This is a genomic window from Intrasporangium oryzae NRRL B-24470, assembly GCF_000576595.1.
Taxonomy (GTDB): Bacteria; Actinomycetota; Actinomycetes; order Actinomycetales; family Dermatophilaceae; genus Intrasporangium_C; species Intrasporangium_C oryzae.
Window position 1 is genome coordinate 1 of the sequence record NZ_AWSA01000001.1, and the last position, 114,059, is coordinate 114,059.

The window sequence follows — 114,059 nt, forward strand, 5'->3', positions numbered from 1 at the left end:
TCTCGGACGGTGTCGGGGCGGCCAGGTCCGCGCCCACGACGGTCGGGGCGATGGCACTCGGCAGGCCCTCGGCGTGGTCGCGGCGGGCCGAGCTGACCTCGACGGGCTCGTTCGGCGACAGGAGGGGCGTGCCGCTGCGCCGGCGGCGCTCGCCGCTCGCCCGCTCGGCCCCCGCGGCGAAGGCCCCTCGCACCGGTCGTCGGGCGGTGGCCCTCGAGGTGTGGGTCTCGGAGCTGCTGTTCCCGGAGGTCATGCTCCCCTTCGATGCTTCGGCGTGTTGCGCGCCGCCCGCCCTCGATGCCTTCGTCGTCCTCGTCGCCTTCGTCGCCGTCGTCTCCGTGTCGCCCGTGGCACCGGCCGGCCGCGCCGGGGCCTTCCGGGCGGCCGCCTTCTTGGTCGTGCCCCTGGTGGACGTCGACGGCCCCGCCGAGGCCTTCGACGTGTCCTTCGCGGTGTCCTTCGACGTGTCCTTCGCGGTGTCCTTCGCGGTGTCCGTCGGCGAGGCCTTGGCGCCGGTCTTGCGTGCCTTGGGCGGCGTCACGGCTGGATCCTGTCGAAGACGCGCCCGATGGCGGCCGCGGTGACCTCGGCGGCGTCGCTGACCACGTCACCCACGCCGTCGACCCCGGGGACAGCCGGTCGCAGGTAACGCACGTAGTCCTCGAACGCCTCACGCGTCGTGAACTGCGGTTCGAAACCGAGGACGGTCCGCATCCGGGTCGTGTCGAGCCCCCGGCCGAAGGCGAGGAAGGTGAGCTGGTCGGCGGAGAAGTCGGCGAGACCGCTCCTCTTGACGATGGAGCCGATCATCCCGGCGGCGGCGAGTGGCACGGGAAGGATCGGGCGACGGGCGATCGCCGCACACTGCGTGACCGTGAGGAAGCCCTCGCCCGCGACGTTGACGATGCCGACGGAGGGGCCGGTCGTCGCGAGGATCATCGCGGCCGTCGCGTCGTCCTCGTGGACGAACTGGAACCGCGCGTCGAAGCCGAGCGGGACCGGGACGAGCGAGAGCGCGAAGTAGTCGGTGAACGCGGTGCGGATGCTCGGGCCGATGACATTGGCGAAGCGGAGCATCGTGATCTCGACGTCGGGCCGGCGCCGGGAGAAGCCACGGACGTAGCCCTCGACCTCGACGGAGTCCTTGCCGAACCCGGTGCGAGGCATCGACTTGGGGTTCATGTCCTCGGTGAACATCGCGGGGTCGCGCGGCGAGGAGCCGTAGACCGCTGCGGAGGACTTGACGACGAGCCGTTGGACCGTCTCGGACTTCTGGCACGCGGCGAGCAGCTGCATCGTGCCGATGACGTTGATCTCCTTCTGCGTCACCCGGCCACCGGTGTCCTTGGGGGTGGCGATGACGTTCATGTGCACGACGGTGTCGACGCCGGCCTGGGCCATGATCCGCCCGATCATCGGGTTGCGGATGTCGGCCCGGACGAACTCGGTCCGTCCGATGGAGTGCCGTGGCGGGACGACGTCGACGCCGAGGATCCGCTCGATCGTGGGGTCGGCGCTGAGGCGCCGGGCGAAGAGGCCGCCGAGGTAGCGGGACACGCCCGTGACCAGCACGACCTTCGCCATCGGCTCCTCCTGTCGTCGCTGTCGCCCAACGGGCCCGGCGGGGCCTCACGACCCTGCACATGCAGCCTACCGAGAGGTAGCACCCTCGGCGCCCACCCGTCCGTCGTTTGTGGCCGGTCTCGCACGGGACGCGCCCGGCATACGCCTAGAAACGCGAACGACCCTCGCCCCGGAGAGGGCAAGGGCCGAGAGCGTGCGGGTCAGCCCGCGACGATCACTTCTTGTTGCGACGCTGGTGACGCGTCTTGCGCAGCAGCTTGCGGTGCTTCTTCTTCGCCATCCGCTTGCGGCGCTTCTTGATGACAGAGCCCATGGTTGTCCTTGATCCGTTTGACTGTGCGATGTGCCGACCTGCGCCGACAGACCGTCAGAAAGAGGGAAAGTCGAACCAAGAGCCGAACAGAACCCACAGCGTAGCGCGTGCAACGCCAGGACCTCAAAAGCGCTACCACATCGTCTGTCGGCGGCGCCGAGCGTGGGGCGCGCGTGGGGCGTGCGGGGAACGGCGAGGGGCGGTCCGGGTCGATGACCCGAACCGCCCCTCGTCCGGCGGAACCGGTTCACGCGGTGTCGATGAAGGACGTCTGGAGATAGGTGTGCACCGCATCCTCCGGGACCCGGAAGGAGCGACCGACGCGAACTGCGGGAAGGTCCCCGCCGTGGACGAGCCGGTACACCGTCATCTTCGACACCCGCATGATCGAGGCGACCTCGGCAACGGTCAGGAACCGCACCTCGGAGAGCTGACGCTCGTTCGTCATGTTGACCCCGATCTGTTGGGGCACTCGCGTGTCGCCGGCTTCCCCTCCGGCGAAACATCACGCACGTGCAGGAGTCAACACTAGGGGCAGATGTGACGGGAGGGGAAGTGCCGAAAAGAGTAAGACCTTTGGCGCGCAAGGCGACACGCCGGAACGATCCCTGCGGATCTCCCGACATGTCGGACTATTCACGGCACGAGTCGGTTCAGGTCCCTCGGGAACAGCGTCACCTCGCGGATGTTCTCTGCTCCCGTGAGGCGCCCGACCCACCTTTCCAGACCGATGGCAAACCCGCCGTGCGGAGGCATCCCGTGCTCGAACGCGTCGAGGTAGCCGCCGAGCAGCGCGGGGTCGGTCCCGGTCCGCCCCAGGGCCGCCGCGTAGTCGCTCGGCCGGTGGAGTCGCTGGCCGCCGGTCGTCAGCTCGAGCCCGCGGAAGAGCAGGTCGAAGCTGTTGCTCCACCGCTCGTCCCCCGGCTGCGGATGGGTGTAGAAGGGCCGCTTCGCCATCGGGTACCCCTCCACCGCGAGGAAGTCCGAGCCGTATGCCGCCCGCGCCCACTCGCTCAGGGCTCGCTCGTGCGCCGGGCTGAGGTCGGGCTCGTCCGGGTCGGCGCCGACCTTGGCGAGCGCGTCCCGGAAGTGAATGACCGGGATCTCCTCGGGCACGGAGGGCAGGTCGACGTCGAGGAGCGCAGCGGCCTCAGCGGCATACGTCCTGACGGCGTCGACCATCCCGGCGAGCGCGGCGCGGAGCACGCCGAGGACGTCACGGTGGTCGCGGATGAAGCCGAGCTCCGCGTCCATCGAGGTGTACTGCGCGAGGTGGCGCACGGTGTCGTGGGGCTCGGCCCGGAACACCGGCCCGATTTCGAAGACGCGCTCGAAGACTCCGACGAGCATCTGCTTGTAGAGCTGGGGGCTCTGCGCGAGGTAGGCCGTGCGGCCGAAGTAGTCGACCGTGAAGACGTTGGCCCCCGACTCGGTCGCCGTGCCGACCAGCTTGGGGGTCGCGATCTCGGTGAACTCGAGCGCCCCGAGCGCCTCGCGGAACCCGCGCATCGAGGCGCTCGCGAGCTGCCAGGCCGCCCGGTGCCGCGGGTGGCGCAGCGTCACGGCCGCATGGTCGAGGTGGGTCGGCAGACCCGCCCCGAACGTCGGGCGCCACAGCTCCGTGGGTGGCGCCACGGCCGGCTCGGTGAGGGCGACGACGGTCGGCTCGACGAGCTCCGCACCGCCGGGCGCGGACGCGTTGAGGCTGACGGTGCCCGTCACCTCGACGACGGTCTCCTCGGGCAGGTCCTGGAGCTGCCCGACCGTCGCCGGGTCCTTGATGACGACCTGCGCGAGGCCGGAGCGGTCGCGCAGCACGAGGAACGTCACGCTCGACAGGACACGCCTGCGGTGGACCCAGCCGCGGAGCGTGGCCGGCGCTGCGTCGCCGAGGGTTGCAAGCTCACGCGCGAGGGTTCGCCCGGTGACTGTCGTGGTGGGTGGTGTCGCGGTCGTCGTCGTGGTTGCCGCGTCGGTCGTCGTGGTTGCGCGAGCCGGTTGCTCGCCTGCTGACTGCTGGATGTGGTGCATACCTTCACCTCCTGGGATCGAGCCCCGGAGGTGTGGGCGATGGGGAATGTCGCTGTGCCACCACACCTTCGCCGCCGCGAGAGTGCGGTCGGCCTCTTGTCGTGCTCGGCTCAGGATCGTCAGGCCCGTCATCGCCGTGCGACAAGGGTGGCATGGGTGCTGTCCGCCCGACAACCCGGATTCCTCCCCGGAACGGCACCGCCCGGATCCACAACAACTCCGCCCGGGCGAAGAACCTCCGGCCGTTCGGGCACCAAACCCCACAACAACTCCGCCCCGGCGAAGAACGTCCGGCGCCACGCCAGGTGAATTCAAGTGGTCGTTGCAACACCCCTGTTGAAGGGGTTGTCAAGCACATGGATGGTTCACGGGTGCGTCAGGGTCGGGTCCGGACCCGGCGGGAGGAGGTGTCCCGGTTCTGGGAGCAGCTGCTGGTGTGTGGCTCGGTGGAGCAGGCGGCGACACGCGCGGGGATCGCGGCGGCGACGGGCCGGACGATCGTGCATCAGGCTGGCGGGGTGCGCCCCCGCCTGAAGGAGCCCTCGGGCCGGTATCTGTCGTTTCGTGAGCGGGAGCTGATCGCGCTATGGCGTGGCGGGGGCAGCGGGGTGCGCGAGATCGCCCGGTGGCTCGGGCGCGACCCGGGCACGGTCAGCCGCGAGCTGGCCCGCAACGGGCGCAGCCACTCGCGCGGCCCGGCCAGCGGGCGGGGGCCGCGGCAGGTTCCGTACCTGGCGTCGGTGGCGCAGGACCGGGCCGAGCGGGCGGGCGCCCGCCCGAAGCCGCGCAAGCTGGCCGGGAACCCGAGGCTGGCCCGGTGCGTGCGCAAGAAGCTGGCGAAGCGGTGGAGCCCGGAGCAGGTCAGCGCCTGGCTGACCCGCCGGTACCCGCACGATAGGAGCATGCAGGTCAGCCACGAGACGATCTACCAGTCGCTGTACGTGCAGGGACGTGGTGGGCTCAACCGGGAGCTGGTCACGGCGCTGCGCACCGGGCGCGCGGTGCGTAAGCCCCGCCGGCGCGAGGGGCAGCGCCGGGCCCGGGTCCCGGCCGAGCTGCTGATCAGCCAGCGGCCGGCCGAGGCCGAAGACCGGGCCGTGCCCGGGCACTGGGAAGGGGATCTGATCCTCGGCAAGGACGGCGCGTCGGCGATCGGCACCCTGGTCGAGCGGACCACCCGGTTCACGATGCTGCTGCACCTGCCCGGCGCGCACGACGCCCTGGCCGTGCGTGACGCCATGGGCAGAGCCATCCCGGCCCTGCCCCGGCAGCTGTGGCGCTCCCTCACCTGGGACCAGGGCAGCGAGATGGTCGGGGCCCACCTGCAGATCCGGATCGAGGACGGGCTGCCGATCTACTTCTGTGACCCCCACTCACCGTGGCAGCGCGGCAGCAACGAGAACACCAATGGCCTGCTGCGTCAGTACTTCCCCAAGGGCACCAACCTGTCGGTGCACACCGTCGAACACCTCACCGCGGTCGCCGCTGAACTCAACGGCAGACCCCGCAAAACCCTGGGCTGGGACACCCCAGCCCAAGCCCTTGCCAAGCTACTGTCACCACCACAAGCCACCGGTGTTGCAACGACCCCCTGAACCCAAGCCACCAAACCCCACAACAACTCCGCCCCGGCGAAGAACCTCCAGCGCCACGCCACCAAACCCCACAAGAACTCCGCCCCGGCGAAGAACCTCGAGCGCCACGCCATGACGCGCGGGGGAGGGGAACGGCCCCAGACGGCGAAGATCAGTCGAAGTGGATGTCGAGGCCGTGGTGGGGGAAGACCGCGGTGCGCGTCGCCATGATCGCGCGGTCGACCTCGCTCCCCGGGTCGTAGCCCATCTCCCAGGACCGCCACCACAGCGGGCCGTCCTCGGCGGTCAGGTCGCCCATCCGTCGGGGACCGGGTCGGCCGAAGAGCCGCTGGACGTGCTCGCGCCAGTCCTCGGGAATCTCCGCCGACGTCTTGATCGGCACGTGCGCGGCGATCGCGGTCAGGTGCGTCCACGTCCGCGGCACGACGTCCACGACCTCGTAGCCGCCCCCGCCGAGTGCGACCCACCGCCCGTCGCACACGTCGTGGGCGAGTCGGTGCATCGCCTCAGCAGCCGACCGCTGGGCGTCGACGGTGATGGCGAAGTGCGCGAGCGGGTCCTCGGCGTGCGTGTCGCACCCGTGCTGCGTCACGAGCACGTCGGGCTTGAACGACCGGACGAGGGCGGGCACGGTCGCGTGGATCGCGCGCAGCCAGCCGGCATCGGAGAGACCGGGCGGCAGGGACACGTTGACGGCGTAGCCCTCGGCGCCGGGCCCGCCGATGTCGGTGGGCCAGCCGGTGCCCGGGAAGAGCGCCCGGCCGGTCTCGTGCACGGAGATCGTCAGCACGCGCGGGTCGTCCCAGAAGATCCGCTCGACGCCGTCGCCGTGGTGGACGTCGAGATCGACGTAGGCGACGCGCTTCGCGCCGTTCGCGAGCAGCCAGCGGATGCCGACGGCGATGTCGTTGTAGACGCAGAAGCCGCTCGCCTTGCCGGGCATCGCGTGGTGGAGTCCACCGGTGAAGTTCACCCCGTGCCTGGTCTCCCCTTCCCAGACGCCGCGGCAGATGTCGACGGTGCCCCGCACCACCCGCGCGCTGGCGTCGTGCATGCCGACGAACGCGGGGTCGTCCTCGGTGCCGAGGCCGTATGCCGGGTCAGCCGTCTCCGGGTCGACCGACGCCGCCCGGACCGCCGCGATGTAGTCGGCGTCGTGGACCGTCTCGAGGAGCGCGTCGTCGGCGATGTCGGCCCCGACGCGCTCGACGCCGTCGGCATCGAAGACGCCCAGCGCGTCGCAGAGCCGCGCGGTGAGGTCGAGACGGACCGGTGCCATGGGATGGGTCGGCCCGAAGTCGTAGTGGGTGAAGGAGTCGTCCCAGACGACCCGGGCCTGAGTTGGCATGATTGAGACGCTATCGCGTCCCACGACGCGCCAACGCTCGACGGAGGTAATGCCCATGGGCCGCAACCGGCTCTTCGACGACGACGTGCTCGTCATCGGGCTCGGACGATTCGGCTCGGCCGTCGCCCTCGAGCTGACCAGGCTCGGGCATCGGGTCATCGCGGTCGAGCGCGACAGCTCCATCGCGGAGTCGTACGTCAACAAGGTCGCCAAGATCGTCCATGCCGACATGGCGCACGCGTCTGCGCTCGACATGATCCGCGACGCAGGTCCCAAGATCGCCATCGTCGGCATCGGCTCGTCGGTCGAGTCGTCGGTCCTCGCCTGCGCCAACCTCGTCGACGCCGGCGTGCCCGCGATCTGGGCCAAGGCCCTCAGCCCCGAGCACAAGCGGATCCTCGAGCGGATCGGGGTCCACCACGTCATCTCCCCGGAGGCCGACTCGGGCCGGAGGGTCGCCCACCTCGTCAACGGCAAGCTGCTCGACTACATCGAGTTCGACGACGGTTTCGCCATCGTCAAGATCAAGCCGCCGGCCGAGACCATCGGCTTCACGCTCGAGCAGAGCCAGGTGCGGCGCAAGTACGGCGTCACCGTGGTCGGCGTCAAGGCGCCCGGCGAGGACTTCACGTATGCCGTCCCCCAGACGAAGATCTCGGCCCACCACATGCTCATCGTGAGCGGGCCGACCGAGCTCTGCGAGCGGTTCGCCGCGCGCCCCTGAGCGCCGGGAGCGGCCACCGACGCCTCACCGCGGCCCTGGCGGGCCCGACGGCTGCGGGTTCAGGGACTCAGGTGCGGCCCGGGTCGTCACCGAGCGCGAGGACCATGGCGATCTCCTCGTCGCCGTCCTCCTCGCTGACCACGCCCATCGGGCGGCGGTACTCCGTTGGCCGGAAGCCCATGCCGCTGGCGAAGGCGACGGCTCGGCCGTTCTCGGTGCCGACCCAGTAGACGAGCTGCTTGTGCCCGCGCGCGCGGGCGCGCTCGGCGGTGTCCTTGACCAGCCGCGTGGCCACGCCGACGCCACGCGCCTCGGGATGCACCCAGAGTCCGAACAGCTCGCCCGCGGCGGAGTCGGTGGCCGCGGCGCTGCCGAGGCTGACGACCCCGACCGCCCGCCCGTCGATCTCGGCGACGAGCCGCTCGGACCGGTTCATGCGCTCACGCCACAGCGCCTCGTCATAGCTTTCCTCCTCCGCGGCGGTCGCCACGAAGGCTTCGGGCGACTCGCGAAGGGCTTCGAGACGCACCGAGCGGTAGTGCTGCCAGTCGTCCTCCCCCAAGGGGCGCACGGTGATCTCGCTCATGGGGCCACCTTGTCACGAAGATTCGACGAAATGCACCCGGAACCAGGTGAACATTCGTCGCTCCGGACCGGTCTCCGGCCGAAGAACGCGAACGGGGGCGAGCGGGCGCTCGTCGGCGGCTCAGCGGCATACGAACGGGTGGCGGTTGTCCGGCGGCACTCAGCCGAGCCGGGCCACCATCTCGACCTCGTGGACGGCGTCGTTGCGCGGGTGGGGGTGGGTCGTTCCGGTGCGGACGAAGCCGCAGCGCTCGTAGAGCGCGATCGCCGGCGCGTTGGTGTCGGCCACCTCGAGGACGACGACCGACTTCCCGCGGCGGCGGGCCTCGTCGAGGACGGCGCCGACGAGCGCCTCCCCGACGCCCCTGCCCCGAGCCCGCGGGGCGACGTACATCCCGAAGAGGGTCGCCGTCGTGGCCCGCTCGGGCTCCCAGTGGCTTCCGAGGCCGGCGCTGCCGATCACCCCGTCGACGTCCCGCGCCTGCACGAGCCAGGCCCCCTCGATCCGCTCGCGCCAGTCGGCCTCGTCGTAGACGGCCTCGTCGGCGTAGGTGAACCAGAAGGCGTCGGGCGCCTCACGCAGCATCTCCAGCCGGATGTCGCGGTGGCTCTCCCAGTCGTCGGGGTGCACCTCGTGCAGGTGCATCGGCAGATGCTGGCCGGAGTGCTCGGGCGTCGACATGCGACCAGCCTGCCCTCAGCCCTGCCCGGAGGCCAGTTCTTTCGACCGGGCCGCCGCCGCCTCGATCGCGGTGACGAACGCGGCCCGAACCTTGTGGTCGTCGAGCTGGCGCAGGGCCGCCACCGTCGTGCCGCCCGGCGAGCTCACCTGCTCGCGAAGGACCGTGGGGTGCTCGTGCGTCTCCTTGAGCATCGTCGCCGCTCCGTACAGCGTCTGGACGACGAGCTCGGTCGACGTCGCGCGGGGCAGCCCGAGCACGACACCGGCCTCGATCATCGCCTCGACGACGTAGAAGATGTATGCCGGGCCGCTGCCCGAGATGGCCGTCACCGCGTCGAGATGCTTCTCCGCGAGGCGGACGACCTTGCCGCAGGACGAGAGCAGCTCCTCGGCCTCCGCGAGGTGGTCGTCGGTGCAGTGCTTCCCCGGCGAGATGCCCGCCATGCCCTGGTCGACGAGCGCCGGGGTGTTGGGCATGACGCGGATGACCGACGTGCCCTCGGGCAGCCTCGACTCGAGGAACTCGGTCGTGATGCCGGCCGCGAGCGAGACCACGGCGTTGCCTGGAGCGACGTGGTCGTGGATCTCGTCGAGCAGGGCCGCCATGTCCTGGGGCTTGACGCAGAGGACGAGGGTGTCGGCGACGTCGGCGGCCGCGGCGTTCGAGAGCACCCGCACGCCGTACTTCTCCCCCAGCGCGTTGACCTTGTCGGGGGTGCGGCCGGTGATGACGAGGTCGGCGGGGTTGCGACCCGAGCGGATCAGCCCCGAGACGAGCGTCTCGCCCATGACCCCCGCTCCGAGGATCGCCGTCGTCGCCATGGCAGGTCAGCCCTTCGTCGCGACGCCGCGGAGGAAGAACATGACGTTCGCCGGGCGCTCCGCCATGCGGCGCATGAGGTAGCCGTACCACTCCTGGCCGTAGGGGATGTAGACGCGCATCTGGTCGCCACGGTCGGCGATCCGCTGCTGCTCCTCCGGTCGGATGCCGTAGAGCATCTGGTACTCGAAGGAGCTCGGGTTGCGGCCGGCCTGGCCCGCGAGCGCCCCGGCGATCTCGATGAGGCGCGGGTCGTGCGAGGCGACCATCGGGTAGCCCTCGCCCTGCATGAGGATCTTGAGGCACCGGACGTAGGACTTGTCGACGTCGGCGCTCGACTGGAAGGCGACCGACTCGGGCTCCTTGTAGGCGCCCTTGCAGAGCCGAACGCGCGAGCCGGCATACGCCAGGTCGCGGGCGTCGCCCTCGGTGCGGTGCAGGTAGGCCTGCAGCACGGCGCCGACGGTCGGGAAGTCGGCCCGGAGCTCGCGCAGCGCGTCGAGCGTCAGGTCGGTCGTCGTGTGGTCCTCCATGTCGAGGGTGACCGTCGTGCCGGCCTCCGCCGCGAGGGTGCAGATCTCGCGGGCATGGTCGAGGGCGATCTTGTTGCCGTCACCGGGGAGGGCCTGGCCGAGCGCGCTCAGCTTGAGGGAGACCTCGACCTTGCCGGCCTGGGTCAGGCCCTGGTCGCGCAGGGCCGTGAGGAGCGAGACGTAGGCGTCGCGGGTGTGCTGGGCCTGGGCCAGGTCGAGGGTGTCCTCACCGAGGTAGTCGATCGTCGACAACCGGCCGGAGGCTGCGATCTCGGCCGCCGCGCCGACGACGTCGGCTCGTTCGGCGCCGGGGACGAATCGCTTGACGACCGCCCGGGACACTGGGGCCTTCTCGATGACGTCTCGGATGCGCTCCTGCTTGGACAGCTGCAGGAGTGAGTTGCGCAGCAGGTCGCTGGCGTCCACGGTGACCTCCGGTCGGTGTCTGGTCTCGACGATGCCCGGACAGGCTGGGGTGTGCGGGTCCGGCCCCGCAAATCTACCGCCGCGGGCAGGGCCCGCCGGACAGGTGCGGGCTCGATGGGCGGGTGAGGAGGTGTCGCGGAGTGGTCGCGGAGTGGTCGCAGAGGGGTGGCGCCGAGCGCCCGAGCCGAGCGCCCGAAATGCCGCGGCCCATCCCCATTCGGGTGTCGTCGTCGTGATTTCCGCATATAGCGGCCTTTCAAAGGAAAAGAGCGGCCCCGGGACGCCGTGGCGCAATAGAAATATCGTCCATATGCCGCGGCATCTGCGAATTTGCCACCCGCCCGAACGCGCGCGCCTAGCATCTTGAGTGATCCCACGCGGGGGCGTGGGTTCGGGGGAGATCCGGGGAGGGATCGGGCCCACCGTCATGCCTGCGGTCCAGGAAGCGACTGGCACACAGGGCGATTCGCCCAACCTTTCCTCCATTGCCGATGCACGTCTGGGTAATTGGAAGGGACGCACCATGAAAGACAATCCACGCATTCCGGCTGACACCGTGGCAAGGGGTGGGCCGCCCAGGCGTGACAGGCGTTTGAGAACGGCGATCATGGTCGTGATCGCCTTGATCGTCTCCCTCGGGACCCAGTTCGGTGCGGTCTCCGCGCAGGCTGCGACATTCACACCGACGATCACCAGCGACCTCGCCGACTACAACCCCGGGCAGACCGTGAAGCTCACCGGCACCCAGTGGGACCCGGCCGGCTCGCAGGTCCATGTCGTCGTCAACGACGACTCAGGCCAGACCTGGCAGCACGTTGTCGACGTCGCACCTGCCAGCGACGGAACGATCGTCGACACGTTCTCGCTGCCCAACTACTTCGTGGCACAGTACGGCGTGACAGCGACCCAGACGGCCGCCGACGGAAGCGCCCTGCAGGCGACGACCTCGTTCACCGACGCCAACCCGTCGGCCAACCTCGACCAGTGCGCCAACGACCCGTTGCCGTCTCCGAGCACCGATGGGTGTGACACCAGCGCGACCCAGTGGGTCAACGGCAACCTCGGTAGCAGCAAGTCGGTGTACTTCGAGGGCGACTCGATCCCCTACCGCCTGACGTTCGGCAGCCTGTCGACCTCCGGCACACACACCGTGACGATCGAGTGGGACACAACCAAGAGCGGAACCCACGCCCTTGACTACCTCACTACCTTCAACCAGTCCGTCGCAGACGCTGACCCATGCCTGGGGGTCTCAGGCTGCACCGGGCCGCCTAGCGTGAAGCCCATCCCGGCCGACGGGCAAGTTATCGGTGCTGGCGTTACGCCGATTCCGGGGAACTTCTCCTTGTACGGAGGCACCATCAACTCGGTGGGCTCCTACAGTTACCCGAGCGGCACAGGGTTCGCGGGCGACAAGTCGGCAAGGATCTCGATCACCTTTACCGCGTCGGTGGCCAACCCCGTCCTCGCCTGGGGCGGTCACATCTCCACCCGGAAGGACTGGGGAGCGAACAACTCCGCCGTGGCGATCTCGGGTTCCCCGTATCACACGAGTCTCGTCGACCTCGACGGGTCGGGCGGCAACCAGGACAGGTCCCTCTCCGCTGACGCGGTCATCTTCCCCGGTTCAATCACCATCGTGAAGGACGCGACGCCGAACGGCTCGCAGGCGTTCAGCTTCACCGGTTCGCCGACACCGTTGACGAACTTCTCGCTCGTCGACGACGGCACGTCCGCCAACACGAAGGTCTTCTCGAACATCATCAACTTCCAGACCTACACCGTCGCCGAGGGGGCCCAGACCTCTCCGTGGATCTTCGACAGCGCCAGCTGCTCGGTGACCACGCCGAACGGCGGCAGTCAGACCGTCTCGGGATCCACCGCGACGATCAAGCTCGCTGAGGGTGAGAACGTCACCTGCACCTACCTCAACCACAGGCTCGCCAACCCACACCTCAAGCTCGTCAAGACCGTGACCAACGACAACGGCGGCAGCGCGAGTGCAACCGACTTCACTCTCACCGCGACCGGGCCGCAGACGATCAGCGGCGCCGGCGGTACCGAGAGCGATGTGGCCCCGGGCACGTACACCCTGTCCGAGACGAACCTGCCCGGCTACACGGCCGGTAGCTGGTCCTGCACCGGTGGCACCTTCACGGCCCCGAACAAGATCGCCCTCGACTTCACCCAGTCGGCGACCTGCACGATCAACAACAACGACCAGACGGCGCACCTGAAGCTCGTCAAGACCGTCACCAACGACAACGGCGGCACGGCCGTCGCGACCGACTTCACCCTCTCCGCTGCCGGACCCACGCCGATCAGCGGCGCCGGTGGAGCCGAGAGCGACGTCAACGCAGGCAGCTACACCCTGTCCGAGACCAACCTGCCGGGCTACACCGCCGGCTCGTGGTCCTGCGTCGGTGGCTCGTTGAGCGGCAGCAAGGTCACGCTCGCCCTCGGTGAGTCGGCCACCTGCACGATCAACAACAACGACAACTCCGCTCACCTCAAGATCGTCAAGACCGTCACCAACGACAACGGCGGCACGGCCAAGGCGACCGACTTCACCCTCTCCGCTGCCGGACCCACGCCGATCAGCGGCGCCGGTGGCGCTGACAGCGACGTCAACGCAGGCAGCTACACCCTGTCCGAGACCAACCTCCCCGGCTACACGGCCGGTTCATGGTCCTGCAGCGGCGGCACCTTCACCGCTCCGAACACGGTCGCGCTCGATCTCGGCCAGTCCGCGACCTGCACCATCAACAACAACGACCAGACGGCACACCTGAAGCTGGTCAAGACCGTGACCAACGACAACGGCGGCACGGCCGTCGCGACCGACTTCACCCTCTCCGCAGCCGGACCCACGCCCATCAGCGGCGCCGGCGGCGCTGACAGCGACGTCAACGCAGGCAGCTACAGCCTGTCCGAGACCAACCTGCCCGGCTACACCGCCGGCACCTGGTCGTGCACCGGTGGCACCTTCACCGCTCCCGACCAGATCGCAGTCGCTCTCGGCCAGTCGGCCACCTGCACGATCAACAACAACGACCAGACCGCACACCTCAAGCTGGTCAAGACCGTGACCAACGACAACGGCGGCACGGCGACTCCGGGCGACTTCACCCTCTACGGGGACGGCCCCACGCCACTCAGCGGCAAGGGCATCGCCGAGAGTGACGTCAACGCGGGCGCGTACCTCCTGTCCGAGGCCGGACCCGCCGGTTACACGGGTGGCGCCTGGTCGTGCACGGGTGGCACGCAGAACGGAAGCAGCATCACGCTGGCCGTCGGCGAGTCCGCCGTCTGCACCATCGACAACAACGACAAGACCGCACACCTGACCCTCGTCAAGGAGGTCGTGAACGACAACGGCGGCACCGCCCTGCCGGGCGACTTCAACCTCTCCGCGACCGGCCCCACGTCGATCAGCGGTGCGGGCGGAGTGAGCAAGGACGTCAACGCGGGAAGCTACAACCTCACCGAGCTAGGCCCTGCCGGATACTCGGCCGGCGCCTGGTCGTGCAACGGGGGCACCCAGAACGGCAGCAACATCACGCTCGCCCTCGGTGAGTCGGCCATCTGCACCATCGTCAACAACGACATCGCGCCCAAGCTCCACCTGCGCAAGATCGTCGTGAACGACAACGGCGGCACCGCAACCGTTGCCAACTTCACCCTGACCGCCAACGGCACCGGCAGCAACGACCTGTCCGGCACGAGCCCGGTCGACTCAGACCCCGGTCTGCAGGCCGACAGCTGGGCCCTGTCCGAGTCCGGGCCCACCGGCTACTCGAGCAGCGGCTGGGTGTGCGTCGGTGGACAGCAGAGCGGCAACTCCATCACCCTCGGGATCGCGGAGGAAGCCACCTGCACCATCACCAACGATGACCAGGCGGCGCACCTCAAGATCGTCAAGACCGTGACCAACGACAACGGCGGCACGGCCAAGGCGACCGACTTCACCCTCTCCGCTGCCGGACCCACGCCGATCAGCGGCGCCGGTGGAGCCGAGAGCGACGTCAACGCAGGCAGCTACACCTTGTCGGAGACCAACCTGCCCGGCTACACCGCCGGCAGCTGGTCGTGCACCGGTGGAACCTTCACCGGGCCGGACAAGATCGCGCTCGCCCTCGGTGAGTCGGCCACCTGCACGATCAACAACAACGACCAGACGGCGCACCTCAAGATCGTCAAGACCGTGACCAACGACAACGGCGGCACGGCCAAGGCGACCGACTTCACCCTCTCCGCTGCCGGACCCACGCCGATCAGCGGCGCCGGTGGAGCCGAGAGCGACGTCAACGCAGGCAGCTACACCTTGTCCGAGACCAACCTGCCCGGCTACACGGCCGGCGCCTGGTCCTGTGTCGGTGGGTCGCAGAGCGGTAGCAGCATCTCCCTCGCCCTCGGCGAGTCCGCCACCTGCGCCATCAATAACAACGACCAGACGGCGCACCTGACGCTCGTCAAGACCGTGACCAACGACAACGGCGGCACGGCCAAGACGACCGACTTCACCCTCTCCGCAGCCGGCCCGACGCCGATCAGCGGCGCCGGTGGAGCCGAGAGCGACGTCAACGCAGGCAGCTACAGCCTGTCCGAGACCAACCTGCCCGGCTACACCGCCGGCAGCTGGTCGTGCACCGGTGGAACCTTCACCGCTCCCGGCCAGATCGCACTCGCCCTCGGCCAGTCCGCCACCTGCACCATCAACAACAACGACAACGCTCCGGCGCTGCACCTCCGCAAGGTCGTCGTCAACGACAACGGCGGCACCGCCACTGTCGCGAACTTCACCCTGAGCGCCGACGGCACCGGCAGCAACGACCTGTCCGGCACCAGCCCCGTGGACTCGGGCGCCGGACTCAAGGCCGACACGTTCGCCCTCTCGGAGACCGGGGTCGCGGGCTACGCAGCCAGCGGTTGGACGTGTGTCGGTGGTACGCAGAACGGCAGCAACATCACGCTCGCCCTGGGCGAGTCGGCCACCTGCACCATCACCAACAACGACATCGCGCCCAAGCTCCACCTGCGCAAGATCGTCGTGAACGACAACGGCGGGACCAAGACCGTCGCCGACTTCACCCTGTCGGCCATCGGGACCGGAGGCAACAACCTCTCCGGCACGAGCCCGGTCGACTCCGGCACCGGCCTCAAGGCTGACACGTGGGCCCTGTCCGAGACCTCGGTCTACGGCTACACGGCCAGCGCGTGGTCGTGTGTCGGTGGGACGCAGAGCGGCAGCAACATCACCGTCGGCATCGGCGGCGAGGCCACCTGCACGATCACCAACAACGACCAGCCGGGCACGATCATCATCAAGAAGGTGACCAAGCCGCTCAACACCGGCAGCTTCGCCTTCACGACGACGGGCACCGGCTACACCGGGTTCACCCTCCCGGGCGGCGGCCAGAACAGCCAGACGCTCAACGCCGGTTCGTACACGGTCAAGGAGAGCACCCAGCTCGGCTGGATCCTGACCGGGATCGGTGGCTCCACTGACCCGACCACGCCGTACAACTGCGTGGTCACGGGCAGCGGCGGCAGCACGGGCGTCGGTGACCTCACCACCCAGACGGCCAGCATCTCGCTCAAGAACGGTGACACGGTGACGTGCACCTTCGAGAACACCGGTCAGGGCGTCACGCGGACCCAGGGCTTCTGGGCCACGCACCCCCAGCTGGCACAGATCGCCTGGTTCGGTGGGACGGCCTTCGGCCACACCTTCCCCGGCGTTGCTGCGACGGCTGGCATCGGTGACGCGACGCTCTGTGGTCGCCCGATCGACACCCTGGGCAAGCTCATGGGCGGCTTCTGGTCCGGCGTCTCGACGACGTCGACCGGGGCCAAGCGGAGCTCGCTCGACCAGGCGAGGATGCAGCTGCTCCAGCAGCTGCTGGCCGCCGAGCTGAACGCCTCGGCGTTCGGGTCGGTCCCGTCAGGCGGCAGCGGGATGTTCGCCCAATGGGAGGCCGCGTACTGCGGCACGAACACCAACGCCATCAAGAACGCGCAGCAGCAGGCTGCGTCGTTCAACACGGCCGGTGACAGCTCGACGTTCACGCCGGGCACATCTGCCGACAGCAAGAACGCACGAGCAATCGCGAACTACACGTGGTGGGACAACCTCCCGTGACGTAGTCCGCGATGACTCGACTCCGAAGGGAGAGGTCAGCTGAATGAGAACCCGGCCGGGGCGTCACCAGCCCCGGCCGGGTTCGTTCGCGCGCGGGCGCAGGCGGGCCGCCCACCGGCATACGCGCCCACACTCCACGAGAACTCGGGCAGACTGCCGCGCATGACCATCTCGACACCCCCGACGCGCCTCACCCTCGACGAGCTCGGCGAGGGGCTCGGCCGGGCCGCGACGGTGCTTCGAGCCAACGCGGCCGCCGCCGGCCTCGAGGCGCCGGTCCCCACCTGCCCCGAGTGGTCGGTGCGCGACCTCGTCGCCCACATCGGGATGGTCCACCGCTGGGCCGCGAGCCAGCTCCGGTCCACGCCCGTCGAGGACGCCGACGCCCTCGAGCGTGAGGGACTCGCCAGCCCGGACCTCCTCGGCTGGTTCGACGACGGCGCCACGGCGCTGTTGCAGGCGATCGTCGACGCTCCGGACGACCTCGACGCGTTCGTCTTCCTCCGCGAGGCGCCTGCCCCCAAGGTCTTCTGGACCCGTCGCCAGTGCCACGAGACGACGATCCACGCGGTCGACGCCCTCGCCGCACGGCTCGGCCGCGCGCCGCGGCCCGAGGAGACGTGGATCAGCCCCGCGATCGCGCTCGACGGGATCGACGAGCTGCTCCGCGGCTTCGTACCCCGGCCCAAGCAGGGCGTGAGCCCCGAGGTCGCGACGACCGTGCTGGTGTGCCCAGACGATTCGGACGTCGCGTGGCTGCTCGACCTGGCGCCCGACCGCCCCGCCCGCACGGCGCGCATCGACCGGGCCTCCGAGCGGCTCCCCCGGGGCGAGCACGTGCTGACTGGACCGCCGGTCGGGCTCTACTTGCGGCTGTGGAGCCGCGCCGACCCGCCGACGAGTGAGCCCGCCGACGGGTTCGAGCGCTGGTGGCGCTCCACCGTCACGGTGACGTGGCGATGAGTACGTCGGGCGAGCCGAGGCGTATGCCGCTGGGCGGGGTCGGCAGGGCCGTGCAGTCCGCGATCTACCGGGCTGGGGCGTTCGGGCACCGCCCGAAGGTGCCGACCGACGGCACGCGCCTCGAGGCAGAGGCCCGCAAGGTCATGTCGCGCAGGGGTTTCGCCTATGTCGCCGGGTCCGCCGGGTCCGAGGCCTCCGCGCGCGCCAACGCTTCGGCGTTCGACCGCTGGAGCGTCGTGCCCCGGATGCTCGTCGACACGACGGAGCGCGGCCTGTCCGTCGAGCTCTTCGGCCGGCGCCACGCGAGCCCGCTCCTCGTCGCCCCGATCGGAGTCCTGTCGATGGCGCACCCCGACGCCGACCTCGCCGTCGCCAGGGCGGCGCGCGAGCAGGGCGTGACCCCGATCCTCAGCACTCAGGCGTCGGTGCCGATGGAGGACGTGGCGCGCGAGCTCGCCGGGTCGGGCCACTGGTACCAGCTCTACTGGAGCAGCGACGACGAGCTCGTCGAGAGCCTGGTCTCCCGGGCCGAGGCATGCGGGAGCGACGCGCTCGTCGTCACGCTCGACACGGCATACCTCGGCTGGCGCCCCCGGGACCTCGACCTCGGGCACCTGCCGTTCGCCCGCGGCGAGGGCATCGCGCAGTACACCTCCGACCCCGTGTTCCGCAGGCTCGTGGCCGAGCGCGTCGCGACGGCGACGCCCCAGGCTCGACCGCGGCCGACCCCGGCCGCCGTCAGGACGCTCGTCTCGATGAGCCGCAACCACCCGGGCGACACGCGCCACAACCTCACCGCGCCCGAGCCACGGGTCGCGGTCGAGACCTTCCTCGACGTGTTCTCGCGGCCGTCGCTGACGTGGGAGGACCTGACGCGGCTGCGTCAGCTGACCCGGCTGCCCATCGTGCTCAAGGGGATCCTTCACCCCGAGGACGCCCGCCGCGCAGTCGATTCCGGCGTCGACGGCATTTACGTCTCCAACCACGGCGGCCGCCAGGTCGACCGGTCGGTCGCGGCGCTCGACGCGCTGCCGGGCGTCGTCGACGCGGTCCGGGCGACGGGTTCCGACATGCCCGTCATCTTCGACAGTGGGATCCGTTGCGGCGCAGACGTCTTCGTCGCCCTGGCTCTCGGTGCGACGGCTGTTGCCATCGGCCGACCGCACGTCTACGGGCTCGCGCTCGGTGGCGCCGACGGCGTCTCGGAGGTCCTGCGCAACCTGGTCGCCGAGCTCGACCTGCAGCTCGCGCTGACCGGCTGCACGTCCGTCGCCGACGTCACGCGCGAACGCCTCCGGACCGCCACCTCGCCCCTGCCCTGAGCCAGCCCCACCGCAGCCCGCCGCCGCGCACGGGTCCCAGCGAACGGAACCGGCTCGACGGCATACGTCCTCGTGGACAAGGATCGAGCCATGCCAGCGCTCGACCACCTCGTCAAGGACGAGTACCCCAAGTCGGCGAAGTACGACGCCATGTGGCTCGTCGACCTCGACATGGGCCCGCACCCGCTCTGGCTCCTCGAGGACCTCGCCGCCGACCTCGAGCTCCGACCCGGCATGCGCGTGCTCGACCTCGGGTCGGGGCTCGGCGCGACGTCGGTCTTCCTCGCCAAGGAGTACGGCGTCCGCGTCATCGCCGCCGACCTCTGGGTCGACCCGAGCGAGGCCGCCGAGGTCTTCCGGAAGGAGGGCGTCGACGACCGGATCCTGCCGATGCGGGTGGACGCGCACGCGCTGCCGTTCGGCAAGGGGACCTTCGACGCGATCGTCAGCATCGATGCGTGGGAGTACTTCGGGACGGGCGACCACTACCCGCCCTACCTCGCGAAGTACCTCAAGCCCGGTGGTCAGCTCGGGGTCGCCACCCCGGCCCTGACGACCGAGGTCCGCGAGCTCGGCGAGATCCCCGACCACATCGACCGGGTCGTCGGCGCGGAGACCGCAGCGTGGCACACCGCAGAGTGGCTGCGCAGCCAGTGGGAGTTCAGCCGCGCCTTCGAGGCGGTCACCGCGCGGACCCAGCCGGAGGGGTGCGCCAACTGGCTCCTCTGGGAGCGCGCGGTCATGGAGCTCAAGGGGACGATGACCTCGCCGGTCCAGGGGATGCTCGAAGCCGACGGGGGCGCCTTCATCACGTTCGCCCTGCTGACCGGGACCGTCGCATGAGTGTCGACCAACGCGACCTCGCCCACCTGAGGCGTGCCGTCGAGCTGGCCCGGCAGGCTCTCGAGTCCGGCGACGAGCCGTTCGGCTCGCTGCTCGTCTCGTCGGACGGTGAGGTGCTCTTCGAGGACCACAACCACGTCATCGCCCTCGAGGAGACCCAACACCCCGAGTTCGCCATCGCGCGGTGGGCGGGCGCCCACCTCACTCCGGCCGAACGGGCCACCGCGACGGTCTACACGTCGGGCGAGCACTGCCCGATGTGCTCGGCCGCCCACGGCTGGGTCGGGCTCGGCCGGATCGTGTATGCCGTGAGCTCGGCTCAGCTGGGCGTGTGGCGGTCCGCGTGGGGCTCGGGTTCGTCGGCCGTCCGTGCCCTGCCGATCCGGGAGGTGGTGCCGGGGGCGGTCGTCGACGGGCCGGTACCTGAGCTCGAGGACGAGGTCAGGGCGCTGCACGAGCGGTTCGCCGCAGCGCAGCGCTGAGCCGCCTCCCGGCCTTGCCGCGCTGTCAGGACCCCGCCGCACGACCACAAAGCTCCACCCTGGCGGACCTGCAACGGCGATCCGGGCCGCACGACCACAACAACCCCGCCACGGCGGAGCTGTTGTGGTCCTGCCCGCCCGCGCCGGGGATCGTTGTCGTTCCCGCGACGGAGGTCGACAATGACGGGATGGCCACTCGTGTCCTCGTGACGCTGTCCGGAGACTCCGACCCCGAGCGGGTCGTCCACGCGCTGCGCGACCTCGGGCCCGCGACGGTCCACGCGCCGGCCCCGGAGCTGCCCGGGGTCGCCGTGGCCGAGGTCGATGACGATGCCGTGGAGTCCTTCGTCCACGACGCCCGGTCCATCGAGGGTGTGTCCGTGGCGGAGGTCGACACCCTGAGCTCCACGCAGCGCGCCGAGCCGCAGTCCTCTGGGCCCCGCTCGGCCGAGCCCTCGGACACCTCACCGGGCTGGAGCTCGACCTCGTAGGCGGTCACGCCTCCCGCTGCGCCGCAGGTCCCGTGAACGGGCCGAGGAAGGGGTCGGCCGCCGACGGCCCCACCGACAGGTCGTGGCAGCGAGCGAGGGTGAGAGCGACCCCACCGATCCCGACGAGGAGGTTCGGGCTCCGCCCGCCACTGCGTATGCCGCAGAGCCAGGTCGGGTGCCCCGGTCGCCCGGCCCGCGTCAGCTGGGTCGCAAGCGCCCGGGCCGAGGCGACATGCTCGGCGGCCGCGGCGGGCCAGGCATCGGCGGCGACCAGGTGCATCTCGACGACGCCGGCCAGGCCGTGGCAGATGGACCCGTCGAACGGCTGCAGTCCTGTCGGGCGGTGGGCGGCACTGGCGGCCCGGGCCCGGCCGAACGCGACCTGCGCGGCGGCGGCCTCGCGGGAGCCCCGGTCCGTCGCGCTCAGGAGCGGTTCGCGCAGCGCGGCAGACACGCCCACGCCGGGCGCGCCGTGGCACCAGGCGAGACCCGGCACCGGTTCGGCAAGCCGGAGGTCCGGCCAGCCGCCCGCCCCTGCATCGTGGAGGGACTCCTCCCAGAGCATGGCCTCGGAGGCCAGCCCAGCGGCATACGTCGACGCGCTCGGCACGGACGCAGCGGCCGCTGTCAGCGCGAGCGCGATCCCGCTGCCGCCGTGGGCGAGGCCGACGACGCTCTGGTCCGAGCCGGCCATCGGCCACCGGCGGCCGATCGGCCCGTCGAGAGCGAGGGCGGCGATGCGGTCGACGAGGAGCGTCACGGCGTCCGCGCGGGCGCTCTCGTCCGGCCGGTCCAGCGGGGCGGACAGGACGCCGGCGAGGACGCCGGCGAGGCCGCCCATGAGGTCGGCGAACCGGGGCAGCTCGTCCGGGCGGTCGACGACGCGACGAACCGCGAGCCCTCCGAGGCGCCGCGAGGACCCAGCCAGGGCGGGGTCGCCGTGCGCTTCGGCCACGACAGCGGCGGCCCGGGCGATCCCGAGGGCGCCGCTCTCCCAGCCGATACCGCTCCCCGGATGGACGTGCGACGAGAGGTCTGCGGCGGGGCCGCGCAAGGCGGCCGCCGCCGTCCGCACGGCGAGCCCGCCCCACTCCGGCGGGGCCCCGGGCAGGCGCGAGGCCGCCGAGAGGGCCACCGCGATCCCGGCCCTGCCCGTGAGCAGCCCGTCGTCGAGCGGGCCGTGGACGAGCATCGGCGGCGTGCTGAGGTCGGGCGCCGACCGCGGGTCGATGTCGTCGCCGGTCCAGCTCGGCTCCCCGAGCCCGTCCACCCGGGCGAGGGAGACGAGGCGGGCGGCGAGCGCTCTCGCCGTCCTCGCGAACTCGGTGTCCGGGCCGTCGACGAACGGCGGCACGGCGGGCAGGACGGGCGCGGGTGCCGAGGTCATGCCGCCACCTCCTCGGGCCGTTCGGCGCGGATCCCGACGTCGGCGAGCAGGGACACCCCGTCGCCGGCGACCAGACGCTCGGCGCGTGCGAGGTCTCCTCGGGCTGCGTCGAACGCCCGACCCACTGCCGACGCGATCTGGGCGCACCGGAGCTGGCCGTAGCTGATGCCCCCGCCCGGGTCCTGCGCCACCCCGACCCCCGGGTGCAGCCGTCGCGTGAGCGGCGGCTCGTCCGGGTTGAGCGCGCCCGAGACCTCGTCCAGCCAGCCGGGAAGAGCAGCCTGGAGCCGTCTCGCGTCTGCTCGCGGCGCATAGACGACGAGAGCGTCGCGCCGGTCGAAACCGCCCGCACGCGCCGGGCACTTGAGCGAGAGCGGGACCCCGGTGGTCGCGGCGAGGCGGACCGTGGCCGCGACGAGACGTGGGGCATCGGCGGCGGCGACGTTCACGTACCAGCGGTCGAGCTCGAAGGAGGAGATCGGCTGCTCGCCGGTGTGGGCCCACCACCAGGCGCCATCGCGGTCGACCTCGCCGACCCCGGCGAGGAGGTCGACGAGGTCACCCGGGCGGGGCGGCATACCCGGACGGGACGAGCCGACGACGGCGTCGGCCGCGCGACGGACGAGCGTGCCCCGGGTGGAACCGGTCGTACGGGCCGCGACGAGCTGCGCCGCGTCGCTCGCGAGGACGAGGTATGCCGTCTCGACCGGCGTGACCGACCGGCGTGCCGTCTCGAGGAGTCCCCCGATGAGCGGGTCGGCGCCGAGCGCGACGCTCGCCTCGTCGGAGCCGCACCACCAGCGCGGGTAGAGCCACTCGGCCACCGGGTCGTCGATCCGCGCGTCGCGGGGCGTCTCCATGGCCCGGGCCCTGGCCCAGGGGTCGGCCCCCACGAGGCGCACCGCCTGCCCGAGCTGGGCCACGGACCTCGCGGCGGGGTCGGCCGGACGGATAGACCGCCTCGGTTCCTGCGGGTGAGGCGTGCGGCGGAGCGGACCGGAAGCCGCAGGCGTGCGGGAACGGGTCAGCGCAGACACGGGGCCACCTCCTCGGTGAGGGAGTCGAGGGACGAGAGGACGGAACGGGCGCGGTCCGTGAGCTGCCGGGGCGAGGCGGGCCGGTGGGCCCCGAGCGTGTCGACGACCTCGAGCCCGAGCTGGGCGATCCGCAGGGCAGCCGCCGTGACGGTCCGGCGTGCGAGGACGGGGACGATCTCGGGTCGCGGCCTGGCTCCGAGCGCGTAGCCGCGGAGCAGGGCGACCGCAGGGACGTCGGACGTGACGGTGAGGGCCGGCCCGGGCTGTCGGACGAGGTGCTCAGCGAGGAGGCAGCCGAGGTCCCACGCCGGGTCGCCGAGGCCGGCCATCTCCCAGTCGACGAGGACCGTGCGCCCGGAGGAGACGACGACGTTGTCCCACTTCATGTCGTGGTTGACGAGGCAACCGGCCACCGGGGCGGAGACGGTCCCTGCCGCTTCGGTGAGCAGGGGGTCGGCCCGCAGGAACGCGACGTGCTCGGCGACCGCCCCGGTCGCCGGGTACTCGGCCGTGAGGGCCGCGACGATGACCGGCGGACGGGCAGGCGGCAGGGGCAGCCCGGTCGTGCCGCGGTGCAGGGCACCGAGGGTCCGGCCGAGGGCCTCTGACGCCACGGCAAGAGCCTGCGTCGACAGCCCGCGCGACGACCCGGGGTGCACGAGCTCGGGCCAGCCCGCCTGCTCGGCGAGGGAACCGATGGGTATGCCGCTCACCCCCTGCCCGCCTCCGCGCCGTCCCAGCCCGGTCGCGGCCGAGGACCGCGCATCGACGAGGACGAGCAGGTGCCGGTCCTCGTCGACGACGAGGGCCTCCGGGAGGACCTCGCGGACCGGCTCGCACCAGACCGCCAGCCGGTAGACGAGGAACTCGATCCCGAGGTCGAGGCCCCGCTCCGGGGCGCTCGACTTCACGACGAGCCGCCGACCGTCGGGCAGCGACACCGACCAGACGGGGTGGGCCCGCGACAGGTTCTCCACCCGGGCCGACGAGGTGGCGTCGGGATCGAGGAGCGCGAGGTCGGTCAGGGCCCGGACCGCCGGGTGGCCGGCGTCCCCCTGGGAGGACGCCGGCAGCCCCGGTGCCGGGCGGGTCGCGACGGACCCGCCCGGCATCGCGTGGACGAGAGTCACGAGCTCACCCCTGGAACGGGGACTGGCCATAGGGGTCGTAGCTGCCGCCGTAGCCGCCGCCGTAGCCGCCGAGGCCGCCCTCGAACCCACCTCCGGGCCCGCCCTGGACCGGCGTGGTTGGTCCGGTCGTCGTGATCGTCGTGATCGTCCACGGGTACGGGATCGGCGGGCAGAACGGCTCGAACAGGGAGGGAACGGGCTGCGGGCACCTCCACCAGAAGGGCGACCTCGGAGTCACCTGGATGCACTGGAGGATCGGGCTGCGCAGCTTGATGAACGGACCCGGCTGGAAGACGATGTCGTCGTTCCCGCCACCTCCGGCCGTGCCTGCCATCTGCTCTGCCTGCGCCGAGCCGAGCTCCTGCTGCACCTGGGCGAGGGCAGCGGCATACCCGTCGGCGTAGCCCTGCTCGTAGGTGCCCTGGCCCTCGGAGGGACCCTCCTCGGGCTGCGGGGCCTGGCCCGCGCCGCCGAGGTAGCCGTAGGGGTCGTAGCCCGCGGCCGCGCCGCCTCCCGGCACGCCGGGCTGGCCGATCGTCGGCGTGACGGTCGTCGTTGCGGGAGTCGGCGTCACCGGCGTCGTCGGGGTGATCGTCGGCGGGCAGAACGGGGACGCGACCGGGCAGATCATGGTCCGCGGCGGGCAGATCTGGATCGGGGTCCGCAGCGGACCGCAGAACGGCGGGAACGTCAGCGGTGGCCGGCACGGCAGCACCGGCGTGCGGAGCCTCGTGACGATGGGTGACGCCTTGTTCACCGCGGCGGCCGCGTCGACGCAGCCCCAGCCGTACGAGTCGTTGGGCACGGGGTCGGCCGGAGCGTCACGGAGCGGGCGAGCCGTCGTCCGCAGGATGTCCGTCACCTCGGCGACCGTCGCACTCGGCTTGACCGACCGGATCAGGGCCGCGACCCCGGCGACGTGCGGCGTCGCCATCGACGTCCCCGAGAGGGTGCCGTACCCGGCGGCGAGGTACGTGGACAGGACTCCGACACCGGGAGCGACGACGTCGATGTGCGGACCGGTCTGGGAGAAGGAGGCCCGGTGGTCGGCGCTGTCGATCGCCCCGACCGAGACGACGTCGGGGTAGGCCGCCGGGTATGACGGGTTCGACGTGCCGTCGTTGCCCATCGCGGCGACGACGACGACACCCTTGCCGATCGCGTACGCGATGGCGCTGCTCTCGACGGTGGTCGTGCCGGACGAGCCGAGGCTCATGTTGATGACCGAGGCGCCGTTGTCCGCGGCGTAGCGGACGGCGGCGGCGATGTCGGCCGACGAGCCGACGCCCCTGACCTGGCCGTCGGAGATCCGGACCATCCGGGTCAGGGCCTTGACGGGCATGATCTTGCACTGCCACGTCACGCCGGCCACGCCGAGCGCGTTGTTCGACATCGCGGCGATCGTGCCCGCGACGTGTGAGCCGTGACCGACCTCGTCCTCGGGGATGGCGTCGCGGCCGGAGAAGTCGCCCTCGAAGCGGAAGCCCGCGGGCGGTGTGGGGTTCGTCCCGAGGTCGACCATGTCGTAGCCGGGCACGATGTTGCCGACGAGGTCCGGGTGGTCGAGGTCGATGCCGGTGTCGATGACACCGACGACCACCGTCGCCGACCCGGTGGTGCGGTCCCACGCGGCAGGTGCGTTGATCTTGGCGAGCCCCCACTCGGAGCCGTAGCTCGGGTCGTTGGGGATGACCGACGTCTCGCGGTAGCGGTTCGGCTCGGCGGACTCGACGCTGTCGAGGGCCTCGAGCGTCGCGACCGCGTCGGCGATGTCCGTGCCGACGTCGACACGCACCCGGAACGACCGCGCGAGAACCTGTTCCTCGGTCACCTCGAGACCGCGTGTGGCGGCCTCGGCCTCGGCTGCCCCGCCGGTCGGGGCGGGCAGCGCCAGCCGCGTGACGTCGTGGGCGCCGAGACGCGCGAGGACGGTGTCGAGGTCGTCGACACCGAGCGACCGGGCTCCGGACTCGACCGGCCCGGAGGGGTGGACGGGGACCGACGCGGTCATCGAGTCCGCGGCGGAGGGGACGAGGGTGAGGAGGAGCTCACCCGGTATGACGGTGTCGGCCTCGCTCGTGAACACCGGTTCCCATGGAGAACTCGGCGACGTGGGCGTGCTCCGACCTGACGAACGACGCTTGGCTGGCATCTCTGCCTCCCTGGTTGCAGTTCCGGGCGGACCCCCCCGCCCGCGGCACCGGCCCCTGACTACCGATGCCTGTCTGAGGCGGTGCGCGACGCGTTTGATACGGCGGCAGGGCCGGCACCGTCACGCGAGCGGGAACCGCGCCCAGCGGCATACCTCGGCCGTATGCCGCTGGGCGGGCTCTCGCCCGTGCGTGCCCTCCCAGCCCCGGGCGACCCCGACAAGTCCGCCCGGGCGAGGGAAACCCGCCCGAGATCGGAGGCCGACCACAACGAGTCCGCCCCGGCGAGAGAAGAGCCGGAAGGCCGGGGGCGAACCGACCCGGGCTGTCCGCTCACGGCGAACACAGGCTGAACCTGAGCCGATCACGCTCAGGATGGGAACACGCCGGACACCCCTCGCGTTGGTCGGAGTATGTCCCGCCCGGCGGGGCGCAGATAGCATCGAGGTGTCTCGATCAGTCAGGAGAAGAGCATGTTTGAACGGTTCACCGACAGGGCCCGAAGGGTGGTTGTCCTGGCGCAGGAGGAAGCACGCCTGCTCAACCACAACTACATCGGGACCGAGCACATCCTCCTGGGCCTGATCCACGAAGGTGAAGGCGTCGCCGCGAAGGCTCTCGAGTCCCTCGACATCTCGCTCGAGGCGGTGCGGGCCCAGGTCCAGGAGATCATCGGCCAGGGGCAGCAGGCCCCGACCGGCCACATCCCCTTCACGCCGCGCGCGAAGAAGGTTCTCGAGTACTCCCTCCGTGAGGCCCTCCAGCTCGGCCACAGCTACATCGGCACCGAGCACATCCTCCTCGGCCTCATCCGCGAGGGCGAGGGCGTCGCCGCCCAGGTCCTCGTCAAGCTCGGCGCCGAGCTCAACAAGGTGCGCCAGCAGGTCATCCAGCTGCTCTCGGGATACCAGGGCAGCGGTCAGGGCGAGAAGACCGGCGCCGGCGTCGGCCAGGCCCAGGGCGAGGGCACCCCGGCGGGGTCGCTCGTGCTCGACCAGTTCGGCCGAAATCTCACGCAGGCGGCCCGCGAGGGCAAGCTCGACCCGGTCATCGGGCGTGAGAAGGAGATCGAGCGCGTCATGCAGGTCCTGTCGCGCCGCACCAAGAACAACCCGGTCCTCATCGGTGAGCCCGGCGTCGGCAAGACCGCCGTCGTCGAGGGGCTCGCGCAGGACATCGTCAAGGGCGAGGTGCCCGAGACGCTCAAGGACAAGCAGCTCTACACCCTCGACCTCGGCTCGCTCGTCGCGGGCAGCCGCTACCGCGGTGACTTCGAGGAGCGGCTGAAGAAGGTCCTCAAGGAGATCCGCACCCGCGGCGACATCATCATCTTCATCGACGAGATCCACACGCTCGTCGGTGCAGGTGCGGCCGAGGGTGCCATCGACGCCGCGTCGATCCTCAAGCCGATGCTCGCCCGCGGCGAGCTCCAGACCATCGGTGCGACGACGCTCGACGAGTACCGCAAGCACATCGAGAAGGACTCGGCCCTCGAGCGGCGCTTCCAGCCGATCCAGGTGCAGGAGCCGACGCTGCCGCACGCCATCGAGATCCTCAAGGGACTGCGTGACCGCTACGAGGCCCACCACCGCGTGACGATCACCGACGGCGCGCTCGTCGCCGCGGCCAACATGGCCGACCGCTACATCAACGACCGTTTCCTGCCCGACAAGGCGATCGACCTCATCGACGAGGCCGGCGCACGCCTCCGGATCCGCCGGATGACCGCGCCGCCGGACCTTCGCGAGTTCGACGAGCAGATCGCTGCCCTCGTCCGTGAGAAGGAGTCGGCCATCGACGGCCAGGACTTCGAGCGGGCCGCCCGGGTGCGCGACGAGGAGAAGAAGCTGCGCGCCCAGAAGGCCGAGCGCGAGGCCCAGTGGAAGTCGGGCGACATGGACGTCGTCGCCGAGGTCGACGAGGAGCTCATCGCCGAGGTCCTGGCCGCCAGCACCGGCATCCCGGTCTTCAAGCTGACCGAGGAGGAGTCGAGCCGACTGCTCCACATGGAGGACGAGCTGCACAAGCGGATCGTCGGCATGAACGACGCCGTCAAGGCCCTCTCGCAGGCGATCCGTCGCACGCGGGCCGGCCTCAAGGACCCGCGTCGTCCGGGTGGCTCGTTCATCTTCGCCGGTCCGACCGGTGTCGGTAAGACCGAGCTCGCCAAGACGCTCGCCGAGTTCCTCTTCGGCAGCGAGGACGCCCTGATCCAGCTCGACATGTCCGAGTACTCCGAGAAGCACACGGTGAGCCGCCTGTTCGGCTCGCCCCCCGGCTACGTCGGGTACGAAGAGGGCGGCCAGCTGACCGAGAAGGTCCGCCGCAAGCCGTTCTCGGTCGTGCTCTTCGACGAGGTCGAGAAGGCTCACCCGGAGATCTTCAACTCGCTGCTGCAGGTCCTCGAGGACGGCCGCCTCACCGACTCGCAGGGTCGGATGGTCGACTTCAAGAACACCGTCATCATCATGACGACCAACCTCGGCACGCGGGACATCTCGAAGGCGAGCATGGGCTTCTCCGCCGGACCCGACTCGCGCTCGGACTACGAGCGCATGAAGGCGAAGGTCCAGGACGAGCTCAAGCAGCACTTCCGGCCCGAGTTCCTCAACCGAGTCGACGACATCATCGTGTTCCCGCACCTGTCCAAGGACGAGATCACGCAGATCGTCGACCTCGAGATCGCCAAGCTCGACAGGCGGCTCAAGGACAAGGACATGGGCATGGAGCTCACGCCCGCGGCCAAGGACCTGCTCGCCAAGAAGGGCTACGACCCCGTGCTCGGTGCGCGACCGCTGCGTCGCACCATCCAGCGCGAGATCGAGGACGCCCTCTCCGAGAAGATCCTCTACGCCGAGTTCACGTCGGGCCAGTACATCAGGGTCGACACCGAGGGCGAGGGTCGCGAGGAGAAGTTCACCTTCTCCGACATGGCCCACCCCGGGCACCGCGCGGCCGACGACCTGGCCGAGCTGACCTCCGGTCCGGCCCTCGACGAGGCGCTCGGCGTCAACGTCACGGCGCCGTCCAACGTCCCGGACGACCAGATCTACCCCGACGCGGGGCTGGCTGGCAACGACCGCTGACACAGCGCGACGCGAAGGGCCGGGGACTCACGTCCCCGGCCCTTCGACATACCCGCCTCTCGTCTACGGTGGGCGCGTGACCTCGACGCATCGCCCTTCGGCCGCAGTGACCGCCGGCAAGGCGGCTGCCGCAGCGCTCGTGGTGGCGGCCCTCGCCGCCGGATGCACCGGCTCGCCGGCCCCGCGCCCGTCCGGCTCCTCGGGAGCCTCGTCCGGCTCCGCGTCGGCTGGCGTCCCCGGCGCTGCCGGGGGAACGGACACGTCCGCCGGCATCGTGGGCGCGCCGGCGCCGCTCGCGGACCTCGTCACGACGCTGTATGCCGGTCACGACCTCGGCGCGTCGGCCACCCCGAGTGCCGCGGCGGCCCTGAAGAACCGCAGGCCTGCGTCGGGCACGCCCCAGGGCAAGGCTGCCCTCGGCTCGTGGTTCGGCACCCCGATCGCGGTCGTCACGTCGGGCGACGACGTGACCCTCGCGGTGGGCTCCGGCGGCGGGGCAGCGTGGACGGTCGTCGGGGGCTGGTGGCCCTCGCTCGGCGTGAGCGCCCCGAGCCTCGGCGGTGGCCCTCGATGGGTCCTCGCCATCGGGTCGGACGCGCGCCCGGGCCAGCCGCTCGAGCGCAGCCGGGCCGACGTGCTCCAGGTCATCGGCCTCGACGGCCGCGGCGGCGGTGGCGTCATGGGCATGGCCCGTGACCTGTGGGTGCCGCTCAGCACCGGCGGCACGGGCAAGATCAACTCCGCCATGGTCTTCGGAGGCCCGAAGGCCCAGCTCGCGACAGTGAAGTCCGTGACCGGGCTCCCCGTCGAGGGCTACGTCGTGCTCGGCTTCAGCGGGTTCACGGCGCTCGTCGACGGCCAGGGCGGCATCCCGATCGTCATCCCCAGGACGGTCGTCGCGTCCAGTGTGAAGGACCTCGTCATCAAGGCCGGCCCCCAGACCCTCAGCGGCGTGGAGGCCCTCGCCTACGCGCGCGAGCGCCAGACGCTGCCGGACGGCGACTTCGGCCGGTCGCGGCACCAGGGCGAGCTCATCCTTGCGGCGGCGGTCAAGGCCAAGCTCGCCGGGCCGATCGCCATCCCCGGCGCCCTGACCGACTTCGGAACCGTCGGGAAGAGCAACCTCTCCGCTGAGCAGATCCTCACCTTCGCTGCGGGGCTGTACACCCTCAGCCCGCTCAAGGTCGGTCGCGGTGTGGCGAAGGGCGGCATCGGCACCGCCGCCGGCCAGTCGATCGTCGTGCTGGGCCGCGAGGCCCGGTCGCTCTTCGCCTCGTTCAAGGACGGGAACCTCTCATGACCGAACCGTTCGCGACCGCCTCCCCCGGCGGCGACCCCTCCTCGCCCGAGACCCGGCCACCGGTGCCCCAGCCCCCCGAGATCCGCCGCGCGCGCACGGCCGACGTCCGCGGCATACGAGCTCTCGTGGCGCCGCTCGCCGAACGGCGCGTCCTCGTGGCCAAGGAGGCGGTCACGTACTTCGAGAGCCTCCAGGAGTTCCGGGTCGCCGACGCCGGCGGCCGGATCGTCGGGTGCGGCGCCCTCCACGTCATGTGGGAGGACCTCGCCGAGATCCGCACGCTGGCCGTCGCGCCCGACCAGCTCGGAACGGGGCTCGGCGGCCGGATCCTCGAGACGCTCGTCGAGGAGGCCCGTGCGCTCGGGGTGCAGCGGCTCTTCTGCCTCACCTTCGAGACGCGGTTCTTCGCCCGGCACGGCTTCGAGGCGATCGAGGGGCAGGCGGTGACGCCCGAGGTCTATGCCGAGCTGCTGCGCTCCTACGACGAGGGTGTCGCGGAGTTCCTCGACCTCGAGCGGGTCAAGCCCAACACGCTCGGCAACACGCGGATGCTGCGCACGCTCTGAGCGGTCACGCACGCCCCGAGGCGGCATAGAGGCGGCGGACCACGTCCTCGATGTCGGGCTCTTCGATGGTCAGGTCGCGTACCTCGGCCCGCCCCGAGACGTGGGCGAGCACCGCGGCCGCCGTCGTCGTCTCCGCGTCGAAGGCAAGGCGCTGGCGCAGCCCGTCGGACTCGCTGTCGACGAGCTGGGTCCCCGGGACGTCGACGAGCGCCGGTGTCGGCACCGCGAGGTCGAGGACGAGCAGGCGCCGGGCGCCGACCGTGCCGGCGAGCCCGGTCAGGGTGCCGTCGAAGGCGAGCCGGCCGCGGTCGACGACGAGGACCCGGTCGCAGAGGCGCTCGATGTCACCCATGTCGTGGGTCGTCAGCAGCAGGGTCGTCCCGCGCTCGCGTCGCTCGGCGACGAGGAACTCACGCAGGCGCTGCTTGGACAGGACGTCGAGCCCGATCGTCGGCTCGTCGAGCACGAGCAGCTCGGGCGAGTGCAGCAGCGCCGCCGCGATCTCGGCGCGCATCCGCTGGCCGAGCGAGAGCGAGCGCACCGGGGTGCCGAGCTGGGGTCCCATCTCCAGCTGCTCGACCAGGGCAGCCGTCCGTGCCGTCGCCCGCTCGGGCTGGAGCCGGTGGATCGCGGCGAGGATCTCGAACGAGTCGCGGAGCGGCAGGTCCCACCAGAGCTGCGAGCGCTGCCCGAACACGACTCCGACCCGCCGAGCCACCTCGATGCGCCGGGACATCGGGTCGAGCCCGCACGTGCGAACGAGACCGGACGTCGGCTTGAGGATGCCCGTGAGCATCTTGATCGTCGTCGACTTGCCGGCGCCGTTCGCGCCGATGTAGCCGACGGCCTCACCGGCCTCGATGGTGAAGGTCATCCGGTCGACCGCGCGCAGCTTCTTGAAGTCGCGGACGAGCTCGCGGGTCTCGATGATCGCGGGGTTGGTCGTGCTCATCCGCCTGCTCCTTGGTAGTGACGGGTCCCGAGTCGCCAGCTCAGGGCGGCGAGGCCCCAGGCCAGCAGCGCGGCCAGCGGCGTGCACCAGGCCAGCCACGTCGGCGCGAGGGGGTCGTCGAGGTCGAGGATCGCGACGGCCGGGAGGTAGGCGACGAACGCCGTCGGGATGACGAACGTCCAGAAGATGCGCAACGGGTCGGGGAAGACCTGCTGGCTCTGCTGAGCGGCATACGACCCGCCGTAGGTGAACGCGTTGGTGAACTCCGCGCCGTCGACGAGGAAGAACTGCAGGCCCCCCGCCGCGGTGAAGAGCGCCGCGAAGATGGCCGTGCCGCTGATGATGGTCAGGACGACGAGCAGTGCCGTGGCCGGCGACCACGCGATGTCGGCCGTCGTCAGGGCCACGGCGAGCGCGACGAGCGCGACCGACAGGCGGCCGACGCGGCGCAGGGACAGGTCGCTCGTCATCAGCTGCGTGAGGAGCGGCAGGGGCCGCACGTAGAAAGCGTCGACCTGCCCGGCCCGGATGTAGCGCGGCATCTGGTCGAGGTGCCCGACGAGCATGTCCGCGAGGGCGAAGGCGACGTTCGAGAGGGCGAAGACGAGCAGGGCCCCGGTGAAGTCGAGGCCGCCCAGCACGTCGACGTTGTGGAAGATGACCCAGACCTCGGCGAACTCGGCGAGGCCCACGCCGATGGTGCCGAGGATGTCGGTGACGAACGAGGCGCGGTACTGCATCTGCGCGCGGGCACGCGAGGCCAGCAGGACGCGGTAGGGCCGCATCCGCTCCGCGAGGGTCGACTCAGCCACCCTGCACCTCCAGTCGGCGGCGACCCGCCCGGAGGACGACCTGCCCGAGCACCAGCAGGGCGGTCGCCCAGAAGACCTGCGTCGCCATCGTCGCGATGATCTCCGCACCCACGACACGTCCGGCCAGGATGTCGATGGGGATCTGCAGCATGGACGGGAACGGCGACCATTCCGCGATGGTCCGAAGCCAGTTGGGGAACCACGGCACGGGCAGGTAGAGGCCGCAGAGCAGGCCGCCGGTGATCATCCACATCAGGTAGATGCCGCGGATCTCGACGAGCCAGAAGGCGAGCAGGTTGACCGTGAAGTTGCCGGAGAAGGCCACGACGACGGCAAGGACCACGGACACGGCCCCGCTGACCCAGCTGGCGGCCCCCGGCGGCCACGCCATGTCGAAAAGCAGGCCACCGAGCAGGATGGCCGGCGCCCCACGGCCGACGAGGTTGATTCCGGCGCGGCCGAGATCGCCCGCGAGGTAGGCGAGCTGCGGGTTGACCGGGCGCAGGAAGTCGATGGCGATGTCACCGGTGCGCACGCGGTCCTTGACCTCCTGGAAGCCCCACAGGTTCACCGTGCCCAGCAGGGCCTGGCCCCACCAGACGAACGCGACCGCCGTGGGGGCGTCGTAGCCGCCGATGTCCGACCCCGCCGAGGCGAGGGCCGCGAGCAGGAGCAGGGCACGGATCACCCCGAAGACGGAGTTCGTCGTCATGCCTGCGAGCAGGGCGAGGCGATACGTGGAGTGCCGCCTGAACCCGGCGCGGGTCAGGATCCAGAAGGGCGTCATGACGAGCGGGCGGAATCGGGCACAAGGGGGCACGTTACCCCGCTCGGCGGATCGGTTCAACGACGTGCGCCCGACGCGCAGCGGCGTCACCCCGCCGCCGGCGATCGAGGGCGGCTCGAGGGCGGCCCAAGGCGGCCTGAGGCCGGCCCGAGGGGCAACTCGGGCAAGTGGGGCAACGTGCGCCCCGGCGACAACCTCGTCGTCCCGCTAGATTCGAAGCATGGCCGCGAGCGCTCCCTCCTCCCAGCCCGAGCCCGGACCCTCCCCTTCCGACCCCTCACGCCCCGCTGCCGGCCCCGACATCGTCGTGGTCATGGGCGTCTCGGGCAGCGGCAAGACCACCCTGGCCCAGGGCATCGCGGAGGCCATGCACTGGGAGTTCGCCGAGGGCGACACCTTCCACTCCGAGGCCAATGTCGCGAAGATGCGGGACGGACACGCGCTGACCGACGAGGACCGCTGGCCCTGGCTCGAGTCGATCGGATCGTGGATCAGCGCCAGGGAGAAGGCCGGCGAGTCGGCGACCGTCACCTGCTCGGCCCTCCGCCGCGCCTACCGCGACCTGCTGAGACGCGACCGCCCGCATGTGCGCTTCCTCCACGTCACCGCACCCGAGACCCTGATCCAGGACCGGATGGAGCATCGCCCCGGCCACTACATGCCGCCTTCGCTCCTCCCGAGCCAGCTGGCCACGCTCGAGCCCCTCGGCCACGACGAGCCGGGGACGGTCATCACCAACGAGGGAACGCGCGCCGAGGTCCTCGACCGGGCGCTCGAAGCCCTGGGACTGAGGAAGGACCCGAGAGCATGAGCGGCGCCACGCTGACCCCGACGATCCTCCATCTCGCCGACGAGGCCGCCAAGACGCCGTATGCCGGGAACGGCCAGCTCGTGCTGGCCTGCGTCCTCGGCATCCTCACCGTCGTCGTCCTCATCACCGTCGCCAAGCTCCATCCGTTCCTCTCGCTCATGCTCGGATCCGCGGTCCTCGGAGCGGTCGCGACGGTTCCGCCTGCCGACATCGTCGCGAGCTTCCTCGCGGGCTTCGGCGCGACGACGGGCGCGGTCGGTGTCCTCATCGCCCTCGGCGCGATGATCGGCAAGCTCCTCGAGGACTCCGGCGGCGCGACAAAGATCGTCTCGACGATGGTCGGCAGGGTCGGCCCGGGCGGACTGCCCTGGGTCATGGCGGCCATTGCCGCGATCCTCGGACTGCCGCTGTTCTTCGAGGTGGGGGTCGTGCTGCTCGTCCCTGTCGTCCTCATGGTGGCGCGCCGGACCGGCCTGTCCCTCATGAAGGTCGGCATCCCCGCCCTCGCCGGTCTGTCGGTGCTCCACGGTCTCGTGCCGCCGCACCCCGGACCGCTCACGGCCATCGGCCTGCTGGGCGCGGACCTCGGACGGACCCTGCTCTTCGGCCTGATCGTCGCGATCCCGACCGTCATCGTCGCGGGGCCGGTCCTCGCGACCTTCGTCGACCGATGGGTGCCCAAGCACGTGGACTCCCCTGTCCTCGTGGGGGCTTCGACCACGACAGCGGGTGGAGGCTCCGGTCGCGACGCGGGCGCGAGCAGCCGAGAACCCGGCGGCTACCCGGCCTCCCCCGGCGACTTCGAGGAGCCGCTGCCGCCGGGCCGCCGGCGGGTCGGGTTCGCGACGGCCATCATCGCGATCACCCTGCCGGTCGTCCTCATGCTCATCGACGCGATCACCAAGCTGCTCGTGACCGACAAGGAGAACGGCACACGCAAGGTCGTCGACTTCCTCGGCACCCCGGTCGTCGCGCTCCTCATCGCGGTCCTCTTCTGCTACATCGCCCTCGGCCTCGGTTCGGGCATGACCAGGCAGCAGGCGAGCGACTCGGTCGGCGCGAGCTTCCCCCCGATCGCGAGCATCATCCTCATCGTCGCGGCCGGCGGCGGCTTCAAGCAGACGCTCGTCGACGCCGGGGTCGGCGATGTCATCAAGGACTGGGCGACCGGGGTCAACATCTCGGTCCTGCTCCTCGGGTGGCTCGTCGCGGTCCTCATCCGGCTCGGGACCGGATCGGCCACGGTCGCGACGATCACCGCGGCGGGCATCGTGGGGCCGCTCGCCTCCACCCTGACGACGAACCACCTGGCCCTGCTCGTCCTCGCGATCGGCTGCGGGTCGCTCTTCTTCAGCCACGTCAACGACGCCGGCTTCTGGCTCGTCAAGGAGTACTTCGGCCTCACCGTCGGAGAGACCATCAAGTCGTGGTCGGTGATGGAGACCGTCATCTCGGTCTTCGGCTTCGCCCTCATCATGCTCCTCAGCACGGTGGTCTAGCCGTGGCGATCCGTCCCGACGACCTCTCCGAAGCCGCCCTCGAGTTCATGCGCGTGCGGCACCTCGCGACCCTGACGACCCTGCGCGCCGACGGCAGCCCGCACGTCGTGCCCGTGGGCTTCACGTGGGACCCGGCCTCCGGTCTCGCCCGGGTCATCACGAGCGGCTCGAGCGCGAAGGCCCGCCACGCCGCCTCCGGTCGCCGGGCCGTGCTCTGCCAGGTCGACGGCGCGCGCTGGCTCTCGCTCGAGGGGCGGTCGCGCGTCCTCGACGACCCGGCCTCGGTCGCCGACGCCGTCGAGCGCTACACACTGCGCTACCGGCCCCCGCGGGTCAACCCCGAGCGGGTGGTCATCGCCATCGAGGTCGACCGCATCCTGGGCAACGTCTGAGGCCCGTCACCCCGGAAGACGGAACCGCTTGCGGGACAAGGGCTCGACGAGTCCGTCGGCGACGAGCGAGTCGAGGCAGCGCATGACCTGCGCCCGGTCCGGCCCTGCGTCCTCGAGGAGGCCGAGCACGACCGGGCCGTGGGCGGTGCGCAACCGCTGGAGGATCTCCCCGCGCACCTGGCGGTCGGTGCCGTGCCACGCCTGCCCCCGCCGGGCCGGCCCGTCGTATGCCGGTCGGCCGGCGAGGTTCCACGCGCAGAGGTCCGCGACCGGGCAGTCCTCGCAGCGGGGCCCGCGCGCGACGCAGACGAGCGCCCCGAGCTCCATGACGGCGACGTTCCACGTGTTGGCGCGCTCACGCTCGAGCGGCATGCAGTCGCGGGCCAGAGCGGACTCGGCCCGGGTGAGGGTGAGGTGCGGGAACGCCCTGCCCTCGACGGCGCGGGCGAGGACGCGCCGCACGTTGGTGTCGACGACGACCTCGGGCTCCCCGAAGGCGAAGCAGGCGACGGCCGCCGCGGTGTAGGCGCCGACGCCGGGCAGCCCGAGGAGCTCCTCGTGGCTGTCGGGCACGTTGCCGCCGTGACGTTCGACCATGACGGTCGCCGCCTCGTGGAGGCGCAGGGCGCGACGCGGGTATCCGAGTCGGCCCCAGGCCCGGACGGCGTCACCGGGCGCAGCGGTGGCGAGCGCCGCGGGCGTCGGCCAGCGCTCCATCCACTCGCGCCACACGGGCTCAACCCGGGACAGGGGCGTCTGCTGCGCCATGACCTCCGAGAGGAAGACCCCCCACGGGCTGCAGTCCGCATCGCGCCACGGGAGGTCGCGCCCCTCCCGGACGTACCAGCCGTTCACCCGTGCGTGGAGCTCTGCGAGCCGGGCCCCCGGGGGCACCGCGCTGGAGGCCCTGGCGGAGTCACTGGCGGAGTCACTGGCGGAGGACCGAGAGGAAGCCACGACGAAGGTCACGTCGGCTCGGGACGAGGTGGGCGGCATACGGGGTGGTCGACCTCGGACGTGCAGCTCAGACGTAGCGCTCGAGGATGCTCGACTCGGCGAGGCGCGAGAGGCCCTCGCGGACGGCGCGGGCCCGGCCCTCGCCGACGCCCTCGACGAGCATGAGGTCCTCGATGCCTGCCGCCAGGAGTCGCTGGAGGGACTCGAAGTGGGCGACGAGCCGGTCGACGATCGCCGTGGGCAGGCGCGGCACCTTGGTCAGCAGGCGATAGCCCTGCGGGCTCACCGGTGCGTCGAGACTGTCGCCGACGACGGCGAAGCCGACAGCCCGGGCCCCCGCCGAGAGGTCGAGGAGCTCGACGCCGTTGAGCTCCTCGAGGTTGGCCAGCGCCTCCTCGAGCGTCAGGCTCGACTTCGTCGCAGGCAGGTAGTCGCGGATGACGAGCTCGCGGTCGTTGCCGAGGCCGCCGACGAGCTCCTCGAGCTGGAGGCTGAGCAGGCGCCCATCGGTGCCGAGCTCGACGACGTAGTCCTGGATCTCGGCCGAGATGCGGCGCACCATCTCGAGGCGCTGGAGCACCGCGGTCACGTCGCGGATCGTGACGAGGTCCTCGATCTCGAGTGCCGAGAGGGTCCCGGTCACCTCGTCGAGACGCGCCTTGTAGCGCTCGAGGGTCTGCAGGGCCTGGTCGGCCCGCGAGAGCGTCGTCGGGGAGCCCTCGACCACGTGCCGCTTGCCACCGACGTAGAGCGCCACGACGCCCATCGACTGGCTCACCGAGATGATGGGGTAGCCGGTCTGCTTGGCGACCCGCTCGGCGGTGCGGTGGCGCGTGCCGGACTCGGTCGTCTCGATGCGCGAGTCGGGCACGAGCTGGGTCGCGGCCCGGAGGATGCGCGTGCCCTCGCGGTCGAGCACGACGGCCCCGTCCATCTTGCACAGCTCACGCAACCGGGTCGCGGAGAACTCGACGTCGAGGGCGAAGCCGCCGGTGCAGATCGACTCGACGACCTTGTCGTAGCCGAGCACGATGAGCGCCCCGGTTCGACCACGGAGGATGCGCTCGAGGCTGTCTCGCAGGTCGGTGCCGGGGGCGACAGCGGCGAGGGCTGCACGCAGGAGCAGCTCGTCGTCGTTCTTGTCCATCACATCCCGTTCAGCCGCGCCGGAGGCCGGGGCCAGTCCCCCGGTCGGACGCAGTCTAAGCGTTGTCACCCGCGAGCGCTCCTGTTGTCCGCGCTCCGGCGAGGCGGCCCATGGCCGCGATCGCCCTGGGGACGTCGGCGACCTCGATAGCGCGCAGCCCGTCGGGCACGGTCACGTCGGCGAGGCTCCCCGACGGCACGAGCGCGTGACGGAACCCCAGGCGGGCCGCCTCGGCGAGCCGACGCTGCAGTCCGGTCACCCGCCGGACCTCACCGGCGAGCCCGACCTCGCCGAGCGCGATGGCGTCCGTGGCGAGCGCCTGGTCGACGACGGACGACGCGACCGCGCAGACGATGGCGAGGTCGGCGGCCGGCTCGGTGATGCGCACCCCGCCGACGGTCGCAGCAAAGATGTCGCGGCTGCCGACCGGTGCCCCCGCCCGCTTGTCGAGCACGGCGATGATCATCGCCAGGCGCGAGGCGTCGAGGCCGCTCGACGTGCGCCGCGGCGACGGCAGCGTCGACGTCGCGACGAGCGCCTGCACCTCGGCGACGAGCGGACGCCGGCCCTCGAGCGTCACGGTGACGCACGTGCCCGGGACGGCGTGGTCGCGGCTCGAGAGGAAGAGCCCGCTCGGGTCCGCGAGCCCGACGATGCCGACCTCGGACAGGTCGAAGCAGCCGACCTCGTCGGTCGGGCCGAAGCGGTTCTTGACGGCGCGCACGAGCCGAAGGCGGGAGTGGCGGTCGCCCTCGAACTGGATGACGACGTCGACGAGGTGCTCGAGGACGCGAGGGCCGGCGATCGTCCCGTCCTTGGTCACGTGCCCGACGAGGAGCACCGCGATCCCCTTGACCTTGGCCGCCTGGATGAGGCTCGCCGTCACCTCGCGCACCTGCGAGACGTTGCCGGCCTGGCCCTCGACGTCGGCGCTCGCGATCGTCTGGACCGAGTCGACGACGAGCAGCTCGGGGCCGACGCTCTCGACCTGGCCGAGGACGGTGGCGAGGTCGGTCTCTGCGGCGAGATAGAGGGTGTCCGCCATCGCCTCGATGCGCTCGGCCCGCGTGCGGACCTGGGCCGCGGACTCCTCACCGCTGACATAGAGGACCTGGGCGCCGCGCCGGGCGGCCCGGGCGGCGACGTCGAGCAGCAGCGTCGACTTGCCGATGCCCGGCTCGCCGGCCACGAGGACGACGCCGCCCGGCACCAGTCCGCCGCCGAGGACGCGGTCGAACTCGCCGACGCCCGTCGGGCGAGCCGCCGCTCTGGTCAGGTCGACCTCGCCGATCCGCACGGCCGGGGTCGTCACGGTCGCCGGAGCCGTGCGAGCGGCGGCGGCCCCGACCTCGGCGACGCTCCCCCACGCCTGGCACTCGCCGCACCGGCCCACCCACTTGACCGTCGTCCATCCGCACTCGGAGCACCGGAAGCCGGCCGCTCGCCTCGTGCCCGTCCTCGTCATCGCCATGGTCGGCACCGTAGAGGGAGCCACCGACGGCGGCCCGCCTCCCCCGCCGGGCCAGCGCCCCCGGCGGCCAGCTCCAGAGCCGGACCGGCGCCGGCCTGCTCCATGCTGTGGGTCGTGATCGGCGTTCGTGCGACCATGGACGGCATGGATTCGGTCATGCCCTACGTCCTCGCCCTCGTCCCGACGGTCGGGGTGGCGACGCTCTTCTACTTCGTCATCAAGAACATTCTCGAAGGCGACCGTCGCGAGCGCATCGCACAGGCCAAGTGGGAGGCAGAGCGCGAGGCGGAGTCAAAGAATTCGGGCGAATGATTCTTTTTCCACGGCGACTTTTTCCACAAATGAATGCCGGTCAATGAGATCGAGTGGTTCGAGGTGTAAATTGAGGCCGTTCGCAGGTGAATGGCCTGCGCGCCACCCCTCATATTCCGACCATTCATGATGGAGAGACATGGCACAGCGTGTCGAAGTGACGCTGATCGATGACATCGACGAGACCAAGGCCGCCGAGACGGTCACCTTCGGCCTCGACGGCGTCACCTACGAGATCGACCTGAGTGACAAGAATGCCGAGAAGCTCCGCCAGGACCTCGCTCACTGGGTCGGGCACGCCCGTCGGGTCAGCGGCTCGGCACGGTCGGCCGCCGCCCCTCGCCGGCGTGCGGGCTCCGCGAAGCGTGCCGACCTCGGCGCCGTGCGGGAGTGGGCCCGGGCCAACGGCCACACGGTGTCCGACCGCGGCCGCATCTCGGCCGAGGTCCAGGCCGCCTACGACAAGGCGCACTGACCTCCCGTCCCGATGACGAGGCCCGGCACCACTCGCGGTGCCGGGCCTCGTCGCGTCGCCTTCCCTCCCCGTTCGATGTAGCGGCGCGGCCCGGGGCACGCCGGGATACATCGAACCGGGGGTCAGGCGGTCAGCTCTGCCGCGAGGTCCGCCCCCTCCGCAGCCCGTTCGAGCACGGCCTCCATGCGCAGCTGCTCGAGCGGCCCGCCGTCGGCCCCCAGCTCGATCTCCTCCCAGCTCCGCGGCGCGGCCGCCGTGGGGGTCTCGCGTCCACGGAGCGAGTACGGGCAGACCGTCGTCTTGGCGGCGACGTTCTGGCTCCAGTCGAGGAAGACCTTCCCGGGGCGCAGGTCCTTCGCCATCTTCCAGACGATGAGGTCTGGGTGCGCCTTGGTCAGCTCCTGCGCCAGCTGCTGGACGGTGTCGCGGATCTCGTCGCTCGTGTGCGCACCGGGCAGGACGGCATACAGCTGGAGGCCCTTGCTCCCGCTCGTCACGGGGATGGTGTGCAGGCCGATTCCCCCGAGCCGCTCGCGGACGAGGAGCGCCACCCGCGCGCACTCGGCGAGGCCCGTCCCCGGGCCCGGGTCGAGGTCGATGACGAGACGGTCCGGGTTGCGCGGCGTCGCGTCGCGGCCCTCGCCGTCGACGCGCCACTGGGGCACGTGGAGCTCGAGGGAGTTGAGATTGGCGAAGTACGTCAGCCCGGCGAGGTCGTCGATGAGCGGGAAGACGGGGTCGCGCCCCGCCCGGCGGATCCAGGCGGGCGTGCCGGGAGGGAGGTTCTTCTCGAAGAAGCGCATCGGGTCGGCGACCCCGTGCGGGTAGCGGACGCGGGTGACCGGCCGCCCGGCGAGGTGGGGCAGCAGGACCGCCGAGATGCGGGCGTAGTAGTCGAGCACCTGCGCCTTGGTCGTGCCGGTCTGCGGGTACATGACCTTCTCGAGGCTGCTGAGCCCCAGGCGGTGCCCGTCGACCTCGACGGTCACCTTCGGCGCCTCCTTCACCATCACTCCCCCTCTGCCTGGTCGTCGACGTCGTCGGGGCGGAGGTCGTCGCGGACCCCCTTGTATGCCGGCTGGCGCAGCCTCCCCTGGCTGCTCAGTCCCAGCGACTCCACGTCGACGACGAGGACGGGGTGGACCCACTGGGCTCCCAGGGCGTCCTCGCGTGGCACGTCGGTGAGGAAGGGCGAGGTGTCGGCGTGGAGGGGTGCGAGGTCCTCGAGGAGGCGCTGGCCCGCCTTGCCGGCCAGGCCGGAGCCGACCCGCCCGAGGAAGCGGAGGCCGCCGGGCGAGGGCAGCCCGACGAGGACCGCCCCCAGCCGGTTGCGGACCGTGCCGGTCGACTCCGGCCGCCACCCGCCGACGACGACCGAGACCGTGCGCCGGTGGGGCGACTTGAGCCAGGCGGTGGAACGCTGGCCCGGCAGGTACGGCGAGTCGACCCGTTTGCTGACGATCCCCTCGAGCCCCTGCTCCTTCGTCGCGGCGTGGAGCGCCTCCCCGTCCGCATAGGTCGGTGGCGTCTGCCACCGCGCGCCGTTGAGGTCGAGCCGCTCGAGGGTGGCCCGGCGCTCGCGCCACGGCCTCCCGGTCAGGTCGACCCCGTAGAGCCGGAGCAGGTCGAAGAGCATGAGCGTCGCAGGACTCTGCTCGGCGAGGTGGGCGGCGCGACGGGCCTGTGTGACGTGGAAGCGTTCGGCGAGGGCCCCGAACGACGGCACCCCGCCACGCAGGACGACGATCTCGCCGTCGAGGAGCAGGTCGGGGTACTCGTCTGCGAGGCCCTGCAGCTCCGGAAAGGCCACCGTGACGTCACGCTCGGTGCGGCTGTAGAGCCGCAGCACGCCCTCGGCGACGTCCACGAGGACCCGCATCCCGTCCCACTTGACCTCGTGGACCCAGGCGTCACCGACAGGAATCGTCGACGTCGACGTCGCAAGCATGGGCCGCATGGGTGCATTCTGGTTCTCATGCGAGCCATCTGGAAAGGCGCCGTGTCCTTCGGCCTCGTCAACGTGCCGGTCCGGCTCTTCGCCGCGACCGAGAACCACGACGTGCAGTTCCGGCAGGTCCACGCCAAGGACGGGGGGCGGATCAGGTACCAGCGGGTCTGCTCGATCGACGGTGAGGAAGTCCCCTATTCCGACATCGCAAAGGGCTATGAGACCGCCGACGGACAGATGGTGGTGCTGAGTGACGAGGACATGAGAAGCCTTCCGTCGCGGTCGTCGAAGGAGATCGCGATCGAGAAGTTCGTTCCCGCCGACCAGATCGACCCGTTGCTCTTCGACAAGTCCTATTACCTCGAACCCGACAAGAGCGGGCTCAAACCCTATGTGCTCCTCCGGGACGCCCTCGAGAAGGCCGACCGGATGGCCCTCGTCACGGTCGCCGTCCGCACCCGCATGACCCTCGCCGTGCTCCGAGTCCGCGACGGGGTCATCGTCCTGCAGACCCTCCTCTGGGCCGACGAGGTCCGCACGCCCGAGTTCGAGTCGCTCTCCGAGGAGACCCACGCCACGGCCCGGGAGCTCGCCATGGCGTCCTCGCTCGTCGACTCGCTCTCGGGCGACTACGAGCCCGACGAGTTCGAGGACGACTACGCCGAGGCCGTCGAGACGCTCGTCGCCTCGAAGGTCGAGGGCGGCGAGGTGAAGGAGGCCCCCGCGGCTGCCGCCGAGGAGACGGAGGTCGTCGACCTGCTCGCCGCGCTCCAGCGCAGCGTCGACAAGGCCAAGGCCGCCAGGGCCGGCGGCTCCGGTGCCGCCGAGGACGAGGCCGCCGAGGCTCCCTCGAGGGAGACGGCGACGAAGCGGGCCGCGAGCAAGACCACCGCGAAGCCTGCCGCGAAGACCACCGCGAAGGCGACGACGAAGAAGGCCGCCAAGAAGACAGCCAGCAAGTCGACGAAGAAGGCGGGGTAGGCAGGGACCGGGCCGAGGCGCCCGAGGCGCCTGAGACCGCGCACCGACCGCGCGCCGACCGCGCACCGACCGCGCACCGAGACGGACCTCACGTGACCCGCCCGGCGATAGCCGTCCGGCGGGAACTCCGGTCCGCGAGGATGGGGTCGTGCAGACGGTCACCATCGAGGAGCTCCAGCGCCGGTTCCGCAGCCTTCCCGAGAACCCGCGTGTCGTCGTCAGCGGCAACATGGCGATCCCATGGGAGGGGGTGCGGGCCCTCGACGAGGTCGTGCCCGCCTACGTCCTCCATGCGCTCAACGCCCCGCCGGGCCTTCCCGAGCGCGAGGGCGTGACGGTCGAGACCTGTTTCGTCGGCGGCGGCATGCGCCGTCACCCGGGCCTGCGCTACGTCCCGTCGCGGCTCTCGCTCGTGCCGCTGCTCTACGGCCGCTCCCTGCCGCCCGACGCCGTCATCCTCCACTGCGCGCCGCCCGTCGACGGGCAGCTCAGCCTGGGGCTCGAGGTCAACGTCATGCCCGCCGCGATCGAGGCGTGCCGCGCTCGTGGCGGCCTCGTCGTCGCGGTCGTCAACCCGCGGATGCCCTACACCTTCGGTGACGCCCAGGTGCCGGTCGGGCACGTCGACCTCGCGGTCGAGGTCGACGCCCCGCTCGCGTCCCATGCACCCGGCGCCCCCGACCCCGACAGCACGGCGATCGGCGAGCGCGTGGCCTCGATGGTCCTCGACGGCGCGACTCTCCAGCTGGGCATCGGCGCGGTCCCCGACGCGACGCTTGCGGCCCTCGTCACGCGGCGCGGTCTGCGCGTGTGGACGGAGATGTTCTCCGACGGGATCCTCGACCTCGAGGCCGCCGGCGCGCTCGACCGCGAGCACCCGCTCGTCACGTCGTTCTGCTTCGGCTCGCAGGACCTCTACGACTGGCTCGACGGCAACCGCTGGGTCCGGATGATGCGCACCGAGCGGACCAACGACCCCGGCAGCATCGCCCAGCAGCGGCAGATGACGTCGGTCAACACCGCGCTCGAGGTCGACCTCTTCGGGCAGGCCAACGCGTCGCGGATCAACGCCCGCATCTTCTCCGGCTTCGGGGGCCAGACCGACTTCATCGTCGGCGCTCTGCACTCCCCCGGTGGCCAGTCGTTCATCGCGCTGCGCTCGTGGCATCCCAAGGCCGACTGCTCGACGATCGTCCCGCTCGTCGACGAGCCGGTGACGAGCTTCCAGCAGAGCGCGATCGTCACCGAGAACGGCGTGGCCCAGCTCTGGGGGCGGAGCGAGAAGGAGCAGTGCCGCGACATCATCGAGCAGTGCGCGCACGCCTCGGTCCGCGACGACCTCTGGGAGGAGGCGACGGCGCTCGGCCTCGCCTGAGCGGGTCCGGACGTCGCCGATGGCGACCGGGTCGTATGCCGCTCAGTCGGCCGAGCGGCATACCGCCAGGTCGTGCCAGCGGGGCCTCCTAGGCTGGCGGACATGGACTCGACCACACGACCCGTCGCCGTCATCACCGGCGCAACCCGCGGCATCGGGCTCGCCATCGCGCGCGACCTCGCGGACACGCACCACCTCGTCATCGGAGGCCGGAGCGCTGACTCAGTAGGACCGGTCGTCGCCGGGTTCCCTTCCGCGGAGGGCTTCGTCGCCGACCTGGCCGACGGTGGCCCGGGCGGCTCGCTCGAGACCGCGCTCAGCGAGCTCGTGCCGCGTCTCGGCCGCGTCGACGTCCTCGTCCACTCGGCGGCCCTGCTCGGTGCCGGATCCGTCGCCGAGCTCGACCCGGCGACCTGGTCCGAGGTGCTCGCCGTCAACGTCGTGGCCGTCGCCGGCATCACGCGCGCCCTGCTGCCCGCGCTGCGATCGGCCGAGGGGCTCGTCCTCATGGTCAACTCCGGGTCCGGTCTCGTGGCGTCCGCGGGCTCCGGGCTCTACTGCGCCTCGAAGTTCGCGCTGCGGGCCCTGGCCGACGCCCTGCGCGAGGAGGAGCGGCCCCACGGCGTCAGGGTGACCTCGCTCCACCCGGGTCGCGTCGACACCGACATGCAGCACGAGCTCGTCGCGTTCGAGGGCGGTGACTACGACCCCAGCCGGTACCTGCGCGTCGAGTCCGTCGTGCGGGCGGCGCGGCTCGCGATCGACGCGGCACCCGACGCGGCGATCGAGATGGTCTCGGTCCGGCCTCGCGGTCGCTGAGCCGATCGCCTTGACACGGGAGGCTTTCGCGCGTTTGGTGACGGCATGTCCCACGACCTGCGCATCGAGGCGGTGGACGACGCCACCCTCGCGGACTGGCAGCACGTCCACAACGTCATCATCCCCACCGCCCCCTTGTCACTCGACGAGGTGCGCGAGCGGGTGACGCGCAACCGGCTCGTCGTCGCGTATGCCGGTGACGTCCTCGTCGGCAACGCGACGGTCCGCCCCCCGGCCGACGACACGGCGACGGCCACGGTGATCGTCCGGGTGCTGCCGGAGCACCGCGGACGCGGCCTCGGGACCGCCCTGCTCGAACGCGAGCTGGCCGCCGCCCGGGAGATGGGGGCCCGCGAGCTCGAGACGGTCGTCCTCGCGTCGAACACCGACGGGCTGCGGTTCGCCCGGGCCCACGGGTTCGTCGACGAGATCGACCGCTACCTCCCCGAGGGCGACGTCCACCCGTTCATCACCCTGCGGCTCGTCTGACCCGAGCGGCCGGCTCAGATCCGGCTCGCACCCCGCGTCGGGACGACGGCGAGCCGCGCGAACGCAAGTGCCTCGGCAAGGTCGATCTCGCGCTGGTCGCGGTCGAGCTTGCGGGTGCTCACCTCGACGACGACCTCACCCGACCAGCCCGAGTCGGCGAGCAGCTCGAGCACCTCGAGGCACGGCTGCGAGCCGCGCCCGGGGACGAGGTGCTCGTCCTTGAACGACCCGAGCCCGTCGGCGAGGTGGAGGTGCGCGAGGCGCGGCCCGAGCGCACGCGCCATGAGCAGGGCGTCCGAACCGGCCGTCGCCGTGTGCGAGAGGTCGAGCGTGACGTTGTCGTAGGGCTGCTCGACGGGGTCCCAGTGCGGGAGGTAGGCGAGCATGTCGCGCCGCGCCGTCCGCCACGGGTACATGTTCTCGACGGCGAGCCGCAGGCCCGAGTCGTGCTCACGGGAGGCGACCCCGTCGACGAACGCCGCGGCATACTCCCGCTGCCAGCGGAAGGGCGGGTGGAGCACGACCGTCGACGCGCCGACCTCGAGCGCGAGGTCGATGGAGCGGTCGACCTTGCCCCACGGGTCGGTGCCCCACACCCGTTGGGTCAGCAGGAGCGTCGGGGCGTGGACCGAGACGATGGGTATGCCGTGGAGCTCGCTCAGCGCGCGGAGCGCGCCGCCCTCCTGCGTGACCGGGTCGGTCCACACCATGACCTCGACGGAGTCGTAGCCGAGCCGGGACGCCGTCGAGAACGCGGTCGCGGCGTTGCCCGGGTAGACCGACGCGGTCGAGAGGCCGATCCGGATCGTCATGCGCCCATTCTCCGGTACGGCCCGAGGCCATGGACCACACGGCCCCCGGGCGGGCGGACGGGACCGCGGGGCTCGTTCACGGCTCGAGGTGGTCGAGGCGGCGGAGGATGAGCCCCTCGCGGAGCGCCCACGGGCAGATGTCGAGCCGGTCGACCTGGAGCAGGACCATCGCGGCCTCCGCGACGAGCGCACCCGCGAGCAGCTGCGCGGCGCGGCCGGCCGAGACGCCGGGCAGCTGCGAGCGGCCCGCGACGTCCATGTCGCTGAGCCGCTCGGCGATCGCGCCCAGGTCGTCCCGGGTCAGCGACCGGGGAACGAAGGGCCCCTCGGCGCGAGGCGCGGCGCCAGCGATCCGGGCGAGCGACCGCATCGTCTTCGACGTGCCGACCGCACGGTCCGGCGACCCCCACGTGAGCAGGGGACGCACCTGGTCGGCGAGCTCGGCCCGGATCTGCGCGCGCACCCGGCGCGTCTCCTCAGCCCCGGGCGGGTCCCCCGAGAGCCGCTCGCGGGTCAGGCGCCCGGCGCCGAGCGGGAGGCTGATCGCGACGTCGGGATCCTCGTCGATGCCGGCCGCGAGCTCGAGCGAGCCACCGCCGATGTCGACGACGAGGAGCCGCCCGCTCGACCAGCCGAACCACCGGCGCACCGCGAGGAAGGTCATCCGGGCCTCGTCGGAGCCCGACAGGACGTCGAGCTCGACACCCGTCTCGGCACGGACGCGCTCGATGACGTCGTCGCCGTTGGGCGCCTCGCGCAGCGCCGACGTCGCGAACGCGAAGACGTCGAGCACCCCCTGGTCCTCGGCGATCTGGAGGCACTCGGTGATGAACTCGACGAGCCGGTCGGCCGTGCCGCGGGCGATGCTCCCGTCGGGGCGCGTGCTCTCGGACAGGCGCAGGTCGGTCTTGTGGGAGAACGCCGGCAGCGGGTGGGCACCGGGGTGGGCGTCGACGACAAGCAGGTGGACCGTGTTGGACCCGATGTCGATGACGCCCAGACGCATGGCCTCACCCTAGTCGCGCGGCGTCGTCGCGCGGCATGGCGCGTCGGTCAGGGCGAGCGACGGCTCAGGGTCATCGACGCGAGGGCGAGCGCGACGACGATGAAGCCGGCGACGATCCCGAGGTCCCGGGCCACCGCACCGAGCGGGTCCGTGCTGGCGGCGATCTCCTTCATCGCGTCGACGGCATACGACAGCGGCAGCAGGTCGGAGACGAAGCGGAGGAAGTCGGGGAGGCTGTCGCGTGGCGCGATCAGACCGCAGAGGAGGAACTGCGGCAGGATGAACGCCGGCATGAACTGGACGGCCTGGAACTCGGTCCGGGCGAACCCGCTCGCGAGCAGCCCGAGGGCCGTGCCGAGGACGGCGTCGAAGACCGCGACGACGACGAGGAGCCAGAGTGGCCCGGCCACGTCGAGGCCGCAGACCCAGACCGCGAAGGCCGTCGCGACGAGCGCCTGGATCGTCGCGAGCAGTCCGAACCCGATGGCGTACCCGATCATGAAGTCGCCCTTGCCCATCGGCGTCGTGAGCAGCCGCTCGAGCGTGCCCGACTGGCGCTCGCGGAGCGTGGCGACCGAGGTCACGATGAACATGACGACCATGGGGAAGACCCCGAGCAGGGCCGGTCCGATCCGGTCGAAGATCGGCGTGTCGAGATAGATCCACGCGAGGAGGCCGAGCAGGACGCAGGGCACGACGAGGATGAGGGCGATGGTCCGGTGGTCGGTCCGGACCTGGCGCAGGACGCGTCCGGCGGTCGCGAGGGTGAGGCCGGGGTTCACCAGATCTCCTCTCCGCCGGCGGCGTCGACGAGGGCGAGGAACGCCGCGTCGGCGTCCGGCTGGCCCGTGCTCGAGAGCAGCTCGGCTGGAGTCAGGTCGGCGAGGACGCGCCCGTCGCGCAGGAGCACGAGCCGGTCGCAGCGGGCCGCCTCGTCCATGACGTGGCTCGAGACCATGAGGGAGTGCCCCTGTTGGGCGAGTCGCCGAAAGAGGTCCCACAGGTCGCGCCGGAGAACCGGGTCGAGGCCCACGGTCGGCTCGTCGAGGACGAGGAGCGTCGGTCGGCCGACGAGCGCCCCCGCGAGCGAGACCCGTGACTCCTGGCCGCCGGAGAGGTCGCGGACGAGGACGTCGGCGTGCGACACGAGGTCGACCTCGACGAGCGTGCGGTCGACGGCGTCGTGCAGCTCGGCGCCGCGCAGGCCGACCGCGCGACCGAAGTACGAGATGTTGCCGCGGATCGTCAGGTCGCCGTAGACGCTCGGGGTCTGGGTGACATAGCCGACGTCGCGGCGCAGGGCCGGCGAGCCGGCCTCGTGGCCGAGGACCCTGACGGTGCCTCCCGCGACGATCTGCACCCCCACGACCGCGCGCATGAGCGTCGACTTCCCCGAGCCGGAGGGGCCGAGGAGCCCGACGACCTGGCCGGCCGGGACCTCGAGCGTCAGGTCGGGGATCACCGGCCGCTTCCCCCGGACGACCCGCAGCCCGCTGATCGCGATCGCGGGGCCGTCGTGGTCCTTGATCATGTCCGGAATCTAGTCCAGCCGGCGCCCCACCAAGCCCGCTTTGCCCCCGGAATCACGCCCGGCGGCATACGTCGTGTCGGCGCCTGCTGGGCGGGACGGGCAGTCCCCACCTTCTCGGCATAGGGTGAGCCGATGGCCGAAGCACCTCTGGACCTGCCACGCGTGTGGGTCGAGTTCACGGATCCCGCTGACGACGGTCAGCGCTACCGCTGCGACCTCACGTGGCTCACGAGCAGCTGGACGTGCATCTTCGGCACCGGCTGCAAGGGCATCTACGCCGACCGGCCCGACGACGGGTGCTGCACGCTCGGCGCCCACTTCACCGACAAGGACGACGTCAAGCGTGTCGAGGCGGCGGTCCTGGAGCTCGGCGAGGACGAGTGGCAGTACCACGCCGTCGGCACCGCGACCGGGGCGCGCGAGGACTGGACCGAGCGTGAGGACGGCGCCCGCAAGACGAAGGTCGTCGACGGCGCCTGCATCTTCCTCAACCGGCCGGGCTTCCCCGCCGGCGCCGGCTGCGCCCTCCACCAGCACGCGGTCCTCACCGGCGTCCAGCCCCACACGCTCAAGCCGGACGTCTGCTGGCAGCTGCCGATCCGGCGCACCTACCGGACCGTCGAGCTGCCCGACGAGTCGAGCTACCTCGAGATCACGATCACCGAGTACGACCGCCGCGGCTGGGGCCCGGGCGGCCACGACCTCGACTGGTACTGCTCGGGCAACCCGGAGGCGCACGTCGGGCGCGAGCCGGTCTACCGCTCCAACGCGCCCGAGCTCGTCGAGCTCATGGGCCGGGAGGCCTACGAGGAGCTCGTGATCCGTGCCGAGGCGCACCTCGCCCAGGTCAAGGCGGTGCGCGCCCGGGGCGTGCACAAGCTCCTGCCCCTGCTCGTCCACCCTGCGACGATCGAGGCGCAGCCGTCGAGGTGACGTGGGAGGCTGAGGGCCGTGAGATCAGCATGAGCGAGGTCATCCCGTCCCCGAACATCTGGGGCTCCCCCGACGTCTACGAGGTCGAGAACCGTGGCGTCGACCGCGACCACGTCATCGAGTCGGCGATGCGCTCGGTCCTCGACTGGGCCGGCGCGGACGTCGTCGACATCGGGTGCGGGACGGGCTACCACCTCCCGTACTTCGCGCGCGACGCCCGGTCCGTCGTCGGCGTGGAGCCGCACCCGCCCCTCGCCGAGCTTGCGCGCCAGCGGGTCGCGGGTATGCCGTCGTGCTCGGTCCGCGAGGAGGGCGCGGCCGCGGTCGGGGTCGGGGACGGCTCCTTCGACGTCGCGCACGCCCGGTGGGCCTATTTCTTCGGGCCGGGCTGCGAGCCTGGCCTGGCCGAGCTCGACCGGGTCGTGCGGCCCGGCGGTGCGGCCTTCGTCATCGACAACGACGCGACCCGGTCGACGTTCGGCCAGTGGTTCCGGCGGGCCCTGCCGAGCTACGACCCGCGCGCGGTCGAGCGGTTCTGGGAGCGCCAGGGGTGGCGGCGCGAGCGTCTCGACATCCGCTGGGACTTCGACTCCCGCGCCGACTTCGAGGCCGTCGTCGGCATCGAGTTCGCGCCGGAGCACGCCGACCTCATCCTCGCCGAGCACCCCGACGCGACGGGGGTCGACTACGCCGTCAACCTCTGGTGGCGCCGCTACTGACGACCCGCCCGCCGGGGCTCGGAGCGCCCGTCAGCCGACGAGGTCGAGGGCGATGTCGACGATGGGCGAGGAGTGCGTCAGGCCGCCGACGCTGACGAAGTCGACGCCGGTCATGGCGTAGTCGGCGACGACCTCCAGCGTCAGCCCGCCGGTCGCCTCGATCTCGACCGGCTCGTCGGCGGCGCGGAGCAACGCGACCGTCTCGGCCAGGGTGGCCACGTCCATGTTGTCGCACATGATGAAGCGCGCCCCTGCGTCGTAGGCCTCCTGTGCCTCCGCCGGCGTCGTCACCTCGACCTGGATGGCGACGTCGGGGAACCGGGCGTGGACGAGCCCGTAGGCCGCGGCCACCGATCCGGCAGCGAGCTTGTGGTTGTCCTTGATCATCGCGACGTCGTAGAGGCCCATGCGCTTGTTGGTGCCGCCGCCCGCGCGCACGGCGTACTTCTCGAGCCAGCGCATCCCGGGCGTCGTCTTGCGGGTGTCGAGGACCATGGTCGAGGTGCCGTCGAGCGCGTCGGCCCAGCGGCGCGTGTGGGTGGCGACCCCGGACAGCCGGCTCATGATGTTGAGGATCGTCCGCTCGGCCACGAGGATGACGCGCGTCTGGCCCGAGACCCGGGCGATGACGTCGCCGCGGACGAGCCGCGAGCCGTCGTCCGCGACGACCTCGACGGAGGGGGCGACGCCGCCGATCGTCGCGGCGACCGCCTCGAGGACGAGACCGATGACAGGCACACCGGCGACGACCCCGGGACCCCTCGCGACGATCTCGGCGACCCGCTCCTGGTCCGCAGGGATCGTCGCGAGGGTCGTCACGTCGAGGCCGTCGGGACCGAGGTCCTCGAGGAGCGCGACCCGGACGAGCTCGCGCGCCTGCGCCTCGGGGAAGCCGCTCAGGCCGTCGGCGGGTCGGTCGGTCATCTCGTCACTCCAGATCGTCGTCGGTCGGATCATGCTGCACGGCAGGGGACTTCGCCGTTCCGGGTTGCGTGGCCGAGCCCTGCGCGGCCCTCGCCGAGGCCGACCTCGCAGGCGTGCCGACCTGCTCGTCGAGCCCGAGCCCGTCGAGGTTGGACCGGGGCACCTCCTCCGTGCGGGCCACGAGGAGCCCGTCGGCGGAGCGCGACAGCACGGTGTGGTGGAGGAACCGGGCGTCGTCGCGTGCCGGGAAATCCTCACGCACGTGACCGCCGCGAGTCTCCTCACGCAGCCCGGCGGCATACGTCAGCGCCCGTCCGAGGAGCAGGAGGTTGGTCGTCTCCCAGCTCTTCGGTCCACCCTGCTTGTGGTCGTCGCCGCCGGCCGCCTTGGCGGCGAGCGCGGCGAGGGCGACCTCGGCGGCGGCGAGCGACGCGGCCGACCGCACGGTCCCCGCACCGGTGGTCATGGCCCGCTGGACGTCGAGGCGGCGCTTGCCACGCAGCAGGACCGGCACGTCATCGGTCGCGACCGGTGAGGTCTCGGGCAGCTCTCCGGCTCCCAGCCTCGCGGTCAGGTCGTCGGCGATCCGCCGGGCGAAGACGAGCCCCTCGAGCAGGGAGTTGGAGGCGAGGCGGTTGGCGCCGTGGACGCCGGTGCACGACGTCTCGCCGCAGGCGTAGAGACCCTCGAGGCTCGACCGCCCGTTGAGGTCGGTCCGGATGCCACCGCTCGCGTAGTGCTGCGCCGGGGCGACCGGCAGCAGCTGGGTCGCCGGGTCGAAGCCGAGCTGGCGGCACCGCTCGACGATCGACGGGAAGCGCGCCTCGAGGAACTCGGCGCCGAGGTGGCGGCAGTCGAGGTAGACGTGGTCGGTGCCGGTCTCGCGCATCCGGGCGAGGATCGCCCGGGACACGACGTCGCGCGGTGCGAGGTCGGCGAGCTCGTGCTGGCCCTGCATGAAGCGCACGCCCGCCTCGTCGACGAGGAACGCGCCCTCGCCGCGCACCGCCTCGGAGATGAGGGGCTGCTGGCCACGCGACCCCTCCCCGAGCCACAGCACGGTCGGGTGGAACTGGACGAACTCGAGGTCCGCGAGCTCGGCCCCGGCGCGGAGGGCCGCCGCCATGCCGTCGCCGGTCGCGACGGGCGGGTTCGTCGTCGAGGCGTAGATCTGCCCGAGGCCACCGGTCGCGAGGACGACCGCCCGGGCGTGCGCCGCGCCGACCCCGTCGACCTGGCCCTCGCCGATGACGTGAAGGGTGACCCCGCAGACGCGCTGCGACGCGTCGGTGAGCAGGTCGACGACGAGGGCGTGCTCGATGACCTCGATGCCGGGATCGTCGATGACGCGGTGGAGCGCGGCGATGAGGGCTCGGGAGATCTCCCTGCCGGTCGCGTCGCCGCCGGCGTGGAGGATCCGGTCGCGGTGGTGGCCGCCCTCGCGGGTCAGGGCGATCTTGCCGGTGTCGCCGCGGTCGAACTCCGCACCGAGCGCGATGAGGTCCCACACCGCGTCGGTCCCCTCACGCACGAGCGTCTCGACGGCGTCGACGTCGCACAGCCCGACGCCGGCGACGAGCGTGTCGTGGACGTGCTCGGCGGGGCTGTCCTCGGGGGACATGACGGCGGCGATGCCACCCTGCGCCCAGGCCGTCGAGCCCTCGTCGAGGACGGTCTTCGTGACGAGCAGGACGCGCTCGACGCGGCGCCGCAGCCGCAGCGCCGTGGTCAGCCCGGCGATCCCCGACCCGACGACGATGACGTCGGCCGTCGTGGTCCACCCCGGCGCAGGGGCGCGCAGTCGTCGCGGGATCGTGATGCCGCTCGCGCTCATCGCTGCCTTCTCGGGTCGATCGTCACGTCCCATACCGTATGCCGCCGGGCTCGCTCGCGCCCCAACGCCCACTCTGCGACCTCCCGCCCTCCACCCCGCAACACACCGAGCTGCCGCGAACATCGACGGTTGTGCCCATCGAGGTTCGCGGCTCCTCGGTGTGTTGCGACATGAGGCGGGGTGGAGGCAGGGGTTCGGTCAGGGCTGCGAGAACGTCTCGAGCGGCCCACCCCGGGGGCCGACGAGGACGGGCAGGTTGTCGATGAGGCGCGTCGTCCCGACCCGACCGGCGACCGCCAGCAGGGCCTCGCCCCGGTACCACTCGGGGACGTCGACGAGCGTGTGCGGGTCGACGAGGACGAGGTAGTCGACGAGTGCGAGGGGCTCGCGGACGAGGACGGCTCGCGCGGCCCGCCTGATGGCCGACGGGCCCTCCTCCGCGGCGGCGGCCCCGGCCCGGAGCGCGGCCGAGAGGCAGAGGGCCGTCTCACGGTCGGACGGGGTGAGGTAGGTGTTGCGGCTCGACATCGCGAGGCCGTCGGGCTCCCGGACCGTCGGGACCGAGACGACGTTGACGGGGAAGTCGAGGTCGCGGCACATCCGGCGGATGAGGAGCAGCTGCTGGGCGTCCTTCTGCCCGAAGTAGGCCGACGTGCACCGCGTCAGGTGCATGAGCTTGGCGACGACGGTGAGCATCCCGTCGAAGTGGCCGGGGCGCGACTGCCCCTCGAGGACGTCGCCGAGCGGGCCGGCGGAGATCCGCACGCCCGGGTCGCCGTCGGGGTAGACGACGTCGGGCGTCGGCGCGAAGACGAGGTCGACCCCGGCCTCGCGGCAGATCTCGAGGTCGGCGTCGAAGGTCCGCGGGTAGCGCGAGAGGTCCTCCTTCGGCCCGAACTGGAGCGGGTTGAGGAAGATCGTCACGACGACGTGCGCGTGGGTGCGCCGCGCGGTCCGGATGAGGGTGGCGTGGCCGTCGTGGAGGGCGCCCATCGTCATGACGACGGCGACGTCGCCGTCGTCGAGCCGGGCACGGGCCTCGCGCAGCTCCTCGCGGGTCCGAGCGACGACGGGCAGGCCCGCGCGGGTGCCTCCCACGCCGTCGGACGATGCGGCGAGGTCGGTGGCGGTGGGGTCGGGGGTGGGGTCGCTGGTGGGGCTGGTGGTGTGACCGGTGGTGGCCGTCGGGTCGGGCGCCTCGGTGTTCGCGGCGTCGGGGCGGGTCGTCACGGGTTCTCCTCATCGTTCGCGAGCAGCTCGAGCAGGGGGCCCGCGGCCGACGCCCGAAGGCGTCCGCTCAGCACGGCCCGCTGTGCGGTCGCGCGGGCCAGGGCGAGGTAGGTCGGGCGGATGTCCGGGGCGACCCTGCGCAGCATCGCGACGTGCCCGGCCACGGTACCGGCATCGCCGCGGGCGACCGGCCCGGTGAGGGCAGCGTCACCCCGCTGGAGCGCGTTGGCGAGCGCCGCCGTGAGGAGCGGCTCGAGGACTCGCGCCGGCTCCTCGATGCCGGCCTCCTCGAGCAGCTGCATCGACTGGGCCACGAGGGTGACGAGGTGGTTGGCGCCGTGGGCGAGGGCCGCGTGGTAGGTGACGCGCTCGTCCTCGGGCACCCACACCGGGTCACCGCCCATCTCGATGACGAGGGCCTCGGCCAACGGCCGCGCCTGGTCGATGGTCGTCACCCCGAAGCAGCAGTCGTGGAGCCGGTCGAGGTCGAGCGCCGTGCCGGTGAAGGTCATGGCGGGGTGGAGGGCGAGCGGCACGATCTGGCTGGCGGCCGCCGCCTCGAACACCCCGATCCCGTGCGCTCCCGACGTGTGCATGACGAGCTGGCCCGGGGTGAAGATCCGCGTCGCCGAGAGCCCGGCGACGAGCTCCTCGAGGGCGTCGTCGGGCACGGCGAGGACGACGAGGTGCGCACCGGCGACGACCTCGGGGATCGGCTCGACGGGAACGCCGGGCAGGAGCGTCGCGGCCCGCTCGAGGCTGGCCTCGCTCACCGCGGAGACCGACCGGATGTGGTGCCCCGCGCGCGCGAGCGCCACGCCGAGCACGGCGCCGACCCGGCCGGCGCCGACGATGCCCACGTCGAAGCGGGCCGGTCGCTCGTGCGGAGTGCTCACCCACGGCACGCTATCGCCTACAGTCCGGGGCGTGGATCCTCTCCCCTGGCGCGACGCCTGGCACGAGGCGCTGTATGCCGCTGGGCGCGGTTTCTACGTCGCCGCGGGCGGCCCCGCGGCCCACTTCACGACCGCGACCCACGGCCCGGCCGGGGCGGTCCTCGCCGAGGCCCTCCTCCGGCTCGTGGGGCACCGGCCCCGGGTCGTCGTCGACGTCGGTGCCGGCCGGGGCGAGCTCGCCACGCATCTCGTGACGGCTCTCGAGGCGCTCGACGACTCCGGCGAGCCCCTCGGCGACCATCCCGGGCGGACCGCCCGGCCCGTGCGGGTCGTCGCCGTCGACGTCGTCGACCGGCCTCCGGGGCTCGACGAGCGGGTCGAGTGGCTCCGCTGCCCGGGTGGCACGGCGCTCCCCCCGAGCCTCGGCGACGGCGATCGCGAGCTCGAGGACGCCCTTGTCATCGCCCACGAGTGGCTCGACGTCGTCCCGTGCACCATCGCCGAGGTCGACGCGGACGGGACGCTCCGGGAGGTGCTCGTCGACGTGACCGGGGCCGAGACGCTCGGCGCGCCCGTCGCCGGAGCCGACCTGGCCTGGGCCCGACAGCACTGGCCGACGCGCGAGCCCGGCGACCGCGTCGAGGTCGGCCGCGCCCGCGACGAGGCCTGGGCCGACCTCGTCGGACGGGTCCGGAGCGGGACCCTCGTCGCCGTGGACTACGGCCACACGCGCGGGTCACGGCCCCACGAGGGGACACTCACGGCATACGTCTCGGGGCGGCAGACCCACCCCGTTCCCGACGGCAGCTGCGACATCACGGCCCACGTGGCGATGGACACTCTCGACGCCGACGAGGTCACCGGCCAGCGGGCGGCCCTGCGGGCTCTGGGCGTTCGCGGCGCAACCCCGCCGCACGAGCTCGCACGCACCGACCCGGTCGCCTACCTCGAGGCGCTCGCCCGGACGGGAGCCGAGGCGCTGCTCATCGATCCTGCGGGCTTCGGGGCCTTCTGGTGGGCGGTGAAGCGGGTCCGGGCCGCGACCGTAACCTGAGTGTCATGCACCGGCTCGTCTCCCTCCTGCTCGCCCTCGGCCTCGTCGTCGCCCTTCCCGCGTCCGCCGTGGCCCACGACGTGGTCGAGAAGACGACGCCGAGCGACGGGTCGGTTCTCGAGCAGCTGCCCGGCACGGTGACGCTGACGTTCGCCGAGGCGCCGCTCGCCGTCGGGCTCCAGGTCGTCGTGACGGGACCGACGGGCAAGGTCAGCGAGGGAACCGCGACCGTCTCCGGCCTCGACGTGGTCCAGCCGATCAGCCCGGCCGCACCGGGCGGCGACTACACCGTCGGCTACCGGGTCACCTCGAGCGACGGCCACCCCGTCACCGGCACCTTCCACTTCTACGCGCGCGTGGGCCTCGACGGCTCGACCGCGAGCGGCCACCCGACGGTCCACGTCGACGCGGAGGACCCGGCTGCCGGCGCCAAGGACTCGCAGTTCGTCCCGATCATGCTCACGATCGTCAGCACACTCGTGCTGCTCGGGATCGGCGCCTACGTCTTCACGCGCGTCCGACGCTGAGGCGCTCGTAGCCCCGCAGCACGAACGTCGGTCGACGCACGGCCTCGACGACCTCGACCGGCCCGACGCGCCGCAGCAGGGCCCGGAGGCTGACCTGGAGCTCCATCCGAGCCAGCGGGGCGCCGAGGCAGAAATGCAGTCCGGCGCCGAAGGCGAGGTGCGGGTTGGGGTCGCGATCGGCCCGGAAGGCGTCGGGCTCGGCAAAGACCTCGGGGTCGCGGTTGGCCGCCCCGAGCAGCACGGCGACCTTCTGGCCCCGGCGGACCGTCACGCCGTGCAGCTCGACGTCGGCCGTCGCGGTCCGCTCGAAGAGCTGGAGGGGCGAGTCGTGCCGGAGCACCTCCTCGACGAGCCGCTCGACCGCGGCGTCGTCGTCGAGACGGGTGAGGACGCGGTCCCGCTCGTCCGGTTGCGCAAGGAGGGAGGCGAGGCCGTTGCCGAAACCGTTGACGCTCGCCTCGTGGCCCGCGTTGAGCAGGAGCACGACGGTTGCGACGAGCTCGCGCGGGGAGAGCCGGTCTGAGCCGTCGCGAGCCTCGACGAGCGACGTGAGCAGGTCGTCGCCGGGTCTCGAGGCTCGCGCGGTCGCGAGCGCCTCGACGTATGCCGCGAAGTCGGCACACGCTCGCTGCGCCGCCTCCTGCGCGGCCGGGCTCGGCGAGAGCTCGTACATCGCGACGATGGCCTGCGACCAGTCGCGCAGCTGCCTCCAGTCGTCGGTGGGCGCGCCGAGGAGCTCGCAGATGACGAGCACCGGGAGCGGCTCGGCAAAGGTCTCGATGACGTCGACGCTGCCGTCGGCGTCGAGTCGCGCCTCGAGGGTGTCGAGGAGGCGCTCGGCGATCTCCACGACACGTGGTCGCAGGCGTGCGACGTGCCCGCGGGCGAAGGCACCGGCGACGAGCCGGCGCAGGCGCGTGTGCTTCGGCGGCTCGGAGTCGAGGATCGAGTCGGCGTGGAGCCAGTCGAAGACGGTCCACGGGTCCTCGGGGCCGGCACCCGGCGCGGACCGGGGCACGATGATCCGGCCGAGCCGGCGGTCGCGGAGGGCGTCGTTGGCGGCGGCGTGCGTCGTCGTCACGTAGCGCTGGAGTGCCTCGTCCCAGACGACCGGGCCGCGGGCACGCGCCTCCGCGAGGTGCGGATAGGGATCTGTGACCACATCGTTACCGGACAAATCAACCATCGTGCCAGAATCCCTACCCGCGATGAGGGGCCCCGTGCCAAACTCCACCGTGGGCACGGCTCGGGGCTGTGACCCCGGTACAACACACCCATCTCACCACAGGCAAGCCTGACTCGCCGCAGCTGCACGATCTGCTAGCGTGCTCCGCACGGGTCTGGACTCCAGACACATACTTCTTTAGGGGCGGGAAATCATGCAGGACTCTCTCAAGAACGGTGTGTCGCGACGCACCGTTGTTGCCGGCGCGGCGTGGACCGTCCCGGCGATCGTGGTGGCCAGCGCCGCACCGGCCATGGCCGCCACGCCCATCGTGACCATCGGCGTCGGCCTGGCGTGCAAGCACCCCGGCAACCCGAAGCACTACCACTTCAACCTCACGGTCAAGAACAACGGTGGCACCACGACGACCGTGACCATCACGAGCATCGTGCTCATCCCGACGTCGGGCCAGAACGTCACCTTCAGCACGCTGCCGGCTCCGTTCGACGTCGCTGCGCACAGCAGCGTCTGCGTCGTCGTCGACTCCGACCTGACGGCCAACTCGGCGAACGGCACGCTGAAGGTCGGTTACGACTACACGGACTCGAACGGCCAGACGCAGCACTTCGACGCCGCCATCGACGTGAGCAGCATTCCGCCGTGCCAGCAGATCGGTGTGCCGGACTACCCGCACCCCAACTACAGCTGCTGACCGACCACGGCCGGCCGTCCACCCCCTGTCCTGCCGGGCAGGGGGTGGACGCGTCTCCGGCCCCCGCAGCCCGAAAGGACAGCATGAGCACGGACGTCGAGGTCCACGTCGGAGTCGAGCCGCTCCACGTCGAGGTCCTGGGTGTGGTCCACACGATTCACGCCGTCGACGAGAGGCAGCGAACGATGCTCGCGCGGGAATGGTCCCGCTGTGTGGTCGATGATGCAGCCGCAGCAGACGCCGAGGACGTCCACATCTCGGACGGGTACTCCGACCAGGAGGCCGGGTACGCCTTGGCCTCCGAGCTGACGATGAATGGCATCCTCGCCCGGCGCGGCAGCCACCTCATGCTCCACGCGTGCGGCCTCTCCGACGCCGAAGGCAACGTCCTCGCCATGGTCGCGCGCTCGGGCTCCGGCAAGACGACCGCAGCGCTCACCCTCAGCCGGTCCGGACTCGGCTATGTCACTGACGAGACCGTGGCTGTCGCCCCCTCCGGCGCCGTGCTGGCCTACCCCAAGCCGCTTTCCGTCGTCGACGACGAAGCCGCCGGGGGCCCCAAGAGGCAGCACGGTCCCGACGAGCTCGGACTTCCGGTCCCCCCCGAGCCGCTCCACCTCCGACGCGTCGTGCTGCTGGAGCGAGGGGGCGGCCACGAGGGGTCCCCACGGCTCGAGCCACTCCCCTTCGTCGACGGCCTGCTCGCCCTGATCCCGCAGACGTCGTCGCTGAGCAGGCTCGAACGACCGCTCCAGACCGCGTGCGAGCTCCTCGCCGGCTGCGGTGGCGTGTTCCGGCTTGTCTACACGGAGATCAGCGACGCGACCGAGCTGCTCCAGACCTTCCTCTCGCAGGCGAACGGCGAGACACCTGGCCCGAGCTGGGAGCCCTTCACCGAGGACGTGCCAACGGACGGCTCGATGGCGTGGGCCATCCTCGACAACCGCGTCCGGTTGAAGCCGCACACCGATGCTGTCCTCGTGGGCAACGAACTGGTGATCATGGTCGACGACGTGCCGATCCGGGTGGGCGGCCTCGGTCTGACCATCTGGCAGGCCTGCCGGGACGCCCCGACGCTCGCAGAGATCGGCGCGACCGTCGAGGAGCTCCACGGCAGTCATCCTGAAGCCGGTCGGATCATCGACGAGACGGTGGCCGGACTGCGGGAGGCCGGCGTCATCGCCTGGGGCCGACCGAGCCCGGTATCCGAGCTCGTGCGCGCCTTGTGACTGGCCCTGTGAGTAGCATTCACCCGTGACGAAGACAACCGCCGGCGTCCCCCTCGTCGTGCGTGTTGCCATGTCGCACGCGGCGGTCCAGCACGTCGCCCAGGCGTGCGGCATCGACGTCCTGCACATCAAGGGGCCCGCCCTCGATCCGAGTCTCACCTGGGAGGGGCGAGAGGGCACCGACGCGGATGTCCTCGTCAGGGCGTCGAATGCACAGGCTCTCGTCGAGGCCTTGCAGCGCAGCGGCTGGGAGCTCCACTCTCGCTTCGAGAACAGCTCGGCGTTCGAGCACTCGGCGACGCTCTGGCACCATCTCTGGGGGTATGCCGACATCCACCGGCTCTTCCCCGGCATCGGGATCGACCCGGACGCGGCCTTCGAGCGCCTTTGGGCCGACCACGGGCAGACGACCATCGCGGACGTCCCTTGCGCAGTGCCGAGCCTGCCCGGTCAGGCTCTCGTGCTGCTGCTCCACGCCGCGCGCGAAGGCGGTAGCCCGCGAAGCGCCGACGACATCAGATCGGCCTGGGGCGACGCCGGGGCCGACCAACGGGCTGCGGTTCGCACCCTGGTCGACGAGCTCGACGCGGGCGTCGCCTTCGCGGCGGCAACGGGCACCCTCGATGAGCATCGCGGTGCGCGCGAGTACGACCTCTGGGCGGTGTCGCTCCGGGGTGGCACCCGCTTCCAGGAATGGCGCGCCCGCATCAAGGCGGCTCCGAGCCGCCGCGAAGCGGCCTCGCTCGCCCTCCGGTCCATCCTCGTCAACACCGACCATCTCGCGATGCTGAGGGGCCACCAGCCCAGCGGTCCCGAGATCGCTGTCGAGTTCTTCGCTCGTCCCGTTCGAGGTGTGGCCCAGTCATGGCGCGCCTGGCGCTCGAGGCGAGGTCAAGGGTGACGACCCGCCTCCGCCGCGCGGGCAATGTGGCCACGATGCCGGGACTGCCCGACTCGGGTATCGGGTCGCACTACGTGGCCCTGCTGCCCAACGGGCCACTGATCAAGCTCGCCGGCACCGCCTCGATGATCTGGGAGGCAGCCGAGGACGGAGTCGAGGACACGTTGTCCGAGCGCGTCGCAGACCTGCTCGCTGACGTCAGCGCCGCCGATGTCGACGCCGATGTCCGGGCCTTCGTCGACGACCTCGTCGGCGCCGGCTACCTCGAGCGCTACGACCCGGCGGACGGCGCCTGACGCCGCGGGCCACGCGAACCCGGGTCGACCGCCGGGCTCATGACTGCACTGCCACGGAGGCGGCCGGCGCCACGGCGAGCTGCCCCTCCAGGTGCCGCTGCGCCATCCGGGCCGCCGGAGGGAGGGCCACCACGGCCGCGACGACGATCGCGGCGATGACGGTCCACCCCACGGCGCCCCACTCCATCGCAAGGAACGTGTAGGCGGCGGGGGCCCACACGCCACCCACCGTGTGCCCGAGGCGTCCGGCGCCCTGGTACTCGCCCCGACGGTCGGGGTCGGACAGCTCCGCGGTGAGCCCCCAGTCGGCCGCGGACTGGAAGAGCTCGGCCCCCGTGACCGTGACGTGGCCGACCCACACGAGCACGACAGTGACCCAGCCGACCGTGTCGTGCGTCACCGCGACGATGAGGCAGGAGAGCACGAAGAACGCGCTGCTGATCCTGCTGGCCCGGAGAGCGCCGGGCACCGTGTCGGCACCCCGGGCCGCCGAGACCTGCAGGAGCACCGCGAGGACGGTGTTGGTGCCGAAGAGCCACGCGAGAAGCACGCGGGGCGCGTCGGTCTCCTGCACCAGCCACAGGGGGATGACGACGTTGAGGAGCACCTGGTTGGTCCCCAGGACTCCCTGGCACACCTTCATGCCGAGATAGCCGACATTGCGCAGCGCCCCGGCCCTCTGACCGGTGACATCGTCCTCCGTCGTCCCGAGACGCTCGCCGTGCCCCTCACGATGCTCGTCCCCGATGACCTCGGCGGCACCTGGCGTCGCAACCGCCTCGACCTCCTCCAGGGCCGCGACCCCGTCGCCCCCGGCGACCGCATCGGGCAGCCGCGAGATGAGCAGCGCGTTGACCCCGAGGATCGCCGCGGTGAGGAGCGGCGCCGCCCGGATGACGTCGTCGCGGTTGGTCGCGAGCGCGAGGCCACCGATCAGCGCGCCGACGGTGAACCCGATGTTGAGGGCGCTGCGCATGAAGGCGAGCGAGCGCACTCGCTCCTCGCGGCTGAAGACGTCGAGGGTGTAGGCGCCGCGGCCGGCCCCCGCGGCAGCCCCGACGAGCTCGATGGCCGTGATGACCGCGACGTAGGCGACGAACCCGTGGATCGCCGGGTAGAGCAGGTAGACCGCCGCCTCGACGCCGGCCCCGACCGCCCAGACCCGCTTCGCACCGAGCCGGTCGGCGAGCCGCCCGAGCGGCACGGCGAAGCAGAAGGTCATGACGCCGGCGATCGTCAGGCCAAGGCCCACCTGGGCGGCGGTGAGGCCGACGACGTGGGTGAAGAAGACGGCGTTGCCGGTGAGGAAGAGGCCCTCACCGATGGCGAAGAGGATCGACTGTGCGCTGAGGCGCCTCGCGAGCGGGCTGGGGGGAAGGAGCCGGGTGAGACGTTCGCGCATCGGACAATTCGACCACAGGGCACCCACAGACCGCCCACGGACATCGACCCCACGCCCGTCGACCACGCTGCATACCAACCGGACGCAGCCACACGGCATACTCGACCCCATGACCGAGACGAGGGCCGCACGATCGACCGGCCGCGAACGGGCCCTGACGGTCGGGGTGGGTGCCGGTGGCCTCGCGACCGCCGACATGGTGCTCAACATCGGACCGCAGCACCCGGCGACCCACGGGGTGCTGCGCCTGCGCATCGTCGTCGACGGCGAGCGGATCGTGCGCGCGGAGCCGATCATCGGCTACATGCACCGGGGCGCCGAGAAGCTCTTCGAGGTGCGCGACTACCGCCAGATCATCGTGCTCGCCAACCGCCACGACTGGCTCTCGGCGTTCTCCAACGAGCTCGGCGTCGTCCTCGGCGTCGAGCAGATGCTCGGCATGGAGGTGCCCGAGCGGGCCGTCTGGGCGCGGACCGCGCTCGCCGAGCTCAACCGGGTCCTCAACCACCTCATGTTCCTCGGGTCCTACCCGCTCGAGCTCGGCGCGATCACCCCGGTGTTCCACGCCTTCCGCGAGCGGGAGGAGCTCCAGGCCGTCATGGAGGAGATCTCCGGCGGCCGCATGCACTACATGTTCAACCGGGTCGGCGGCCTCAAGGAGGACCTCCCCGCGGGCTGGCTCGGGCGCGCCGGACGGGCGATCGACAACGTTCGGGGGCGCCTTCCCGACCTCGAGCGTCTCCTCGTCGGCAACGAGATCCTCGAGGCACGGACCCGTGGGGTCGGGATCCTCCCCCGGGCCACCGCCGAGGCGTTCGGCGTCTCGGGCCCGATCGCCCGTGCCAGCGGGCTCGACGTCGACCTGCGACGCGACGCTCCCTACCTCGGCTACGGCGAGCTCTTCCGCCCCGGCGGCCCGGGCCGCGTCGTCACGCGCAACGAGGGCGACTGCCTCGCGCGCCTCGAGGTCCTCCTCGAGCAGACGCACGTCAGCCTCGACCTCGCCGAGGCGAGCCTCGACCGCCTCGTCGCCCTGCCGAGCGGGCCGATCAACGTCAAGCTGCCCAAGGTCCTCAAGGTCCCCGAGGGCCAGATCTACTGCGCGACCGAGAACCCCCTCGGCTTCAACGGCTACTTCCTCGTGTCGCGCGGCGAGAAGACGCCGTGGCGTCTCAAGCTGCGCTCGGCGTCGTTCAACAACATCTCCGTGCTGACCGAGATGCTGCCCGGCCAGCTCATCGCCGACATGGTCGCGATCCTCGGCTCGATGTTCTTCGTCGTCGGGGACGTCGACAAGTGATCGCACCCGTGAGCCGGGCCTCCTGGGTCCGGGCTGCTGCAGTAACGGTCATCACGGCCTGCGTGACCCTCGCGGCGGCCTGCTCCGACGAGGATGTCGTCGACACGATCCCGCCGCCTCGACCCAGCCGGACGTCGAGCCTCGACGGCCCCCAGGGGGTGCCTGAGGTGACGGCGACGTCGACGACCGCGCCGACAACCACCCGGACGACGTCTCCGTCGAACAGGAGGCCCACGGGCCGAACGCCCGGCAGCTCTCCTGGCAGGACGACCTCGACGAGCGCGGCACCGTGAGGGGCGGCGCGGCGCGGACGAGGTGAGCGTCAGCGACGGGCCGTCCCGTTGGTCGGCGGCTCATGCTCGTCGCCCTCGTCGTCGCGTGGCCGCACGCGGCACCAGCGCTGCACGAGCATGCCCGCGCCGGCGAGGAGGGCGGCGACGACCGCATGAATGAGGAAGGGCCAGATCCGCGCGCGCTGGGAGTCGACGTCGGCGTCCGGCAGCAGGACAAGGATGTTGGCGACGTACCAGCCGACGAGCACCGAACCCGTGAAGGCGCCGGCCTGGGCGAGCACGAGGGTGCGGGCCGCGCGCAACGGCGTCACCGACGCCACCCGCTGGCCGTCACGCACCTTGCGCACCTGCCAGCCCGCAACGAGCAGGGCACCGCCGAGGAAGACCATGACGACGAGCCCGATCCAGCCCAGCGGGGGCACGGCTGCGCCGCCCGAGGTGACCCATCGCAGCGCGAGCCACGCAAGGGTGGCCGTCGCGAGGGCGGTGAGGACGAGCGCGCTGACGCGCACCCCGGAGTGCGGTCTCACGCGTTCCCCCAATCCGGGCCGGGACGGACCCCTGACCGATCGACCCCGGCGAGCAGCTCTGACACCGGTCGTATGCCGCCGTCCCCCACTCCCACGCGCAGCCGCGCCCTCGCGTCGGCGGCCTCCCACGGGACGAGGACGAACGCACGTTCGCGGGCACGGGGGTGCGGGAGGGTCAGCTCGGGGTCGTCGCTGACGACCTCGTGGCGGCTCCCGGGCGCGCCATAGGCGATGAGGTCGAGGTCGAGGGTCCTTGCGCCCCAGCGGACCTCACGGGTGCGGCCGTGGCTCGCCTCGATGGAGTGGAGGGTGTCGAGCAGATGGCGAGGCGGGAGGTCGCTGCGCCCGACGACCACGGCGTTGAGGTAGGGCGGTTGCTCGGGCCCACCGACGGGATCGGTCTCGACGATCGGCGAGACGGAGGTGACGGTGATGCCGGCCTTCGAGCGGAGCTCGTCGACAGCGGCCGCCAGGGTCTGCCCCCGGTCGCCGAGGTTGGAGCCGAGGGCGATGACGACCTGGGGGGCGCCGGTTCGCACGATCCGGACCTGGACGTCGGTGAACGGGTGCCCCACCGGGGCCTCGGGCTTGTGGACGACGACCTCGACGGCATCGACGCGGTCATGGGTGAGGACGTCGTCGGCGATGACCTCGGCCAGCCGTTCGATGAGGTCGAAGGAGGGGCCGCTGATCCGGGCGACGACCGCGTCGGCGACCGCGGCGTAGTTGACCGTCCGGGCGAGGTCGTCGCTGCGGCCGGCTGGGGCGAGGTCGAGCGTCATCGTCACGTCGACGACGAACGTCTGGCCGTCGCGCTTCTCGAAGTCCAGGACACCGTGGGTCCCTCTCGCCGAGACGCCCTGGAGCACGATCCGGTCGGTCATCAGGCCTCTTCCTCGGGGGCGTGGTCGAGTGCAGCCTGGACGACGGCGAGGGCGCGGACCGTCGAGGAGACGTCATGGACGCGGACGCACCAGAGCCCGGCCATCGCGGCCATGACAGAGGTCGCCGTCGTCTCGACGTCGCGCTGGGCTGCGGGCCTCGGCGTGTCCCCCGGCTCACGGCCGAGTCGGCCGAGGAAGGCCTTGCGTGACGCGCCGAGCAGGATCGGCTGCCCGAGCTCGTGCAGGCTGGGGAGAGCGGCCATGAGCGACCAGTTGTGCTCCGCGGTCTTCGCGAAGCCGAGTCCCGGGTCGAGCACGAGGAGGTCCGGATCGATGCCACCCTCGACGAGGGCGTCGCGGCGCGCGGCGAGCTCACGGCATACGTCGTCGACGACGTCGGCGTAGACGGCGCGGGACTGCATGTCGGTGCTGTGGCCGCGCCAGTGCATGGCGATGAAGGGGAGTCGGTCGGACGCGACCCACGGGACCATCTCGGGATCGGCCAGGCCTCCCGAGACGTCGTTGACGATCGCGGCCCCGGCCTCGACCGCGGCCCGGGCCACGACGGCACGCATCGTGTCGATCGAGACGACGGCGCCCGCGGCCGCGAGCGCCGTGACCACGGGAAGCACCCGTCGGAGCTCCTCCTCGACCGACGGACGCTCTGCGCCCGGGCGGGTCGACTCGCCGCCAACGTCGACGATGTCGGCCCCCGCGGCGACCACCTCGAGACCGTGGTCGATGGCGGCCTGCGGCTCGAACCACTCGCCACCGTCGGAGAAGGAGTCGGGCGTGACGTTGACGACCCCCATGACGAGCGTCCGATCCTGCTGGGCGACGAGCTCGGTGGCGGTGGCGCGCATGTCGCTCATCCTGCCACCCGGCCGCCCCGGGCGGTCACGCGATCAGGCATGGTCGGTGACGCCGAGAATCCGCATCTTCGGCCACGTGAGGAAGGCCTCGGCCTCGAGCGAGGCCAGCGCCACCCGCGGGAGCGATCCACCCGGGTAGACGAGGAACCGGGAGACCCAGGCCGGCTGGAACTTCGCGTTGAACCGGTAGAGCGACTCGAGCTGGAACCACCGCGACGCGAAGACGAGCACCGAGCGCATGAAGCGCGTGATCGGGCCGGCCCCGAGCCGCTCGCCCCGCTCGAAGATCGTCCGGAAGGCCGCGAAGTTCAGCGAGACGCGGGAGACGCCGAGGTCACGGCACGCCTCGAGGGCGGACACGATGAGCAGCTCGTTGACGCCCGCCTCGGCCCCGCGGTCGCGACGCATCACGTCGAGCGAGATTCCGTCGCGCCCCCAGGGGACGAACTGGAGGAAGCCCCGCACGACACCGTCGCACGTCGCGATGACGACGACGGCGTCGGGGTCGAGGTCGTCGGCGACGCGACCGAGCGCCATCGAGAAGCCCCGTTCGGTCTCGCTCCCCCGCCACGCCGCAGCGTCGGCGAGCAGCTGGAAGCGCTCGGACGGCGCGAGGTCACGGACCCGGACGACGTCGGTCTCGTACCCGGCCCGTCGGACGCGCCCGACCATCTGGCGGACGTTGCGCATCGCGCGACCCTCGAGGGAGAAGGAGGCGACGTCGACGACGGCCTCGTCACCGAGCTCGAGGGCGGCGAAGTCCGTCGCCCGGGTCCACGCGGTGCCGGCCCGCTCGGAACAGCCGAGGACCGCGGGAGTCCACGCGTGACGCTCCGCCTCATCGAGGAAGTTGGCGATCGCACCGGGCCAGGCCTCGGGGTCGCCGATCGGGTCGCCGCTCGCCAGCATGACCCCGCCGACGACGCGGTAGGCGATGGCCGCCTTGCCGGAGTCGGACCAGATGATGCTCTTGTCCCGGCGCAGGTTGAAGTAGCCGAGGGAGTCCGGCGAGCGCTCGAGGAGCGAGCGGAGCCGAGCGTCGTCTTCCGGGGACAGGTCCGGCTGCGGCCGCGGTGCGCGCAGGGCCATGAAGACCGGCACGAGGAGGGTCATGAGCCCGAGGCCGAGCAGGACCGCTGCCAGGTAGTCGTCGAAGCGGCTGCGGACCACCAGGTCTCCCTCGATGCCGACCATCCCGAGCCAGACGTGCTGCAGGGTCGGCCACAGGCCGGGCCAGCCGCCGATGACCTCACGGTCGTACACGGCGACGAGCATGACCCCGATGGCGGTGCTCGTGACGAAGAGCAGGACCGCGGCCCAGAGGGCTCGCCACCGCGTCGTCGGGTCGCCCACCGCGTAGAACTCGCGCCGATAGCGCACGAGCAGGTAGAGCAGGAGCGCCGACACGAGGGTGAGCGCGACGTGGAGCCGCAGCCCGTTGAGCACCAGCGACAGGGCGGCGAGGACGACGGCGGCCCGCCAGGCCCGGTGCTTGCGTCGACGGAGCGCGTTGGCGAGGAGGAGCAGGAGGATGCCGGCCACGACGACCAGGGCCGAGGCCGCGTTGGTCACGGCCCCCGGCAGCACGTCCGAGACCCAGCTGAACCGGGATCGGAAGGAGTGGAAGAGGCCGCTGATGATGTTGAGGAACGCGGCGGCATACACGACGCCGGCGACGAGACGCGGCACGCGGCTCGCTGAGGCCCCGAGCCGCTCGAACGTCGAGGGGAGGGTGGAGGGTCGGTGCGAGACCCGATCGGTCACTTGTTCCCCTCGAGCATCAGCGCCATGGCCTCCGCTCGCGTGGCGGGGTCGCGCAGCTGGCCCCGGACGGCGGACGTGATCGTGCTCGCGCCGGGCTTGCGGATGCCGCGCATCGACATGCAGAGGTGCTCGGCCTGGACGACGACGATGACCCCCTGCACCATGAGGTGCTCGACGAGCGCGTCGGCGATCTGGGTCGTGAGCCGCTCCTGGACCTGCGGCCGACGGGCGAAGACCTCGACGAGCCGGGCGAGCTTGGACAGGCCGGTCACGCGGCCGTCCTTCCCCGGGATGTAGCCGACGTGCGCCACCCCGTGGAAGGGCACGAGGTGGTGCTCGCACGTGCTGTAGAGCTCGATGTCACGCACGATGACGAGCTCCTGGTGGTCGATCTCGAACGTCGTCCCGAGCACGTCGGCGGCCGACATGTCGAGCCCGGCGAAGATCTCGGCATACGCCCGGGCGACCCGCTGCGGCGTGTCCTGCAGGCCCTCGCGCTCGGGGTCCTCCCCGACGGCAAGGAGCAGCTCGCGCACCGCGGCGGCGGCGCGATCGTGGTCGATCGGCATGGATCAGTCCTTCTCGCCCGGGTTGACGGGCCAGTCCGCGGGAACCTCGATGACCTGCGTCGGCGGGTGCTCCTCGGCGAGCGGGTGCGACCCGACCGCCGCCGCCTCGTCGATCTTCTCCTCGACCTCCGGGTTGGCGGGAACCGGCGGCGGCAGGTGGCCGTTCTGGCCGTTCTGACCGTTCTGGGACGCCGCGATCTCGGCCGGCGTGAGGACCGGCGGGCGGTCGCTGACCTGGCGCAGCTGCGAGGAGAGCCAGGTGGGGCGCTCGGGCTGCTTGACGATCGAGGAGAAGATGGCCGCGAGCTCGGCCTGGTTGAGCGTCTCCTTCTCGAGGAGCTCGAGGACGAGCCGGTCGAGGACGTCGCGGTTGGCGTTGAGAGCGGCATACGCCTCGTTGTGCGCCGACTCGATGAGCGCGCGCACCTCCTCGTCGACGACCCGCGCGATCTCCTCGGAGTAGTCGCGCTGGTGGCCCATGTCGCGCCCGAGGAAGACCTCGCCGTTGCTCTGCCCCAGCTTGATCGCGCCGATGCGCTCGGACATGCCGAAGTCGGTGACCATCTTGCGGGCCATGCCGGTGGCCTTCTCGATGTCGTTGCTCGCGCCGGTCGTCGGCTCGTGGAAGACGATCTCCTCCGCGACGCGACCGCCGAGCGCGTAGGCGAGCTGGTCGAGGATCTCGTTGCGGGTCGTGGAGTACTTGTCGTCGACCGGCATGACCATCGTGTAGCCGAGGGCGCGCCCGCGCGGCAGGATCGTCACCTTCGTCACGGGGTCGGTGTGGTTGAGCGCCGCGGCGACGAGGGCGTGGCCGCCCTCGTGGTAGGCCGTGATCTTGCGCTCCTTCGCCGACATGATCCGGGTCCGCTTCTGCGGGCCCGCGATGACGCGGTCGATGGCCTCGTCGAGGGCGATGTTGTCGATGACCTTCTTGTCGCTCCGGGCCGTGAGCAGCGCGGCCTCGTTGAGGACGTTGGCGAGGTCGGCACCGGTGAAGCCCGGGGTGCGGCGGGCGACCGCGAGCAGGTCCACGTCGGGAGCCATCGGCTTGCCCTGCCCGTGGACCTCGAGGATGCGGTGCCGGCCGATCATGTCGGGCGCGTCGACGGCGATCTGGCGGTCGAAGCGTCCGGGGCGCAGCAGGGCGGGGTCGAGGATGTCGGGCCGGTTGGTCGCCGCGATGAGGATCACGTTGGTCTTGACGTCGAAGCCGTCCATCTCGACGAGCAGCTGGTTGAGCGTCTGCTCGCGCTCGTCGTGACCGCCGCCGAGACCGGCGCCGCGGTGGCGACCGACGGCGTCGATCTCGTCGACGAAGACGATGGCGGGCGCGTTGGCCTTGGCCTGCTCGAAGAGGTCGCGGACGCGGCTCGCGCCGACGCCGACGAACATCTCGACGAAGTCCGAACCGGAGATCGAGTAGAACGGCACGCCGGCCTCACCGGCGACCGCGCGAGCGAGGAGGGTCTTGCCGGTACCGGGCTGGCCGTAGAGCAGGACACCCTTGGGGATCTTGGCTCCGACGGCGAGGAACTTCGCGGGCTCCTGGAGGAACTCCTTGATCTCCTGGAGCTCCTCGATCGCCTCGTCGCAGCCGGCGACGTCGGCGAAGGTCACCTTCGGGGTGTCCTTCGTCGCGAGCTTGGCCCGCGACTTGCCGAACTGCATGACCCGGTTGCCGCCGCCCTGCATCTGGCCCATGAGGAACCAGAAGAGGCCGAGGATGATGAGGATCGGCAGGACGGAGAAGAGGAGGGAGCCGAACCAGCTCGGCTCGTCGATCTGGTCGTCGACACCCTTGGGCGGGGCCGCCTTGTTGAGCGCGCTGACGACGTCGGCACCGCGGGCCTGGACGTAGTAGGCGTAGACCGACTTCGCGTCCTTCACCTGGCCGTCGGGCGAGGTGTAGCCGTTCTTGAGGGTCAGCTCCATCTTCTCGTTGTTGAGCAGCTTCGCCGACTCGACGTTGCCGGAGGTGATCTGCTTCATCGCCTCCGAGGTGTCGATGCGCGGCGCCCCCGACTCGGAGAACATCAGCCCGAAGACGAGCATGCTGATGAGGAGCAAGATCCACACCAAGGGGGTTCGCAGAATCCGCTTTGCGTCCATGTACGTGCGGGGCGGTCGGCCCCGGTCCTCCTGCTCATCCGGCGAGTTAGTCCACCGGCACAACGTCCGGTAGACCCCCAGTGTTCCGCATCTGCGCCGCTCGCGGGCAAACGGCCCAGCCCGGTCGATGTATCGGCGCACCCCCTGGCTCGCGCGGATACATCGAACCGGGGCGTCAGGAGGCCGTCAGCGGGGGTCAGGGGTGGCGGCGCGGAGGGCCTCGAGAACCCGGGCGTCGATGCCGTCCGGGCTGAGCCGGGCCTCGTAGTTGGCGTTGCCGGCCCAGTCCGCCAGGACGTGCGCGGGGTCGTCGCCGGTGAAGCCCAGTCGGGCGAGCCGCTCACGCACCTCGTCGGCGAGCGGGCCCGCCAGCGGCCGGACGTCCTCCGGCTTGCCGAAGTACATCTCCCACTCGGCGAGCAGGCGCCCGAGCTCGGTGACCGGATCGGCGTGGTCGTCGACGCGGAGGTCCGCGAGCACCCCGCTCGCGTCGTAGCCGGAACCCGGCTCGACGGCATACAGCGCGGCGCTCTGGCGCCCCCGGGAGTCGCCCCCGGCCGCGTCACCCGCCACGAGGGCGGCGTGGAGCCGCTGAGCGAACGGCCGGCCGGTCGAGGCGAGCCACGCGCGCTCCATCGCCTCGACGACCTCGGGCCCGGTGAGGATGTTGCCCTGGATGGCGTATGCCGTGTCACCATCGTCGCGCGCCACGCCCCCGGCCCAGGCGTTGCACTCGGAGCCGGTGAAGGTCGCCGCCGACGATGCGCCGACGACCCCGACCTGCCGGGTCTCGCGGCCCGGGTCGAGGGCGGTGGCCGCGGCGAGGGCTCCAGAGGCCGACTCACCGGAGGCGAGCCGGCCGATGAGCTCGTCGAGGTAGGCGACACGGGCGTAGGACTGCGTGGCCACGGCGCCGACCCCGATCCGGGCGGCCGGGACGACGGCGCCGACGGCGAGGAACTTGCTGGCGACAGCGACGCCGTACGCCTCACCCTGGCGGGCGACGATCGAGAAGGTCATGCGGGCCATCCTGCCCCGCAACAACTCCGCCCGTGCGGAGGAGATGCGGCCCAAACCGAGCCGGGACCACAACAAGTCCGCCCCGGCGGGGAAAGAGCGGTGGAGTGCGCGGACGCGGGACCGGAACCCGAACCCAGACCGGGACGGATCCGGACGTTCGTCAGGCGTAGACGTGCGGGGCGAGGGTGCCGACGCAGCGCAGGTTGCGGTACTTCTCGGCGTAGTCGAGGCCGTAGCCGACGACGAACTCGTTGGGGATGTCGAAGCCGACGTACCGGACCGGGATGTCGACCTTGACCACGTCCGGCTTGCGCAGGAGCGTGCAGATCTCGACCGAGGCCGGGTTGCGCGACTCGAGGTTGGACTTGATCCACGAGAGCGTGAGGCCGGAGTCGATGATGTCCTCGACGATCAGCACGTGCCGGCCGCTGATGTCGGTGTCGAGGTCCTTGAGGATCCGCACGACGCCGGAGCTCTTGGTCCCGGAACCGTAGGACGAGACGGCCATCCAGTCCATCGGCGCGGTCCCGGGCAGGGCGCGCATGAGGTCGGCCATGACGACGACCGCACCCTTGAGGACGCCGACGAGGAGGAAGTCCTTGCCCTCGTAGTCCTGCCAGATGTCGGCGGCGAGCTCGGCGAGCCTGCTCTGGATCTGCTCCTCGGTGAGGAGGACCTGCGCCAGGTCAGCTCCCATGTGCTCGTGGTCCACGGCGGCTCCTCGGGGGTCGGCCCGCAGACCAGCGGAGGGAGTCTGCGGGCGGGGGACGACCCGCTTGGGGGTCGGACGTGCGGGTCTATTCAACCCCACTCGCGAGGGGCCGGAAACGGATGGCCCCGCGGTCGCGCGCGACCGCGATGCCGCCGGGGACGTGGAGCGGCCCCTGCCCGTGCCAGGACGTGAGGAGCGCGTCGAGCGACTCGACGTGGGCGGCGCTGACGTCGGCGAGCGGAGCGCCGGCCTCGGCGGCGAGGATGCGCCACACCCGGGTGCGGATCGCCCGGGGCAGGGCCGCCAGGGCGTCGAGGTCGACGCCCGGCAGGCCCTCGGCGTCGGGGAGCTCCGCCCGCGCCTCGTGGGCGAGTCGCTCGAGGTAGTCGGCGTCCTCGCGGAGCAGGTCGGCGCTCCGCGCGAGCGCCGCGCCGAAGCCCGGGCCGAGCTCGCCCTCGAGCACGGCGAGCACCCGGCGCGCCCGCACCCGCCGGAACGACTCGTCGCTGTTGTGGGGGTCGTCCCACGGCTCGATGCCGTACGCCTCGCAGGCGGCGCGCGTCGTGGCGCGCGGGAGGGCGAGGAGCGGGCGGACGATGCGGCCTCGGCGGGCCGGCATACCGGACAGGGAGCGCGCACCCGAGCCGCGGGAGAGGCCGAGGAGGACCTGCTCGGCCTGGTCGTCACGGGTGTGCCCGACGAGGACGACCTCGGCGTGGAGCCGGGCGGCGACCGCCTCGATGGCGGCGTAGCGCGCGGTCCGGGCGTCGGCCTCGAGCCCGGCGCCGGTGGTGTGGACGTCGGCGCGCGTCACCTCGACGGGGTCGAGGCCGAGCTCGCGGCACGTCTCGGCGGCCATCTCGGCCACGAGGTCGGACCCCTCCTGGAGGCCGTGGTCGACGACGACGGCTCCCGCGCGCAGACCGGCCCGCGGGGCCTCGAAGGCGAGCGCGGCAGCGAGCGCGAGCGAGTCGGCGCCGCCCGAGCAGGCGACGAGCACGAGGCTGCCGTCGGCGAGGTCGGCGACGTGCTCGCGCACGGCGAGTCTCGTGGCGGCGACGGCGGGATCGGGTCCGGGCATGTCGGTCGGGGGGCGCACGGGGTCAGCCGTGGACCCGGCGGACCCAGGCGCTCGGCTCGAGGATCTCCGCCGCGTGGGGCAGCGTCTCGGGCGAGGTCCACACGGCGTTGAACCCCTCGCGGCCCACCTGGTCGGTGACGGCCCGGACGAAGATCGCGCCGTCGCGGTACTGCCGCATCTTGGCCTCGAGGCCGAGCAGCTTGCGCAGGAGCCGGTCGACACCGACGGCGCCGCTCCGCCTCTGGTCGAACTTGCGCCGGATCTCGTCGACGGTGGGGATGACACTGGGGCCGACGCCGTCCATGACGACGTCGGCGTGCCCTTCGAGGAGGGACATGACGGCGGTCAGCTCGGCGATCCGCGCCTTCTGCTCGGGGGTCGCGAGGAGCTGTCCGAGGCCCTCGCCCGAGGTGAACGCGTCGGGCAGGTTGCGCGTCAGCTGTTCGAGCCGCGTCGAGAGGTCCTCGGGCGTCGGGGCGAGGTCGACGGCGAGGGACTGCGAGGCCGTGACGAGGTGGTCGCGCAGCCACGGCACCGCCGTGAACTGCACACGGTGGGTCTCCTCGTGCATGGCCACCCAGCGCCGGAAGTCGCGCGGTCGCACCTCGAGACGGCGCTCGGTCGCGACGATGTTGGGAGCGACGAGGAGCAGGCGCGGCGTGCCGCCGGGCGCGAGGTCGTACTGGCCGAGGATCTTGCTCGAGAGGAAGGCGAGGAGACCACCCATCTCGGCGCCCGTCACCTTGCCGCCGATCGCGGCCGCGGTGGCGCTCGTGCTCGCACCGGGCCGCTTAGCCGCGATCTTCTCGACGACGGGCTCGAGCAGGGCGCGCATCGAGTCGACGTTGGCGTCGATCCAGCCGGGGCGGTCGACGATGAGAGGCGCCGGGGCCCCCTCGGGGGCGCGCAGCCCGCTCGTCGCAGCGACGGGCTCGACGGCCTCGGCCGCCGCGGCACGCAGGTCGGCCACGATCTCGGCGGCCTCGCTGCTCGTCACCTGCGGCCCGGCCTTGACGATCGTCCGCCCGGCCCGTTTCGCGAAGTCGTAGTCGACGTATGCCGCTGGGCGGGCTTCCGCGCCCGGGGTGCGGCCTGCTGGGGTCGGGGCGGTCAGGCCCTCCGACACGGTCTCGGTCATGACTGGTCTTCCGTTCCCCGATGGCTCCCGCTCGGTCGTCCCGAGGGGCTCATGGCCCTCATCATGACATCGAGCGACCGGCGAGAGCGGCTCAGCGGCAGCCGCAGGAGGCGATCGCTGCCACGAAACGGTCCAACGCCGCGCGGGCCTCGATGGTTCCCGCTCCGGTGACGAGCCCGGCGTAGACGATGAGGCGACCGTTGTCGTCGACGACGCTCCCGGCGAGCGCGTTGGCACCCGTCAGGGTGCCCGTCTTGGCCCGGGCCCGGCCGGCCGCGTCGTGCGTGCCGGGCGTGTCGAACCGGTCCGCGAGGGTGCCGGTGAGGCCGCCGATCGGCAGCCCGTCGAGGGCGGTGCGCAGGATCGGGTGGGCCCCGTCGTAGCCGAGCACGAGGACGTCGGCGAGCAGCCGCGCGGTGACCCGGTTGTCGCGGGAGAGGCCACTGGCGTCGAGGAGCTCGGCGCCCTGCGAGTCGATGCCGAGCGCCGCCACCTGCGCGACGACCCAGGCCCCGACCTGCGCGAACTCGGTGCCGCTGCCGGCCCGGAAGGCGGCCTGCCGCGCCAGGATCTCGGCGAGGGCGTTGTCGGACTCGGTCATGGCGAGCGCGAGCTGGTCACGGACCGGGGCGGACTCGACGGACCCCAGGCTCGAGTCGGTCTCCGGCCACGGCGCCGCCTCCGCCGTCGAGACCGTCACGGCGATGCCGCGCTCCTCGAGGCGCTTCGCGAAGAGGTCACGCGTCGACGCGACGGGGTCGGTGGGGCTCGGCCGACCGGGGGCGGCCCGCTGGTCGGACCGGCCGAGCATCGCCACCACTCCGGTCAGTCCCAGCTTCTGGAACGTGGGACTCCACGTCGAGGCGAGACCCGGCCCGGCGGCATACGTCGTGTCGACGGAGAGGGTGACCCGGCGACGGCCGCGTTCCTTGAGGGCCTTGGCGACCTGGTCCGCGAGGTCGCCGAGGCCGGCGCGGCCCGAGACGGCGGTCGGATCGCCCTTGTCGGGGGCGAGCAGGGAGTCGCCACCGGCGACGAGGACGATGTCACCGGGGTCGACCCCGGAGACGACGCGTGTCCGCAGCCGCTCGTCGGGCTTGAAGACGCGCCCGATCGCTGCCGCGCTCAGCAGCTTCGTCGTCGAGGCGGGCACGCGGAGGTCACCGCCGTCGCGGTCGAGCAGGACCGCGCCGGACTGGCCGTCGCGCACGACGAACGAGGAGTCGGCGAGCGCCGGCAGGTCGAGGATCGTGCCGAGAGCCTCCTCGACGCCCCTGGCGGAGGGTGCCTCCCCGTCGCCGGCGAGGCCGGGCAGCGGTGGGGCCACGGAGGTCGAGATCGTCGGCTGGGGCACGACGGGAACCGTGCGGGTCCCGGGTGTCTCGGTCGGCGGGGGCGGCGGCAGCGGGCTCGTCGTGAGCAGTCCCGGTGCGGCGTCGGCGATGTCGAGGCCGATGTACCCGGCGAGGAGCACCCCGACGACGCCGATCCCGGCCACGGCTCGTCTCACCGTCACCCCCCGTCCCACGGGTGCGCCCCGTCTCGTGCTGTTTCGCGAATGATGCCGTGTCCTGACAGACTGTCGCGGAAGATTCTGTCAGCAGCCGCGCGCGCCCCAGACCGCGCGGCCACACGAAGGGGCGGACGTGGAGTTCGACGTCACCATCGAGATCCCGCGCGGTCAGCGCAACAAGTACGAGATCGACCACGCGACCGGTCGCGTCCGGCTCGACCGCTACCTCTTCACGCCGATGGCCTACCCGGCGGACTACGGCTACATCGAGGACTCGCTCGGTGAGGACGGCGACCCGCTCGACGCCCTCGTCCTGCTGCCCGAGCCCGTCTTCCCCGGCGTCGTCGTCGAGGCACGACCGGTCGGCATCTTCCACATGACCGACGAGGCGGGCGGTGACGACAAGGTGCTCTGCGTGCCCGTCGACCCCCGATGGACCGATGTGAAGGACATCCACGACGTGAGCGAGTTCACCCGTGGCGAGATCCAGCACTTCTTCGAGCGCTACAAGGACCTCGAGCCCGGCAAGCACGTCGACGCCTCCGAGTGGGGCGACCGGGCCGCCGCCGAGCGCGTCATCAACGAGGCCTTCGAGCGCGCCAAGGAGCAGGGCCTCTCGACGGCCCGCTGGGCCTCCCCGCAGGACCACTGAGGTTCCCCGACCGGCGCTGACGGGCCCTGACAGGGCCCGGTGGACGAGCACCGATCAGGTATGCCGCTGGGCGCGCTTCCATGGAAAGCGCGCCCAGCGGCGTGTCGGGGCTCAGGCCGGCTCGACCACGGGCACCGCAGCGGCCTCGAGCCGCGGCGACGGACGACCTCGCACGACGAGGACCGCGACCGCGAACGCCGTGAGCGCGAACGCTGCCGAGGTGAAGAACGCCGGCTCCACGCCCGGGACGAACCGGCCCGGGACCGCCTGCGACGCGTAGACGCTGACGATCGCGGCGAGGCCGATCGCACCGCCGAGCTGCTGGGCGGTCTGGAGCAGGCCCGACACGGCACCGGCCTGGGACCGGTCGACTCCGCCGAGCACGACGACGGTGACCGGCATGAAGACCAGCGCAGCCGAGACGCCGTTGAGCACGAGGGCACCCAGCAGGTCGACGGCATACGTGCTGCTCGTCGAGATGCCGCTCAGCCACACGAAGCTCGCGGCCTGCCCGAGCGTGCCGAGGAGGAGCAGCGGGCGTGGCCCGACCCTGCCGACGAGGCGCGCGCTGACCCGCGAGGTCGCGAAGATCGCGAGGCTGAGCGGGAGGAACGCGGCACCGGTCGCGACGGGGCTGAAGCCGAGCACACGCTGGAGGTACTGCGTGACGAGGAAGAACGTCGAGAACTGGGCCCCGATGACGAGCGCCATCAGGACGAGGGCGCCGGCCCGCGTCCGGTCGCGGACGAGGTCGAGCGGCAGCAGCGGCGCGCTCACCCGGCTCTCGGTGCGGACGAAGAGCCCGATGAGGGCCGCACCGACGGCGAAGGAGGCCAGCGTCACCGGTGAGGACCAGCCGCGGTCGGGGGCGCTGATGAAGCCGTAGACGATCGCGACCGCGCCACCCGTCGCGGTCACGGCGCCGAGGACGTCGAAGCGGCCACGCACGCGCGGGGTCTCGGTGACGAACCGGCGGGCCAGGACGAGCACGACCGCGCCGATCGGGACGTTGACGAAGAGGGTCCAGTGCCAGCTGACGTAGGCGGTGAGGACCCCTCCGAGGAGCAGGCCGATGGACGCACCGGCCGAGGACACCGCGGTGAAGAGCGCGAGACGACGGTTGCGAGCGGCCTCGTCAGGAGCACTCGTCGTGACGAGCGCGAGCACGTTCGGCGCAGCGAGCGCGGCGCCGAGGCCTTGCAGGGTGCGGGCCGCGATGAGCCAGGCGGGCGAGGTCGCCAGGCCACCGAGCAGGCTGGCGACGGTGAAGATGCCGAGGCCGACCTCGAAGCTGCGCAGGCGTCCGACGACGTCGCCGAGGCGGCCGCCGAACAGGAGCAGACCGCCGAAGGCGAGCGTGTAGGCGTTGAGCACCCAGGACAGGCCGGCCGGGCTGAAGCCGAGGTCGGACTGGATGTGGGGCAGCGCGACGTTCACGACGGTGGCGTCGAGCATGAGCATGAGCTGGGCGACGAGCACGACGGCGACGCCGATCGACGCCTTGCGGGCGTCACGCTCCCGGGTCGTCGCTACGGGTGTCGCTACGGGTGTCGCTGCGGGTGTGGTGTGCGAACGGGTGGTGCTGGTCGACATCGGGTGCCTCAGGATTCGTGGTGGAGGGACGGGTGGCGCGGCGTCTCGTCGGTGAGCGGCTCGCGGGCCATCGGGGTGAAGGCGGTCGCGCGGGGGGCACGCGCGCCGGGCGAGGGGCTGCCGTCGGCCTGCGTGCGGCGGGGCACGAGGGGCGCGCGGTGCGTCGTCGCGAGGTGCGACCTGTGGACGCGGACGGCCTGTCGGGTGGGTCGGATCGTGGTGGTCATGGGTGCCGGACTCCTCTGTGACGACGGTCGGCGCTACGATTAGCGGAGAACCACTCCGGTTCTGCCTGACCAGAATACGGAGACTGTCTCCGTTTTAGCAAGGAGTTTTCCCGTGACGCCTGCCGACGCTGGCAGGGCGACGCTCGATCCGTCGCCGGAATCCGTTGCTGCCCAAGCGAATCCGGCCGCCACAGAGCCCCAGGAATCTCCTGAGGTGCCGGCCGGTCGGCCCATGCGTGCCGACGCGCGGCGCAACTACGACAAGATCGTGGCGACGGCCCGAGTCGTCTTCGCCGAGCGCGGCACCGACTGCTCGCTCGACGAGATCGCCCGGCGCGCCGGCGTCGGACCCGGCACGCTCTACCGCCACTTCCCCACCCGCGAGGCGCTCGTCGACGCGCTCATGAAGGACTGGGCCGGTCGTGTCGTCCGCGACGCCGAGGCCGCGGTGACGGCTGACCTGCCGGCTCGGGCGACCCTCATGACGTGGTTCGAGAGCTTCGTCGAGCACATCACCCTGCACCGGGGTGCCGCCGCCAAGCTCTGCGCCGCGATGGACGACCCCTCCTCGCCGATCTTCGGCAAGTGCCAGATCATGGGCGAGGCCAACCGCCGCGTCCTCGACCACCTCGAGGCCCGGGGCGAGCTCCGGCCGGGAGTCGACGCACAGAACGTCATGCGCATCATCGGCGGCATCGCGAGCGTCACCGACTCGAGCCGGGTCGACCTCGACGTGCGGCCCATGCTCGAGGTCGTCGTCGACGGCCTCGTCACGGACTGAACGGCACTGCTGGCGCCGGGTGGTTCGAGGCCGAGCACACGGCCTACGGCATCCCTTCCCGCCGCTCGGAGAGCGCTTCGACCGGCTCGAGGAGCAGCTCGCCGTCATCACCGGCCTGTGGGCCACGTCGCCGGGTTCACCTTCAGCCACGCGGGGCGGCACTACCCCGTCGTCGACTCCCCCGCCCTGGCCAAGCCCGCCCAGCCGGGGGGCGTGCCCATCATCATCGGCGGAGGCGGGCGGCGACGCACCCCCGCGCTCGCGGCCCGGTATGCCGCCGAGTTCAACGCGCCGTTCGTCTCGGCTCCCGACGCCGGCCGGCTCTACGACAGGGTCCGCGCGGCGTGCGGGTCGATCGGTCGCGATGCCACTGAGCTGACGTTCTCGGCGGCCCAGGTCGTGTGCCCCGGCAAGGACGAGGCCACCCTGAAGCGCCGGGCGGACGCCATCGGCCGCGACGTGCTCCCCCAGCTCGGCTGACACGCGCGCACGGCACCGCCCCGTCGCGAACATCCGACCGACACCGAGGGAACGGTCGGTCCCGCGTATCACCCATGCCCTCGGCGCGTTCCGACAGAAGACCCCACTGTCCGTCCGGGGAGGGAACGATGTCCGAGCGCAGCAACCGAACCGCCAGGTGGATCCGGCGGGCGTGCCGGGCCGCAGCGACCCTCGTCACGGCCGCCCTGCTCGCGGCACCCGGCACGGCGCGGGGTGCGTCGCTCTTCGACGTGTCGGTCGGCCCGACGACGGCCGTGGCCGGGCAGGACGTCGTCGTCTCGGTCAGCCCACTGGTCGAGGGTCTCGTCATCACGAGCTGTCGAGCGTGGCTCACCGGCGGTCAGCCCACCGAATGCGTGGGTTCGAACGGGCACTGGTCGGCCCACCTCACGGTCGCGCATCGCGCCGGACCAGGCGCGTCGACGGTCACCTGGAGCCTTCGGTACCGGCTCGGGACGGGTCGCAACGCCACCACGCACCGCGCCCAGGGAACCAGGGCAGTCACCATCCGGCCGGCCACCCCGCCCGACTTCTCGGTGGTCCTCGACCCCGCGGCGGGGCGCCCTGGGGACACGGTCTCGGCCGAGTTCACGGCGCTCGACCCGAAGACCACGATCACGACGTGCAGTGCCCGGCTCGGAGGCGCCGCGGCCTTCCAGTGCGTCGGGACCGGGTCGGCGTGGTGGCTGTCCCTCACCGTGCCGGCGACAGCTCACCCGTCTCGCATGACGGTGGAGTGGACCCTCGTCTACGAACGGGACGGCTACCAGACCGAGGCTCACGGGACGACCCCCTTCTCCGGACTGCCCGCGGTGGCCGGATCGCGGCACGCCGGCCCCTCCGCAGGGACCGCGGCACCGTCCATCCGTTCTCGTCAGCCGGGGGACGTACGGTCGACGATTCCCACAGTCCCCCGGACCTCGCTGGCCCGGACCGAGCCCCCGCGCGCCGAAGCCCAGGCGACCGAGCTGTCCGACTGGGTCTGGGACCGGTCCGACCTCGACGTCCTGCTCCTGGCCGTGGCCCTGGGCGCCGTCCTCCTGGTCGGGTTCTCGGTGCATTCTCGCCGGGCGACCCTGCGCGAGAGACCGTCCCACCCGTTTCCCTCGCCTGCTGCCGGGAGGTCGGCGCCGCCGGTCACTAGACATATATAGGTTACCTATGTAATTTGGGGCGGGTGACCGCACCGACCACCCTGGGCAACGAGCTGCTCCGCTCGGCCGCGCGACTGTCGCGATGGGCCAGCCGGCACGCGTCGTTCGACGTGCCGTTCGCGCAGGCCCGCCTCCTCGCCCTCCTCGACGAGCTGGGGCCTTCGCGCATCAGCGCCCTCGCGGCCGCCGATCACAGCAGCCAGCCGACGACCACGACCCAGCTGCAGCGCCTCGAGGCCGCCGGTTGGGTGCACCGCGCCGCCGACCCGTGCGATGCCCGCGCGACGGTGGTCTCCCTCAGCGACGAGGGGCGGGCCGCGCTCGAGGACGTGCGCCGGGCCCGGCTGGCCGTCCTGTCCCCCGCCCTCGACCAGCTCGACGGGCCCGCGCTGGAGCGGGTCCAGGTGGCCATCGACGTCATGAACGAGCTCCTCGCCGCCGCGGCGGACACCCCGACCCCCCACCCCACCCGAAAGGACGGATGACCACACCATGTGGCGCCAACCCAAGACCGTCTGGTCGGTCGCCTTCGCCTGCGTGATCTCCTTCATGGGCATCGGCCTCGTCGACCCCATCCTCAAGCCGATCGCCGACGAGCTCGGCGCCGGACCCTCGCAGGTCTCGCTCCTCTTCACCAGCTACATGGCCGTCATGGGCATCGCGATGCTCGGGACCGGCTGGGTCAGCAGCCGAGTCGGCGCCAAGCGCACCCTGCTCCTCGGCCTCGCCCTGATCATCATCGGCGCGGCCTGTGCCGGCAGCCAGGACACCGTCGGCGGCATCGTCGCCTTCCGCGCCCTCTGGGGTCTCGGCAACGCGCTCTTCATCGCGACGGCGCTCGCGACGATCGTCAACGCCGCGGCCGGCTCGGTCGGGCAGGCGATCATCCTCTACGAGGCCGCGCTCGGCGTCGGCATCGCGACCGGCCCGCTCCTCGGCGGCTGGCTCGGCGGGATCTCGTGGCGCTGGCCGTTCTACGGTGTCGCGGTCCTCATGGCCATCGCCTTCATCGCGACGGCGACGACGCTCCCGGCGACGCCCCCCGCGGCACGACCGACGTCGATCATGGCGCCGCTGCGGGCCCTGCGCCACCGCGGCCTGCTCACGGTCGGGATCACGGCGCTGCTCTACAACTTCGGGTTCTTCACGCTGCTCGCCTTCACCCCGTTCCCACTCGACCTCGGGGCGCAGCAGATCGGCCTCATCTTCTTCGGGTGGGGCCTGCTCCTCGCGACCACGTCGGTCTTCGTCGCCCCGGCGATCCAGCGCCGGTTCGGCACCCTGCCCGGCATCGTCGGCGCGCTGCTCGGCTTCGCGGCCATCCTCGCCGCCATGGCGATCGGCACGGAGAACAAGACCGTCCTTATCCTCGGGGTCATCCTCGCCGGTGCGTTCCTCGGCGTGAACAACACCCTCATCACCGAGACGGTCATGAAGATCTCCCCCGTCGAGCGTGGGGTGGCCTCGGCGGCATACAGCTTCGTCCGGTTCAGCGGCGGAGCGATCGCCCCGTGGCTCGCCGGGCGCCTCGGCGAGAAGTCCATCCACCTGCCCTTCTGGGTGGGCGCCGGTGCCGTCGTGCTCGGCGTCCTCGTGCTGCTCACGGCACGCGACCTCATCGGCGCGCTCGACGCGCAGCCGGGACACGGCGCCGAGCCGGTCGGCTCCCGGATCGAGGCCGAGGCCGTCACCGTCGGCGACGCCTGACACCCTCCCCACCCCGACCCCCCAACCCCAACCCCCAGGCCCAACCCCAGCCACGTGAACGCGGTGTTCGGTGTCGAACTCAGTGGTGTACCGCTGAGTTCGACACCGAACGCCGCGTTCACGTGGCAGGAGCGGTGGGAGAGCCGGCCGTATGCCGCTGGGCTCAGTCCGCGTCAGCCGCTCGGCCCCGGGCGTGCTCAGTGGAAGGTCACGGAGTGGCCGGCCTGCATGGCCGCATACGCCTCGGGGTCGGACGCGAGGGCCGCCCGACGCGCCTTGCGCCGGTAGCGCAGGACCTGGGCGATGCCGAGCGCCCAGACGGGGTACTGCACGGTCATCGCCACCCGGAACGCGTCGACGTCCCAGGTGGACGGTCCGCCGGGGGCGACCCGGTCGAGCACGACCCCGACGAGCGCCACGGCGGTGAGCGTCGCCATGAAGCCGCCCGTGTTGACGATCCCGGATGCACTGCCGAGGCGGGTCGGCGGGTTGAAGGTCCGGGCGAGGTCGAAGCCGATCATCGACCCGGGGCCGCCGATCGCGATGACGACGACGAGGCCGGCGAGCAGCCACAGCGGGGCCCGCCCGGGCCAGAGCAGCACGACGGTCCACGCCGTGACGGCGGCTGCGACGATCCAGAGCACGAGCGTGCTCCTCGAGAACGGGAACCGCATCGTCAGGCTGCCGATGACCGGGCTCGCGAGGATCGAGGTCCCCGTCATCGTCATGAGCAGGACGCTCGCCGCGAAGGGCGAGAGTCCCTGTCCCGCAACGAGGAAGGGGAACCCCCAGAGCATCGTGAACATGTTGGCCGCGAACTGCGACGTGAAGTGCGACCAGAGGCCGAGGCGCGTGCCGGGGACGAGCCACGCGGCCTTGAGGGTCCGCGCCAGCGCCCGGAGCCGCAGCTCGTCGCGGTGGTGGTCCGCATACGGGCTGTCCTTGACGAGGACGACGAGCGCGACGCCGGACACGATCCCGAAGGAGGCCGCTACGGCATACGAGGGTGTCCACCCGAAGTGCGCGAGCGCGGCCGCGAGCGGCCCGGCGGCGGCGATCGCGCCGAGCGACCCGAGCAGCCCGGTCGTCTGCGTCACCATCGGGGTGCGCCGCGGCGAGAACCACAGGGCCGCGAGCCGCAGGACCGAGATGAAGACCATGGCGTCGCCCATCCCGAGCAGGACCCGGCAGGCCAGGGCGGCGGGCAGCGTGTCGACGAAGGCGAACGCGAGCTGGGCCGCGGTCATGAGGGTCAGGCCGACGCCGAGGAGCCGCCTGGACCCGAACCTGTCGAGGAGCGCCCCGACCGGCAGCTGCATCGCCGCGTAGACGAAGACCTGGACGATCGTGAAGGTCGACAGCTGGGAGCTGCTGATCCCGAACCGCTCCGTCGCCTGGAGGCCGGCCACGCCGAGCGAGGTCCGGTGGAAGACCGCGAGGACGTAGACCGAGATCGCCGCGCCCCAGACGGCCCACGCTCGTCGCCCGTCGAGCGGGTACCGCTGGGCCGGGACGGACATGGGGGTCGGCGGAGGCGTCATGCGGTGACCATTCGGTTTCGTACGGGTGCTGGTGTTCGTTCGGCGCGGGGTGCGTATCGGTCGGCGAAGGTGTGAGTCCGTGCGGGCGTGCGGGATGGAGGTCGGCCGCCACCCCTGTGCGGTGCGCCCGGCTGCTGCCGGACGCACCCGAACCTCAGGAGCCGGCGCCGGTCATCGGGATCGAGGGCGCGGGTGCCTTGGGCACGCAGTCGACGATCGCCCTGGCGACGGTCTTGCTCATGTCGGGGTGGAAGACGCTCGGGATGATGTAGTTGGGGTTGAGCTGCTCGTCGGTGACGACCGAGGCGATCGCGTCGGCGGCCTTGATGAGCATCTCCGTCGTCACGTCGGTCGCCCGGGCGTCGAGCAGCCCACGGAAGACGCCCGGGAAGGCGAGGACGTTGTTGATCTGGTTCGGGTAGTCGCTGCGGCCCGAGGCGATGACCGTCGCGTGCTGCGTCGCCTCGTAGATGTCGACCTCGGGGTCGGGGTTGGCGAGCGCGAAGACGATCCGCTCGGGCGCCATCTCCTCGATCCACTCGGGCTTGAGGATGTTGGGGGCGCTGACGCCGATGAAGACGTCGGCGCCCTGGAGTCCGTCACGCAGCGTGCCGGTCAGGCCGCGCGGGTTGGTCTTCTCGGCGAGGGCACGCCAGGCCGGCGTGAGCGTCTCGTCGTCCTTGTTGAGCAGGCCGGGCCGGTCGTAGACGGTGACGTCGACCGCGCCGGCCGCGAGGAGCAGCTGGACGATGGCCGAGCCGGCCGCGCCGCCGCCGGACACGATGATCGAGGCCTCGGTCAGCTTCTTGTCGACGCAGCGCAGCGCGTTCTTGAGCGCGGCGAGCACGACGATCGCGGTGCCGTGCTGGTCGTCGTGGAAGACGGGGATCGAGAGCCGCTCGCGCAGCCGGGCCTCGATCTCGAAGCAGCGGGGCGCCGAGATGTCCTCGAGGTTGATGCCGCCGAAGCCGGGGGCGATGAGCTCGACGGTCCGGACGATCTCGTCGATGTCCGTCGTGTCGAGGCAGATCGGCCACGCGTCGATGTCGGCGAACCGCTTGAAGAGGGCGGCCTTGCCCTCCATGACGGGCAGGGCCGCCTGGGGGCCGATGTTGCCGAGGCCGAGGACGGCGGTGCCGTCGGTGACGACGGCGACGGAGTTGCCCTTGATCGTGAGGCGGCTGACGTCCTCCGGGTGGTCAGCGAGCGCCTGGCTGACGCGGCCGACCCCGGGCGTGTAGGCCATGGCGAGGTCCTGGCGCGTCTTGAGCGGCACCTTGGACTCGACGCTGATCTTGCCGCCGAGGTGGAGCAGGAAGACGCGGTCGCTGACCTTGTGGACGCGGACGCCGTCGAGCGACTCGACGGCGTCGACGATCTCGTTGGCGTGGTCGGCGTCGGACGCCGAGCAGGTCAGGTCGATGACGAGACGGTCGGGGTGCGAGTCGACGATGTCGAGCGCGGTCGTGATCCCCCCGCCGTCGGCCACCTTGACCGCGAGCGCACCGATGACGGCGGGGTCGGTGCCCGCGTGGATGCGCATCGTGATCGAGTAGGACGCGGTGGTTGCTCGGGCTCGTTGGATCGACTCAGTCACGCGGTCAATGGTCCCATGATCGGGCCGTCCCTCTGTACACCGTCCATACCCATCGGTAACATACCCCGCCCACCGCCCACCCGGTCGTATGCCGCTGAGCCGGCCCAACGGCATACGTGCCCTGACGCTCGCGCTGGGACGGCCGGGACGCCGACGTCCAGCGCGCGGGAGGCCCCTGCCGGGAGAATGGGCGGGTGACCACGGACGCGGTTGGGACCGGCGAGGCAGGGCCACGGGTCGAGGAGACCGGGCTGACGACGGCCCAGGTGGCCGAGCGCGTCGAGCGCGGGCAGGTCAACCGCCTCGCCGAGCGCACGTCGCGGTCGCTCGGGGAGATCTTCCGCGCCAACGTCCTGACGCGGTTCAACGCGATCCTCGGCGCCCTCTTCGCCCTCGTCATGGTCACCGGGTCCTACTTCGACGGGCTCTTCGGCCTGATCCTCGTCGTCAACTCGACGATCGGCATCGCCCAGGAGTACCTCGCCAAACGGAAGCTCGACCGGCTCGCCCTGCTCAACGCACCGACGACCCGCGTCGTGCGCGACGGCGAGGTGCGCGTCGTGCCGACCGCCGACGTCGTCCTCGGCGACCTCATCGAGCTGCGGACCGGCGACGAGGTCCCCGCCGACGGCCGGCTGCTCAGCTCGGCCGGGCTCGAGCTCAACGAGGCCAACCTGACGGGCGAGTCCGATCCGGTCGCCCACGCGCCCGGCGACGAGATCCGCTCGGGAACGAGCGTCGTCGCGGGGTCGGGCCGGTACCACGCGAGCGCGGTCGGGGCCGACGCCTACGTCAACCGGATCGCAGCCGACGCGAGGAGGTTCACACGGACCCGCTCGGAGATCCAGGAGTCGATCAACACCCTGCTGAAGTACATCACCTGGGTCATCGTCGTCGCCCTGCCCCTCACGATCTGGTCGCAGTGGCGCTCGGTCGGCGACCAAGGGTGGCAGGCCGTCACGATCCGCTCGGCCGCCGGCATCGTCGGGCTCGTGCCCGAGGGGCTCGTCCTGCTGACGTCGGTCGCGTTCCTCATGTCGGCGGTCCAGCTGACGCGCAGGCAGGTGCTCGTCCAGCAGCTGCCCGCCGTCGAGGGCCTCGCGCGCGTCGACGTCGTCTGCCTCGACAAGACGGGGACGCTGACCGCGGGCGAGATCGCCTACGAGGGTCTCGAGGCGCTGCCCGGGCACGACGCCGACGAGGTCCGGCGCGGCCTCGGCGCGCTCGCCGACGACCCCAACGCCAACGGCACGCTCGCGGCAGTCGGGGCGGCGGTGCCCTCACCCGGCTGGACGCGCACGGGAACGGTCCCCTTCAGCTCCGCCCGCAAGTGGAGCGCCGCGAGCTTCGACGGGCAGGGGGGCTGGGTGCTCGGCGCCCCGGAGGTGCTCCTGCCAGCGGACGACCCGCTGCGGGCGCACGTGGCCGAGCTCGCCGCGTCGGGCCGCCGCGTGCTCCTGGTCGGCCGGAGCGACGGGCTGCCGGCTGCCCCGGTGTCCGGAGGCGAGGCCGGGTCCGCCCAGGCCGGCTCCCCCGCGGCGGGGAACGGGGCCGAGGGGGACACGGCAGGGCGCGACGTGGCAGGGCGCGGCGAGGCAGGGCGCGACGTGGCAGGGATGCCGTCGCCGCCCGCGGGCCTCGTGCCGGCCGGGCTGGTGACCCTGACCGAGCAGATCCGTCCCGACGCGCGGGAGACCCTCGCCTTCTTCGCCGCCCAGGACGTCGACATCAAGGTGATCTCGGGCGACAACCCCGTCACCGTCGGGGCGGTCGCGAGAGCGGTCGGGCTCGACGTCGGTGAGCCGGTCGATGCACGCACGCTTCCCGAGGACCCGGAGTCCCTCCGCGACGCCGTCGAACGGACGACCGTCTTCGGGCGGGTGACGCCGGAGCAGAAGCGCGCCTTCGTCCACGCCCTCCAGGCCGGCGGCCACGTCGTCGCGATGACGGGCGACGGGGTCAACGACGCGCTCGCCCTCAAGGACGCCGACATCGGCGTCGCGATGGGCAACGGGGCCCAGGCGACGAAGGCCGTCGCCGAGCTCGTCCTGCTCGACGGCAGGTTCTCGCACCTGCCGGACGTCCTCGCCGAGGGCCGTCGCGTCATCGGCAACGTCGAGCGGGTCGCCAACCTCTTCGTCGCCAAGAACGCGATGAGCCTCGTCGCGATCCTCTTCGCCGCCCTCTTCGCCGTGCCCTTCCCGTTCCTGCCGCGCCACCTCACCCTCGTGTCCACCCTGACCATCGGCATCCCGGCGTTCTTCCTCGCCCTCGGGCCGAACCACCGCCGCTACGTGCCCGGGTTCCTCGACCGGATCCTCTCGTTCGCCGTTCCTGCGGGCGCCATTGCCGGGCTCGCGGTCATCGTGTCCTACCTGCTCGCGGGCAGCCACTACGGCGTCCCCAAGGACGAGCTCGTCAGCCGGTGCGGGATCGAGTCCGGCACCTCCCCCACCGACGTCGCCTGCTGGCAGCCCGGCACCGGCGCGACCATCACGCTCCTCGTCGTCTTCTTCTGGATCCTCGCCGTGCTCTCCCGGCCCTTCCGGTTCTGGAAGGGGATCCTCCTCGCGACGATGGTCACCGCGGCCACGCTTGCCTTCCTCCTCCCGGCCGCCCGCGAGTTCTTCACCTTCGACGCCCCGGCGCCGCTCGTCTGGGAGTCGCTCGCGGTCGGTGCGGTCGGGGCCGCCGCCGTCGAGGCCCTCCACCGTTTTTTGGCCGCTCGCGCGCCTCGGCCGTAGAATCGGCCCTGCACAGGGCTCCGGCGTGCCTGTTGGGCGGGAAGGTACGCACCCGCTTCGCGTACCCCGCGACCATCCCCGGAGCCGCTCGTGTCCCCCATCGATTCCTACCGGCGCCTCGTCGGCCTGACCGGTCCGACCTATGTCGTCGTTGCCTTCCTCGCCCGGATGCCGCTCGCCATGAGCCAGCTCGGCGTCCTGCTCCTCGTCGCCGGGACCACCGGCAGCTACGGGGCCGGCGGAGCCTGCGCCGGGGCCCTCGCCGTCGCCAACGCGCTCGGCGCGCCCCTCTGGGGAAGCCGCGCCGACCGTCTCGGCCAGCGCCGCGTCGTCGCCGTCCAGTCGGTCGCCGGGGCGCTCGCGCTCGCCGCCCTCCTCGTCATCGTGAGCTCGGGGCTGCCCTGGGGCGTCGCGGCCGTCGCGAGCGCCGTCGCAGGCCTGCTCATGCCCCAGATCGGCCCGCTCGCGCGGGTTCGCTGGCGGCCGATCACCGCCCAGTCCGGGCCGCACCAGGCGCGGCTCGTCGACGCGGCCTTCTCCTACGAAGGTGCCGCCGACGAGGCGTCCTTCGTCCTCGGACCGGCCATCGTCGGCCTCGGGGTCTCCGTCGCGAGCCCGACGACGGCCCTCACCGGCGCGGCGGTCGCGCTCGCTGCGTTCGGCACGTGGTTCGCCCTGCACGAGACGGCCACCCTGACCCATGCCGCGACCGCCCGGGCCAGGTCGGCCGCGGCCCGGCTCCTCACCCCGGCCCTCGTCGTCCTCTGCGTGGCCCAGCTGCTCATCGGCGCGGTGTTCGGGTCGGTCCAGACCGGGACCTCGGTTCTCGCGACCGATGCCGGGTCCCCCGGCCTGACGGGCTACTTCCACGCTCTCCTCGGCATCGGCAGCGTCGTCGCGGGCCTCGCGATTGCGGCCCTGCCCGCCCGGTTCGCCCTGACGAGCCGGCTGCGGTGGTTCGCCGTCGGCCTTCTCGTCCTCGCGGCGCCGCTCCTGCTCGTCGGGTCCCTGCCCGCGCTCGCGCCGGCGCTCCTCGTCCTCGGGTGCACGGTCGCGCCGTACATGATCACGACCTTCACGCTCGGCGAGCGCGTCACTCCGCCCTCGCGCACCGGGGCCGCGATGACGCTCCTCGCGTCGGCGACCGGGCTCGGCTACGCCCTCGGTGCGGCCGTCGCGGGCCGCCTCGCCGACTGGGGCGGACACACCCCCGCATATGCCGTGACCGTCGCCGCAGGTGCCCTCGCAGTCCTGCTCTCGTGGGCGGCGCGCCCCGTGCTCGCCCGGGCCGAGGGCGTCGCTGCAGCCGAGGCCGTCCCAGTCCCGGCTGAAGCCGCTGCGGCCTAGCTCGTCCGACGCCGGTGGCCGGTAGCCGGTGGCCGGTGGCCGGGAACGTCTTCGACGACGTGACGGACCCGGGCCCGACCTGGACCTGGACCGTCGAGCCCCGAGCACGTCGAGGACCGGCGTCGGCCGCCTACGGTCGCCGGAGAACGCCGTCGGTCCGCGGGACGCGGAGCCGGAGTGCGGGGTGGTCGGTCGGCGCGAACCCGAACGACTCGTAGAGACCCGCCCCCTCGCCCGTCGCGAAGAGCTCGAGCTGGCCGGCATCCGTCTCGTCCCGGAACCACGCGAGGAGCTCATCGAGGCACGCGCGTGCGAGGCCCTGGTGTCGCGCGGCGGGCAGCGTGACCACGTTGGACACGATCCCGGAGACTCCTCCTGGGTTCGTCGGGGACGGGGCCTCGTACCTCAGTCGACCCATGGCGCTCGCGACGACGGCACCGGACGGGTCCTCGGCGAGGACGACGCAGGTATGCCGTTGGGCGAGCTCCCGCTCGAACCAGGCCCTGGCGGCCTCGCGCCATCGAGCCTCGTCCACACCCGGCACGCCCATGGCCTCGAACATCAGGGCTCGGAGCGTGACGAGGACCGGCGCATCGGAGGGTTGTGCTCGCCGGATCGGGTTGGGGGTCAACGGATTCCGTCCATCTTCAGCAGGGCGGGTCGGCGCACGGGGCCTGTTTGCACGTCTGGGTCGATCGTCGAGGGCACGCCGGTCGAGGCCTCGGGACGGATCATCGTCGAGGCGCGTCGGCGCGCAGCTCACGCTTGAGGATCTTGCCTGAGGCGTTGCGGGGCAGCGCGTCGATGAACTCGATCCGCTTGGGGATCTTGAACGAGGCCAGCCGCTCGCGCAGGTGGGCCTCGAGCTCCTCCGCGGTCACGTCGCCCCTGCGCACGACGAAGGCCGAGACGGCTTCGACCCACTTCTCGTCGGGCATGCCGACGACCGCGACCTCCGCGACGGCCGGGTGGGTGTAGATGGCGTCCTCGATCTCGCGGGAGGCGACGAGCACTCCCCCGGTGTTGATGACGTCCTTGATCCGGTCGACGACGAAGACGTATCCAGCCTCGTCCATCCGCACGAGGTCCCCGGAGTGGAACCAGCCGCCGGTGAAGGCCTCCTCCGTCGCGGCGGGGTTGTCGAAGTAGCCGTCGCAGAGCTGTGGCGAGCGGTAGACGATCTCGCCGCTCTCGCCTGCCGCCACGTCGTTGCCCTCGGGGTCGACGACCCGGGCCTCGACGAAGAGCACCGGCCGGCCCGCGGAGTCGGGACGCTCGCGGTGCTCCTCGGGCCGGAGCACGGTGCAGAGCGGAGCCACCTCGGACTGGCCGAAGCAGTTGTAGAAACCGACGGCGGGTGCCTTCTCCTGCAGGCGCTGGAGGATCGGCCCGGGCATGATCGACGCCCCGTAGTAGGCCTTCTGGAGGCCGTCGAGGTTGCGGGTGGCGAAGTCGGCATGGTTGGCCATGGCGACCCAGAGCGTCGGCGCGGCGAAGAAGGCCCGGTGGCCATCCTGCTCGATGCGCCGGAGGATCTCGCCGGCGTCGGGCACCTCGAGGAGTGTGTTCGTCGCGCCGATCGCGAGCCACGGCAGGAGGAAGACGTGCATCTGCGCCGAGTGGTAGAGCGGCATGACGTGGAGCGGGTGGTCGTCGGCCTGCAGGTCGAGCGCGACGAGGCACGAGAGGTACTCGTGGACGAGCGCCTTGTGGCTCATCATCGCCGCCTTGGGACGCGAGGTCGTCCCGGACGTGTAGAGGAACTGGGCGAGGTCGCTGTCGGCGACATCGACGTCCACCTCCGGCACCTCGCCCTCCCTCGTCACCGTGAGCAGCGAGTCTGCGGTGTCGCGCAGGGCGATCCGGTGCTCGATCGAGCGCGCGACCTCCTCGTCGACCCGGTCGAGCTGCGGCGCCAGACCGGGGTCGACGAGGACGGCGCGGCTGCCGGACTGGCCCAGGAGGTAGGACAGCTCGACGCCCGTGAGGTTGTAGTTGAGCGGCACGTGGACGAGCCCGGCCCGGGCGCAGGCGAGGAAGGCGATGAGGTAGGCGTCGGAGTTCTTCCCGTAGGCCGCGACCCGGTCGCCCTTCTCGAGCCCGAGACCGAGCAGGTGGCCGGCCGCGCGGGACACGGCGGCGTCGAGGGCGGCATACGTCCACTCCCGGTCCTCGAAGCGGAGAGCCACCCGCTCCCGGAAGGTCTGCGCGCTCCGGCGGACGATGCCGTCGACGGTGCTGCTGCGTGTGAGCAGGGACATGGGAGCTCCTTCGCTCGGGCCTCGCCTGTGGGATCCGGTCGGGGGCCGGTTGCGCTCAACCTAACCACCCACCGAGCCTCCGTGACGGAGTGGCCACGGACAGACACGGGAGGATCCCCACCCGGCCGCTGGCGCCCGGTGGGGACCCTCTCTCGTGCGTCGTCTCACCCTCCTGAGCTCAAGGGGTAGAACCCGTGCAGGACCCTTCGCGTGAGCCCATCACCGGTCGGGCGGCGAGCGCTGCCGGCTGCGTCCTTCGAGGTTGGCCCTCGCCTCGCGGTACAGGGGCGAGGCCGCGGGGCGAGGAGCCGTCCCGCCCCGGGGCGCCGGGCCGGGTGCCGGCACCGGCGGACGCTCGGCCGGCGTGCCCGGTTGCCCGAGCTCGGCGACGATCGCGGCGAACTCGACGTCCACGAGGTCGGGGTCGGCGCAGATCAGCTCGGCGAACGCCGCCTCGACGTCGATGTCGACGTCGAGGTCGGCGTCACGACCCCACGCTCCGGTGGGTGGAGCCGTCCTCGGCTCGGTGGTCGCGATGGTCATGGCGATGCCCTCTCGAGTCCACGACGTTGCCAGGCGCCGTCGCCGCTCAGGCGCCGATCGCCTGGCGATCGTTGCGGCCTTCGGTGCGGATCTCGATCCGCCTCGGCTTCGCGTGCTCCGCGACCGGGATGCGCAGGGTCAGCACCCCGCCGTCGTAGGAGGCCGCGATCCGTTCGGTGTCGAGCGTGTCGCCGAGGACCAGCTGTCGGCTGAAGACGCCGCGCGGACGCTCGGCCGCCACCAGCTCGACAGCCTCCTTCGGTCCCGGGCGTTCGGCCCGGACCGTGACGACGTTGCGTTCGACGTCGAGCTCCACCGTGTCGGGGTCCACACCGGGCAGGTCGAGCGCGACGATGAACTGGTCTCCCTCGCGCCAGGCGTCCATCGGCATCACCGAGGGGCGTGCGAGGGTTCCGGTGCCTCCGAACACCTGCTGGCTCAGGCGGTCCAGCTCGCGGAACGGGTCAGGGCGCAGCAGCATCAGTCCCACCTCCGTCTGTTTTCGATACTCCGATTCGTCGGCCCACAGATCCCGTGATCTATGGGATGCGCCATAGATTTCTTGTAGCACTGATGACACAATCAGGCAAGACCCCCGAGCCAGAGAGGACGGCGATTCCTGATGACCGGCGAGTCCCCCGTCGACCCCGAGCGCGGGGTCTACGGCATCTCGGTCGCCGCCGACCTCGTCGGGATGGGCATCCAGAACCTCCGGCTCTACGAGGCCCGGGGCCTGCTCGACCCGGACCGGACCGAGGGCGGGACGCGCCGCTACAGCGCCAACGACCTCGACCGGCTGCGTCGCATCGGCACGCTCCTCGACGCGGGCCTCAACCTCGCGGGGATCGCCATGGTGCTGCAGCTCGAGGGCCGGATCGTGGAGCTCGAGGCGAACCGGTAGCACGATCATGACGACAACGGAGCGGGTCCGGGCCTCAGCGGCCAGAGAGCAGAAACGCCCCCCGGCGGACCGGGGGGCGTCATCTGAGCCGCTTGTCGGAATCGAACCGACGACCTATTCATTACGAGTGAATCGCTCTGGCCGACTGAGCTAAAGCGGCGCACGGACCCTCACGCGAGCGTGTCGGGCACGGTTGTTGAGTATACGCATCGGCTCCCTCGGGAGTGAAATCGGGACCCGGCCGGCAGCCCGTCGGGAATGCGTGAGCCACGATCCGTCCTTGTCCATGGAGGCCCATCGCGGCCCGTCCCCCTCTTGCCCCGACGCGAAGGAGCTCTTCCATGTCCGACACGATGCGCGCCATGACCTACGACACGTACGGCGGCCCCGACGTGCTCGCCCTCACCGAGCAGCCCCGGCCCAAGGTCGGACCGGCCGAGGTGCTCATCCGGGTCCGGTCGGCGGCCGTCAACCCCGTGGACTGGAAGGTCATGTCGGGCGGGCTCGACGCCGTCATGGACGTCCGCTTCCCCGTCGTGCCCGGCTGGGACGTCGCCGGGGTCGTCGAGGCGGTCGGGTTCGACACTCCGGAGTTCGCGCCCGGCGACGAGGTCTACGCCTACGCCCGCAAGGACTACGTGCACGGCGGCACCTTCGCCGAGTACGTCAGCGTCCCCGCCCGCTCGGTCGCCCGCAAGCCCGCCTCTCTCTCGTGGGACGAGGCCGCCGGCCTCCCCCTCGCCGGTCTCACGGCCTGGCAGCTGCTCACCCGACTCGGCGTCCGTGAGGGCGACACGGTCCTCGTCCATGCGGCCGCGGGCGGTGTCGGCTCCCTCGGCGTCCAGATCGCCAAGGCTCTCGGCGCCCGCGTCATCGGCACCGCCTCGGAGCGCAACCACGACCGCCTCCGCGCGCTCGGCGCCGAGCCGGTGACCTACGGTGACGGCGTCGTCGACCGGGTCCGCACCCTCGCACCGAGCGGGGTCGACGTCGTCGCCGACTTCGTGGGCGGGGTCAGCGACGTCACGACGGCCGTCCTCGCCGAGGGTGGCCGGCACGCCTCCATCGCCGATGCCACCGTCGCCGAGAAGGGCGGCACGTGGATGTGGGTCCGCCCGAGCGGCGCCGACCTCGACGAGCTCACCCGGCTGGTCGATGACGGCCGGCTGTCCGTTCCCGTCGCCGCGACCTTCCCCCTCGAGGAGCTCGCCGACGCCTTCCGCCTCAACATGGAGGGCCACACGGCCGGCAAGATCGCCGTCCGGGTCTCCGACGACGACTGACCTGCGCGCCTGACCTGGGCGTCGTCGACGACACCGACCCGGGACGTATGCCGCTCAGCTCGCTGGGTGAGCGGCATACGTCACGGCGTGGCGAGGTCTCCGGCGCGCCCGCTCACTCCTTGGCGCAGATCGTCGACGGCGCCGGGACGAGATCGTCGACGAGGTAGTCGTCGACGACACGGTCGATGCAGTGGTTGCCCGCGGAGTACGCGCCGTGGCCCTGCGCGTCGACGGTCACGAGGGCCGAGTTCTGGATGGCCCGGGCCATCCGACGCGTCCCGAAGATCGGTGTCGTCGGGTCGTCGAGGTTGCCGATGACGAGGACCGGGGTCTTCGCGTCGACGAGGACGACGAGGTCCGAGCGGACCGTGCCCTTCCAGCCCTTGCAGGAGTCGGCCCAGCTGCCGGCGAGGTGGGCGTAGAGCGGGTGCTTGTCGAGGACGGACCGGCTCGGCTGCATGTCCTCCGTCGGGTCGTAGGGCCAGTCGGCGCAGCGGACGGCCAGGTGTGACACCTCGTAGCCGCCGTACGTCCCGTCGTCGGCCCGGTCGACCGTGTTCATGGCCATCCAGACGAGCCCGGTCCCGTCGCCCTCGTCGATGGCCGAGCTCAGGGCTCCCTCCATGTCGTCGTACGAGTCCGGGAACTGGAGCACGGCCCCCAGCGCGGTGACCGCCCACCCCTCCGTGAGACGCGGGATGCCCATGGCGTCGCTCGGCAGGGGGTGACGGTCGAGCCCGTCGAGGAAGCTCACGAGCCGCCGCGCCGCCGTCGTGCGGTCGGAGCCGAGCGGGCAGTCCCCGCTCTTGGCGCAGTGGTCGAAGAACTCGTCGAAGGTCTGGTCGACGCCGTCCGCGTCGGAGGACGCCCAGTCGTCGACCTGCTGCTGGGTCGCTCCCGCCGCCGCGAAGACGTCGGGGTTGACGGCCGAGTCGATGACCATGAGCCCGATCCGGTCCGGGAACCGCTTGCCGTAGAGCGCGCCGAGGAGCGTGCCGTAGCTGATGCCGACATAGTTGAGGTGGGTGTCCCCGACCGCGTCGCGCAGGATGTCGAGGTCACGGGCGACGTTCTCGGTGCCCATGTTGCGGGCCAGCTCGCCCCCGCGACGGAGGCAGCCCTCGACGCGGTCGGTCCGGCCTTTCAGCAGGGCAGCCCGCTCGGCGGCGGTGTCGGGGGTGGGGTCGGCGGCATACATCGCGTCGAGGTCCTTGGTGCGCAGGCACGGGAAGCCGCCGGACTCGCCGATGCCGCGCGGGTCGAACCCGACGACGTCCCAGACGTCCCGGACCCGCGTCGAGAAGAACGACGACGCGTGGCGCGCGAACTCGATCCCCGACGCGCCCGGGCCACCCGGGTTGATGAAGAGCGTGCCCTTGCGCATCGACGGCTTCGTCGCCGGCACCTTGCGCAGGGCGATCCGGACCGTCGCGCCGTCCGGGTGCGCGTAGTCGACGGGGACGCGGACGCTCCCGCAGCGGTCGCGCTTCGAGCCGGGGCAGGGCGCCCAGGCGATCTTCGCGCCGTAGAACCGCGCGAGCTCGGCCGGCACGGTGGACGTCGGCGCCTCGAGGACGACCGAGCTCGGGAACTCGACCCCAGCCCCTGTGTCGCTGCTGCCACCGGTGGAACCGGTGGAGCTCGCCGTCGGCGTCGGTGTCGCCGAGGTGCCCCCGGGGGTCGGCCGCGTGGTCGACGCAGCGGCGCGTCCGCCCTCGGCGGGCGCCCCCGGGCTGCCCGTCGCCAACCCGATCAGCACCGCGAGGACCACGACGGCGAGGCCCGCGGGTCGGAGGCGGCTCAGCAGGACGTGCCGTTGCGCGGCACCGTCCCGCGGATCAGGTAGTCGTCCACCACGGAGTCCACGCACGAGTTGCCAGAGTAGTAGGTCCCGTGCCCGTCATGGTCGGAAGTGACCAGAATGCCCGAATCGAGGTCCTTCGCCAGCTGCTTGGTCCCGCCGATCGGGGTCGCCGGGTCACGGAGGTTGCCGATGACGAGGATCGGCGCCGCCCCGACGGCGAGGGTCGAGCCCTTCGGGGTGCGTCCGGGGGCCGGCCACTTGGCGCAGTTGTCGTAGAGCTCGCCCGTCATCCGGGCCCAGAGCGGGTGGTCCGCCTGCGCCTTGCGCTGGGCGGCGCGCAGGCTCGCGGAGGAGCTCATCCGCGGCCAGTCCGCGCACCGCACCGGGATCATGGCCGGCAGGTAGGAGCTGTCGGCGTAGTGCCCTGCCGCGTTGCGCTCGACGACGGCCATGCCGCGGGCGAGGAGGATGTCGCCCCGGCCGGTCATCGCCTGGGCGAGACCCCGGTTGAGCGTCGGCCAGTAGCTGTCGGAGTAGAGGCACATGAAGATCGCGAAGTTGACCCAGCCCTCACCGATCGTCGCCAGCCCGGGCTTGCTCGTCTTGAGGCCGTGGCGCTCGACCTGGTCGAGGAGGTCGACGATCCTGCCCTTCGCCGCTGCCTTGTCGTGGCCGAGGGAGCAGGTGGGCTGGGAGACACACCAGGCGATGAAGGCATCGATCGACGATTCGAAGCCCTGGATGTCGTAGGTCATCTCCTGCTCGTCGGTCTGGTTGGGGGACATGGCCGAGTCGAGGACGAACCGGCCGACCTTCTTGGGGAAGAGGTCGGCGTAGATCGCCCCGAGGAACGTGCCGTACGAGCCGCCGAAGAAGTTGAGCCGGTCGTCGCCGAGCAGGGCGCGCATGACGTCCATGTCGCGGGCGACCTCGGTCGTGCTCATGTGCAGCGCCCGCTGACCGCCCCGGGCCGCGCAGTGCTCCGTGACCGCATCGGCATCGGCGATGAGCTTCGTGCGCTCGGCCGCCGTGTCGGGGGTCGGGTCGTCGCTGAAGAGCAGGTCCATGTCGCTGTCGGTGAGGCAGCCGACCCGGTCGGAGGCACCGATGCCCCGCGGGTCGAATCCGACGATGTCGTAGGACTCGCGCACCGCCTTGCTGAAGGCGTAGGCGGCGTACTGGGCGTACTGGACCCCGGAACCGCCCGGGCCGCCGGGGTTGACGAGGATCGAGCCGAGCCGCTTGGACGGGTCGAGCGCGGGGACCTTGCGCATCGCGACGGTGAACCGGTCGCCGTCGGGCTTGGCGTAGTCGACCGGCACCTCGAGCGTGCCGCACTCGTGACGGGGGTTGTCGGGGCAGGGGCTCCACGCGACCTTCTGCGCGTAGTAGGCCTCCAGCGACGCCGGGGCGCCGGCGCTCGGGCTGGGCGAGGACGTGGCGCCCTTGCCGGGGCTCGCGGACGGCGCGCCCGAACCCGTCGGCACCCGGGTCGACTCGGCGGTCTGCGTCGACCGGCCGCCCAGCCCCCAGAAGGTGAGGGCGGTCAGGGCGAGGAGGGCGAGGGCCGTCACGGCCGCGACGACGGTGAGGCCGCGCGACCGTCGACTCGCCGGCCGTCCGCCCCGCGACGCGGCCATCTGGGGCTCAGCCTTCAGCGACGCCCTCAGCGACGCAGTCAGCGACGCCGTCACGTCCGACGCCGTCACGTCCGACGCCGTGGACGGGTGCGGGGCACCCGGCCCGCCGGGCCCCGACGGAGTGCGGCCGCGACGACGGGCACCGAACAGCGCGGCCAGCTCGGCAGCACGCTCCGGCCCGTCGGGCAGCTCGGGGAGGTCCTCGGGGCGAGGGGCGTCGTTCAGCATGTCAGTCCGTCCTTGGGAGCCTGGCCCTGGACGTACCAGGCGTCGATGGCGTTGTCGATGCAGTCGTTGCTCCGGCCGTAGGCCGTGTGCCCGTCGCCGTTCCAGGTGACGAGGACCGCGTTGGAGAGCTGGTCACGCAGCCGCTTGGACCATTCGTAGGGCGTCGCCGGGTCGCGGGTCGTCCCGACGACGACGATCGTGTTGCTTCCCGCAGCCGACACCGTGTGCGGCGGGGCGCCCCCCTTGACCGGCCACACGCCGCACGGGACCTGGCCCCAGGCGAGGAACGGACCCCAGGTCGGCGCCACCACGCTGAACTTCTTGGCGTTGGCCTCGTACGAGGACAGGTCGGGGCTGTCCGGCCGGTCGAGGCAGTTGACGGCGTAGATGCTCTCCATGAGGTTGTCGCTGTAGGTGCCGTTCGGGTTGCGGTGCGTGTACGAGTCGGCGAGCGACATCAGGCCGGAGGCGCTCCCCGACTTGGTCTCCTCGAGGGCGGCCGTGAGGATCCCCCACATGCCCTGGTCGTAGAGCGCCTCCCCGAGCCCGTAGGACGCCCACGCCTCGGTGAGGTGGGGCATCTTGGGGTCGCCCGTCGGCAGCGGGTCGGTGTCGGCCCGGCGCAGGAAGTCTCGGATCCACGCCATCCCCTCGTCGACGCTGCCGCCGATGGGGCAGTCGCCCTGGTCGACGCAGTCCTGGACGTAGGAGCGCGTCGCGCGCTCGAAACCACGAGCCTGGCCCTCGGCGAGCTCGGTGCTCGACAGGTCGGGCGGGACGACGCCGTCGAGGACGAAGCGGCCGACGCGCTCAGGGAAGAGGTCGGCATACGTCGAGCCGATGAACGTGCCGTAGGACTTGCCGAGGTAGGTCAGCTGCCCCTCCCCGAGGGCGGCCCGGAGGATGTCCATGTCCTTGGCGACGTCGACGGTCGACAGGTGTGGCAGGAGGCGGGCGTTGCGGGTCTCGCAGCCGGCAGCCAGGGTCTTCGCCTCGCTGACGACGTCCTGCTCCTCGGCCGTGGAGTCGGGCGTCGGGTCGGTGCCGAGGAACTGGTCGAGCCGGCCGTCGCTGAGGCAGTCGACGTGGGCCGACCGACCGACGCCCCGCGGGTCGAAGCCGACGATGTCGAAGTACCGGTGGACGTCGGGTCCGACGTTGACCCCGACCGCGTAGTTGACGCCGGAGGCACCCGGGCCGCCCGGGTTGACGACGAGCGAGCCGATGCGATCTCCCTGGTCGCCCGCCTTGACGCGGAGCACCTTGAGCGCGATGTCGCCGTCGCCGGGTCTGGCGTAGTCGATGGGGACGGTCAGGTCCGCGCACTCGTACTTCGTGCAGGGCTTCCACGCGAGCTGCTGGCTGTAGTAGCGCGCGAGCTCGGGCGTCGGGGGAACCGTCGCTCCCGGGAGGTCGGACGGCAGGACGAGCGGCACTGCGGGAGTGCTGCACGCTGCGGCGCCGAGGACGATCGCCGCGACCGTGCCCAGGGCAGCGAGCGCTCGGGCGGCGCGGGTTCGTGGCGTCATGCCCGAAACGGTAACCCGGCGACCCGTGGAACCGCCCAACGGTCCGTCCCCGCCTCGCGCCCGACCCGGCCGTATGCCGCTGAGCCGGCCCAGCGGCATACGGTGCCCTCGCGCGGGAGCCGGCTCAGAAGCCGAGGTCGCGGGGCAGACGCAGCTGGAGGGCCATCGCCTCGAGGGCGAGCAGGGGCGGCACGTTGGCGTTGATGCGGTCGCGGGCCTCGTTGATGGCGTCCATCGCACCGAGGAGCTGCTCGGCGGTGAGGACGCCCGACAGCGCCCGGACCTTGTCCATCGCGTCGGGGTTGACCAGGGCGACGTCGGACCCGAGCCGGAGCACGAGCGCGTCGCGGTAGACCGACGTGAGGTCGACGAGCGAGCGGTCGATCATGTCGCGGGCGTGGCGGGTGGCCCGGGTCTTCTGCTCCTTCTCGAGGGAGGCGACCTGGGCCCGGACGTGCGGGGGTTGGGTTCGTGCCGTCGGGTCGGCGCCGAGCGTCTCGAGGAGGCGGGCCTTCTCGGCCGCGTCGCGCTCGGCGCTGCTCGCGGTCGACTCCTCGTCGGCGATCTGGGCCAGGTCGGCGGCGGCGCCGATCGCGTCGCCGACGCCGATGATCTTCGTCGCCATCGCGATGACGTCGCGGCGACGGATCCGGGCGCCCTCGTCGCGGGCCAGGCGTCGCGCGAGCCCGACGTGGGACTGGGCGGCCCGGGCGGCATAGAGGGCCATCGGCGCGTCGATGCCGTCGCGGCGCTGGAGGAGCTCGGCCACGGCCTCGACGGGGGGCGTTCGGAGGCGGACGTGCCTGGAGCGGGAGCGGATCGTGATGATGACGTCCTCGAGGCTCGGCGCGCAGAGCATCCAGACCGTGCGCGGCGTCGGCTCCTCGAGCGCCTTGAGGAGGGCGTCGGCCGCGCGCTCGGTGAGGCGGTCGGCGTCCTCGACGATGATGACCCGCCAGCGCCCGACGGACGGCCGCATCGCCGACTCCTGGACGAGCGCCCTCGTGTCCTCGACCTTGATCGAGAGGCCCTCGGTGGCGACGACCTTGACGTCGGCATGCGACCCGTCGAGGGCGGTGCGGCACTCATGGCACTCGCCGCAGCCCCCCTGCGGGCACTGGAGGGCCGCCGCGAAGGCTCGCGCCGCGACGGAGCGACCGCTGCCGGGCGGCCCGGTGAAGAGCCACGCGTGCGTCATGGCGGCATCGTCGACGACGGCTCGAGACAGCGTCTCGATGGTCGGCTCCTGGCCGATGACGTCGCGCCAGACGCTCATGCCCGTGCCCCGAGGAGGGCTTGCACCGCGTCGAGGACCTGCTCGTGGATGTCGCGCGGCGGCAGGCCGGCATCGATGACGAGGTAGCGCTCCGGGTCCCGGGCGGCGAGGTCGAGGAAGCCCTGACGCACCGCCGCGTGGAACGCGTCGCCCTCCGACTCGAGCCGGTCGTGCACCTCGCCGCGCCGAGCCCGGCCGACCTCCGGGGAGACGTCGAGCACGACGGTCAGGTCGGGAAAGAGCCCGCCGACGGCCCAGTGCTGGAGCTGGCGGATCTCGTCGGCGCCGAGGTCGCGGCCGGCGCCCTGGTAGGCGATCGAGCTGTCGGTGTAGCGGTCGGTGATGACGACCCTGGCCTCGGCGAGGGCCGGCCGGATCAGCTCGTCGACGTGGTGGGCCTTGTCGGCGGCGAAGAGCAGCGCCTCGGCCCGGGGCGAGACGTGGCCGCCGTGCAGGACGAGCTCGCGGATCTGGGCGCCGAGCGGCGTGCCGCCCGGTTGGCGAGTGACGACGACGTCGCGGCCGCGTTCCTCGAGAGCCTCGGTGAGGAGCAGGACCTGGGTGGACTTGCCGGCACCGTCGCCGCCCTCGAAGCACAGGAAGAGCCCGGGCGCCGTCGAGGCACGAGGAGGCTCACCTCCGAACAACTGCCCCGGCTCCGTCACGGGTCCGAGCCTATTCGACCCCGGTGACCGTGGGCCGCCGGCCACCGGTTGGCGGGTGGCGGTGGACGACCCCGATCCCGGCGATCAACCTGCAGATCACCTGGCGCCTGGTGTTGCTGGAACAGCACCAGGCGCCAGCTGATCCGCCGCCAGACCCGCAACCCGATCAAACTGCAGATCACCTGGCGCCTGGAGTTGCTGGAGCAGCACCAGGCGCCAGCTGATCCGCCAGCTGATCCGCCGGCTGATCGCGTCCCAGCCCAGGGCAGAGGTATGCCGCCGGGCTGGCTCAGCCCGGCGGCATACGGAAGGTGCGTGGTCGCGTCACCGACGAGCGAGCAGCTCCTCGGCGATCTGGACGGCGTTGAGCGCGGCGCCCTTGCGCAGGTTGTCACCGACGACGAAGAGCACGAGGCCCTTGCCCTCGGGCGCCGCCTGGTCGGTGCGGACGCGCCCGACGAACACCTCGTCGCGACCGGCGGCCTCGAGCGGGTTGGGCACGTCGGCGACGATGACGCCGGGGGCGTTCTTGAGCAGGTCGAGCGCCTCCTCGGGCGTGAGGTCGCGCTCGAACTCGGCGTGGATCGCGAGGCTGTGGCCCGTGAACACCGGCACGCGGACACAGGTCCCCGAGACGCGCAGGTCGGGGGCGTGGAGGATCTTGCGCGACTCGTTGCGCAGCTTCTGCTCCTCGTCGGTCTCGAGCGAGCCGTCGTCGACGATCGAGCCGGCGAGGGGCACGACGTTGAAGCCGACGGGCACGGCATACACCTGAGCCTCCGGCACCGCGACCGCACGCCCGTCGAGCGCGAGGCCCGTCGGGTCGCCCGCCTCGTAGGCGCCGCGCAGCTGGCGGTCGAGCTCCTGGACGCCCTTGCCGCCCGAGCCGCTCACGGCCTGGTAGCTCGACACGTGGAGGCGGACGAGGCCGGCCTTCTCGTGGAGCGGCTTGAGCACGGGCATCGCGGCCATCGTCGTGCAGTTGGGGTTGGCGACGATGCCCTTGGGGATGTCGTCGAGGTCGTCGGCGTTGACCTCGGACACGACGAGCGGGACCTCCGGGTCCTTGCGCCACGCGCTCGAGTTGTCGATGACCACGGCGCCCGCCGCGGCGACCTTGGGGGCGAGCTCCTTGGAGGCCGCGCCGCCGTTGCTGAAGAGGGCGATGTCGATGCCGGAGAAGTCCGCCGTGGCGGAGTCCTCGACGGTGATGTCCTTGCCCTTGAAGGGGATCGTCGTGCCGGCAGACCGCGCCGACGCGAAGAACCGCACGTCGTCGAGCGGGAAGTCCCGCTCCTCGAGGAGGGCGCGCATGACGCCACCGACCTGGCCCGTTGCTCCGAAGACTCCGACTCGCATGTCACGAGGGTACGGCGCGGTGGCCGGGCGCCCGGCACGCGTTCACGTTTCGGTCACCGGTCACCGGTCACCGGTCGCCGACGGATGCCGCCGTGGGCCCTCGGGCCGAGGCGCCGCGTCACGCGGGCTGCTGGGCCGTCTGCTCCACCCAGGAGTGCCGGCCCCCGATCAGAGCAGACGGCACAGCAGGCGACCCCGCAGCCGGCGGGAGCGGAGCCGGCTGCGGGCGTATGCCGCCGGGCTCAGACCCGGTGGAGGATGACCGTCGGGCGGTCGGCGGACAGGGCCGAGGCCACGGCCCGGCCGAGGTCCGCCGCGTCGTCCACCGCGATGCCGTGCGCGCCGATGGCCTTGGCGAGCGCGGGGAGGTCCGGCCGGTAGAGGTCGACCGCCTCCGGCGTGATGCCGCGGTCGACCATCTGCTCGCGGATCTCGGCGTAGCCGCCGTTGTCGACGACGACGACGGGCAGCCCCAGGCCGAGCTCGGTCGCGGTGACGAGCTCCTGGATGCTGAACATCGCCGCTCCGTCGCCGAACAGCGCGACGACCGGGCGGCCGGGGTCGGCGACCTTGGCACCGATGGCCGCGGGAAGGCCGTACCCGAGGGTCGCGTAGCCGGTCGGGTAGAGGAGGCGGTTGGCGGTGCCGAAGGGCCAGTAGTGGACCGTGCCGTAGTACGTCACCTGCGAGCTGTCACCGGCGACGACCGTGTCGGCGGGCAGGGCAGCCGCGAGCGACCGCTGGATCTGCGCCCACGGCTCCGATCGCTCGTCAGCCTCTGCGTCGATGCGGCGGCGGGCCTCGGCGGCGCGCTCGGCCGGCCACGAGGGCGCACCGGCCGCGTGCAGGGCCGCCACGAGCTCGCCGAGGACCGCGGCGGCATCACCGAGGAGGGGCACGTCGGCCCGGACGTTCTTGTGCAGCTGCCTCGGGTCGAGGTCGACGCGGATGACGGTCCGTTCCCCCGCGCGACCGGGCGCGACGACCCCGCCCCAGAGGTCGGAGTCACCGAGCTCGCTGCCGACGACGAGGAGCACGTCGGCATCGTTGACGACCTCGTGCGCCGCGACGAGACGGGCACTCGCGCCGAGGGCAGCGGCATGCCGCTCGTCGAGAACGCCCTTGCCGTTCACCGTCGTGAGGACCGGGATGCCGAGGTTCGCCAGCGCCGCGACGTGGTCCGCGGCGCGACGTGAGCCGCCGCCCGCGATGACGACCGGACGCGACGCACGGGCGAGAGCGGCGGCTGCCGCCTCGACGGCCCGGGCGCCGGGTCGCACCGGTTCCGGCAAGGGTCGTCGCGCGCCCGGGCGACGCAGCCACTCCCCTTCGAGGACGTCGACGGGGACCTCGAGGTGGACCGGACGGGGTCGCCGGGTGGCGAACCCCTCGAAGATGTCGGCGACGACCTCGGGGATGTCGTCCGCGCGCTCGACGCGGATGCTGCGGTCGGTCACCGCCTCGAGGGCGGCCTGCTGGTTCTTCAGCTCGTGGAGCCAGCCGACGTCGGCACCGACCCGGCCGCGCGGGGCGCCGGGCGAGATCGCGAGGGTCGGCACCGAGTCGGCGTAGGACGTCGCGAGCGCGGTGACGGCGTTCGTGATGCCGGGCCCCGAGGTCGTGACCAGCACGCCGGGACGGCCACTGACGCGCGCGTAGCCGTCAGCGGCATACCCTGCGCCCTGCTCGTGACGCGTCACGACGTGACGGATACCAGACCCGCGCAGGTGACGGTAGAGCTCGAGGTTGTGCGTGCCCGGGATGCCGAACACGTCGGTGACGCCGTGCGCGACGAGGGCGTCGATGACGGCCGCCCCGCCGCTGACCAGCTCACTCATCGCCGGCCTCCCCCGCGGTGCCCGGTGCCCGGTGCCCGCTCTGCCCGCTGGTCGCGCGGCGCCATCGCGCTGATCAGCTCGTATGCCGCATGGGCAGCGGCGATGCCCGTGACCTCGGCGTGGTCGTACGCGGGCGCGACCTCGACGATGTCGGCGCCGACGAGGTTGAGCTCTGCGAACGCCCGGAGGATGCCCAGCAGCTCCCGGCTCGTCAGCCCACCCGCCTCGGGGGTTCCCGTCCCCGGCGCGAATGCCGGGTCGAGGACGTCGATGTCGAGGGAGACATAGGTCGGGCGGTCGCCGACCCGTGCCCTGATCCGCTCGACCGCGCCGCGCCAGCCGAGGTCGTCCATGTCGTGGGCTCCGAGGACCTGGAAGCCGAGCATCTCGTCGTCGGTGAGGTCCTGGCGCGAGTAGAGCGGGCCCCGGATGCCGACGTGCATGCTCCCGGTCTGGTCGATGAGCCCTTCCTCGCTCGCACGACGGAAGGGCGTGCCGTGCGTGACGGGCGCGCCGAAGTAGGTGTCCCACGTGTCGAGGTGAGCGTCGAAGTGGACGACGGCGATCGGGCCGTGGACCTCCTCCATGACGCGCAGGAGCGGCAGCGCGATCGTGTGGTCGCCGCCGATGGTCATGAGCCGGGCGCCGCGTTCGACGATGCTGCGGGCACCGGCGTCGATCTGGCGGACGGCCTCCTCGATGTCGAAGGGGTTGCACGCGATGTCGCCGGCATCGACCACCTGCTGGGTCGAGAACGGCTCGACGTCCTGGACCGGGTTGTAGTTGCGGAGCAGCCTGGAGGAGGCGCGCACGTGAGAGGGGCCGAAGCGGGCCCCGGGCCGGTAGCTGACACCGGAGTCGAAGGGGACACCGACGACCGCGACGTCGACCCGGTCGACCTCGTCGATGCGCGGCAGCCGCGCGAAGGTCGCGGGCCCGGCGAAGCGCGGCGTGACGGTCGCGTCGACCGGGCCGCGTGCAGGGGTGGAGCTCATGGGTCAGATCACCTTGGAGAGGAACGAACGGGTACGGGGGTGCTGGGGGTTGGTGAAGACGTCGCTCGGGGGGCCGGCCTCGACGATGACGCCGCCGTCCATGAAGACGACGCGGTCGCAGACCTCACGGGCGAAGCCCATCTCGTGCGTGACGACGATCATCGTCATGCCGTCGGCGGCGAGACCCTTCATGACGTCGAGCACCTCCCCCACGAGCTCGGGGTCGAGGGCGGAGGTCGGCTCGTCGAAGAGCATGAGCCTGGGCTGCATGGCCAGCGCTCGGGCGATGGCGACGCGCTGCTGCTGGCCGCCGGAGAGCTGGGCCGGGTACGCGGCCGGCTTGTCGGCCAGGCCGACCCGCGCGAGCAGGTCCGTCGCGGTCTGCCGCGCCTCGGTTCGCGCGACGCCCTTGACGAAGACCGGTGCCTCCATGACGTTCTCGAGGGCGGTCAGGTGGGGGAAGAGGTTGAAGCGCTGGAACACCATGCCGACGTCGCGACGGGCCGTCGCGATCTCCCGGGGCTTCAGCTCGTACTTCTTGCCGCCCGCGCGGCGGTAGCCGACGAGGTGCCCGTTGACGCTGATCTCGCCGCCGTCGATGCTCTCGAGGTGGTTGATGCAGCGCAGGAACGTGCTCTTGCCGGACCCGGACGGGCCGAGGAGGGAGACGACCTCGCCCGGCCGGACCGCGAGGTCGATGCCCTTGAGGACCTCGTTGTCACCGAAGTGCTTGCGCACTCCGACGGCCTCGACCATGAGGGGTTCCATGACGGGTGCGGCATGCGTTGTGGTGCTCGGGCTGGTCATCAGCGGCCTCCGAAGGAGAAGCGGGTCCGGCGGACCGGCGAGGACAGGACGCCGCGGCTCATCCGCCGCTCGATGCGGGCCTGGATGACCGTCAGGACGGTCGTGAGGACGAGGTACCAGATGCTCGCGACGATGAGCAGCGGGATCTGCTGGAAGTTGCGCCCGTAGATCAGCTGCACCGTCGTCGTCAGCTCGGGCAGGCCGATGACGAGGGCGAGCGAGGTGAGCTTGAGCATCGAGATGACCTCGTTGGCCGTCGGGGGCACGATGACCCGTGCGGCCTGGGGCAGGATGACGCGGCGGTAGGTCAGGGCCGGACCCATGCCGAGCGCGTGGGCCGCCTCGACCTGGCCGCGGTCGACCGAGCCGATGCCGGCGCGGACGATCTCGGCCATGTAGGCGGCCTCGTTGAGTCCGAGGCCGAGGATCGCCGCGGCGAACTGGCTGATCACCGTGTTGGTCGAGACGGAGAACAGCTCGGGACCGAACGGCACGCCGAGGCTGATGTTGGGCAGGACCGTCCCGAGGAAGAACCAGAAGAGCAGCTGCACGAGGATCGGCGTCCCGCGGAAGACCGCCACGTAGGTTGCCGCGACGATGCGCAGCAGCGGGTTGTCGGACAGGCGCATGATCGCGAGGACCGTGCCGAGGGCGACCCCGACGAGCATGGCGACGACGGTGAGCTCGATCGTCGTGAGCAGGCCGCGGAGGACGGAGCGCTCGAAGAGGTAGCCGACGACGAGGTCGAGTCGCAGCTGCGGCGTCGTCAGCAGGAAGCTGACGAACATCGCGACGAGGACCGCGAGCACGACGGCGGCGACCCACCGCCCCGGGTGCCGCAGCGGGACGATCGGCTCGTCCGCGTGCGCCGGGGCGGTGGTCTGTTCGACGGTGGTCGCCATGGAGGTCACTTGCCGACGTTGATCGGCGCGCCCGTCAGCGCCTGGTTGGTGAGGTTCCACTTGGCGAGGAGCTGGTCGTACGTGCCGGACTCGATGACCTTCTGGAGGGCGGCCTGGACGGCGTCGCGCAGCTGCGGGTCGCCCTTCGGCACCGGGATGCCGACGGGGAGCGTGCCGAACGGCTTGGCCGGGACCTCGAACGCGTCAGGGGCCTGCTTGACGTTGTAGGCGAGCGTCAGGTCGAGGGCGAGCACGGCGTCGGCGCGCCCGGACTGGAGGGCCTGGACGGCGCTCGCCTGGTCGGGGAACGGCTGCTTGTTGACGGCGGGCTTGCCGGCTGCGGCGCACGTCTTGGTGATGTCGTCGGCGGAGAGGTCACCCGTGGAGCTCTTCTCGACGGCGACGGTGACGCCGCAGAGGCTGTTGGCGTCGGTGAGGCCCTTGGGGTTGCCCTTCTTGACCATGAAGGTGACGCCGGAGTTGAGGTAGTCGACGAAGTCGACCGTCTCCTGCCGGGCCTTCTTGTCGATCATGCTCGTCAGGCCGAGGTCGTAGCGACCGGCGTTGAGGCCGCCGATGATGCCGTCGAAGTTCGTGTTCTGGAAGTCGAACTTCACGCCGAGGACCTGGCCGAGCGCCGCGCCGAGGTCCGCGTCGAAACCGAGGACGGTCTTGTTGTCGGTGTCGAAGTACTCCATGGGCGGGAAGCTGACGCCGCTCGCGACGCGGACGGTGCCGGCCGACGCGATGGCTGCGGGAAGCTTGGCGGCGATCGCGTCGTCCTTCTTGAGGACCGTGGCGGAGGCGGTCGGGGCGCTGCTCGCACCGGCGGGGGCCCCGGCGTCGGCGTCGGGCGCGGCGCAGCCGGAGGCCGCGGCGACCGTGACGAGGGTGCCGACCATCACGAGGTGGCGAAGTCGCATGCTGATCTCCCAATCAGAAAAGTTTCATGAGGTGCAACAAAGGTTGTGTGACGAGAATCGGGGAGGCATGATGTCGTGTCAAGAGGTTGGCTGCGAGAATTCGGAGCCGGTCCGCCTCTGACCCAGCCGGACTCTCGTCTGAAGGAGCTGCCATGCGTCCCGTCCCCGTGTCGCCGACCAACGGGGAGGTGCGGATCGGCGCCAGGCTCCGGGCCGCCCGCCAGGCGAGCGGGCTGACGCTCGACCAGCTGGCCCTCGCCGCGGGCCTGACGAAGGGGTTCCTCAGCAGGGTCGAGCGCGACGAGACCTCGCCGAGCGTCGCGTCGCTCATCACGCTCTGCCAGGTCATGAGCATCGACGTCGGGTCGCTCTTCAGCGCGCCGGAGGCCGAGCTCGTGAGCCGGGCGACGGCGCCCTCGATCAACCTCGGCGGCACCGACGTCAGCGAGCGCCTCATGACGCCGCGCGGGCAGTCACGCCTCCAGCTCATCCACACGACGGCCCAGCCGGGCGGCACCGGCGGCAGCGAGCTCTACACGATCAACTGCGAGCTCGAGGTCCTCTACGTCCTCGAGGGCGAGGTCGACCTGCGGTTCTCCGACCACACGCAGGCCATGCGCGCCGGTGACGCCCTCACCTTTCCCGGCCGCGAGCCGCACACGTGGACCAACACGAGCCGGACCGAGGTGGCCGAGCTGGTCTGGGTCCTCATCCCGGCCCCGTGGAGCGGCAGCAGCTGAGCCCGGCTGCAGCCCAGGGCTCCCAGCGCCGTTCGATGCATCCCACGGTCACCTGCGACCACGGCATACATCGAACGGCGGGAGTGGGGGGTGCCGGGATCAGGCGTCGCCGTGCCGGTCGGCGTTGGCGTGGATGGCGTCGCGGACGTATGCCGCGAGGCCGGCCTCGAGGTCCTCGTACGTCTTCGTGAACCTCGGGTCCGCGACGTACATGTCGGCGAGGCGCCGGTGGAAGGCGTGGTCGAGCTCGTAGAAGCGGTCGTGGATGTGGCGCCGGTGGGCCTCGGCGGCATCCATCGCCTCCGGGCTCGTCGGCGGCAGACCGGCCCTCTTGGCCATGACGAGAGCAGTGTTGACCGACTCCATCTCGGCCTTGACGGCCTCCCAGTCGGCCTTCGTGTACCGCTTCGTCCGGGCGGCCGACTGCTTCCACGCGTCGGTCTGCCCCCAGCGCTCCTGCGCCTCGGCCTCGTACTCGTCGCTGAAGCCGTCGCCGAAGAGCTCCTTCATCTCCTCGGGCGTGGCGGGCTGCTCGTTCATCTCTCTCTCCAGTGCTCGGTCGATGGCCGCGACGAGCTCGGTCAGCTCGCCCAGCCGGGTCAGGACCGTCTCGCGTTGGCGCCGCAGGTGGTCGACCGCGTCCTCGCCGCCGTCGAGCAGCGCCGCGATCTCGTCGAGCGGCAGCTCGAGCCGCCGGTAGACGACGATCTGCTGCAGCCGCGCGAGGTCGGCGTCGGTGTAGAGCCGGTAGCCCGCCCGCGAGCGCTCGCTCGGGATGAGCAGGCCGACCTCGTCGTAGTGGTGCAGCGTCCGCACCGTCACGCCGAACACGTCGGCCACCCTGCCCACCGTCCAGGTGGTCATCTCCTGCGTCCTTCCGGTCATGACATCGAGCGTGTCGCCTGACGCCGCGTGAGGGTCAAGCCGTGCACGTCTTTCACCGTATGCCGCCGGGCCGGGCCGGGTGCCCGCCCGCGGTTCCGCGTCGGCGGGATCGTCGACGCTCTCACCAGGGGTCCGGGCCCCAGCAGCGCCTAGGCTCGGCCCGTGCACCGTCGCCTCGCGCTCGTCCGCCGTCCCTCGCCCCGGCTCGCGCAGGGGATCGTCACGCACATCGAGCGGTCCGACAGCGTCGACGCCGGCCTCGCGCTGCGCCAGTGGGAGGAGTATGTCGCGGCACTGCGCCGACGAGGGTGGGACGTGGTCGAGGCGCCTCCGGTCGACGACTGCCCGGACGGCGTCTTCATCGAGGACCAGGTCGTGGTCCACGGCGACGTCGCCGTGCTCTGTCGCTCCGGCGCCCCCGAGCGACGAGCCGAGCGTGTCGGCCTCCGCGAGGTGCTCGAGCCCCTCGGCTACCGAACCGTCGAGATCGAGGCCCCCGGGACGCTCGACGGCGGCGACGTCCTCAAGCACGGGCCCCATGTCTGGGTCGGCCTCGGTGGCCGGACGAACGCCGAGGGCATCGCACAGCTCGAGCGGGCCCTCGAGGGGCACCGGGTCACGGTCGTGCCGGTCGCGGTGAGCAGGGTGCTCCATCTCAAGTCCGCGGTCACGGCCCTTCCCGACGGCAGCGTCATCGGGTACCCGCCGCTCGTCGACGACCCGGAGGTGTGGGAACGCTTCGTCGGCGTTCCGGAGGAGGCGGGCGCGCACGTCGTGCTCCTCGGGGGCAGGTCGGTCCTGATGTCGGCAGCCGCACCCCGCACCGCGCAGCTGCTGCGGGCCAAGGGCCACGACGTCACCGTCGTCGACATCTCCGAGTTCGAGAAGCTCGAGGGGTGCGTGAGTGGCCTGCCCGTCCGGCTGCGCGGCTGACGACGCAGAGGTCCCATCGCGCACCCTCCCGTGCGGGACGTCTCGTTCCCGAGACCCGCGCGCGACGGCGCGATCGCTGTTAGGGTCGCTAACGAGGTTAGGGATCCACCGAGTCACGGTGCGATGAGCTCCGTGGGCAAGGAGCAGGACATGGCACGGCTGACCCCGCCCGAGGAGACGACGCCAGCTGACACCCCCGTCGAGCCGGTTGACAGCACGGCCGGGCCGGATTCCGCGTCAGCGGGACGGAAGGCGCGCAAGAGGACCCCGCAGCGGGCCACCGAGAAGGCCGCGGCGAAGTCCCCCCGGCCATCGGGGACCACGGTCAGCGACTCGGCGCAGTCCGCAGGCGAGGCCGTATCCATGAGCGCCGCGGCGAAGCCCCCGTCGAGGGCCGCGTCGAAGGCCCCGACCAAGACCGCGTCGGAGGCCGCAGCGGGCCCTCCAGCGGGCGCTCCTTCGAAGGCGCCACAGAAAGCCGCTCCGGACCAAGCGCCGAAGGCCGCACCGGACCGAGCGCCGAAGGCCGCAGCGAACCGGGCCCCGAAGGCCGGGACCGGCACGACTGGTGCGACCGCCACAGCGAGCGCGGGGCACGCGGGCGACAACACGGCGAACCCCTCCACCGGTGCCCCGCGGTCAGCAGCCCAGCATGGGGCGACCGGGACGCCCGTCGAGAAGACCCAGCCTGCAGACGTCTCCGCGGATGCACCCGAGCCCGCGGCCGCAGCCGCCGATGGCGAGAGCGTCGTCGCGACCCCCGACCCCCTTGTCGCCCAGAGCCGGCCGACCAACGAAACGACCAGCCACACGACCAGCGAGATTGCCGAGGGCGGCGCAGACGGCGCGGCCGAGGACGGTGCTGCCGGGGACCGTGCCGTCGCGAGGGACACGCTGACGGGCGGCGACCAGGCCCGCCGGACAGCGGTCGTCGCGGCCGAGGTCTTCTGTGTCGTCGGCACCCTCGTCGGGGTCGG

104 protein-coding genes, 1 tRNA gene and 1 pseudogene (1 of these 106 running past the window's edge) are annotated in these 114,059 nt (G+C 71.9%); 42 read left to right on the plus strand and 64 right to left on the minus strand.

The genetic code is table 11. The features are described 5' to 3' along the window. The 5 genes and pseudogenes from N865_RS00005 to aspS all read right to left on the minus strand — a co-directional run. A pseudogene (locus N865_RS00005) lies at positions 1 to 541 on the minus strand (hypothetical protein); the annotation flags it as partial. Then, complete coding sequence (locus N865_RS00010; RefSeq protein ID WP_034800192.1) at positions 538 to 1,584, minus strand: NAD-dependent epimerase/dehydratase family protein; 1,047 nt, start codon at positions 1,582 to 1,584, stop codon at positions 538 to 540. The pseudogene N865_RS00005 and the gene N865_RS00010, both read right to left, overlap by 4 nt. 214 nt (positions 1,585 to 1,798) lie before the next feature. Further along, positions 1,799 to 1,897, minus strand: coding sequence for a 30S ribosomal protein bS22 (locus N865_RS22075; RefSeq protein WP_003792170.1), 99 nt, complete (start codon positions 1,895 to 1,897; stop codon positions 1,799 to 1,801). 247 nt (positions 1,898 to 2,144) lie between these two features. Next, positions 2,145 to 2,345, minus strand: coding sequence for a helix-turn-helix domain-containing protein (locus tag N865_RS00015; protein WP_034800450.1), 201 nt, complete (start codon positions 2,343 to 2,345; stop codon positions 2,145 to 2,147). A 188-nt stretch (positions 2,346 to 2,533) separates the two neighbouring features. After that, on the minus strand, positions 2,534 to 3,928 hold the full coding sequence (gene aspS, locus N865_RS00020) for an aspartate--tRNA(Asn) ligase (protein WP_084327804.1): 1,395 nt from the start codon (positions 3,926 to 3,928) through the stop codon (positions 2,534 to 2,536). A 356-nt stretch (positions 3,929 to 4,284) separates the two neighbouring features. On the opposite strand from aspS, the gene N865_RS00025 reads away from it, so the two are divergent. Beyond that, positions 4,285 to 5,523 carry an IS30 family transposase gene (locus tag N865_RS00025; RefSeq protein WP_051509701.1) on the plus strand — a complete coding sequence of 413 codons (1,239 nt, stop codon included), beginning with the start codon at positions 4,285 to 4,287 and terminating at the stop codon, positions 5,521 to 5,523. Between the two features lie 151 nt (positions 5,524 to 5,674). Here N865_RS00025 and N865_RS00030 read toward each other — a convergent pair whose 3' ends face one another. Continuing rightward, a complete protein-coding gene (locus N865_RS00030; RefSeq protein WP_034800196.1) occupies positions 5,675 to 6,871 on the minus strand; it encodes an acetoin utilization protein AcuC in 1,197 nt (398 codons plus the stop codon). A gap of 55 nt (positions 6,872 to 6,926) precedes the next feature. Here N865_RS00030 and N865_RS00035 point away from each other — a divergent pair, with 55 nt between their 5' ends. Further along, the gene (locus N865_RS00035) at positions 6,927 to 7,595 is read left to right on the plus strand and encodes a potassium channel family protein (protein ID WP_034800198.1); all 669 of its coding nucleotides are present in this window, start codon (positions 6,927 to 6,929) and stop codon (positions 7,593 to 7,595) included. Positions 7,596 to 7,662: 67 nt separating this feature from the next. Here the strand turns inward: N865_RS00035 and N865_RS00040 are convergent, their stop codons facing one another. The 4 genes from N865_RS00040 to N865_RS00055 all read right to left on the minus strand — a co-directional run bounded on the left by N865_RS00040 (position 7,663) and on the right by N865_RS00055 (position 10,641). Then, entirely contained in the window at positions 7,663 to 8,181 is a 519-nt protein-coding gene (locus tag N865_RS00040) for a GNAT family N-acetyltransferase (protein WP_034800201.1), read from the minus strand. A gap of 159 nt (positions 8,182 to 8,340) precedes the next feature. Next, the gene (locus N865_RS00045) at positions 8,341 to 8,862 is read right to left on the minus strand and encodes a GNAT family N-acetyltransferase (RefSeq protein WP_245603606.1); all 522 of its coding nucleotides are present in this window, start codon (positions 8,860 to 8,862) and stop codon (positions 8,341 to 8,343) included. A 15-nt stretch (positions 8,863 to 8,877) separates the two neighbouring features. Beyond that, positions 8,878 to 9,684 (minus strand): pyrroline-5-carboxylate reductase, encoded by an 807-nt coding sequence (proC, locus tag N865_RS00050; protein WP_034800204.1) that lies wholly within the window; start codon positions 9,682 to 9,684, stop codon positions 8,878 to 8,880. A 6-nt stretch (positions 9,685 to 9,690) separates the two neighbouring features. Next, positions 9,691 to 10,641 (minus strand): proline dehydrogenase family protein, encoded by a 951-nt coding sequence (locus N865_RS00055; protein WP_211244819.1) that lies wholly within the window; start codon positions 10,639 to 10,641, stop codon positions 9,691 to 9,693. Positions 10,642 to 11,248: 607 nt separating this feature from the next. Between N865_RS00055 and N865_RS00060 the strand changes: the two genes are divergently transcribed. The 6 genes from N865_RS00060 (at position 11,249) to N865_RS00085 (ending at position 20,884) form a co-directional block, all read left to right on the plus strand. Next, the gene (locus N865_RS00060; RefSeq protein ID WP_034800207.1) at positions 11,249 to 16,783 is read left to right on the plus strand and encodes a prealbumin-like fold domain-containing protein; all 5,535 of its coding nucleotides are present in this window, start codon (positions 11,249 to 11,251) and stop codon (positions 16,781 to 16,783) included. A gap of 162 nt (positions 16,784 to 16,945) precedes the next feature. Further along, a complete protein-coding gene (locus N865_RS00065; RefSeq protein ID WP_034800210.1) occupies positions 16,946 to 17,746 on the plus strand; it encodes a maleylpyruvate isomerase N-terminal domain-containing protein in 801 nt (266 codons plus the stop codon). Further along, a complete protein-coding gene (locus N865_RS00070; protein WP_245603607.1) occupies positions 17,743 to 19,068 on the plus strand; it encodes a lactate 2-monooxygenase in 1,326 nt (441 codons plus the stop codon). The genes N865_RS00065 and N865_RS00070 overlap by 4 nt, the downstream gene beginning before the upstream one ends. Positions 19,069 to 19,158: 90 nt before the next feature. Beyond that, a complete protein-coding gene (locus N865_RS00075; protein ID WP_034800216.1) occupies positions 19,159 to 19,911 on the plus strand; it encodes an SAM-dependent methyltransferase in 753 nt (250 codons plus the stop codon). Beyond that, entirely contained in the window at positions 19,908 to 20,393 is a 486-nt protein-coding gene (locus N865_RS00080) for a nucleoside deaminase (RefSeq protein WP_034800219.1), read from the plus strand. The genes N865_RS00075 and N865_RS00080 overlap by 4 nt, the downstream gene beginning before the upstream one ends. Before the next feature lie 188 nt (positions 20,394 to 20,581). Next, the gene (locus N865_RS00085) at positions 20,582 to 20,884 is read left to right on the plus strand and encodes a hypothetical protein (protein ID WP_034800221.1); all 303 of its coding nucleotides are present in this window, start codon (positions 20,582 to 20,584) and stop codon (positions 20,882 to 20,884) included. 4 nt (positions 20,885 to 20,888) lie between these two features. Here the strand turns inward: N865_RS00085 and N865_RS00090 are convergent, their stop codons facing one another. From N865_RS00090 to N865_RS21420, 4 genes are all read right to left on the minus strand, one after another. Continuing rightward, the gene (locus N865_RS00090; RefSeq protein ID WP_034800224.1) at positions 20,889 to 22,271 is read right to left on the minus strand and encodes a lanthionine synthetase LanC family protein; all 1,383 of its coding nucleotides are present in this window, start codon (positions 22,269 to 22,271) and stop codon (positions 20,889 to 20,891) included. After that, positions 22,268 to 23,131 (minus strand): T3SS effector HopA1 family protein, encoded by an 864-nt coding sequence (locus N865_RS00095; protein WP_157557485.1) that lies wholly within the window; start codon positions 23,129 to 23,131, stop codon positions 22,268 to 22,270. The genes N865_RS00090 and N865_RS00095 overlap by 4 nt, the downstream gene beginning before the upstream one ends. 164 nt (positions 23,132 to 23,295) lie before the next feature. Next, positions 23,296 to 24,438 (minus strand): phosphotransferase, encoded by a 1,143-nt coding sequence (locus tag N865_RS00100; RefSeq protein WP_157557486.1) that lies wholly within the window; start codon positions 24,436 to 24,438, stop codon positions 23,296 to 23,298. A 4-nt stretch (positions 24,439 to 24,442) separates the two neighbouring features. Continuing rightward, complete coding sequence (locus tag N865_RS21420) at positions 24,443 to 26,524, minus strand: S8 family peptidase (RefSeq protein ID WP_051509705.1); 2,082 nt, start codon at positions 26,522 to 26,524, stop codon at positions 24,443 to 24,445. A 537-nt stretch (positions 26,525 to 27,061) separates the two neighbouring features. Here N865_RS21420 and N865_RS00110 point away from each other — a divergent pair. From N865_RS00110 to N865_RS00120, 3 genes are all read left to right on the plus strand, one after another. Further along, complete coding sequence (locus tag N865_RS00110; RefSeq protein ID WP_034800231.1) at positions 27,062 to 29,674, plus strand: ATP-dependent Clp protease ATP-binding subunit; 2,613 nt, start codon at positions 27,062 to 27,064, stop codon at positions 29,672 to 29,674. 76 nt (positions 29,675 to 29,750) lie between these two features. After that, complete coding sequence (locus N865_RS00115; protein WP_157557487.1) at positions 29,751 to 30,974, plus strand: LCP family protein; 1,224 nt, start codon at positions 29,751 to 29,753, stop codon at positions 30,972 to 30,974. Beyond that, entirely contained in the window at positions 30,971 to 31,540 is a 570-nt protein-coding gene (locus N865_RS00120) for an amino-acid N-acetyltransferase (RefSeq protein WP_084327806.1), read from the plus strand. The genes N865_RS00115 and N865_RS00120 overlap by 4 nt, the downstream gene beginning before the upstream one ends. A 4-nt stretch (positions 31,541 to 31,544) precedes the next feature. On the opposite strand, the gene N865_RS00125 is transcribed toward N865_RS00120, so the two are convergent. From N865_RS00125 to N865_RS00135, 3 genes are read right to left on the minus strand one after another with little or no spacing between them, the layout of a single operon-like run. Then, the gene (locus N865_RS00125) at positions 31,545 to 32,492 is read right to left on the minus strand and encodes an ABC transporter ATP-binding protein (RefSeq protein WP_034800235.1); all 948 of its coding nucleotides are present in this window, start codon (positions 32,490 to 32,492) and stop codon (positions 31,545 to 31,547) included. Next, positions 32,489 to 33,304 carry an ABC transporter permease gene (locus N865_RS00130; RefSeq protein ID WP_034800237.1) on the minus strand — a complete coding sequence of 272 codons (816 nt, stop codon included), beginning with the start codon at positions 33,302 to 33,304 and terminating at the stop codon, positions 32,489 to 32,491. The genes N865_RS00125 and N865_RS00130 overlap by 4 nt, the downstream gene beginning before the upstream one ends. Continuing rightward, positions 33,297 to 34,091, minus strand: a complete 795-nt coding sequence (locus N865_RS00135; RefSeq protein WP_034800239.1) for an ABC transporter permease — start codon at positions 34,089 to 34,091, stop codon at positions 33,297 to 33,299. Before N865_RS00135 ends, N865_RS00130 begins: the two co-directional genes overlap by 8 nt. 220 nt (positions 34,092 to 34,311) lie before the next feature. Between N865_RS00135 and N865_RS00140 the strand changes: the two genes are divergently transcribed. The 3 genes from N865_RS00140 to N865_RS00150 are packed head-to-tail and all read left to right on the plus strand — an operon-like array spanning position 34,312 to position 36,793. Continuing rightward, entirely contained in the window at positions 34,312 to 34,902 is a 591-nt protein-coding gene (locus tag N865_RS00140; RefSeq protein ID WP_084327807.1) for a gluconokinase, read from the plus strand. Continuing rightward, complete coding sequence (locus N865_RS00145) at positions 34,899 to 36,401, plus strand: GntP family permease (RefSeq protein WP_034800241.1); 1,503 nt, start codon at positions 34,899 to 34,901, stop codon at positions 36,399 to 36,401. Before N865_RS00140 ends, N865_RS00145 begins: the two co-directional genes overlap by 4 nt. Before the next feature lie 2 nt (positions 36,402 to 36,403). Then, on the plus strand, positions 36,404 to 36,793 hold the full coding sequence (locus N865_RS00150) for a pyridoxamine 5'-phosphate oxidase family protein (protein ID WP_034800242.1): 390 nt from the start codon (positions 36,404 to 36,406) through the stop codon (positions 36,791 to 36,793). 6 nt (positions 36,794 to 36,799) lie between these two features. Here N865_RS00150 and N865_RS00155 read toward each other — a convergent pair whose 3' ends face one another. Genes N865_RS00155 through radA form a run of 3 tightly spaced genes read right to left on the minus strand, consistent with a single transcriptional unit; the run spans position 36,800 to position 40,362 of the window. Further along, complete coding sequence (locus N865_RS00155; RefSeq protein WP_084327808.1) at positions 36,800 to 37,789, minus strand: HhH-GPD family protein; 990 nt, start codon at positions 37,787 to 37,789, stop codon at positions 36,800 to 36,802. A gap of 28 nt (positions 37,790 to 37,817) precedes the next feature. Then, positions 37,818 to 38,897, minus strand: coding sequence for a DNA integrity scanning diadenylate cyclase DisA (disA, locus tag N865_RS00160; RefSeq protein WP_034800248.1), 1,080 nt, complete (start codon positions 38,895 to 38,897; stop codon positions 37,818 to 37,820). 55 nt (positions 38,898 to 38,952) lie between these two features. Then, complete coding sequence (radA, locus tag N865_RS00165) at positions 38,953 to 40,362, minus strand: DNA repair protein RadA (RefSeq protein ID WP_211244822.1); 1,410 nt, start codon at positions 40,360 to 40,362, stop codon at positions 38,953 to 38,955. A gap of 120 nt (positions 40,363 to 40,482) precedes the next feature. Between radA and N865_RS00170 the strand changes: the two genes are divergently transcribed. Beyond that, complete coding sequence (locus N865_RS00170; protein WP_157557488.1) at positions 40,483 to 40,680, plus strand: hypothetical protein; 198 nt, start codon at positions 40,483 to 40,485, stop codon at positions 40,678 to 40,680. A 139-nt stretch (positions 40,681 to 40,819) separates the two neighbouring features. Beyond that, positions 40,820 to 41,155: a histone-like nucleoid-structuring protein Lsr2 gene (locus N865_RS00175; RefSeq protein WP_034800255.1), complete on the plus strand. Its 336-nt coding sequence runs from the start codon at positions 40,820 to 40,822 to the stop codon at positions 41,153 to 41,155. A gap of 122 nt (positions 41,156 to 41,277) precedes the next feature. Here the strand turns inward: N865_RS00175 and ligD (N865_RS00180) are convergent, their stop codons facing one another. Together ligD (N865_RS00180) and ligD (N865_RS00185) are read right to left on the minus strand one after the other, a co-directional pair. Beyond that, entirely contained in the window at positions 41,278 to 42,165 is an 888-nt protein-coding gene (ligD, locus tag N865_RS00180) for a non-homologous end-joining DNA ligase (protein WP_034800257.1), read from the minus strand. Then, complete coding sequence (ligD, locus tag N865_RS00185) at positions 42,165 to 43,112, minus strand: non-homologous end-joining DNA ligase (RefSeq protein ID WP_034800260.1); 948 nt, start codon at positions 43,110 to 43,112, stop codon at positions 42,165 to 42,167. The genes ligD (N865_RS00180) and ligD (N865_RS00185) overlap by 1 nt, the downstream gene beginning before the upstream one ends. A gap of 18 nt (positions 43,113 to 43,130) precedes the next feature. Here ligD (N865_RS00185) and ku point away from each other — a divergent pair, with 18 nt between their 5' ends. The 4 genes from ku to N865_RS00205 all read left to right on the plus strand — a co-directional run bounded on the left by ku (position 43,131) and on the right by N865_RS00205 (position 46,767). Continuing rightward, positions 43,131 to 44,084 carry a non-homologous end joining protein Ku gene (ku, locus tag N865_RS00190; protein WP_034800262.1) on the plus strand — a complete coding sequence of 318 codons (954 nt, stop codon included), beginning with the start codon at positions 43,131 to 43,133 and terminating at the stop codon, positions 44,082 to 44,084. Between the two features lie 148 nt (positions 44,085 to 44,232). Next, the gene (locus tag N865_RS00195) at positions 44,233 to 45,459 is read left to right on the plus strand and encodes an acetyl-CoA hydrolase/transferase family protein (RefSeq protein ID WP_034800265.1); all 1,227 of its coding nucleotides are present in this window, start codon (positions 44,233 to 44,235) and stop codon (positions 45,457 to 45,459) included. Between the two features lie 102 nt (positions 45,460 to 45,561). Next, positions 45,562 to 46,278: an SDR family oxidoreductase gene (locus N865_RS00200; protein WP_034800267.1), complete on the plus strand. Its 717-nt coding sequence runs from the start codon at positions 45,562 to 45,564 to the stop codon at positions 46,276 to 46,278. Between the two features lie 45 nt (positions 46,279 to 46,323). After that, positions 46,324 to 46,767: a GNAT family N-acetyltransferase gene (locus N865_RS00205; RefSeq protein WP_034800270.1), complete on the plus strand. Its 444-nt coding sequence runs from the start codon at positions 46,324 to 46,326 to the stop codon at positions 46,765 to 46,767. 14 nt (positions 46,768 to 46,781) lie between these two features. On the opposite strand, the gene N865_RS00210 is transcribed toward N865_RS00205, so the two are convergent. The 4 genes from N865_RS00210 to N865_RS00225 all read right to left on the minus strand — a co-directional run bounded on the left by N865_RS00210 (position 46,782) and on the right by N865_RS00225 (position 50,116). Next, a complete protein-coding gene (locus N865_RS00210; RefSeq protein WP_034800272.1) occupies positions 46,782 to 47,579 on the minus strand; it encodes a sugar phosphate isomerase/epimerase family protein in 798 nt (265 codons plus the stop codon). Between the two features lie 76 nt (positions 47,580 to 47,655). Then, the gene (locus N865_RS00215; protein ID WP_034800274.1) at positions 47,656 to 48,585 is read right to left on the minus strand and encodes a Ppx/GppA phosphatase family protein; all 930 of its coding nucleotides are present in this window, start codon (positions 48,583 to 48,585) and stop codon (positions 47,656 to 47,658) included. 47 nt (positions 48,586 to 48,632) lie between these two features. After that, positions 48,633 to 49,367: an ABC transporter permease gene (locus tag N865_RS00220; RefSeq protein ID WP_034800275.1), complete on the minus strand. Its 735-nt coding sequence runs from the start codon at positions 49,365 to 49,367 to the stop codon at positions 48,633 to 48,635. Beyond that, complete coding sequence (locus N865_RS00225; RefSeq protein WP_034800278.1) at positions 49,364 to 50,116, minus strand: ABC transporter ATP-binding protein; 753 nt, start codon at positions 50,114 to 50,116, stop codon at positions 49,364 to 49,366. Before N865_RS00225 ends, N865_RS00220 begins: the two co-directional genes overlap by 4 nt. A 132-nt stretch (positions 50,117 to 50,248) precedes the next feature. On the opposite strand from N865_RS00225, the gene N865_RS00230 reads away from it, so the two are divergent. Beyond that, positions 50,249 to 51,049, plus strand: coding sequence for a hypothetical protein (locus N865_RS00230; protein ID WP_034800280.1), 801 nt, complete (start codon positions 50,249 to 50,251; stop codon positions 51,047 to 51,049). Positions 51,050 to 51,078: 29 nt separating this feature from the next. Then, positions 51,079 to 51,768, plus strand: a complete 690-nt coding sequence (locus N865_RS00235) for a class I SAM-dependent methyltransferase (protein WP_034800464.1) — start codon at positions 51,079 to 51,081, stop codon at positions 51,766 to 51,768. A gap of 30 nt (positions 51,769 to 51,798) precedes the next feature. Here N865_RS00235 and nadC read toward each other — a convergent pair whose 3' ends face one another. The 4 genes from nadC to N865_RS00255 all read right to left on the minus strand — a co-directional run bounded on the left by nadC (position 51,799) and on the right by N865_RS00255 (position 56,661). Continuing rightward, complete coding sequence (gene nadC / locus N865_RS00240) at positions 51,799 to 52,692, minus strand: carboxylating nicotinate-nucleotide diphosphorylase (RefSeq protein ID WP_034800465.1); 894 nt, start codon at positions 52,690 to 52,692, stop codon at positions 51,799 to 51,801. Between the two features lie 4 nt (positions 52,693 to 52,696). Continuing rightward, complete coding sequence (locus tag N865_RS00245) at positions 52,697 to 54,526, minus strand: L-aspartate oxidase (protein ID WP_051509707.1); 1,830 nt, start codon at positions 54,524 to 54,526, stop codon at positions 52,697 to 52,699. A gap of 198 nt (positions 54,527 to 54,724) precedes the next feature. Next, positions 54,725 to 55,624: a pantoate--beta-alanine ligase gene (panC, locus tag N865_RS00250; protein WP_034800467.1), complete on the minus strand. Its 900-nt coding sequence runs from the start codon at positions 55,622 to 55,624 to the stop codon at positions 54,725 to 54,727. A 128-nt stretch (positions 55,625 to 55,752) separates the two neighbouring features. Continuing rightward, positions 55,753 to 56,661: a Rossmann-like and DUF2520 domain-containing protein gene (locus tag N865_RS00255; RefSeq protein WP_034800282.1), complete on the minus strand. Its 909-nt coding sequence runs from the start codon at positions 56,659 to 56,661 to the stop codon at positions 55,753 to 55,755. 22 nt (positions 56,662 to 56,683) lie between these two features. Here N865_RS00255 and N865_RS00260 point away from each other — a divergent pair, with 22 nt between their 5' ends. After that, positions 56,684 to 57,706, plus strand: a complete 1,023-nt coding sequence (locus N865_RS00260) for an SAM-dependent methyltransferase (protein WP_034800283.1) — start codon at positions 56,684 to 56,686, stop codon at positions 57,704 to 57,706. Positions 57,707 to 57,711: 5 nt separating this feature from the next. After that, positions 57,712 to 58,233, plus strand: a complete 522-nt coding sequence (locus tag N865_RS00265) for a copper resistance CopC family protein (protein WP_034800285.1) — start codon at positions 57,712 to 57,714, stop codon at positions 58,231 to 58,233. Here the strand turns inward: N865_RS00265 and N865_RS00270 are convergent. Beyond that, complete coding sequence (locus N865_RS00270) at positions 58,214 to 59,395, minus strand: cytochrome P450 (RefSeq protein ID WP_245603608.1); 1,182 nt, start codon at positions 59,393 to 59,395, stop codon at positions 58,214 to 58,216. The two genes, N865_RS00265 and N865_RS00270, sit on opposite strands and share 20 nt — an antisense overlap. 217 nt (positions 59,396 to 59,612) lie before the next feature. Between N865_RS00270 and N865_RS00275 the strand changes: the two genes are divergently transcribed. From N865_RS00275 to N865_RS22925, 4 genes are all read left to right on the plus strand, one after another. Beyond that, positions 59,613 to 60,110, plus strand: a complete 498-nt coding sequence (locus N865_RS00275; protein ID WP_034800287.1) for a hypothetical protein — start codon at positions 59,613 to 59,615, stop codon at positions 60,108 to 60,110. Between the two features lie 83 nt (positions 60,111 to 60,193). After that, a complete protein-coding gene (locus tag N865_RS21425) occupies positions 60,194 to 61,339 on the plus strand; it encodes a hypothetical protein (RefSeq protein WP_051509709.1) in 1,146 nt (381 codons plus the stop codon). Positions 61,340 to 61,364: 25 nt separating this feature from the next. Further along, positions 61,365 to 62,240, plus strand: a complete 876-nt coding sequence (locus N865_RS00285; protein ID WP_051509713.1) for a nucleotidyltransferase family protein — start codon at positions 61,365 to 61,367, stop codon at positions 62,238 to 62,240. Then, positions 62,237 to 62,536: a PqqD family protein gene (locus N865_RS22925; RefSeq protein WP_034800289.1), complete on the plus strand. Its 300-nt coding sequence runs from the start codon at positions 62,237 to 62,239 to the stop codon at positions 62,534 to 62,536. The genes N865_RS00285 and N865_RS22925 overlap by 4 nt, the downstream gene beginning before the upstream one ends. 37 nt (positions 62,537 to 62,573) lie before the next feature. Here the strand turns inward: N865_RS22925 and N865_RS00295 are convergent, their stop codons facing one another. Next, positions 62,574 to 63,938, minus strand: coding sequence for an MFS transporter (locus N865_RS00295; protein WP_034800291.1), 1,365 nt, complete (start codon positions 63,936 to 63,938; stop codon positions 62,574 to 62,576). A 109-nt stretch (positions 63,939 to 64,047) separates the two neighbouring features. Here N865_RS00295 and N865_RS00300 point away from each other — a divergent pair, with 109 nt between their 5' ends. Continuing rightward, positions 64,048 to 65,238 carry an NADH-quinone oxidoreductase subunit D gene (locus N865_RS00300; RefSeq protein ID WP_034800293.1) on the plus strand — a complete coding sequence of 397 codons (1,191 nt, stop codon included), beginning with the start codon at positions 64,048 to 64,050 and terminating at the stop codon, positions 65,236 to 65,238. A gap of 322 nt (positions 65,239 to 65,560) precedes the next feature. Here N865_RS00300 and N865_RS00305 read toward each other — a convergent pair whose 3' ends face one another. From N865_RS00305 to N865_RS00355, 11 genes are all read right to left on the minus strand, one after another. Further along, positions 65,561 to 66,061, minus strand: a complete 501-nt coding sequence (locus N865_RS00305) for a DUF3180 domain-containing protein (protein ID WP_034800295.1) — start codon at positions 66,059 to 66,061, stop codon at positions 65,561 to 65,563. Next, positions 66,058 to 66,945, minus strand: coding sequence for a 2-amino-4-hydroxy-6-hydroxymethyldihydropteridine diphosphokinase (folK, locus tag N865_RS00310; RefSeq protein ID WP_034800296.1), 888 nt, complete (start codon positions 66,943 to 66,945; stop codon positions 66,058 to 66,060). The genes N865_RS00305 and folK overlap by 4 nt, the downstream gene beginning before the upstream one ends. Further along, entirely contained in the window at positions 66,945 to 67,808 is an 864-nt protein-coding gene (folP, locus tag N865_RS00315; protein ID WP_245603609.1) for a dihydropteroate synthase, read from the minus strand. Before folP ends, folK begins: the two co-directional genes overlap by 1 nt. A gap of 42 nt (positions 67,809 to 67,850) precedes the next feature. Next, positions 67,851 to 69,581: a phosphatidylglycerol lysyltransferase domain-containing protein gene (locus tag N865_RS00320; RefSeq protein ID WP_051509716.1), complete on the minus strand. Its 1,731-nt coding sequence runs from the start codon at positions 69,579 to 69,581 to the stop codon at positions 67,851 to 67,853. Further along, positions 69,578 to 70,150 carry a GTP cyclohydrolase I FolE gene (gene folE, locus N865_RS00325; RefSeq protein WP_034800299.1) on the minus strand — a complete coding sequence of 191 codons (573 nt, stop codon included), beginning with the start codon at positions 70,148 to 70,150 and terminating at the stop codon, positions 69,578 to 69,580. Before folE ends, N865_RS00320 begins: the two co-directional genes overlap by 4 nt. Positions 70,151 to 70,153: 3 nt before the next feature. Continuing rightward, the gene (ftsH, locus tag N865_RS00330; RefSeq protein WP_034800300.1) at positions 70,154 to 72,262 is read right to left on the minus strand and encodes an ATP-dependent zinc metalloprotease FtsH; all 2,109 of its coding nucleotides are present in this window, start codon (positions 72,260 to 72,262) and stop codon (positions 70,154 to 70,156) included. 186 nt (positions 72,263 to 72,448) lie between these two features. Continuing rightward, positions 72,449 to 73,282 carry a DUF1028 domain-containing protein gene (locus tag N865_RS00335; RefSeq protein WP_034800301.1) on the minus strand — a complete coding sequence of 278 codons (834 nt, stop codon included), beginning with the start codon at positions 73,280 to 73,282 and terminating at the stop codon, positions 72,449 to 72,451. A 160-nt stretch (positions 73,283 to 73,442) separates the two neighbouring features. Then, the gene (gene hpt / locus N865_RS00340; RefSeq protein ID WP_034800303.1) at positions 73,443 to 73,994 is read right to left on the minus strand and encodes a hypoxanthine phosphoribosyltransferase; all 552 of its coding nucleotides are present in this window, start codon (positions 73,992 to 73,994) and stop codon (positions 73,443 to 73,445) included. Between the two features lie 85 nt (positions 73,995 to 74,079). Further along, positions 74,080 to 75,075: a tRNA lysidine(34) synthetase TilS gene (gene tilS / locus N865_RS00345; RefSeq protein ID WP_034800473.1), complete on the minus strand. Its 996-nt coding sequence runs from the start codon at positions 75,073 to 75,075 to the stop codon at positions 74,080 to 74,082. 22 nt (positions 75,076 to 75,097) lie between these two features. After that, positions 75,098 to 76,213, minus strand: coding sequence for a zinc-dependent metalloprotease (locus N865_RS00350; RefSeq protein ID WP_034800304.1), 1,116 nt, complete (start codon positions 76,211 to 76,213; stop codon positions 75,098 to 75,100). A 91-nt stretch (positions 76,214 to 76,304) separates the two neighbouring features. Continuing rightward, positions 76,305 to 77,723, minus strand: a complete 1,419-nt coding sequence (locus tag N865_RS00355; RefSeq protein ID WP_034800475.1) for a D-alanyl-D-alanine carboxypeptidase/D-alanyl-D-alanine-endopeptidase — start codon at positions 77,721 to 77,723, stop codon at positions 76,305 to 76,307. Positions 77,724 to 77,859: 136 nt separating this feature from the next. On the opposite strand from N865_RS00355, the gene N865_RS00360 reads away from it, so the two are divergent. Beyond that, entirely contained in the window at positions 77,860 to 78,378 is a 519-nt protein-coding gene (locus tag N865_RS00360) for an inorganic diphosphatase (protein WP_034800305.1), read from the plus strand. Positions 78,379 to 78,489: 111 nt separating this feature from the next. On the opposite strand, the gene N865_RS00365 is transcribed toward N865_RS00360, so the two are convergent. Further along, the gene (locus N865_RS00365) at positions 78,490 to 79,971 is read right to left on the minus strand and encodes an MFS transporter (protein ID WP_034800307.1); all 1,482 of its coding nucleotides are present in this window, start codon (positions 79,969 to 79,971) and stop codon (positions 78,490 to 78,492) included. A gap of 8 nt (positions 79,972 to 79,979) precedes the next feature. Beyond that, positions 79,980 to 80,198, minus strand: coding sequence for a hypothetical protein (locus N865_RS00370; RefSeq protein WP_034800309.1), 219 nt, complete (start codon positions 80,196 to 80,198; stop codon positions 79,980 to 79,982). A 232-nt stretch (positions 80,199 to 80,430) separates the two neighbouring features. Between N865_RS00370 and N865_RS00375 the strand changes: the two genes are divergently transcribed. The 5 genes from N865_RS00375 to N865_RS00395 all read left to right on the plus strand — a co-directional run bounded on the left by N865_RS00375 (position 80,431) and on the right by N865_RS00395 (position 84,341). Further along, positions 80,431 to 80,979, plus strand: a complete 549-nt coding sequence (locus N865_RS00375) for a TetR/AcrR family transcriptional regulator (RefSeq protein ID WP_034800311.1) — start codon at positions 80,431 to 80,433, stop codon at positions 80,977 to 80,979. Between the two features lie 117 nt (positions 80,980 to 81,096). Then, positions 81,097 to 81,459, plus strand: coding sequence for an LLM class flavin-dependent oxidoreductase (locus N865_RS00380; RefSeq protein WP_245603610.1), 363 nt, complete (start codon positions 81,097 to 81,099; stop codon positions 81,457 to 81,459). A 128-nt stretch (positions 81,460 to 81,587) separates the two neighbouring features. After that, positions 81,588 to 82,634: a hypothetical protein gene (locus N865_RS00385; protein ID WP_034800314.1), complete on the plus strand. Its 1,047-nt coding sequence runs from the start codon at positions 81,588 to 81,590 to the stop codon at positions 82,632 to 82,634. A 23-nt stretch (positions 82,635 to 82,657) separates the two neighbouring features. After that, the gene (locus tag N865_RS00390; protein ID WP_034800316.1) at positions 82,658 to 83,119 is read left to right on the plus strand and encodes a MarR family winged helix-turn-helix transcriptional regulator; all 462 of its coding nucleotides are present in this window, start codon (positions 82,658 to 82,660) and stop codon (positions 83,117 to 83,119) included. A gap of 7 nt (positions 83,120 to 83,126) precedes the next feature. Then, positions 83,127 to 84,341: an MFS transporter gene (locus N865_RS00395; protein WP_034800318.1), complete on the plus strand. Its 1,215-nt coding sequence runs from the start codon at positions 83,127 to 83,129 to the stop codon at positions 84,339 to 84,341. A gap of 197 nt (positions 84,342 to 84,538) precedes the next feature. On the opposite strand, the gene N865_RS00400 is transcribed toward N865_RS00395, so the two are convergent. Continuing rightward, positions 84,539 to 85,882, minus strand: coding sequence for an MFS transporter (locus tag N865_RS00400; protein WP_245603611.1), 1,344 nt, complete (start codon positions 85,880 to 85,882; stop codon positions 84,539 to 84,541). A gap of 154 nt (positions 85,883 to 86,036) precedes the next feature. Continuing rightward, the gene (locus N865_RS00405; protein WP_211244820.1) at positions 86,037 to 87,479 is read right to left on the minus strand and encodes an NAD-dependent malic enzyme; all 1,443 of its coding nucleotides are present in this window, start codon (positions 87,477 to 87,479) and stop codon (positions 86,037 to 86,039) included. A gap of 194 nt (positions 87,480 to 87,673) precedes the next feature. Here N865_RS00405 and N865_RS00410 point away from each other — a divergent pair, with 194 nt between their 5' ends. Continuing rightward, positions 87,674 to 90,223, plus strand: coding sequence for an HAD-IC family P-type ATPase (locus N865_RS00410; protein ID WP_051509721.1), 2,550 nt, complete (start codon positions 87,674 to 87,676; stop codon positions 90,221 to 90,223). 90 nt (positions 90,224 to 90,313) lie between these two features. Continuing rightward, positions 90,314 to 91,570, plus strand: coding sequence for an MFS transporter (locus N865_RS00415; protein WP_034800323.1), 1,257 nt, complete (start codon positions 90,314 to 90,316; stop codon positions 91,568 to 91,570). A 130-nt stretch (positions 91,571 to 91,700) separates the two neighbouring features. Here N865_RS00415 and N865_RS00420 read toward each other — a convergent pair whose 3' ends face one another. From N865_RS00420 to N865_RS00435, 4 genes are all read right to left on the minus strand, one after another. Beyond that, positions 91,701 to 92,201, minus strand: coding sequence for a GNAT family N-acetyltransferase (locus N865_RS00420; RefSeq protein WP_034800325.1), 501 nt, complete (start codon positions 92,199 to 92,201; stop codon positions 91,701 to 91,703). A gap of 100 nt (positions 92,202 to 92,301) precedes the next feature. Further along, a complete protein-coding gene (locus tag N865_RS00425) occupies positions 92,302 to 93,831 on the minus strand; it encodes a fatty acyl-CoA synthetase (protein WP_034800327.1) in 1,530 nt (509 codons plus the stop codon). Positions 93,832 to 94,050: 219 nt separating this feature from the next. Next, on the minus strand, positions 94,051 to 94,374 hold the full coding sequence (locus N865_RS00430) for a hypothetical protein (RefSeq protein WP_034800329.1): 324 nt from the start codon (positions 94,372 to 94,374) through the stop codon (positions 94,051 to 94,053). Between the two features lie 46 nt (positions 94,375 to 94,420). After that, the gene (locus N865_RS00435; protein ID WP_034800330.1) at positions 94,421 to 94,855 is read right to left on the minus strand and encodes an Hsp20/alpha crystallin family protein; all 435 of its coding nucleotides are present in this window, start codon (positions 94,853 to 94,855) and stop codon (positions 94,421 to 94,423) included. Between the two features lie 141 nt (positions 94,856 to 94,996). On the opposite strand from N865_RS00435, the gene N865_RS00440 reads away from it, so the two are divergent. After that, positions 94,997 to 95,275 (plus strand): MerR family transcriptional regulator, encoded by a 279-nt coding sequence (locus tag N865_RS00440; RefSeq protein ID WP_034800333.1) that lies wholly within the window; start codon positions 94,997 to 94,999, stop codon positions 95,273 to 95,275. 86 nt (positions 95,276 to 95,361) lie between these two features. Here the strand turns inward: N865_RS00440 and N865_RS00445 are convergent. Then, positions 95,362 to 95,435: transfer RNA gene (locus tag N865_RS00445), tRNA-Thr, on the minus strand. A 193-nt stretch (positions 95,436 to 95,628) separates the two neighbouring features. On the opposite strand from N865_RS00445, the gene N865_RS00450 reads away from it, so the two are divergent. Further along, a complete protein-coding gene (locus tag N865_RS00450; RefSeq protein WP_034800482.1) occupies positions 95,629 to 96,558 on the plus strand; it encodes an NADP-dependent oxidoreductase in 930 nt (309 codons plus the stop codon). A gap of 112 nt (positions 96,559 to 96,670) precedes the next feature. On the opposite strand, the gene N865_RS00455 is transcribed toward N865_RS00450, so the two are convergent. The 11 genes from N865_RS00455 to N865_RS00505 all read right to left on the minus strand — a co-directional run bounded on the left by N865_RS00455 (position 96,671) and on the right by N865_RS00505 (position 110,524). Continuing rightward, positions 96,671 to 98,428, minus strand: a complete 1,758-nt coding sequence (locus N865_RS00455; protein WP_157557489.1) for an alpha/beta hydrolase — start codon at positions 98,426 to 98,428, stop codon at positions 96,671 to 96,673. Beyond that, positions 98,359 to 100,230, minus strand: a complete 1,872-nt coding sequence (locus tag N865_RS00460) for an alpha/beta hydrolase (protein ID WP_034800338.1) — start codon at positions 100,228 to 100,230, stop codon at positions 98,359 to 98,361. Before N865_RS00460 ends, N865_RS00455 begins: the two co-directional genes overlap by 70 nt. Further along, positions 100,224 to 101,759 (minus strand): alpha/beta hydrolase, encoded by a 1,536-nt coding sequence (locus N865_RS00465; protein WP_034800340.1) that lies wholly within the window; start codon positions 101,757 to 101,759, stop codon positions 100,224 to 100,226. Before N865_RS00465 ends, N865_RS00460 begins: the two co-directional genes overlap by 7 nt. Positions 101,760 to 101,883: 124 nt before the next feature. Beyond that, positions 101,884 to 103,035 (minus strand): DNA polymerase III subunit delta', encoded by a 1,152-nt coding sequence (locus N865_RS00470; protein WP_034800341.1) that lies wholly within the window; start codon positions 103,033 to 103,035, stop codon positions 101,884 to 101,886. Further along, entirely contained in the window at positions 103,032 to 103,700 is a 669-nt protein-coding gene (gene tmk, locus N865_RS00475) for a dTMP kinase (protein ID WP_245603612.1), read from the minus strand. The genes N865_RS00470 and tmk overlap by 4 nt, the downstream gene beginning before the upstream one ends. 324 nt (positions 103,701 to 104,024) lie before the next feature. Further along, positions 104,025 to 105,059 carry an aspartate-semialdehyde dehydrogenase gene (locus tag N865_RS00480; protein WP_034800342.1) on the minus strand — a complete coding sequence of 345 codons (1,035 nt, stop codon included), beginning with the start codon at positions 105,057 to 105,059 and terminating at the stop codon, positions 104,025 to 104,027. Positions 105,060 to 105,301: 242 nt separating this feature from the next. Next, positions 105,302 to 106,897, minus strand: a complete 1,596-nt coding sequence (locus N865_RS00485; protein ID WP_034800343.1) for a thiamine pyrophosphate-binding protein — start codon at positions 106,895 to 106,897, stop codon at positions 105,302 to 105,304. Continuing rightward, entirely contained in the window at positions 106,894 to 107,892 is a 999-nt protein-coding gene (speB, locus tag N865_RS00490) for an agmatinase (protein WP_051509725.1), read from the minus strand. Before speB ends, N865_RS00485 begins: the two co-directional genes overlap by 4 nt. A gap of 3 nt (positions 107,893 to 107,895) precedes the next feature. After that, the gene (locus N865_RS00495) at positions 107,896 to 108,699 is read right to left on the minus strand and encodes an amino acid ABC transporter ATP-binding protein (RefSeq protein WP_084327810.1); all 804 of its coding nucleotides are present in this window, start codon (positions 108,697 to 108,699) and stop codon (positions 107,896 to 107,898) included. Continuing rightward, positions 108,699 to 109,601: an amino acid ABC transporter permease gene (locus N865_RS00500; protein WP_034800488.1), complete on the minus strand. Its 903-nt coding sequence runs from the start codon at positions 109,599 to 109,601 to the stop codon at positions 108,699 to 108,701. Before N865_RS00500 ends, N865_RS00495 begins: the two co-directional genes overlap by 1 nt. 5 nt (positions 109,602 to 109,606) lie before the next feature. After that, on the minus strand, positions 109,607 to 110,524 hold the full coding sequence (locus N865_RS00505; protein WP_034800345.1) for an ABC transporter substrate-binding protein: 918 nt from the start codon (positions 110,522 to 110,524) through the stop codon (positions 109,607 to 109,609). Between the two features lie 152 nt (positions 110,525 to 110,676). Here N865_RS00505 and N865_RS00510 point away from each other — a divergent pair, with 152 nt between their 5' ends. After that, on the plus strand, positions 110,677 to 111,264 hold the full coding sequence (locus tag N865_RS00510; protein ID WP_034800346.1) for a cupin domain-containing protein: 588 nt from the start codon (positions 110,677 to 110,679) through the stop codon (positions 111,262 to 111,264). A gap of 99 nt (positions 111,265 to 111,363) precedes the next feature. Here N865_RS00510 and N865_RS00515 read toward each other — a convergent pair whose 3' ends face one another. Further along, entirely contained in the window at positions 111,364 to 112,128 is a 765-nt protein-coding gene (locus N865_RS00515) for a MerR family transcriptional regulator (RefSeq protein WP_034800347.1), read from the minus strand. A gap of 183 nt (positions 112,129 to 112,311) precedes the next feature. Here N865_RS00515 and ddaH point away from each other — a divergent pair, with 183 nt between their 5' ends. Together ddaH and N865_RS23380 are read left to right on the plus strand one after the other, a co-directional pair. Then, the gene (gene ddaH, locus N865_RS00520) at positions 112,312 to 113,082 is read left to right on the plus strand and encodes a dimethylargininase (protein ID WP_034800349.1); all 771 of its coding nucleotides are present in this window, start codon (positions 112,312 to 112,314) and stop codon (positions 113,080 to 113,082) included. Positions 113,083 to 113,232: 150 nt separating this feature from the next. Then, a protein-coding gene (locus N865_RS23380; RefSeq protein WP_245603613.1) for a TspO/MBR family protein crosses the window boundary here: on the plus strand, positions 113,233 to 114,059 show its 5' portion. 709 nt of this gene lie beyond the right edge of the window; the window shows 827 of its 1,536 coding nt (coding positions 1-827); its start codon is at positions 113,233 to 113,235; its stop codon lies beyond the right edge, outside the window.

Coding starts and splice junctions, on each gene's coding strand:
- N865_RS00010 (WP_034800192.1), bottom strand. CDS start 1,584: ATGGCGAAGGTCGTGCTGGTCACGGGCGTGTCCCGCTACCTCGGCGGC.
- N865_RS22075 (WP_003792170.1), bottom strand. CDS start 1,897: ATGGGCTCTGTCATCAAGAAGCGCCGCAAGCGGATGGCGAAGAAGAAG.
- N865_RS00015 (WP_034800450.1), bottom strand. CDS start 2,345: ATGACGAACGAGCGTCAGCTCTCCGAGGTGCGGTTCCTGACCGTTGCC.
- aspS (WP_084327804.1), bottom strand. CDS start 3,928: ATGCACCACATCCAGCAGTCAGCAGGCGAGCAACCGGCTCGCGCAACC.
- N865_RS00025 (WP_051509701.1), top strand. CDS start 4,285: ATGGATGGTTCACGGGTGCGTCAGGGTCGGGTCCGGACCCGGCGGGAG.
- N865_RS00030 (WP_034800196.1), bottom strand. CDS start 6,871: ATGCCAACTCAGGCCCGGGTCGTCTGGGACGACTCCTTCACCCACTAC.
- N865_RS00035 (WP_034800198.1), top strand. CDS start 6,927: ATGGGCCGCAACCGGCTCTTCGACGACGACGTGCTCGTCATCGGGCTC.
- N865_RS00040 (WP_034800201.1), bottom strand. CDS start 8,181: ATGAGCGAGATCACCGTGCGCCCCTTGGGGGAGGACGACTGGCAGCAC.
- N865_RS00045 (WP_245603606.1), bottom strand. CDS start 8,862: ATGTCGACGCCCGAGCACTCCGGCCAGCATCTGCCGATGCACCTGCAC.
- proC (WP_034800204.1), bottom strand. CDS start 9,684: ATGGCGACGACGGCGATCCTCGGAGCGGGGGTCATGGGCGAGACGCTC.
- N865_RS00060 (WP_034800207.1), top strand. CDS start 11,249: ATGGTCGTGATCGCCTTGATCGTCTCCCTCGGGACCCAGTTCGGTGCG.
- N865_RS00065 (WP_034800210.1), top strand. CDS start 16,946: ATGACCATCTCGACACCCCCGACGCGCCTCACCCTCGACGAGCTCGGC.
- N865_RS00070 (WP_245603607.1), top strand. CDS start 17,743: ATGAGTACGTCGGGCGAGCCGAGGCGTATGCCGCTGGGCGGGGTCGGC.
- N865_RS00075 (WP_034800216.1), top strand. CDS start 19,159: ATGCCAGCGCTCGACCACCTCGTCAAGGACGAGTACCCCAAGTCGGCG.
- N865_RS00080 (WP_034800219.1), top strand. CDS start 19,908: ATGAGTGTCGACCAACGCGACCTCGCCCACCTGAGGCGTGCCGTCGAG.
- N865_RS00085 (WP_034800221.1), top strand. CDS start 20,582: ATGGCCACTCGTGTCCTCGTGACGCTGTCCGGAGACTCCGACCCCGAG.
- N865_RS00090 (WP_034800224.1), bottom strand. CDS start 22,271: ATGACCTCGGCACCCGCGCCCGTCCTGCCCGCCGTGCCGCCGTTCGTC.
- N865_RS00095 (WP_157557485.1), bottom strand. CDS start 23,131: ATGGAGACGCCCCGCGACGCGCGGATCGACGACCCGGTGGCCGAGTGG.
- N865_RS00110 (WP_034800231.1), top strand. CDS start 27,062: ATGTTTGAACGGTTCACCGACAGGGCCCGAAGGGTGGTTGTCCTGGCG.
- N865_RS00120 (WP_084327806.1), top strand. CDS start 30,971: ATGACCGAACCGTTCGCGACCGCCTCCCCCGGCGGCGACCCCTCCTCG.
- N865_RS00125 (WP_034800235.1), bottom strand. CDS start 32,492: ATGAGCACGACCAACCCCGCGATCATCGAGACCCGCGAGCTCGTCCGC.
- N865_RS00135 (WP_034800239.1), bottom strand. CDS start 34,091: ATGACGCCCTTCTGGATCCTGACCCGCGCCGGGTTCAGGCGGCACTCC.
- N865_RS00140 (WP_084327807.1), top strand. CDS start 34,312: ATGGCCGCGAGCGCTCCCTCCTCCCAGCCCGAGCCCGGACCCTCCCCT.
- N865_RS00145 (WP_034800241.1), top strand. CDS start 34,899: ATGAGCGGCGCCACGCTGACCCCGACGATCCTCCATCTCGCCGACGAG.
- N865_RS00155 (WP_084327808.1), bottom strand. CDS start 37,789: ATGCCGCCCACCTCGTCCCGAGCCGACGTGACCTTCGTCGTGGCTTCC.
- disA (WP_034800248.1), bottom strand. CDS start 38,897: ATGGACAAGAACGACGACGAGCTGCTCCTGCGTGCAGCCCTCGCCGCT.
- radA (WP_211244822.1), bottom strand. CDS start 40,362: ATGACGAGGACGGGCACGAGGCGAGCGGCCGGCTTCCGGTGCTCCGAG.
- N865_RS00175 (WP_034800255.1), top strand. CDS start 40,820: ATGGCACAGCGTGTCGAAGTGACGCTGATCGATGACATCGACGAGACC.
- ligD (WP_034800257.1), bottom strand. CDS start 42,165: ATGGTGAAGGAGGCGCCGAAGGTGACCGTCGAGGTCGACGGGCACCGC.
- ligD (WP_034800260.1), bottom strand. CDS start 43,112: ATGCGGCCCATGCTTGCGACGTCGACGTCGACGATTCCTGTCGGTGAC.
- ku (WP_034800262.1), top strand. CDS start 43,131: ATGCGAGCCATCTGGAAAGGCGCCGTGTCCTTCGGCCTCGTCAACGTG.
- N865_RS00200 (WP_034800267.1), top strand. CDS start 45,562: ATGGACTCGACCACACGACCCGTCGCCGTCATCACCGGCGCAACCCGC.
- N865_RS00205 (WP_034800270.1), top strand. CDS start 46,324: ATGTCCCACGACCTGCGCATCGAGGCGGTGGACGACGCCACCCTCGCG.
- N865_RS00210 (WP_034800272.1), bottom strand. CDS start 47,579: ATGACGATCCGGATCGGCCTCTCGACCGCGTCGGTCTACCCGGGCAAC.
- N865_RS00215 (WP_034800274.1), bottom strand. CDS start 48,585: ATGCGTCTGGGCGTCATCGACATCGGGTCCAACACGGTCCACCTGCTT.
- N865_RS00225 (WP_034800278.1), bottom strand. CDS start 50,116: ATGATCAAGGACCACGACGGCCCCGCGATCGCGATCAGCGGGCTGCGG.
- N865_RS00230 (WP_034800280.1), top strand. CDS start 50,249: ATGGCCGAAGCACCTCTGGACCTGCCACGCGTGTGGGTCGAGTTCACG.
- N865_RS00235 (WP_034800464.1), top strand. CDS start 51,079: ATGAGCGAGGTCATCCCGTCCCCGAACATCTGGGGCTCCCCCGACGTC.
- nadC (WP_034800465.1), bottom strand. CDS start 52,692: ATGACCGACCGACCCGCCGACGGCCTGAGCGGCTTCCCCGAGGCGCAG.
- N865_RS00245 (WP_051509707.1), bottom strand. CDS start 54,526: ATGAGCGCGAGCGGCATCACGATCCCGCGACGACTGCGCGCCCCTGCG.
- N865_RS00265 (WP_034800285.1), top strand. CDS start 57,712: ATGCACCGGCTCGTCTCCCTCCTGCTCGCCCTCGGCCTCGTCGTCGCC.
- N865_RS00275 (WP_034800287.1), top strand. CDS start 59,613: ATGCAGGACTCTCTCAAGAACGGTGTGTCGCGACGCACCGTTGTTGCC.
- N865_RS21425 (WP_051509709.1), top strand. CDS start 60,194: ATGAGCACGGACGTCGAGGTCCACGTCGGAGTCGAGCCGCTCCACGTC.
- N865_RS00295 (WP_034800291.1), bottom strand. CDS start 63,938: ATGCGCGAACGTCTCACCCGGCTCCTTCCCCCCAGCCCGCTCGCGAGG.
- N865_RS00300 (WP_034800293.1), top strand. CDS start 64,048: ATGACCGAGACGAGGGCCGCACGATCGACCGGCCGCGAACGGGCCCTG.
- folK (WP_034800296.1), bottom strand. CDS start 66,945: ATGACCGACCGGATCGTGCTCCAGGGCGTCTCGGCGAGAGGGACCCAC.
- folP (WP_245603609.1), bottom strand. CDS start 67,808: ATGCGCGCCACCGCCACCGAGCTCGTCGCCCAGCAGGATCGGACGCTC.
- folE (WP_034800299.1), bottom strand. CDS start 70,150: ATGCCGATCGACCACGATCGCGCCGCCGCCGCGGTGCGCGAGCTGCTC.
- ftsH (WP_034800300.1), bottom strand. CDS start 72,262: ATGGACGCAAAGCGGATTCTGCGAACCCCCTTGGTGTGGATCTTGCTC.
- N865_RS00335 (WP_034800301.1), bottom strand. CDS start 73,282: ATGACCTTCTCGATCGTCGCCCGCCAGGGTGAGGCGTACGGCGTCGCT.
- tilS (WP_034800473.1), bottom strand. CDS start 75,075: ATGCCCGGACCCGATCCCGCCGTCGCCGCCACGAGACTCGCCGTGCGC.
- N865_RS00350 (WP_034800304.1), bottom strand. CDS start 76,213: ATGACCGAGACCGTGTCGGAGGGCCTGACCGCCCCGACCCCAGCAGGC.
- N865_RS00365 (WP_034800307.1), bottom strand. CDS start 79,971: ATGTCGACCAGCACCACCCGTTCGCACACCACACCCGCAGCGACACCC.
- N865_RS00370 (WP_034800309.1), bottom strand. CDS start 80,198: ATGACCACCACGATCCGACCCACCCGACAGGCCGTCCGCGTCCACAGG.
- N865_RS00375 (WP_034800311.1), top strand. CDS start 80,431: ATGCGTGCCGACGCGCGGCGCAACTACGACAAGATCGTGGCGACGGCC.
- N865_RS00385 (WP_034800314.1), top strand. CDS start 81,588: ATGTCCGAGCGCAGCAACCGAACCGCCAGGTGGATCCGGCGGGCGTGC.
- N865_RS00395 (WP_034800318.1), top strand. CDS start 83,127: ATGTGGCGCCAACCCAAGACCGTCTGGTCGGTCGCCTTCGCCTGCGTG.
- N865_RS00400 (WP_245603611.1), bottom strand. CDS start 85,882: ATGACGCCTCCGCCGACCCCCATGTCCGTCCCGGCCCAGCGGTACCCG.
- N865_RS00425 (WP_034800327.1), bottom strand. CDS start 93,831: ATGTCCCTGCTCACACGCAGCAGCACCGTCGACGGCATCGTCCGCCGG.
- N865_RS00430 (WP_034800329.1), bottom strand. CDS start 94,374: ATGACCATCGCGACCACCGAGCCGAGGACGGCTCCACCCACCGGAGCG.
- N865_RS00435 (WP_034800330.1), bottom strand. CDS start 94,855: ATGCTGCTGCGCCCTGACCCGTTCCGCGAGCTGGACCGCCTGAGCCAG.
- N865_RS00440 (WP_034800333.1), top strand. CDS start 94,997: ATGACCGGCGAGTCCCCCGTCGACCCCGAGCGCGGGGTCTACGGCATC.
- N865_RS00450 (WP_034800482.1), top strand. CDS start 95,629: ATGCGCGCCATGACCTACGACACGTACGGCGGCCCCGACGTGCTCGCC.
- N865_RS00460 (WP_034800338.1), bottom strand. CDS start 100,230: ATGCTGAACGACGCCCCTCGCCCCGAGGACCTCCCCGAGCTGCCCGAC.
- N865_RS00465 (WP_034800340.1), bottom strand. CDS start 101,759: ATGACGCCACGAACCCGCGCCGCCCGAGCGCTCGCTGCCCTGGGCACG.
- N865_RS00470 (WP_034800341.1), bottom strand. CDS start 103,035: ATGAGCGTCTGGCGCGACGTCATCGGCCAGGAGCCGACCATCGAGACG.
- N865_RS00480 (WP_034800342.1), bottom strand. CDS start 105,059: ATGCGAGTCGGAGTCTTCGGAGCAACGGGCCAGGTCGGTGGCGTCATG.
- N865_RS00485 (WP_034800343.1), bottom strand. CDS start 106,897: ATGAGTGAGCTGGTCAGCGGCGGGGCGGCCGTCATCGACGCCCTCGTC.
- speB (WP_051509725.1), bottom strand. CDS start 107,892: ATGAGCTCCACCCCTGCACGCGGCCCGGTCGACGCGACCGTCACGCCG.
- N865_RS00495 (WP_084327810.1), bottom strand. CDS start 108,699: ATGACCAGCCCGAGCACCACAACGCATGCCGCACCCGTCATGGAACCC.
- N865_RS00500 (WP_034800488.1), bottom strand. CDS start 109,601: ATGGCGACCACCGTCGAACAGACCACCGCCCCGGCGCACGCGGACGAG.
- N865_RS00505 (WP_034800345.1), bottom strand. CDS start 110,524: ATGCGACTTCGCCACCTCGTGATGGTCGGCACCCTCGTCACGGTCGCC.
- N865_RS00510 (WP_034800346.1), top strand. CDS start 110,677: ATGCGTCCCGTCCCCGTGTCGCCGACCAACGGGGAGGTGCGGATCGGC.
- N865_RS00515 (WP_034800347.1), bottom strand. CDS start 112,128: ATGACCACCTGGACGGTGGGCAGGGTGGCCGACGTGTTCGGCGTGACG.